105 protein-coding genes and 1 pseudogene (2 of these 106 cut by a window edge) are annotated in these 115,343 nt (G+C 66.0%); 65 read left to right on the forward strand and 41 right to left on the reverse strand.

The window, feature by feature from the left end; translation table 11 throughout:
- Both OXM57_06385 and OXM57_06390 read left to right on the forward strand, forming a co-directional pair.
- Window positions 1-121, forward strand: partial view of an NAD(P)/FAD-dependent oxidoreductase gene (locus tag OXM57_06385; GenBank protein ID MDE0352301.1) — the final stretch only. Its footprint begins 1,454 nt before the window's first position; only the last 121 of its 1,575 coding nucleotides appear in the window; its start codon lies off the left edge, out of view; its stop codon occupies window positions 119-121.
- A complete protein-coding gene (locus tag OXM57_06390; GenBank protein ID MDE0352302.1) occupies window positions 118-1,089 on the forward strand; it encodes a methyltransferase in 972 nt (323 codons plus the stop codon). Before OXM57_06385 ends, OXM57_06390 begins: the two co-directional genes overlap by 4 nt.
- 160 nt (window positions 1,090-1,249) lie before the next feature.
- Here the strand turns inward: OXM57_06390 and OXM57_06395 are convergent, their stop codons facing one another.
- Window positions 1,250-1,633, reverse strand: coding sequence for a hypothetical protein (locus OXM57_06395; protein ID MDE0352303.1), 384 nt, complete (start codon window positions 1,631-1,633; stop codon window positions 1,250-1,252).
- 158 nt (window positions 1,634-1,791) lie between these two features.
- The gene (locus tag OXM57_06400) at window positions 1,792-2,205 is read right to left on the reverse strand and encodes a hypothetical protein (protein MDE0352304.1); all 414 of its coding nucleotides are present in this window, start codon (window positions 2,203-2,205) and stop codon (window positions 1,792-1,794) included.
- Between the two features lie 223 nt (window positions 2,206-2,428).
- On the opposite strand from OXM57_06400, the gene OXM57_06405 reads away from it, so the two are divergent.
- Window positions 2,429-3,202 (forward strand): transporter substrate-binding domain-containing protein, encoded by a 774-nt coding sequence (locus OXM57_06405; protein ID MDE0352305.1) that lies wholly within the window; start codon window positions 2,429-2,431, stop codon window positions 3,200-3,202.
- Between the two features lie 289 nt (window positions 3,203-3,491).
- On the opposite strand, the gene OXM57_06410 is transcribed toward OXM57_06405, so the two are convergent.
- The 5 genes and pseudogenes from OXM57_06410 to OXM57_06430 form a co-directional block, all read right to left on the reverse strand.
- Window positions 3,492-4,364: an amino acid ABC transporter permease gene (locus OXM57_06410; GenBank protein MDE0352306.1), complete on the reverse strand. Its 873-nt coding sequence runs from the start codon at window positions 4,362-4,364 to the stop codon at window positions 3,492-3,494.
- Window positions 4,365-4,378: 14 nt separating this feature from the next.
- Window positions 4,379-5,035, reverse strand: a complete 657-nt coding sequence (locus OXM57_06415; protein MDE0352307.1) for an amino acid ABC transporter permease — start codon at window positions 5,033-5,035, stop codon at window positions 4,379-4,381.
- A gap of 126 nt (window positions 5,036-5,161) precedes the next feature.
- Entirely contained in the window at window positions 5,162-5,929 is a 768-nt protein-coding gene (locus OXM57_06420) for an amino acid ABC transporter ATP-binding protein (GenBank protein MDE0352308.1), read from the reverse strand.
- A gap of 34 nt (window positions 5,930-5,963) precedes the next feature.
- Window positions 5,964-6,854, reverse strand: coding sequence for a transporter substrate-binding domain-containing protein (locus OXM57_06425; GenBank protein ID MDE0352309.1), 891 nt, complete (start codon window positions 6,852-6,854; stop codon window positions 5,964-5,966).
- A gap of 98 nt (window positions 6,855-6,952) precedes the next feature.
- Window positions 6,953-7,368 (reverse strand): annotated as a pseudogene (locus OXM57_06430) (IS3 family transposase).
- A 426-nt stretch (window positions 7,369-7,794) separates the two neighbouring features.
- Between OXM57_06430 and OXM57_06435 the strand changes: the two are divergent.
- Together OXM57_06435 and OXM57_06440 are read left to right on the forward strand one after the other, a co-directional pair.
- Window positions 7,795-8,736: an ornithine cyclodeaminase family protein gene (locus tag OXM57_06435; protein ID MDE0352310.1), complete on the forward strand. Its 942-nt coding sequence runs from the start codon at window positions 7,795-7,797 to the stop codon at window positions 8,734-8,736.
- 220 nt (window positions 8,737-8,956) lie between these two features.
- A complete protein-coding gene (locus OXM57_06440) occupies window positions 8,957-9,946 on the forward strand; it encodes a mechanosensitive ion channel family protein (GenBank protein ID MDE0352311.1) in 990 nt (329 codons plus the stop codon).
- 116 nt (window positions 9,947-10,062) lie between these two features.
- Here OXM57_06440 and OXM57_06445 read toward each other — a convergent pair whose 3' ends face one another.
- The 5 genes from OXM57_06445 to OXM57_06465 all read right to left on the reverse strand — a co-directional run bounded on the left by OXM57_06445 (window position 10,063) and on the right by OXM57_06465 (window position 15,147).
- Window positions 10,063-11,415 carry an amidohydrolase gene (locus tag OXM57_06445; GenBank protein MDE0352312.1) on the reverse strand — a complete coding sequence of 451 codons (1,353 nt, stop codon included), beginning with the start codon at window positions 11,413-11,415 and terminating at the stop codon, window positions 10,063-10,065.
- Window positions 11,412-12,278, reverse strand: coding sequence for a carbon-nitrogen hydrolase family protein (locus OXM57_06450; protein MDE0352313.1), 867 nt, complete (start codon window positions 12,276-12,278; stop codon window positions 11,412-11,414). Before OXM57_06450 ends, OXM57_06445 begins: the two co-directional genes overlap by 4 nt.
- Before the next feature lie 4 nt (window positions 12,279-12,282).
- Entirely contained in the window at window positions 12,283-13,485 is a 1,203-nt protein-coding gene (locus OXM57_06455) for a hypothetical protein (GenBank protein ID MDE0352314.1), read from the reverse strand.
- Between the two features lie 79 nt (window positions 13,486-13,564).
- Entirely contained in the window at window positions 13,565-14,422 is an 858-nt protein-coding gene (locus OXM57_06460; GenBank protein MDE0352315.1) for an ABC transporter permease, read from the reverse strand.
- On the reverse strand, window positions 14,419-15,147 hold the full coding sequence (locus tag OXM57_06465; protein MDE0352316.1) for an ABC transporter ATP-binding protein: 729 nt from the start codon (window positions 15,145-15,147) through the stop codon (window positions 14,419-14,421). The genes OXM57_06460 and OXM57_06465 overlap by 4 nt, the downstream gene beginning before the upstream one ends.
- A 215-nt stretch (window positions 15,148-15,362) precedes the next feature.
- On the opposite strand from OXM57_06465, the gene OXM57_06470 reads away from it, so the two are divergent.
- The 14 genes from OXM57_06470 to OXM57_06535 all read left to right on the forward strand — a co-directional run bounded on the left by OXM57_06470 (window position 15,363) and on the right by OXM57_06535 (window position 29,836).
- Window positions 15,363-16,382 (forward strand): histone deacetylase family protein, encoded by a 1,020-nt coding sequence (locus OXM57_06470; GenBank protein ID MDE0352317.1) that lies wholly within the window; start codon window positions 15,363-15,365, stop codon window positions 16,380-16,382.
- Between the two features lie 65 nt (window positions 16,383-16,447).
- Window positions 16,448-17,254, forward strand: coding sequence for a polyphosphate kinase 2 (gene ppk2 / locus OXM57_06475; protein ID MDE0352318.1), 807 nt, complete (start codon window positions 16,448-16,450; stop codon window positions 17,252-17,254).
- Window positions 17,255-17,332: 78 nt separating this feature from the next.
- Window positions 17,333-18,148, forward strand: a complete 816-nt coding sequence (locus OXM57_06480; protein MDE0352319.1) for an SDR family oxidoreductase — start codon at window positions 17,333-17,335, stop codon at window positions 18,146-18,148.
- A gap of 213 nt (window positions 18,149-18,361) precedes the next feature.
- Entirely contained in the window at window positions 18,362-19,168 is an 807-nt protein-coding gene (locus tag OXM57_06485) for a CoA transferase subunit A (GenBank protein ID MDE0352320.1), read from the forward strand.
- Between the two features lie 42 nt (window positions 19,169-19,210).
- A complete protein-coding gene (locus OXM57_06490; GenBank protein MDE0352321.1) occupies window positions 19,211-19,936 on the forward strand; it encodes a CoA-transferase subunit beta in 726 nt (241 codons plus the stop codon).
- Window positions 19,937-19,957: 21 nt separating this feature from the next.
- Window positions 19,958-21,100, forward strand: coding sequence for an FAD-binding oxidoreductase (locus OXM57_06495; GenBank protein MDE0352322.1), 1,143 nt, complete (start codon window positions 19,958-19,960; stop codon window positions 21,098-21,100).
- 98 nt (window positions 21,101-21,198) lie between these two features.
- Window positions 21,199-21,876 carry an aspartate/glutamate racemase family protein gene (locus OXM57_06500; protein MDE0352323.1) on the forward strand — a complete coding sequence of 226 codons (678 nt, stop codon included), beginning with the start codon at window positions 21,199-21,201 and terminating at the stop codon, window positions 21,874-21,876.
- 387 nt (window positions 21,877-22,263) lie between these two features.
- Window positions 22,264-23,454: an ROK family transcriptional regulator gene (locus tag OXM57_06505; GenBank protein ID MDE0352324.1), complete on the forward strand. Its 1,191-nt coding sequence runs from the start codon at window positions 22,264-22,266 to the stop codon at window positions 23,452-23,454.
- A complete protein-coding gene (locus tag OXM57_06510; protein MDE0352325.1) occupies window positions 23,451-24,737 on the forward strand; it encodes a M20 family metallopeptidase in 1,287 nt (428 codons plus the stop codon). The genes OXM57_06505 and OXM57_06510 overlap by 4 nt, the downstream gene beginning before the upstream one ends.
- Complete coding sequence (locus OXM57_06515) at window positions 24,734-25,927, forward strand: substrate-binding domain-containing protein (GenBank protein MDE0352326.1); 1,194 nt, start codon at window positions 24,734-24,736, stop codon at window positions 25,925-25,927. The genes OXM57_06510 and OXM57_06515 overlap by 4 nt, the downstream gene beginning before the upstream one ends.
- A gap of 78 nt (window positions 25,928-26,005) precedes the next feature.
- The gene (locus OXM57_06520; GenBank protein ID MDE0352327.1) at window positions 26,006-26,962 is read left to right on the forward strand and encodes an ABC transporter permease; all 957 of its coding nucleotides are present in this window, start codon (window positions 26,006-26,008) and stop codon (window positions 26,960-26,962) included.
- Window positions 26,963-26,968: 6 nt separating this feature from the next.
- A complete protein-coding gene (locus OXM57_06525; GenBank protein MDE0352328.1) occupies window positions 26,969-28,168 on the forward strand; it encodes an alanine racemase in 1,200 nt (399 codons plus the stop codon).
- 2 nt (window positions 28,169-28,170) lie between these two features.
- A complete protein-coding gene (locus OXM57_06530) occupies window positions 28,171-28,938 on the forward strand; it encodes an ATP-binding cassette domain-containing protein (GenBank protein ID MDE0352329.1) in 768 nt (255 codons plus the stop codon).
- Window positions 28,939-29,074: 136 nt separating this feature from the next.
- Window positions 29,075-29,836: a glucosamine-6-phosphate deaminase gene (locus OXM57_06535; protein ID MDE0352330.1), complete on the forward strand. Its 762-nt coding sequence runs from the start codon at window positions 29,075-29,077 to the stop codon at window positions 29,834-29,836.
- Window positions 29,837-29,969: 133 nt separating this feature from the next.
- Here the strand turns inward: OXM57_06535 and OXM57_06540 are convergent, their stop codons facing one another.
- On the reverse strand, window positions 29,970-31,082 hold the full coding sequence (locus tag OXM57_06540) for an NAD(+)/NADH kinase (GenBank protein ID MDE0352331.1): 1,113 nt from the start codon (window positions 31,080-31,082) through the stop codon (window positions 29,970-29,972).
- Between the two features lie 453 nt (window positions 31,083-31,535).
- Between OXM57_06540 and gcvPA the strand changes: the two genes are divergently transcribed.
- The 6 genes from gcvPA to OXM57_06570 all read left to right on the forward strand — a co-directional run bounded on the left by gcvPA (window position 31,536) and on the right by OXM57_06570 (window position 38,851).
- Complete coding sequence (gcvPA, locus tag OXM57_06545; protein MDE0352332.1) at window positions 31,536-32,912, forward strand: aminomethyl-transferring glycine dehydrogenase subunit GcvPA; 1,377 nt, start codon at window positions 31,536-31,538, stop codon at window positions 32,910-32,912.
- Entirely contained in the window at window positions 32,909-34,465 is a 1,557-nt protein-coding gene (gene gcvPB, locus OXM57_06550) for an aminomethyl-transferring glycine dehydrogenase subunit GcvPB (protein ID MDE0352333.1), read from the forward strand. The genes gcvPA and gcvPB overlap by 4 nt, the downstream gene beginning before the upstream one ends.
- A 7-nt stretch (window positions 34,466-34,472) precedes the next feature.
- On the forward strand, window positions 34,473-36,200 hold the full coding sequence (locus OXM57_06555) for an FAD-dependent oxidoreductase (GenBank protein MDE0352334.1): 1,728 nt from the start codon (window positions 34,473-34,475) through the stop codon (window positions 36,198-36,200).
- 107 nt (window positions 36,201-36,307) lie between these two features.
- A complete protein-coding gene (locus tag OXM57_06560) occupies window positions 36,308-37,243 on the forward strand; it encodes a dihydrodipicolinate synthase family protein (GenBank protein MDE0352335.1) in 936 nt (311 codons plus the stop codon).
- Window positions 37,244-37,425: 182 nt separating this feature from the next.
- Window positions 37,426-38,397 (forward strand): 3-hydroxyacyl-CoA dehydrogenase, encoded by a 972-nt coding sequence (locus OXM57_06565; GenBank protein MDE0352336.1) that lies wholly within the window; start codon window positions 37,426-37,428, stop codon window positions 38,395-38,397.
- 124 nt (window positions 38,398-38,521) lie between these two features.
- Window positions 38,522-38,851 (forward strand): hypothetical protein, encoded by a 330-nt coding sequence (locus OXM57_06570; GenBank protein MDE0352337.1) that lies wholly within the window; start codon window positions 38,522-38,524, stop codon window positions 38,849-38,851.
- A gap of 103 nt (window positions 38,852-38,954) precedes the next feature.
- On the opposite strand, the gene OXM57_06575 is transcribed toward OXM57_06570, so the two are convergent.
- Entirely contained in the window at window positions 38,955-39,677 is a 723-nt protein-coding gene (locus OXM57_06575) for an aspartate/glutamate racemase family protein (protein MDE0352338.1), read from the reverse strand.
- Window positions 39,678-39,794: 117 nt separating this feature from the next.
- Here OXM57_06575 and OXM57_06580 point away from each other — a divergent pair, with 117 nt between their 5' ends.
- Window positions 39,795-40,559 (forward strand): SDR family NAD(P)-dependent oxidoreductase, encoded by a 765-nt coding sequence (locus OXM57_06580; protein ID MDE0352339.1) that lies wholly within the window; start codon window positions 39,795-39,797, stop codon window positions 40,557-40,559.
- 28 nt (window positions 40,560-40,587) lie between these two features.
- On the opposite strand, the gene OXM57_06585 is transcribed toward OXM57_06580, so the two are convergent.
- Window positions 40,588-41,613, reverse strand: coding sequence for a hypothetical protein (locus tag OXM57_06585; protein ID MDE0352340.1), 1,026 nt, complete (start codon window positions 41,611-41,613; stop codon window positions 40,588-40,590).
- 562 nt (window positions 41,614-42,175) lie between these two features.
- Between OXM57_06585 and OXM57_06590 the strand changes: the two genes are divergently transcribed.
- From OXM57_06590 to OXM57_06635, 10 genes are all read left to right on the forward strand, one after another.
- Entirely contained in the window at window positions 42,176-42,931 is a 756-nt protein-coding gene (locus OXM57_06590) for a transporter substrate-binding domain-containing protein (protein ID MDE0352341.1), read from the forward strand.
- A gap of 187 nt (window positions 42,932-43,118) precedes the next feature.
- Entirely contained in the window at window positions 43,119-44,900 is a 1,782-nt protein-coding gene (locus tag OXM57_06595; GenBank protein ID MDE0352342.1) for an ABC transporter substrate-binding protein, read from the forward strand.
- A gap of 162 nt (window positions 44,901-45,062) precedes the next feature.
- Window positions 45,063-46,088: an ABC transporter permease gene (locus OXM57_06600; protein MDE0352343.1), complete on the forward strand. Its 1,026-nt coding sequence runs from the start codon at window positions 45,063-45,065 to the stop codon at window positions 46,086-46,088.
- Between the two features lie 6 nt (window positions 46,089-46,094).
- The gene (locus OXM57_06605; protein ID MDE0352344.1) at window positions 46,095-47,015 is read left to right on the forward strand and encodes an ABC transporter permease; all 921 of its coding nucleotides are present in this window, start codon (window positions 46,095-46,097) and stop codon (window positions 47,013-47,015) included.
- Entirely contained in the window at window positions 47,012-47,995 is a 984-nt protein-coding gene (locus OXM57_06610) for an ABC transporter ATP-binding protein (GenBank protein ID MDE0352345.1), read from the forward strand. The genes OXM57_06605 and OXM57_06610 overlap by 4 nt, the downstream gene beginning before the upstream one ends.
- On the forward strand, window positions 47,988-48,965 hold the full coding sequence (locus tag OXM57_06615; GenBank protein ID MDE0352346.1) for an ABC transporter ATP-binding protein: 978 nt from the start codon (window positions 47,988-47,990) through the stop codon (window positions 48,963-48,965). The genes OXM57_06610 and OXM57_06615 overlap by 8 nt, the downstream gene beginning before the upstream one ends.
- A 121-nt stretch (window positions 48,966-49,086) precedes the next feature.
- Window positions 49,087-51,084, forward strand: coding sequence for a hydantoinase/oxoprolinase family protein (locus OXM57_06620; protein MDE0352347.1), 1,998 nt, complete (start codon window positions 49,087-49,089; stop codon window positions 51,082-51,084).
- A gap of 2 nt (window positions 51,085-51,086) precedes the next feature.
- Entirely contained in the window at window positions 51,087-52,742 is a 1,656-nt protein-coding gene (locus tag OXM57_06625) for a hydantoinase B/oxoprolinase family protein (GenBank protein MDE0352348.1), read from the forward strand.
- Window positions 52,693-54,396: a hydantoinase B/oxoprolinase family protein gene (locus tag OXM57_06630; GenBank protein MDE0352349.1), complete on the forward strand. Its 1,704-nt coding sequence runs from the start codon at window positions 52,693-52,695 to the stop codon at window positions 54,394-54,396. The genes OXM57_06625 and OXM57_06630 overlap by 50 nt, the downstream gene beginning before the upstream one ends.
- Window positions 54,397-54,530: 134 nt before the next feature.
- Window positions 54,531-56,165, forward strand: a complete 1,635-nt coding sequence (locus OXM57_06635) for a DUF885 family protein (protein ID MDE0352350.1) — start codon at window positions 54,531-54,533, stop codon at window positions 56,163-56,165.
- 58 nt (window positions 56,166-56,223) lie between these two features.
- Here the strand turns inward: OXM57_06635 and OXM57_06640 are convergent, their stop codons facing one another.
- A complete protein-coding gene (locus OXM57_06640; protein MDE0352351.1) occupies window positions 56,224-56,778 on the reverse strand; it encodes a TetR/AcrR family transcriptional regulator in 555 nt (184 codons plus the stop codon).
- Between the two features lie 143 nt (window positions 56,779-56,921).
- Between OXM57_06640 and arsM the strand changes: the two genes are divergently transcribed.
- Window positions 56,922-57,665 (forward strand): arsenite methyltransferase, encoded by a 744-nt coding sequence (gene arsM, locus OXM57_06645; protein ID MDE0352352.1) that lies wholly within the window; start codon window positions 56,922-56,924, stop codon window positions 57,663-57,665.
- 249 nt (window positions 57,666-57,914) lie between these two features.
- Here arsM and OXM57_06650 read toward each other — a convergent pair whose 3' ends face one another.
- Window positions 57,915-58,550 carry a cation transporter gene (locus tag OXM57_06650; protein MDE0352353.1) on the reverse strand — a complete coding sequence of 212 codons (636 nt, stop codon included), beginning with the start codon at window positions 58,548-58,550 and terminating at the stop codon, window positions 57,915-57,917.
- Between the two features lie 228 nt (window positions 58,551-58,778).
- On the opposite strand from OXM57_06650, the gene OXM57_06655 reads away from it, so the two are divergent.
- From OXM57_06655 to pucD, 4 genes are read left to right on the forward strand one after another with little or no spacing between them, the layout of a single operon-like run.
- The gene (locus OXM57_06655; protein ID MDE0352354.1) at window positions 58,779-59,660 is read left to right on the forward strand and encodes an FAD binding domain-containing protein; all 882 of its coding nucleotides are present in this window, start codon (window positions 58,779-58,781) and stop codon (window positions 59,658-59,660) included.
- Entirely contained in the window at window positions 59,650-60,120 is a 471-nt protein-coding gene (locus OXM57_06660) for a (2Fe-2S)-binding protein (GenBank protein ID MDE0352355.1), read from the forward strand. The genes OXM57_06655 and OXM57_06660 overlap by 11 nt, the downstream gene beginning before the upstream one ends.
- On the forward strand, window positions 60,117-61,112 hold the full coding sequence (locus tag OXM57_06665) for a GTP-binding protein (GenBank protein ID MDE0352356.1): 996 nt from the start codon (window positions 60,117-60,119) through the stop codon (window positions 61,110-61,112). The genes OXM57_06660 and OXM57_06665 overlap by 4 nt, the downstream gene beginning before the upstream one ends.
- The gene (gene pucD, locus OXM57_06670) at window positions 61,112-63,460 is read left to right on the forward strand and encodes a xanthine dehydrogenase subunit D (protein MDE0352357.1); all 2,349 of its coding nucleotides are present in this window, start codon (window positions 61,112-61,114) and stop codon (window positions 63,458-63,460) included. Before OXM57_06665 ends, pucD begins: the two co-directional genes overlap by 1 nt.
- Before the next feature lie 59 nt (window positions 63,461-63,519).
- Here the strand turns inward: pucD and OXM57_06675 are convergent, their stop codons facing one another.
- The 3 genes from OXM57_06675 to OXM57_06685 all read right to left on the reverse strand — a co-directional run bounded on the left by OXM57_06675 (window position 63,520) and on the right by OXM57_06685 (window position 65,489).
- Window positions 63,520-63,957, reverse strand: a complete 438-nt coding sequence (locus OXM57_06675; GenBank protein MDE0352358.1) for a type II toxin-antitoxin system VapC family toxin — start codon at window positions 63,955-63,957, stop codon at window positions 63,520-63,522.
- A complete protein-coding gene (locus tag OXM57_06680; GenBank protein MDE0352359.1) occupies window positions 63,954-64,211 on the reverse strand; it encodes a ribbon-helix-helix domain-containing protein in 258 nt (85 codons plus the stop codon). The genes OXM57_06675 and OXM57_06680 overlap by 4 nt, the downstream gene beginning before the upstream one ends.
- A gap of 123 nt (window positions 64,212-64,334) precedes the next feature.
- Window positions 64,335-65,489: a TlpA disulfide reductase family protein gene (locus tag OXM57_06685; protein ID MDE0352360.1), complete on the reverse strand. Its 1,155-nt coding sequence runs from the start codon at window positions 65,487-65,489 to the stop codon at window positions 64,335-64,337.
- A 526-nt stretch (window positions 65,490-66,015) separates the two neighbouring features.
- On the opposite strand from OXM57_06685, the gene OXM57_06690 reads away from it, so the two are divergent.
- From OXM57_06690 to OXM57_06735, 10 genes are all read left to right on the forward strand, one after another.
- Window positions 66,016-67,203 (forward strand): hypothetical protein, encoded by a 1,188-nt coding sequence (locus OXM57_06690; protein ID MDE0352361.1) that lies wholly within the window; start codon window positions 66,016-66,018, stop codon window positions 67,201-67,203.
- A 169-nt stretch (window positions 67,204-67,372) separates the two neighbouring features.
- The gene (locus OXM57_06695; protein ID MDE0352362.1) at window positions 67,373-68,743 is read left to right on the forward strand and encodes an extracellular solute-binding protein; all 1,371 of its coding nucleotides are present in this window, start codon (window positions 67,373-67,375) and stop codon (window positions 68,741-68,743) included.
- 96 nt (window positions 68,744-68,839) lie between these two features.
- On the forward strand, window positions 68,840-69,691 hold the full coding sequence (locus OXM57_06700; GenBank protein ID MDE0352363.1) for a sugar ABC transporter permease: 852 nt from the start codon (window positions 68,840-68,842) through the stop codon (window positions 69,689-69,691).
- Window positions 69,692-69,693: 2 nt separating this feature from the next.
- Entirely contained in the window at window positions 69,694-70,536 is an 843-nt protein-coding gene (locus OXM57_06705; protein MDE0352364.1) for a carbohydrate ABC transporter permease, read from the forward strand.
- 46 nt (window positions 70,537-70,582) lie between these two features.
- Window positions 70,583-71,350: an MBL fold metallo-hydrolase gene (locus tag OXM57_06710; protein ID MDE0352365.1), complete on the forward strand. Its 768-nt coding sequence runs from the start codon at window positions 70,583-70,585 to the stop codon at window positions 71,348-71,350.
- Window positions 71,347-72,357 (forward strand): Gfo/Idh/MocA family oxidoreductase, encoded by a 1,011-nt coding sequence (locus OXM57_06715; protein MDE0352366.1) that lies wholly within the window; start codon window positions 71,347-71,349, stop codon window positions 72,355-72,357. The genes OXM57_06710 and OXM57_06715 overlap by 4 nt, the downstream gene beginning before the upstream one ends.
- Window positions 72,358-72,372: 15 nt before the next feature.
- Window positions 72,373-73,836 (forward strand): M81 family metallopeptidase, encoded by a 1,464-nt coding sequence (locus OXM57_06720; protein MDE0352367.1) that lies wholly within the window; start codon window positions 72,373-72,375, stop codon window positions 73,834-73,836.
- On the forward strand, window positions 73,833-75,098 hold the full coding sequence (locus OXM57_06725; protein ID MDE0352368.1) for a M20 family metallopeptidase: 1,266 nt from the start codon (window positions 73,833-73,835) through the stop codon (window positions 75,096-75,098). The genes OXM57_06720 and OXM57_06725 overlap by 4 nt, the downstream gene beginning before the upstream one ends.
- A gap of 108 nt (window positions 75,099-75,206) precedes the next feature.
- Window positions 75,207-76,289: a 3-isopropylmalate dehydrogenase gene (locus tag OXM57_06730; protein ID MDE0352369.1), complete on the forward strand. Its 1,083-nt coding sequence runs from the start codon at window positions 75,207-75,209 to the stop codon at window positions 76,287-76,289.
- Window positions 76,290-76,335: 46 nt separating this feature from the next.
- Window positions 76,336-77,586 (forward strand): MFS transporter, encoded by a 1,251-nt coding sequence (locus OXM57_06735; GenBank protein ID MDE0352370.1) that lies wholly within the window; start codon window positions 76,336-76,338, stop codon window positions 77,584-77,586.
- Between the two features lie 67 nt (window positions 77,587-77,653).
- Here OXM57_06735 and OXM57_06740 read toward each other — a convergent pair whose 3' ends face one another.
- The gene (locus tag OXM57_06740) at window positions 77,654-78,571 is read right to left on the reverse strand and encodes a restriction endonuclease (protein MDE0352371.1); all 918 of its coding nucleotides are present in this window, start codon (window positions 78,569-78,571) and stop codon (window positions 77,654-77,656) included.
- A gap of 256 nt (window positions 78,572-78,827) precedes the next feature.
- On the opposite strand from OXM57_06740, the gene OXM57_06745 reads away from it, so the two are divergent.
- The 6 genes from OXM57_06745 (at window position 78,828) to OXM57_06770 (ending at window position 85,958) form a co-directional block, all read left to right on the forward strand.
- Entirely contained in the window at window positions 78,828-79,748 is a 921-nt protein-coding gene (locus tag OXM57_06745) for an amidohydrolase family protein (protein ID MDE0352372.1), read from the forward strand.
- 32 nt (window positions 79,749-79,780) lie between these two features.
- Window positions 79,781-81,184 carry a UbiD family decarboxylase gene (locus tag OXM57_06750; GenBank protein ID MDE0352373.1) on the forward strand — a complete coding sequence of 468 codons (1,404 nt, stop codon included), beginning with the start codon at window positions 79,781-79,783 and terminating at the stop codon, window positions 81,182-81,184.
- A 19-nt stretch (window positions 81,185-81,203) separates the two neighbouring features.
- A complete protein-coding gene (locus OXM57_06755) occupies window positions 81,204-82,211 on the forward strand; it encodes a BMP family protein (GenBank protein ID MDE0352374.1) in 1,008 nt (335 codons plus the stop codon).
- Between the two features lie 212 nt (window positions 82,212-82,423).
- Complete coding sequence (locus tag OXM57_06760) at window positions 82,424-83,491, forward strand: ABC transporter permease (GenBank protein ID MDE0352375.1); 1,068 nt, start codon at window positions 82,424-82,426, stop codon at window positions 83,489-83,491.
- Complete coding sequence (locus tag OXM57_06765) at window positions 83,488-84,420, forward strand: ABC transporter permease (GenBank protein MDE0352376.1); 933 nt, start codon at window positions 83,488-83,490, stop codon at window positions 84,418-84,420. Before OXM57_06760 ends, OXM57_06765 begins: the two co-directional genes overlap by 4 nt.
- Window positions 84,421-84,422: 2 nt before the next feature.
- Complete coding sequence (locus OXM57_06770; protein ID MDE0352377.1) at window positions 84,423-85,958, forward strand: ABC transporter ATP-binding protein; 1,536 nt, start codon at window positions 84,423-84,425, stop codon at window positions 85,956-85,958.
- Between the two features lie 99 nt (window positions 85,959-86,057).
- Here the strand turns inward: OXM57_06770 and OXM57_06775 are convergent, their stop codons facing one another.
- Window positions 86,058-87,680 (reverse strand): FAD-binding oxidoreductase, encoded by a 1,623-nt coding sequence (locus OXM57_06775; GenBank protein MDE0352378.1) that lies wholly within the window; start codon window positions 87,678-87,680, stop codon window positions 86,058-86,060.
- 180 nt (window positions 87,681-87,860) lie between these two features.
- On the opposite strand from OXM57_06775, the gene OXM57_06780 reads away from it, so the two are divergent.
- The gene (locus OXM57_06780; protein MDE0352379.1) at window positions 87,861-88,424 is read left to right on the forward strand and encodes a macro domain-containing protein; all 564 of its coding nucleotides are present in this window, start codon (window positions 87,861-87,863) and stop codon (window positions 88,422-88,424) included.
- Window positions 88,421-88,792, forward strand: coding sequence for a hypothetical protein (locus tag OXM57_06785; protein MDE0352380.1), 372 nt, complete (start codon window positions 88,421-88,423; stop codon window positions 88,790-88,792). The genes OXM57_06780 and OXM57_06785 overlap by 4 nt, the downstream gene beginning before the upstream one ends.
- Before the next feature lie 32 nt (window positions 88,793-88,824).
- On the opposite strand, the gene OXM57_06790 is transcribed toward OXM57_06785, so the two are convergent.
- The 11 genes from OXM57_06790 to OXM57_06840 form a co-directional block, all read right to left on the reverse strand.
- On the reverse strand, window positions 88,825-89,202 hold the full coding sequence (locus OXM57_06790; GenBank protein MDE0352381.1) for a nuclear transport factor 2 family protein: 378 nt from the start codon (window positions 89,200-89,202) through the stop codon (window positions 88,825-88,827).
- Entirely contained in the window at window positions 89,199-89,996 is a 798-nt protein-coding gene (locus tag OXM57_06795; protein ID MDE0352382.1) for an N-acyl homoserine lactonase family protein, read from the reverse strand. Before OXM57_06795 ends, OXM57_06790 begins: the two co-directional genes overlap by 4 nt.
- Window positions 89,997-90,001: 5 nt before the next feature.
- The gene (locus OXM57_06800) at window positions 90,002-91,555 is read right to left on the reverse strand and encodes an amidohydrolase family protein (protein ID MDE0352383.1); all 1,554 of its coding nucleotides are present in this window, start codon (window positions 91,553-91,555) and stop codon (window positions 90,002-90,004) included.
- A 4-nt stretch (window positions 91,556-91,559) separates the two neighbouring features.
- On the reverse strand, window positions 91,560-92,207 hold the full coding sequence (locus OXM57_06805) for a hypothetical protein (GenBank protein ID MDE0352384.1): 648 nt from the start codon (window positions 92,205-92,207) through the stop codon (window positions 91,560-91,562).
- Window positions 92,208-92,247: 40 nt separating this feature from the next.
- Window positions 92,248-93,213 (reverse strand): amidohydrolase family protein, encoded by a 966-nt coding sequence (locus OXM57_06810; GenBank protein MDE0352385.1) that lies wholly within the window; start codon window positions 93,211-93,213, stop codon window positions 92,248-92,250.
- Window positions 93,210-94,040 carry an ATP-binding cassette domain-containing protein gene (locus OXM57_06815; GenBank protein MDE0352386.1) on the reverse strand — a complete coding sequence of 277 codons (831 nt, stop codon included), beginning with the start codon at window positions 94,038-94,040 and terminating at the stop codon, window positions 93,210-93,212. The genes OXM57_06810 and OXM57_06815 overlap by 4 nt, the downstream gene beginning before the upstream one ends.
- Window positions 94,037-95,062 (reverse strand): ABC transporter ATP-binding protein, encoded by a 1,026-nt coding sequence (locus OXM57_06820; protein MDE0352387.1) that lies wholly within the window; start codon window positions 95,060-95,062, stop codon window positions 94,037-94,039. Before OXM57_06820 ends, OXM57_06815 begins: the two co-directional genes overlap by 4 nt.
- 16 nt (window positions 95,063-95,078) lie before the next feature.
- Entirely contained in the window at window positions 95,079-95,975 is an 897-nt protein-coding gene (locus OXM57_06825) for an ABC transporter permease (protein ID MDE0352388.1), read from the reverse strand.
- 19 nt (window positions 95,976-95,994) lie between these two features.
- The gene (locus tag OXM57_06830; GenBank protein MDE0352389.1) at window positions 95,995-97,011 is read right to left on the reverse strand and encodes an ABC transporter permease; all 1,017 of its coding nucleotides are present in this window, start codon (window positions 97,009-97,011) and stop codon (window positions 95,995-95,997) included.
- Window positions 97,012-97,115: 104 nt separating this feature from the next.
- On the reverse strand, window positions 97,116-98,975 hold the full coding sequence (locus OXM57_06835; GenBank protein MDE0352390.1) for an ABC transporter substrate-binding protein: 1,860 nt from the start codon (window positions 98,973-98,975) through the stop codon (window positions 97,116-97,118).
- A 129-nt stretch (window positions 98,976-99,104) separates the two neighbouring features.
- Window positions 99,105-99,767, reverse strand: a complete 663-nt coding sequence (locus OXM57_06840; GenBank protein MDE0352391.1) for a hypothetical protein — start codon at window positions 99,765-99,767, stop codon at window positions 99,105-99,107.
- Between the two features lie 78 nt (window positions 99,768-99,845).
- Between OXM57_06840 and OXM57_06845 the strand changes: the two genes are divergently transcribed.
- Window positions 99,846-100,607: a glucose 1-dehydrogenase gene (locus tag OXM57_06845; protein MDE0352392.1), complete on the forward strand. Its 762-nt coding sequence runs from the start codon at window positions 99,846-99,848 to the stop codon at window positions 100,605-100,607.
- Window positions 100,608-100,979: 372 nt separating this feature from the next.
- Here the strand turns inward: OXM57_06845 and OXM57_06850 are convergent, their stop codons facing one another.
- On the reverse strand, window positions 100,980-102,062 hold the full coding sequence (locus OXM57_06850; GenBank protein MDE0352393.1) for a Zn-dependent alcohol dehydrogenase: 1,083 nt from the start codon (window positions 102,060-102,062) through the stop codon (window positions 100,980-100,982).
- Window positions 102,063-102,080: 18 nt separating this feature from the next.
- Window positions 102,081-104,426 carry a xanthine dehydrogenase family protein molybdopterin-binding subunit gene (locus tag OXM57_06855; protein MDE0352394.1) on the reverse strand — a complete coding sequence of 782 codons (2,346 nt, stop codon included), beginning with the start codon at window positions 104,424-104,426 and terminating at the stop codon, window positions 102,081-102,083.
- A 417-nt stretch (window positions 104,427-104,843) separates the two neighbouring features.
- Here OXM57_06855 and OXM57_06860 point away from each other — a divergent pair, with 417 nt between their 5' ends.
- The 4 genes from OXM57_06860 (at window position 104,844) to OXM57_06875 (ending at window position 109,021) form a co-directional block, all read left to right on the forward strand.
- On the forward strand, window positions 104,844-105,851 hold the full coding sequence (locus tag OXM57_06860) for a Gfo/Idh/MocA family oxidoreductase (GenBank protein MDE0352395.1): 1,008 nt from the start codon (window positions 104,844-104,846) through the stop codon (window positions 105,849-105,851).
- A 154-nt stretch (window positions 105,852-106,005) separates the two neighbouring features.
- A complete protein-coding gene (locus tag OXM57_06865) occupies window positions 106,006-106,917 on the forward strand; it encodes a dihydrodipicolinate synthase family protein (GenBank protein MDE0352396.1) in 912 nt (303 codons plus the stop codon).
- 94 nt (window positions 106,918-107,011) lie between these two features.
- Window positions 107,012-108,124 (forward strand): mandelate racemase/muconate lactonizing enzyme family protein, encoded by a 1,113-nt coding sequence (locus tag OXM57_06870; GenBank protein MDE0352397.1) that lies wholly within the window; start codon window positions 107,012-107,014, stop codon window positions 108,122-108,124.
- 27 nt (window positions 108,125-108,151) lie between these two features.
- Window positions 108,152-109,021 (forward strand): LLM class flavin-dependent oxidoreductase, encoded by an 870-nt coding sequence (locus OXM57_06875; GenBank protein ID MDE0352398.1) that lies wholly within the window; start codon window positions 108,152-108,154, stop codon window positions 109,019-109,021.
- Window positions 109,022-109,043: 22 nt separating this feature from the next.
- Here the strand turns inward: OXM57_06875 and OXM57_06880 are convergent, their stop codons facing one another.
- The 5 genes from OXM57_06880 to OXM57_06900 are packed head-to-tail and all read right to left on the reverse strand — an operon-like array spanning window position 109,044 to window position 114,065.
- Window positions 109,044-109,949, reverse strand: coding sequence for an acetamidase/formamidase family protein (locus tag OXM57_06880; protein ID MDE0352399.1), 906 nt, complete (start codon window positions 109,947-109,949; stop codon window positions 109,044-109,046).
- A gap of 8 nt (window positions 109,950-109,957) precedes the next feature.
- Window positions 109,958-111,100, reverse strand: a complete 1,143-nt coding sequence (locus OXM57_06885; GenBank protein ID MDE0352400.1) for an ABC transporter ATP-binding protein — start codon at window positions 111,098-111,100, stop codon at window positions 109,958-109,960.
- Window positions 111,097-111,909 carry an ABC transporter permease gene (locus tag OXM57_06890; GenBank protein MDE0352401.1) on the reverse strand — a complete coding sequence of 271 codons (813 nt, stop codon included), beginning with the start codon at window positions 111,907-111,909 and terminating at the stop codon, window positions 111,097-111,099. The genes OXM57_06885 and OXM57_06890 overlap by 4 nt, the downstream gene beginning before the upstream one ends.
- The gene (locus tag OXM57_06895) at window positions 111,906-112,832 is read right to left on the reverse strand and encodes an ABC transporter permease (GenBank protein ID MDE0352402.1); all 927 of its coding nucleotides are present in this window, start codon (window positions 112,830-112,832) and stop codon (window positions 111,906-111,908) included. The genes OXM57_06890 and OXM57_06895 overlap by 4 nt, the downstream gene beginning before the upstream one ends.
- 36 nt (window positions 112,833-112,868) lie before the next feature.
- Window positions 112,869-114,065, reverse strand: a complete 1,197-nt coding sequence (locus tag OXM57_06900) for an extracellular solute-binding protein (protein ID MDE0352403.1) — start codon at window positions 114,063-114,065, stop codon at window positions 112,869-112,871.
- Window positions 114,066-114,263: 198 nt separating this feature from the next.
- On the opposite strand from OXM57_06900, the gene OXM57_06905 reads away from it, so the two are divergent.
- Window positions 114,264-115,037 carry an IclR family transcriptional regulator gene (locus OXM57_06905; protein MDE0352404.1) on the forward strand — a complete coding sequence of 258 codons (774 nt, stop codon included), beginning with the start codon at window positions 114,264-114,266 and terminating at the stop codon, window positions 115,035-115,037.
- Here the strand turns inward: OXM57_06905 and OXM57_06910 are convergent.
- Window positions 115,010-115,343 carry the final stretch of a mandelate racemase/muconate lactonizing protein gene (locus OXM57_06910; GenBank protein ID MDE0352405.1) on the reverse strand. 791 nt of this gene lie beyond the right edge of the window, so the window shows 334 of its 1,125 coding nt (coding positions 792-1,125); the start codon falls outside the window, past its right edge; it ends in the stop codon at window positions 115,010-115,012. The two genes, OXM57_06905 and OXM57_06910, sit on opposite strands and share 28 nt — an antisense overlap.

Consider the following 115,343-nt stretch of genomic DNA (forward strand, 5'->3'; position numbering starts at 1 on the left):
GAACGCCGCGCTGACCGTACTCGACGACCTGGGCCGTAGCCGGTCACGGCAGGCTGGGCCGTCCACCATCTCGGCGCTGGTCCGAGGTTGGCGCTTGTACCGGTCGCTGAGGAAGCGATGATCGTCAACGACTGGCAGCTCATCGAGCTGCTGACCGGATACCAGCCTGCCGCGGCGATCACGACCGCCCACCGGCTGGGCGTGTTCTCCGCCCTCGGGAGCGCTCCTCGGTCGGCCGGTGAGCTCGCGGCGGAGTTGGCGGCGGATCCTTCCAACCTGGCGGCCCTGCTGGAGGCGCTGGTCGGGATCGGCCTGCTCAAGGGGGACGGCACCCGGTATACGGCCACTCCCTACTCAGTCGAGCGTCTGGGTCCGGGCGGAGAGATGGGCCTGGTCGTGGCCAAGGAGGCGGTGTTCGCCGGAGCCTGGTCTCGTCTCGACGAGGTAGTGACGGGAGGGCGCCCGGTGGTGGAGCCTTGGCGATCCCAGTTGGACGGGAATCCCGAGCAGGCCCGAGCCTTCCTGGACGCGCTCGATGTTCTCGCCAGGATCGGTGGACCTCCGCTGCACCAGCTTGCCGAACTCGCCCCTGGGAAGCGGGTCCTCGACGTGGGTGGTGGGCTCGGAACCTACGCCCGCCGCCTGTCCGAAGCGGGCTCTCATGTCACGCTGGTCGACTACCCCCTCGTCGCCCGCTGGGCGGGCGAGGAGTTGGAGGGCACGGGAGTGGAGGTGGTCGGGGTGGACCTCTTCGAGCACCCTTCCTGCGGGGTCCCACCCGGATCGATGGACGCCGCCCTGGTGTCCCATCTGATCCATGACCTCACCGAGGAGCGGGCGGTGCAACTGCTGCGGAGGGTGCGGTCGGCGATCGCGACGGGAGGCCACGTAGTGGTCAACGACTTCGCCGGCGACAGCGGTCCGGGAGCGTTCGGCCCCCTCTTCGATGTCATGATGAGGGTCGAAACCGGCGGAGCGGCCCATTCGAGAGCAACCCTGGAATCCATGCTGGCCCGGGCCGGGTTCGAGGGAATCAGGCGGTTACCGTACGACGATCCCCTCACGGTCTACACAGGCGTCAGGCCATGAGATCCCTCCACCAGCGAGGCCTGCGCGCCTTACTGGCGACCTGGGGGTCCATTTCGTGCAAAAGGCCCGCCGGTCCGCCAGGGGACAACAAGACCTGATCGCCTCAGGGGTTGGCTGGTTTGTGGGGGTGCGGGAGGTCGGGTGAGGGTTCGATTTGGCGTCAGGATCTTTTGGAGTCAGTCCCTTCCCGGTAGGCGGGGCTGTTGATCACGAGGTAGGTGAAGTTCCCGGCGCATTCGTACGGGACTCCTCTAGGGATGAGGATGAAATCACCGGGACCGAATCCGCGAGGCGGTTCGTCGCCGACTTGGGCAACTCCGTCGCCCTCCACGATGAACATGGCACGATCGGTCTCTTCGTTGGAGGACCGGCGGAGGCGCCCCCAGATCCTGACATGTGTGATGCTCAGCGAAGGCGTCTCGTCCGGCATCGCGAAGGCAGGGTCGCGTGCTCGGGATCCGATCACCTTCTTCATCACAATGGTGTCCCGGTCCGGCCCGATCTGGGTGATCGCTGGGACCTCGGCGAGACTTATCACCGGCATGGGTGCTTCCCTCAAACTCGAGTCCGTTCTCGGAGAATCGTACATCCAGACCCTCTTCCACGTAGCAAGGGCGCCTTGGAATCAAGGGATCAGAGCCCCCTCGGAGGGTCGGGGCCGTTAACCGGCAGATTCACGAGTTGTGGTCTCGCGAAAGACTCCTAAGTCGTCCTCACCGGCGCGCCGTCGTATGCAGGGTCTCTGAGGTCGGATCCCTCCCGGTAGGCGGGACTGTTGATCACCAGGTAGGTGAGGTTCCCCTTGAACTCGTAGGGAACCCCTCTGGGTATGAGGATGAAATCGCCCGGCCCGAATCGCTGTGGTGGGTCGTCGCCGACCCGGGCGATGCCTTCCCCGTCCACGATGAACATGGCGCGGTCTGTCTCATCGCAGGTGATCTGTTGCAGCCTGCCCCAGATCTTGATGTGGGTAATGCTGAGCGAAGGCGTCTCGTCGGGCATGGCGAACGCGGGATCGCGCTCCTTCGATCCGATCGCCTTCTTCATGACAAGTGTGTCCCGGTCGGGTCCTATCTCGGCGATCTCCGGCACGTCTTCGAGTCTTATGACGGGCATTGGTCCTCCCCTGCGGTCAGGAAACTTATGAGAGAACCGTACAACCCGGATCGGCTGACCAGGGTTGGTCGTCCAGAGAGTCAATAGCCAGAAACCGACCCGTGCCGGCAGGTAGTGGCTTGTTACCCCGAAGGTCATGCATCCGCTCCATTTGGATCTCGACGAGCCAAGACCCGGTCGGGCTCCATCACTCGGCGAGTGGTAGCCTGGAAGGGCCGACCAGATGAGGACAGCCATGTATGTCGAGGGTGGATCGACTCTGGACGAGATACTGGATCGGGGCTCCCTCCGGATGCCGATCGAGTTCCTTGGTCACCCCGACACGGGCGATCCGCCCGAGATGTATCGCAACCCCGAGACCGGTGAGTCCGAAGGTGTAGCCCCCCGGGTGGGAGCGATGATCGCGGAGGATCTTGGTGTGGACCTGGAGATCATCGAGACTCCGTGGCCGGACCAGATTCCCGCCCTGCTGGACGGGGTGGTGGACCTGCTGCCCAAACACACCCTTCTCCCTCAAAGGGCGCTGCAGCTGGAGTTCGTGGCAGGCCGTCTGATGCAAATACGGATTACGTGCCAGGTACCGGCCGAGCGGGCCGCCAACGGGATCGGGTCGCTTTATCAGGATGAGGATGAGCTGAGAATCGGCGTATGGCACGGTTCCAGTAACAGGGACGTGGCGGAGCGCTTCTTCCCCGCTGCGACCATCGTCGAAGCGTCGGAGCCGACCCGGTTGCTGCTGGACAGAAGGGTGGATGTCATAGTCGGTGACGCGGTTACCCGGCGCTACCTGGAGCTCAACCCGGAGGTGGCGTTGTTGCGGGAGCCGGACGGCAAGCTGGTGATCCTGTCGACCGAGTACAACAAGGTGTCCATCCGCCCAGGAGATCCGAGGTTCCTGAACTGGTTGAACAGCTGGTACGACTACCGGGACGCGCAGGGCGACATCCAGGAACTGTGCGAAACCTGGTGGGAGAGCTTCATGGCGGACCGCGAGTAGCCAGCGGTTCCTCCCAATGCAGAGGCAGCTGACCAATACCGGGCGGCTTAGGACTCCGGGAGCGGGCCCTGTTTCCTACCTCATCAGGGTCGCGGTGGGTGTCTCCAAGTACGCTCCTAAACCGGCCAAGCGAAGCGTGTCCTCAGCGAGCTACTACGCGGAGTCAGGGAGGCGAATGGGAGTCATCACGGTCAAGGGTGCTAGTTGAGAAGGCGGCCGACACAACGGCTCAGTCAGGCGACCACGATCCCTCTGGGTAGGTCGTGGAGGATCCTCGGACCCGGTCGCGTCAGTCCCTAGTCCGGTCCCGCCGCCTTCGCATAGCGACCCGCGAGCCCCGCTCGCGAGCATGATCAGCCGCACTAGTGGTGCCGCTCATGCGGCCGAGTTGTCCACCAGCGTGGCGCGGTGGATGCCGCGAGGTCTTGGGCGCACTGAACGGCTTGCGTAGCACCCGTTCCAGGAACGCCTCGCGGAACGACCGCTGGGGTCCTTGCGGGTCCTCGTAGCGCAGCACCCTCTCCAACCAGGCCGATAGCGCGCTGACGACCAGCACGACGACGACGTAGATCAGGCCCATCACCGTGTAGAACTCGAAGGGGCGGAAGGTCTCGCTCGACCCGATGCGCGCCACACGGATCAGTTCCAGGGCTCCGATGGCCGACACCAGCGAGGTGTCCATGAACAGCATGGCGAACATATTCGTGGTTGGCGGAATCGCGATACGCACCGCTTGCGGCAGCACGACGTCTCGGAACGACTGCCAAGCCGTCAGGCCGAGCGCCGCCGCAGCTTCGCGCTGCTCCCTTTGGATCGACTGCAGCGCACCGCGGTCTATCTCGGCGAGGTACGCGCCGTACAGGGTCGCGAGGCAGAAGACACCGGCTTGGAAGGGGGTGAGGAGGATGCCCGTCGCGCTGCCGAGGCTGTAGTAAACCCAAAAGATGTACACGTAGAGGGGTGTCCCGCGGGCGAGCTGCACGTAGCCGGTGGCCAGGCTCCGCGCCACCCGTACGGACGACATCTGCCCCACGGCGATGACCAGCCCGAGAACGATGGCACATGCCATGGCCACTATGGCAAGGACAAAGGTCATCGTCAGCCCTTCGAGCAACAAATCCGCCCGCCGCCAGACAGGTTCAAAATCCGGTGTATATCCCACGCATCGGCTCCTATTCAGTAACGGATGCGCTTTTCGAGGGTCCGGAAGATGCGCCCCAACCCGACTCCGACCGCGACGTACAGCACCGCGGCCGTGGTGAAGAACTCGAAGGGCAACTGGTAGAACTGCACGAGTTGCTGGCTGGTGCGCATCAGTTCAGCGACGCCGAGGACTGAGACCAGGGCCGACCCCTTCACAAGGCCTATGTACTCGTTGCCTATCGCGGGCAGCACGATCCTGACGGCCTGCGGGAATTGCACGTCCGTGAAAACCCGCACCGGACTGAGGCCGAGAGCAACTGCCGCCTGGCGCTGTGTGTGCGGGATTGCCTCCATGCCGGAGCGATAGATCTCCGCCAGGTAGGCCGACGACTGAATGGTCATCACCACGATGCCAGCTGTGATCGGCGACAGCTGGATGTTGAATGCCACGGTGACGCCGAAGTACAGCCAGATCAGGAAGGCGATAAGCGGCAGTCCACGAAAAATACTGATATAAGTGACGGCCAGCAGCCGGAACGGCTGGAACCGCGAGCCGCGGAACAGCGATACAACGAGGCCCACTGCGAGGCCGGACAACATAGACACCGTGGAGATATAGATGGTCAGCGCCAGCGCCGTCATGATTCGCGGACCGCTGGCCACGACCGTCTCTAGTTGGAACTCCAGCATTTACACGCGCCTTGGGGGACTCCCTAGGAGGGTGCTGAAATAGACGGGGATGGGTTGGCCCGCGATGCCTTGAGCTCGGGTCTCATTTCCGGAAAACGGGCCAACTGGACATTTTTCAGTACCCTCCTAGTTAAGGAGGTGGGCCAGAAACTCCTGTGTGCGAGGCTCCTTGGGGTTGTTGAAAAGAGTGTCCGGTCCGCCCTCCTCCACGATGTCCCCCTCGTCGACGAAGAGGATGCGGTCGCTGGAGTGCCGGGCGAAGCTCATGTGGTGCGTCACGACGACCATCGTCATGCCGCCTTCCGCCAGCCGCTGCATCTCTTGCACGACCTCACCGACGAGTTCAGGATCGAGAGCCGCCGTGATCTCGTCGAACAGCATCAGACGCGGCTCCATTACCAGCGCCCTTGCAATCGCCACTCGCTGCTGCTGGCCGCCCGACAGCGTATGGGGGTGGTTGTCGACCTTGTCCTTGAGCCCCACGTGCTCGAGTTGCTCGAGGCTGCGCTCACGCGCTTCGTCCTTCGACATCCCAAGCACCCGCATCGGCGCGAGCATCACGTTCTCGACTGCGGTCTTGTGCGGGAAGAGGTTGAACTGCTGGAACACGATCCCGATATGCGTGCGCAGTTGCCGCAGTTGGGGGTTGCCCCGCAGGCGCAGGCCACGACGCCGCGCGATGGGGACGTAGTCCGTTCCCTCGAAGATGACCTGCCCCTCGTCAGGTTGCTCGAGCAAGTTGATGCACCGCAGGAGCGTACTCTTACCCTTCCCGCTCGGACCGATCACAGCCACGGCCTCACCGCGCCGGACCGTGAGGTTGAGTCCCCGGAGGACATGCAGGCTCCCGAAAGACTTATGGAGGTTATTCACCTCCAGAACGACATCGCTCATGGTCCTTCGATCGCCTGGCGCCCCCTACTGGCTACTAGCCAGCGCCCGCGGCGGGCAACCCGGCGAGGTCTGCGGGGATGCCGCGCTCCTGGTTCCAGGCCAGCTTGAGGTTGCGAAGAGTGCCGTTGGCGGTGTAATAGGCGACCCAGTTGTTCAGCCAGGTGAGGAACTCGATGTCGCCGTAGCGGACCACGAACGACCCCTGGTGGGTGCTTATCGCTCGCATCTGCCAAATAGTCGCCCGGGGATTGTTCTGCATATAGTCCCACGCGTCGCCCGTATCGGCGATCATGGCGTCGGCGCGGCCGGTCGCAACCTCCTCGAACGCCTGCGCTGACTCGAGCCCGCGATGCTGTGCCCGGGGGAAGCTGTTCTCCACGATGATCTGGTGGGCGCCGCCCAGAAGGAACGTGATGGTCCTATCGGGCTGGTTGAGGGCCACTATGACTTCGTCGAGGTTCTCTACTTCAAGCAGTTCGCTCTCGGCGTTGAGGACCAGGGCCTGGGGGTAGTACTCCATGGGATCTGTGAAGGTGACCGCAAACGCGCGCTCGGGCGTTCGAGTCATACCCTGGGTGATCATGTCGACCTGCCCGGTCTGGATTGCCGGTATGAGGGCGGTCCATTCCATGTCAACCCACTCAACGTCAACCCCGAGGTCTGCGGCGAGGATGTTGGTGACGTCTACGCCGTAGCCCAGTCGCTCCCCGGTATCGGGGTCGAGGAAGCACGTTCCCTTGTAGAGGCACTCGGCACCGACGCGCAGGGTGCCGCGATCCCTGATCCGATCGAGTGTGCTTTGCTCGGTGGCGCTACCTTCGTCGGTCGAAGCAGTATCTCCCTCCGCGCAGGCGGCGAGGATGACGGCCATAGCCACGACCAGCGGGATCAGCCGAACAGTTCGAAACCAGTTCGCAAACACCATCTCGGACCTCCTCATCCTGGTACGGAACAAGCCATTCGAGCGTACCACTTTGCACCCCCTCCGGGTCTGCCAGAGAGTGTTTTATTTGACTTGGTTTCGCCTCTCACCACGCCCTTTAGGTCTTCGAGGCGCATGAGCCGCTCCACGGTGCAGCGCGCTACCTCGATCCCATCACGCTGGAGCTGGCGCCATACCTTGCGGGCTCCCTAAACCCCGAGGTTCGACTCCCAAACCCTCCGGATCTGGACACGCAGTTCGTTGTCCCTCTGTCTCCCGAACCTCCCGCCGCAGCGCCCGCAACTCGGTGCGCTCGTCAGAACTCAACCCAGCCCGCAAGCTCTGACCTTGTTCCGCCTGACGCACCCGCTTGCGCAACGTCTCGGACGAACAACCGAACTTCGCAGTGATCGAACAGATCGCTGCCCACACAGAACCATGCTCCCCCCGGGTGCTCCAACACCAACCGGACAGCCCGCTCCCGAAGCTCAGGTGAATATGTGATCGGTCTCCCCATTACTCCTTTATCTCCCAACTAATCGAGTCTCCGGGGTAACCGGGGCGGTTCAGGCTTCGATTTGACTTGCGGTTGTGTCAGCGGCAGGGCTCCGCCGAACCCGCCGCGCGTTGGGTAAGTACGGCGTTGCTTTGTTGGCAATGTCCGTGGTGATCTGGCCAACTCATCGCCGAAGAAAGTGCCTAAGTCAAACCATAGGAGTTAGGCCATACCATTGGAGCTCGAAGGATGCTAGTCATCGAAGGTCAGGGTGATCCGCTCGTCAGGGCAATGTGAGTTGGCACAACTGAGGGGATCGTGGGTTGAGAAAGCCGTTCATGATGGTTCTCTCGAGGAGGCTATGCTCACGGCGACATGAGCGGCGGCGGTCGGGCCCCTCACGCAGAAGGGGACCAAGAGCAACCACATGATGTCGTCCGAGGATTGTTGGTTGCGTCGGCCGAGGAGATGGCCTCAGTCGTTTCGTTGGCGGACGCCGTCGAAATCCAGCGTCGGGCGTTCGTCGAATACTCCAGCGACCTCATCAGCAACCCTGCTCACACGGTCTTGGCGATTCCACAGGGTACAGCTGTGATTACGCCGGCGTGGCTACGCCGGACTGGAGATCTGGGACTCAAAGCCCTAACGGCCTATCCCGAGAACCCCAGGGGGGATCGACCGGCGAACCAGGCTGTCGTGGTGATGTTCGATGAGAGGACTGGCGCACCCGCGGCCGTTCTTGATGGCACCTGGATCACTGCAGTGCGAACGGGTGTTGCCGCTGCGCTTGGAGTGAGCGCCCTAGCACGAACCGATACAAGCTCTTTGGCGATGCTGGGGAGTGGTCCAGTGGCCTATTGGGCTGTGTTAGCGACGTGCCGGGTAAGGCCTATCGAGGCTATCCGCATCTGGAGTCGTGACATCACGAACGCAGAGAAACTGGCTGCCAGGCTCTCGCACGTCATCACGCAACAACGAATTGAGCCAGTCTCGACGATAGACAAGGCGGTTCGCGGCGCTGAAGCTGTCGTAACAGCTACGCCCGCGACTACAACCCTCATTGATGCCGAACATATCCATCCTGGTTCACACGTTTCGTCTCTTGGAGATTACGAACTTGGTTTGGGTTTGCTCGTTCGTGCTCGCGTTATTGTCGACTCCCTCGAAACGTGTTGGACTGAGGCACCAGAACTCGCCTCTGCTCAGAATGACTGCCATGCCGGTGAGGTTCACGTCGCTGGAGAATTGGGAGATGTGCTATCCGGACGGCGTGTTGGCCGGCGCACCCCAGAGGACATTACGGTCTTCAAGTCGACGGGGTTGGGATTCCAGGATGTCGCACTCGGGGGCGAGATCGTCCGACGAGTTCGTCAGGCCCGATCACCATAGTGCTGTTCCACACGTCACCATATCTCATTCTCGAGCTTCGGCTGGGTCGCTTGGTGTAGCAGGGTCCGCCCGAGGACCTGATTCCGCAGGCCGCGGAAACAAGAGCCTGAAGAGGTTCCTCGGCTCCATGCCTACCCCGTGACAGCGCAAAACCACTAGGATGCCTGCCCGAGTAGCGGTAACGGCTACTCCATCCCTGGACCAAGGTTGGCGGTATCGCATGATTCCCATAGCCCAGCAAGCCGGTAGTTCATCGGCCGCGTGCGCTGACAGTACGAGCTTCGTTTGCGACACCGTTTACCAGTGGACCGGCAACGAGGCGGTGGCCGGGATAGCGGCGTGGCTCTTTGGACGCGGGTTGGTCCTCGCCCTGATCCTGGTGGGTGGGTGGTTGGTCTCCAGGGCCGTCAAGCGGGCGATCGAGCACTTCACGGAACGGATAGGCAGACCGGATCTGCGGGATGTGGGTCGTGATCCGGCTGCCAACGAGGAAGCGGAGACGGTCCGGGCAAAGGCCCGGGCCGAGACGCTGGCGGTGGTTCTCCGCAGCGTGGCCCAGACCACCATATGGGCGCTGACGGCGCTGCTGGCTCTCGGCCAACTCAATATCAACCTCGGGCCCCTGCTCGCCGGCGCCGGTGTGGTCGGTATAGCGATAGGTTTCGGTGCTCAGTCGGTGGTCAGAGACTTCTTGGCTGGGATCTTCCTGATGGTCGAGGATATCTACAGCGTGGGAGATGACATAGACTTCGGGCGGGGCCGGGGAACCGTGGAGAAGATAAGTTTGCGGTCCACCTCGATCCGTACCCGTCAGGGCACCGTCTGGAATGTTCCCAACGGCAAGCTCGACTTCGTGGCCAACTACTCGCAGCTATGGGCCCGGGCGCAGATCGATGTGGAGGTCCCGTACGACTGCGACCTCCGCGAGGCCATGGAGGTAATCCGCCGAGCCGGTCAGGAGATGTGGGAAGACCCGGAGTGGGGCGAGGACGAGCTCTCGGAGCCCCCCGAGGTCAAGGGCGTCCAGAACCTCGCCGAGTCCGGCATCTTCATCCGGGTCAGGGCCAAGACCCGGCCTTCCGTGCAGTGGAGGACCGAACGGGAGTTGCGCCTACGCATCAAGGAAGGCCTCGATGCCGCCGGCATAGAGATGCCCTTCCCCCACCGGACCGTCATAATCCGCGGCGGGGATCCCGAGGGACGGGCCTGAGACCCCACCATCCTCGAGGGTGACCGGGAGAGAACGTCCCCCTTGCCCGAGCGGCGCCTGCCGCTGGTACCCGCACCTGCTGATGGAGTTCGCCCGGTTCGGGCTGGGGGCCTGTTTCAGGAACGGGCCAGTAGCGAGTGTTGACCGAGCCGCGCGCGGCGGGCCAGCCGGCGGGCCGGCGAGCGGGACTGTTCGGCTACCTCGGTCGGGTCGACGTGGACCACCTCGCCTCCGGCTACGGACCTCGATCCGGCAACCCACACCTCGGCCACCTCGCGGGGGCCTGCGCAATAGACGACCGCCTGGAACGGATCGTGGATGTTGGCCAGGGTGGGGGATCGGCCGTCGAACACCACCAGGTCGGCCTGCTTGCCGGGTTCGAGGGAGCCGAGTTCGCCATCGAGGCGCAGGGCTCGGGCGCCCTCTATGGTCGCCATCACCAGCGCGTCCCGGGCGGAGAGAGCGGTCGCCTGGAGCCGGTCGACCCGCTGGAGGAGGACGGCTAGCTTGATCGCCTCGAGCATGTCCTGGCGGTCGTTGCTGGCAGGACCGTCCACCCCGATACCGACCGGCACACCGCGCCGACGCAGGGCGGAGACCGGGCACACTCCGGACGCGAGGATCATGTTCGAGACCGGGTTGTGAGCCACCCCAACCTCGTGCTCGGCCAGCAGGTCCCGATCGCTCTCGTCCAACCACACGCAGTGGGCGGCGATGGTCGGACCGTCGAACAGGCCCAGACGGGCGCACTGCTCGATGGGTGACCGGCCCGTGGCGGCCCTCACCGCGGTCACCTCCTCGCGGACCTCGTGGAGATGTATGTGGCTTCCGTGGTCGGCGGCCAGCATCACGGACTGCTCGAAGAGCCCCTCCGACTGCGCGCCCAGGAGCGCGATCCCGACCCGGAAGCGGGACAGGCGGCTACTCTCGCACGCTTCCCGGAGGGCGGCATGCTCCTCGAGGATGGCCGACACAGCGGCGCCTCTCCGATCCGCGGCGCCGAACGTGACCACGCCGCGCAGTCCCAGTTCATCCAAGGCCCGGACGACCCCGGGGGTGACGGGTTGGTCGGCCGGGTCGCACACGAACATGTCGCTGGCCAGCGTTATCCCGGTCCGTAGCATCTGTATCCCGGCCATGAGCGTGCCTACGTAGGCCGTCTCGTCGTCGTGATGGGGCGCGGTGGGGTTGACCACCGCCTCTATCCATTCCCAGAGCGTGTAGTCCTCGGCGATGCCTGTGAAGAGGGCCTCCGAGAAGTGTCCGTGGGTGTTGATGAAGCCGGGCGTGATGATGGAGTGGCGGTCTCCGTGGACCTTGTCGTCAGGATGGCGGCGCCGGAGTTCGTTCCAAGGCCCTACCTCGTCGATCAGGTCGTCGGAGATGCGCACCGCCCCGTCCTCGATCATCTCCGGGGTCGACGAAGTGAGGATATAGCCCCCGCGGACCAGGATCCCCCGTTGGCTCATCCGGACTCGCGAGGTGTATGAAAGTCGTAGAGGTCGGGTCCGGGCTTTACCAGGTCCTCGTACAGTTCCGGTCTGCGGGCCCGGAGCAGGCCGGGTATGGAGGAGAATGCCTTCGGCTCGACCATCGAGTCATCCTGCGCCCTCAGCCACTCCACCCGGTCGAGGTCCAGATTGGCCAGCAGCAACTCCTCGGTACCGGAGTTGACCAGCACGTACTCGGGACCGGCGATCATGGCGGCGCCGACCTCGTCGCGCCAGATGTTGTTGGTCATGGCCACGTAGCAGAGGTTCTCTATGGCCCTTGCGCGGACGATGGTCTGCCAGTTGTCAGTGAGCGAGGTGAAGCCGCCTCCCGCCGGGGACAGGATCACTTGGGCGCCTCGTAGCGCGAGCACCCGCGTGGGCTCGGGTATCCAAAGCTCCGAGCACACCACGATCCCCATGCGGACCCCGTCCATCTCGAACAGGGCCAGATCGGGGCCGGGCGCCACCCAGACCCTCGCTTCGTCGGGCGGGAGGGTGGCCGGATGCGCCCGCTCGTAGCGGAGCAACTGCCGCCCCCCGCGGTCCACTGCGTAGACCACGAGGCGGAAGTTCCCGTCGGCGCACCGCTCCATGCGGCTCCAGCACACGGAGATGTGGTGGTCCGCCGCCGCGGCCGCCATGGCCTCCGCCGCCTCGTACGTGTCCCGGGGCTTACCGAGCACCGGGCCCGGGTATCCCTCGGGGAAAAGGATCACGTCGGCCCCGAGATCGGCTGCCCGGGCGGCCAGCTCCACCGCCCGGGCAACGTTCACTTCTGCGTCGGGATTCACCACCGTGCGCGGCTGCGCAACGGCGAGCCGGAGAGATCCCGCCGCCATGTCCTTACAGCCCGATGGAGAAGTCGATGAACTCGTTGGTGACGAGGTCTTCCGGAGCGAGCCCGCTGACGTCCGCCTCGGTCACCTGGTCGATGATCGCCAGGAGCCCGACGACTCTGTCCATGTCGAAGTCGCCGAGGGTGTCGTTGTCACCATTGCCCATGATGCCGAGTTCCAGCATCGTGGACACCGCGAAGTCAGCCACGCCTTGGGTGTAGATCCATCCGGTGTCGTAGACGTCCACCAACTCCAGGATCAACTGGTTGGTCGGATCCGGGTTGTTCAGGAAGTCCACGTGGGCCTGCTGGATGATGGGCACCACTTCCCGGAGGCAGTCAGCCCGGTCGGTGGCATCGGCAGCCCGGACACCGAGCGCCTGGAAGTACTCCTCGAAGCCGGTGTCGTGGATCAGTTGGGTCCGGACCGGCTTGCCCCACTCGGGCACCTCCACCTCGTAGATGTAGGGCTCGGCGGTGGCGAACCCGGCCTCGGCGACCTCGCCGCCGGCGCCGATGAACGCGGCCGGCTTGGGCGCGTCGGTCAGGTCCATCTGGGACTCGTCCATGATCCCCTCGGCGATCCACCAGTCCTGGAACACGTCTGGGCGTCCGAGCAGGATGATCGCCCCTTCGTCCTTGAGATCGGCGATCTTGTCGACGTTCGGGTAGGTCTCCGGGTCCCAGTAGACCGCGAAAGCGCTCTTCTCGAACGTCGCCATCACGCTCACGACCGGGACGTCCGCATAGGTCGACATGGCTTCGGTCGCCCGGACGAAGCCCATGAAGATGTCCTGGTCCTGGTACAGCAGCGACTGCACCGGCTGGAAGCCGACCGCGAAGCCGCCGATACGCACCTCGATGTCGATGCCGGTGTCCTCGCCGCCCGCGACCAGCGGACCGCGGACGCTCTTGGCGTCGTTGTTGATCTCGTAACCGGGACCGACCAACTGGTAGATGCCGCCGTGCTCCGACTCGGGTTCCCAGTCGAGCTGGATCACGAGCGGGTCGGGGCAGACATCCGCCAGCGTCATCGCCGCAGCCTCTGTCGTAGCAGGCGCTGCGGTGGTGGCCGGCGCTGCGGTGGTAGCCGGGGCCGCCGTGGTGGCGGGGGCTTCCTCTTCGCCGCCGCACGCCGCTGCCACCAGCGACAGAGCGGCGATCAGGGCCAGCGTGGTAGCTGCCCTTCCTCCTATCCGATGTCTTCTCATGTCGGCCTCCTTTCCGATCTTCCGTTGCTGCCTGTTCTATGGCTCCTGACCGCGCCCGATTCCGGTCGGATCCGCACGTCTAAGTGTCCTTGTTCCGCTCGTCAGCCCACGACGGATCCCAATGGCCGACGGCCCGGCGGCCGATCACGCCGAATATCCAGAAAGCCACCACGCCGAGCAGGCAGGCGGCGATGACCGCGGCCAGCAGTTCCTCGCTTCTGAGACGGCGGCTGTATCGGTCGAGCAGGATGCCCAAGCCGGGCTGGCCCCGACCGAAGAAGAAGTCGCCCACGATCGCTCCGATCACCGACAAGCCGGCCGAGGTGCGGAGCCCGGTGAAGATGAGCGGGCGGGCGGCAGGGACCTGGAGCTTCAGAGCCCGGGTCCACCGGCCGGCGTTGTGGAGCGTGAGCAGGTCATGCAGTCTGGGGTCGGCACCCTGCAAGCCGGTCAGGGAGTTGATGACGATCGGGAATAGAGCGATGATCACGCAAACCGTTACCCGAGACATCAACCCGAAGCCGAACCAGAAGCCGAGGAGCGGGACCAAGGCCAGGATCGGCACCGTCTGGCACACGACGGCCCAGGGGTAGAGCGAGCGCTCGATCCACTTGGCCTGGCTCATCACCAAGGCCATCGAGAACCCCAACGCGAAGCCGATTAGCAGCCCGAGGCCGGCGACCATGGCGGTCCGGTACAGGCCGCCCATGATCTCCCCTAGCACCTCTCCGTCGAGAATCCCCTCCTCGATCACGCCGTGGGGCGGCGGGAGGAGAAAGCGCCGGTCGGGCTCGAGCACGAAGAAGGTGATTCCGTACCAGAGGAGGATTATGGCCAGGGCGACCAGAGCGGGTGGTATGGCAACGCCGAGCAGTTCCCGGATGCGGGCGGGGCGGGCGCGGGAGGCGTTAGTGGATGCGCCGGTCCGGTTGCTCATGATGCCTCTGCCAGTGCGGCGGCGACCTGGCCGGCCAGCACCGCAAACTCCGGCTCGTAGCGGATTTCGGGCTGGCGAGGGAACTCGTAAGGGATTTCGAACTCGGCCACGAGCCTTCCCGGCCGTTTGCTCATCACGAGCAGGCGAGATGCCAGGAATACGGCCTCGTCAACCGAATGCGTGACGAACAGGGCCGCGAAGCGTCGCTCGGAGAACAGGGCGCACAGCTCTGCGTTGAGCCGTGCCCGGCTGATCTGGTCCAGCGCACCGAACGGCTCGTCGAACAGGAACAGGTCGGGATCGAGCAGCAACGACCTGGCGATACTGGTGCGCATCTTCATCCCGCCCGACAGGGCCAGGGGATAGTGGTCGCGGAACTCCTCGAGCCCGACCAGCGAGAGCACCTCGTCGGCGCGCCGCCTGGCCTCCTGGCGTCCCAACCCGTCCAGTTCGCCTAGGAAGGTCACGTTCTGTTCCACCGTACGCCACGGCATCAGCGTGGGCTCCTGGAAGATGTAGCCGACGTTGTCCGAAGACCGGCTCACTGTGCCTTTCGTGGGCTCGATTAGTCCCGAGCCGAGCCTTAGAACGGTTGACTTCCCGCACCCGGACGGTCCCACTAGGGATACGAACTCGCCCTTGCGGATGGTGAGGCCGATGGGATCCAGGGCATCGATGGACCCGAAGGACTTGGTTACTTCGGCGAAGGCGATTACCGGATCCAAGGCCAACGATTCCTTCCTTACCTCTCGCGCCGCGCATATGAGGAACACGCAAGCGATTAGCAGTTGACCAACCCTAGCAATTTGGCCAATGGAGGCCGGGAAGACGTCCCGGTCGACCCGGCCGTCGGAATGTGATCCCGGCTTGGCGGACAGTGGCCAAGCGACTCCGCCAACTCCTATGATTCTCTGGCCAGCCAGCTTGCTTCGGAGGGTCCGTGCTCGTCTACGTCCACCCAGACCACCGCCTCCATGATCCCTCGGAGCCCCACCGATTCGGGGGAGTCCTCTTGCCTCCGGCAGAGACCGCGGCGCGAGCCGACCGCATTCTCTCCGCCCTGGCACAGCTCGAAGAAGTCGACGTGGTTTGCCCCCCTCCTGTTGACGAGCAGGACTTGCTCCTCGTACACGAGCCCGAGTACCTGGAGTTCCTGCACATGGCGCACGACCGCTGGCGGGCCGCCACCGGCGCCCCGGCCGACGGCGAAGCGGTGGCCTACATCCGTCCCATTCCCGGATTGCCGGGCCGGCCCCCTTCCCATGTCGACGCGCAACTCGGCATCTATTCCAACGATGTCGACCCGATCCTGGAGGGAACCTGGCCGGCAGCGCTCTCGGCGGCGGCGAGCGCCGTCGCCGCGGCCGGGGCCGTCCATGACGGGGGGAAGGCCGCCTATGCCATCTGCCGACCGCCCGGCCACCACGCCGCTCCGGCGACCTTCGGCGGCTACTGCTACCTGAACAACACCGCCCTCGCGGCGGCGTGGCTGGCGTCACGGGGGGCCAGCGTGGCGATCGTGGATGTCGACACCCACCACGGCAACGGCACCCAGGCGGTGTTCTGGGACCGTGGGGACGTACTGACCATTTCGATCCACGGTGATCCCGAGGTGCACTTCCCGTTCTTCTCCGGCTTCCCCGAGGAGCGGGGCGAGGGGGCCGGGCGCGGTGCCAACCTCAACCTTCCCCTCCCGAGCGGGTCGGGCTGGCCCGCCTATCGCCCCGCCCTGGAGGAAGCCATCGAAGCCGTCCACTCCTTCGGAGCCGACTTCCTGGTGGTGGCTCTGGGGGTGGACACCCATGTCACCGACGGGGTGCTGGCCCTGACCGACGAGGACTATCCATTGCTCGGGCAAACGCTGCGCACCGGCCTGCCCGCTGTGATCATCCAGGAGGGAGGCTACGGTCCCGGCGTTCTCGAGTCGGCCGTACCGGCGGTGTTGTCCGCCTTCGAGTAGGGGAGCCCTCGCTACCGAGTTCTCACTATTGTTCTCATGTGGCTGCACGCATCCCGTCCCATGGATTGTCCGACGATTTCGTCCCGCCGTCCCGACCGAAGCTGAAGCGCAAGTTCTACGAATCCGAACTGGCTGATCTCCAGGAGGAGCTGGTCCGGTTACAGCGCTGGATCAAGCACCGGGGTCTCAAGGTGGTGGTCATCTTCGAGGGCCGCGACGCTGCCGGAAAGGGCGGCGTCATCAAACGGATCACCGAACGTCTCAATCCCCGTGTGGTGCGGGTGGTGGCCCTGGGCACACCGAGCGATCGCGAGAAGACCCAGTGGTGGTTCCAGCGCTATGTGGCCGAGTTGCCCGCCGCCGGTGAGATGGTCCTGTTCGACCGTAGTTGGTACAACCGCGGGGTGGTGGAGCCGGTGATGGGCTTTTGCACCCAGGAGGAGTATCGGGAGTTCCTGCGTTCCTGCCCCGAGTTCGAGCGGATGCTGATCAGGTCGGGCATCATCCTCATCAAGTACTGGTTCTCCGTGAGCGATACCGAACAGGAGCGCCGGTTCCAGGCCCGTATCAACGATCCGACGAAGCGATGGAAGCTATCAACGGTGGACGTGGAGGGCAGGTCTAGGTGGGTGGAGTTCTCCAAGGCGAAGGACATCCTGTTCGCCCACACCGACATCAAGCAGGCCCCTTGGTACGTGGTCAACGCCGACAACAAGAAGCGTGCCCGCCTGAACTGCATCGCCCACCTGCTGGACCAGATTCCCTACGAGGATGTTCCATGGGACGACATAGAGCTACCCGAACGCCAGTCGGGGGTCGGCTACGTCCGCCCGCCCATCACGGACCAGACCTTCGTCGAGGAGAGGTTCTGAGTCCGGGGTCGGTCACTTCCCGATCGCGGCGTCCCGGTGCGGGGTCCCCGGTCCACGCCTGCCACCGTGCATAGGCCGGTGATCGAGGACGTGCCACGCCACACCGCCGAGCCACGGTTCGCTCGCCCTCTCGAGGGGAAGGTCGCTGTGGTGACCGGCGCAAGTTCCGGGATCGGCCGGGCCGTCGCCCGCCGGCTGGCGGTGGAGGGCGCCCGGATACTGGTGGCGGACCTCCGCCCGCATCCCCGTGACGGGTCTCACGAGGACGGAGGCCACGCATCGACCGTGGATCTGATCCGGGCCGCCGGGGGAGAGGCGGTCTTCTTGGAGACCGACGTAAGCCGGTCGTCGGACATGAAGGCCGCGGCAGCTGCCGCGGAGAGCGAGTTGGGCGGGCTGGACATCATGGTCAACAACGCGGGGATTTGGCACGGCCACCGGACGATCCTCGATGAGACCGAAGCCGAGTTCGACTCGACCATCGCCATCAACCTCAAAGGAGTCTGGCTCGGATGCAAGGTGGCGATCAGCCACATGGTGCGGACGGGATCGGGCGGGAGCATTGTCAACATCGCATCGATCGCCGGGATGGTCGGGTTGGCCGCGGAGCCTGCCTACTCCGCCTCCAAGGGAGCGGTGATCGGACTCACCCGCCAGTTGGCCATCGACTACGCGGACGAGCGGATCCGGATCAACGCGGTCGCTCCCGGCTTCGTGGAGACCTCCCTGTCCCGGTCGGTCATGGGTAACAATCCAGAACACGATCTGACCCCGTGGCCCCGGCTCGGAACGGTCTCCGACGTCGCCTCGGCCGTGGCCTTCCTGGCTTCGGACGAGAGCGAATGGATGACGGGCACGGTGCTTGCCATCGACGGCGGCTACACAGCCAGGTAGGGCATCCCGCGTTGCGACGCCGGGCGCAGGTTCGTCGAGGTGGACGGGACACGCGCTTGTACCCGGCGTGGTCCTTGCCTTGATCTGACTCCCCGCTTCCTGCTGGTCTGATGCCGGGCCGGCCCGCGCGGCGCCTAACATGACCGCCACCCACCTGATCTCCGGTCAGAGGCGCCTGGCGGCGGGCGGGATGTTGCCGAAGAACTTCGAGGTATGGCCGAACACCTGGGTCTCAGCGAAGCCATTTCAAGATACGTGCAGGACGGGGACACCGTCGCCCTTGAAGGTTTCACCCATCTGATCCCGTTTGCCGCCGGGCACGAGATCATCCGCCAGGGGAAACGAAACCTAACCGTGTCGAGGTTGACCCCTGATCTCATCTACGACCAGTTGATCGGGGCCGGATGCGTGCGCAAGCTGCTCTTCTCGTGGGGCGGGAACCCCGGTGTGGGTTCTCTGTACCGCTTCCGGGATGCGGTGGAGAATGGCTGGCCGGCGCCAATCGAGTTGGAGGAACACAGCCACGCCGGGTTGACCAACCGGTATGTGGCCGGCGCCTCGGGCATGCCGTTCACCGTGATGAGGGGCTACGCAGGGAACTCTCTGGGCGAGATTGCCCCGCATGTCCGGTTCCTGGAGTGCCCGTTCACGGCTGAGCGGGTGGCGGCGGTGCGTGCTCTCAACCCCGACACGGGGATCCTCCACGCCCAGCGGGCCGACCGGGCCGGCAACGTACAGGTGTGGGGTATATCCGGGGTGTTCCGGGAGGTGGTCATGGCGTCCCGGTATGCCGTCGTCACGGTGGAGGAGGTGGTAGAAGTCCTGGATCGCCGACCCGGCGATTTCGTCATCCCGTCGATGGCTATCACCGCGGTGTGCGAGGTACCCGGGGGCGCCCGGCCCTCCTACGTGCAGGGCTACTACGAACGTGACAGTACCTGGTACCGGAAGTGGCCTGACGTGAGCCGGGATCGGGAGGCGTTCCTTGCCTGGCAGGACGAATACGTCATGGGAGCTTGAACAGTGGCGGACCGCACGCCGGCGTGGACCGCCGCCGAGATCATGTCCGTGGTGGCGTCCCGTCTTCTCCGCGACGGAATGTCCTGCTTCGTGGGCATCGGAATCCCCAGCACGGTTGCGAACCTGGCCCGCAACACCCATGCGCCGAACCTGTTCCTCATCTATGAAGCAGGGGCGCTCGGCGCCAAGCCCTACCGCTTACCGCTCTCGATCGGCGATGGTGAGTTGGCGGAGACGGCCGACTCGGTGGTTTCCGTGCCCGAGATATTCAACTACTGGCTGCAGGGCGGACACATCGATGTCGGATACCTGTCCGCTGCCCAAATCGACCGGTTCGGCAACCTGAACACCACCGTGATAGGTCCCGACTACCACCAGCCGAAGGTGCGCCTCCCCGGGGCGGGAGGTGCTCCCGAGATCGCCGCCCACTGCCGCGAGGTGACGGTGATCATGCGCCATGCCCGGCGGGCCTTCGTGCCCAGGGTCGACTTCGTGACCTCGGTCGGCTTGGGTCCGGCGCCCGAAACCAGATCCCGACTCGGTTTCCGGGGGGCAGGGCCGATCAACGTCATCACCGATCTGGGGATACTGAGGCCCGATCCGCAGGACAACGAATTGACCCTGGTGGCGGTACATCCGGGTGTCGATGTTCGAGATGTCCAGGATCAGACCCAGTGGCCGCTCCGGGTGGCGTCGCCCCTCGGAGTGACGGACGCCCCGACCAGCAAGGAGTTGGCGGCGCTCCGAGACCTCATCAGCCGGTCCTAGTGACCGACCACTAGGGGCAACATGGCAGGCCGAACCTGGGATGTTCTCATCGTCGGCGGGGGAGTAACGGGCTGCTCGGCGGCCTGGCACCTGGCCGGCTACGGGGCCGAGGTCCTGCTGCTCGAGGAGTACGACCTCAACACCCAGGCCTCCGGCAGGAACGCCGGAAGCTTGCACGGTCAGATCCAGCACGGCTCCTTCCTGGAGTTCGGGGACGATTGGGGGCGGGCCTTCCTTCCGGCCCTGCTGTTCCTGCACCGTTCCCTGGCGATCTGGAGAGACCTCGGAGAACAGCTATCCGCCGATCTCGAGGTCACTTTGAACGGGGGGCTCCTGATAGCCGAAACGGACGATCAGATGCGGGACATCGAGCGCAAGGTGGCCATCGAGCGGTCCGCCGGGGTCGAGTCCGACCTGCTCGGGCGCCAGGATCTGGCAACGGTCGCCCCCTACGTGTCATCCACAATGGTCGGCGCCCAACTCTCCCACGTGGAGGGAAAGGCCAACCCCATGCTGGCCGGCCCCGCGCTCGCCAGGGCGGCCGGCAGGCGAGGCGCGACCATTCAGGTCAATACCAAGGTCCACGGGCTCGAACCTGACGGCGACGTCTTCACGGTCTCGACCAGCGCCGGGATCGTCACCGCCCGGCGCGTGGTGCTGGCGGCGGGCAACACCATGAACCGGTTCGCACCGTTGTGGGGTCCGCCCCTCGCGATCTTCGACGATCCTGCCCAGGTCGGGGCCACCGAACCTATTGCGCCCATGGTTCACCACCTGGTCTACTTCGCCGGCGGCCAGCTGACCTTCAAGCAGGCCAAGGCAGGCACGCTGCTGATCGGTGGCGGTTGGTCATCCGATATCGACCCCGCCACAGGCGTCACCCGGGTCAACCCGGCCAACCTGATCGCCAACATGAGGATCGCGTTGCGGGTGGTCCCGTCACTGGCCGGAGTCCAGCTGATCCGCACCTGGTCAGGGGCCGGTCTGGCCACTCCCGACCTGTCCCCGATCATCGGACCCCTGGGCCCACCCGGTCTGGTGGTGGGGGTGTATCCCCACATGGGCCTGACAGCGGGCCCGCTCATGGGCCGGGTACTGGCGCAGCTGGCGCTCGACCGCACCCCCGAGGTCGATCTGACCCCCTTCGCCCCCGACCGCTTCTAGGCATTTTGCCAGCATCCCCAAGGGATTCGACATCGCCGGACGAACCCGTTGCGAGCTGTCCGGCTGGAGACACTTCGCGGCCGGTAGGGTGTGCGCCCATGCTCGGAACGGTCACGATCGTGAACCCGAACAGCTCGGCGACCATCTCCATGCAGATCGATGACGCCGTGAGTTCCCTCGCGGGCGACCTGGGAGTCGGGATAGAGGTGGTCACCTGTGCTGAGGGTCCTCCGGCCATAGAAACCGATGAGGACGTCGCCGCCGCGGTCGGCCCCATGGTCGAGACCGCTCTGGCCCATCCCGCCGATGCCTACGTGGTGGCGTGCTTCTCGGATCCAGGGATAACCGAGTTGAGGAACGCGCTGGATGAGCCGGTGTTCGGAATTGCCGAGTCGGCGGTGTTGGCGGCCATGTCTCGAGGACGCACGGTCGGAATCATCTCCGCCCTCGATGTCGCCATACCGCGCCACTACCGCTACTGGGACCGCATCGGTGTGTCGGCGAGGATCGTGGCGGACATCGCCACAGGCAGGGGAGTGCTGGATCTCGAGAGCGAGGACGCCTACCGGGACGTGCTCGGAACCGGGCGGAAACTGGCCGGAGCCGGTGCCGAGGCGGTGGTACTGGGCTGCACCGGCATGACCCACCTCCGCGCCCGGCTCCAGGCCGACCTCGGGATGCCGGTAATCGAGCCATGCCGGGCGGCGCTGACACTCGCCGCCTCAGCTCTCCGGGACGCATCCCCGGTGACCGGAGCGGATTCGCCACTCGGCTAGAGAGCACGGGCGGCTGCCCGAGCTTCCAGCACCCCGGCCGCCAGGTCTCCGTAGGACGTCTGCCAGCCGTTCGGCACACTGGTCCGCCCTCCCTACAACTCGACCGGCTTCGGGGTCTCCGAGCCCTAACCGGTGCGCCCCCTTCTCCTAACGATGGGATCCAGATAATTAGTAAAGTAACTTGACAAACTAACTAGGAAGGGGGGACAATACGGCTCGAGTCGGCGAGATCCACCCGGTTGTCAGGCCGTATGGATCGCCGTCAACGGATCACGAGGATGGGATGGCGTCCGGCACCTGCGTCTACCGGTGTGAATCGGGTTTCCGGGACAGACGGTTACCGGCGCGGCGTGACGCCCTCCTCCAACACCGCGAAGAGCGCGAGACATGATCGACGGGTCCGGCTCCTGGGCACTTCGCCTCCGTAACGGCCAGGCGGTCTTCGACGAGTTCATGGAGGCCGCGCCGTTCCCGATCTCACGCGCCACGCTGGCCCGCCGGACAGGCCTGTCGAAGCCGACCGTGTCCGCGCTGGTTTCTGACCTCGAGGACGCCGGCGTGGTGAGCCTCATCCCTCCCGAGGCCTCCCAGGGCCGGATCGGGCGCCCGGCCGCGCCCTATGCGCTGGTTCCGGACGCCGCGCTGGTCGTGGGAGTGGACATGGGGGCCACCAAGGTCATCGTGGGTGTCGCCGACCTGCTGGGGCGGGTACTGGCAGAGGACCGTATCGAGACCGCCTCCAATGCCCGGGCAGCGGTGGACGCGGTTGTGGGGTCCACGACCCGGCTGCTCACCAACCTCGGCAAGAGCCACCTCCTCGAATCCGGCTGCGTGGGCGTGCCCGGCGTGTACCGGCCGCGGCCGGACCGGGTGGAGATGTCTCCCAACCTCGCAGGATTCTCCGATCTCCCGATCCGCGCGGAACTCTCTGAACGGCTCGGCGTGCCGGTCACCATCGAGAACGACGTGAACCTGGCTGCGGTGGCAGAGGCGGAGGCGATGGACGACCGTGGTGGGCTCGATTTCGTCGCCATCTCCGTCGGCACCGGAATAGGCGCCGGTCTGGTGATGGACGGGAGGCTGTACCGGGGAGGACACGGAGCCGCCGGAGAGCTCGGGTCGATCGACATGTCCGGTGTGGCTGACGACCGGGCGGGACGTCTTACGCTGGAGGATCTGGCCTCCGCTCCAGCCATTCGCAGGCGGTTCCGCCAAGCAGTAGATACCGACTTTCCCTCCCGCCTCGAGCGCGATGCCGAGGTCTCGGAGATCCTCCTCGCGGCGTCATCGGGTGACGAAGCCGCGTCCGAGGCTCTCGGCATCGCCGCCGAGGCGATGGCATCGGCGGTGGCCTGGCTCTGCTGGTTCGGAGATCCGGCCCGGATCGTCTTCGGGGGAGGGGTCGGGTCCAATCCCATCTTCGTGGATGCGGTGCGCTCCAAGCTGGACCGTTGCCTTGACGAGACGCCTGAACTGGTCGCTTCGGCATTGGGGAGCCGGGCTGCCTTCATGGGAGCGATCTCAACCGCTCGGGCCTCGGTGAGGACCACCTTCGTACGGGGCCGGTTGGGCAGATGACCCCGAACCTGAAGTCACCGGCCGATGAGATCGCCGCCGCCGTCAACGAGGAGGATCTGGTCGGGCTGGTTCTGGAGGCGGTGAGGATCCCGAGCGTCACTCCCGAAGAGAAGGCCTTCGCCGAATGGGCCGGTAGCCGGATGGAGGAAGGACCCTGGGACCGGGTGCGTCTGGTGGAGGCGGAACCGGGACGGCCCAACGTCTACGCGGAGACGGGCCGGGCACGAGGACGGTCCCTGGTCCTGGCGGGGCATCTCGACACTGTTCACGCGGACGACTGGGTGCGGGAGTGGGGCGGGACAGACCGTGCCGACCCTTTCAGGGGATGCATCGTCGAAGGGGAGATTTGGGCCCGCGGCGTGACCGACCAGAAGGCGGGGGTCTGCTCGATCATCGAGGCGGTTAGAGCAGTCGACCGGGCCGGCTACCGCTTGGCCGGCAACCTCACCGGACTGCTCGTCTGTGATGAGGAGTCCGGTCAGCCCGGCAGCGGGCTCTCGGCGGGGATGCGCGCCGCCGTCTCGCACCTTTTCGACGGTCCCGGTCACGCGCCGGACTTCGCCATCTACACCGAGCCGACCACGGGGGCGATCTACACCGCCCAGATGGGTTTCCTGATCGCCGACGTGACCCTGACCGGTCGCTCGGCCTACTTCGGAACCCCCGAACTCGGAGTGGATGCGCTGCGGGCCGGCCACGCGCTGCTGAGCGAGCTTTGGGACCGGAACGAGACCCTGAGGGCTGGGGAGGCCCATGACCTCCTCGGCGAGCGCTTCCTGCTGGTCACCCACGTCGAGTCCGGAGGCAACATCGCGGTTCCTGGCGACTTCCGGTTGTCCCTCATCCAGAAACTGCTCCCCGGCGACGACCTCGATTGCCAGGCTGACGCGTTGCGAGACATAGCGGCGAGGGTTGCGGACGGCCACGGCGCGTCGGCCGAGGTGGTCTTCTCCGCCCCCCGGGATCACCGGGTGGGCGGAACGCCCGACGAGGTTTCCCCGGACCATCCGGGCGTCCGCTCGCTGATGGAATCGATCGAACACACGACCGGTGGGGGGGCCCGGATCGAGGGTGCTCCCTACTGGTCGGAGAAGCCACTGCTCCGGGGCGCCGGGATCCCCGGCGTGTACTTCGCTCCCGGAGACATAGCGACCTGTCACACCCCATTCGAACGGCTCCCGATCCAGGAGTTGATCTCCACTACCCGCACCCTCGCCCACTTCGTGGCGTCGTGGTGCGGCGTGGAGCAAGCAGGGAACGGGCGGCCAGAGGAGGAACAATGAAGACAAGAACAAGGACATCGAGGCGGCGGATGTTCATTGCCACCATGGCGGTGCTCGGCTTGCTGGCTGCGGCCTGCGGCGGTGATGACGTTGCCGAGGAAACGACGACTACCAGGGCAGCGACCACGACCCAGGCCCCCGCCACCACCGAGGCCCCCGCCACCACCGAGGCGCCTGCGGCGCCGGTGGCGCCTGTGACTCGGGGGCCGGGGGGTGAGGCGGCTACTCCGTCGGGTGAGATTGTGCTTTCGGCTGATGAGATCGCTGAGGTGAAGGCGGGTGGTTTTACGGCTGCGTTGTTGTGGCATACCGCGGGTGCGTTCACTGATGCGGTGAGCCAGGGCGCTCGGGACGCGTTCGCCGAGTTGGGTATCGAGGTTATTGCTGAGACCAACGCGCAGTTCGACGCGGCGCAGCAGGCGAACGACGTCGAGACGGTGATGGCTCAGAACCCTGACATCATTATCAGTCTGGTTCTCGATCCGGTGTCGGGTGCGGAGGCGTTCCGCCCGGCTGTGGATGCGGGCGTGCAGTTGGTGTTCTTGAGCAATGTGCCTGAGGGATACGTTCATGGGACTGACTATGTCGGGGTGGTGACCGACGACCTGGCGGCGATGGGTATTGCTGCTGCTGATCTGTTGGCTGACGCGCTGGGGGGTCAGGGCAAGGTGGGGTTCATCTTCCACGATGCTGCCTATTACGTGACGAACCAGCGGGATCAGGCGTTCAAGGCCTGGATCGAGGCTGCTTATCCCGGCATCGAGATCGTCGACGAGCAGGGGTTGGCGGACCCGGCGGCTGCCGAGCAGATCGCGGCGTCGTTGTTGACTCGCAATCCTGACCTCAACGGCATCTACGCGCCGTGGTCGGCTGGTCCCGCTGATGGGGTCTTGGCGGCTCTGCGAGCGGCCGGCGCTTCCGACGTGGCGGTGGTGACCCTCGATTTGGACACGAACGTGTCGTTGGATCTGGTTGAGGGCGGCAACATTGTCGGGATCGCCGCTGATGAGGCCTATGCCCTGGGCCGGACCATGGCTCTCGAGGGCGCCTACGGTCTGGTCGGCAAGCCGGCGCCTCCTTTCGTGGTGGTTCCCGCCATCAAGGTCACCGCTGACAACATCGTCGACGCCTACCGCCAATCTTTGGCGACCGACCCACCAACCGAAGTCATGCAAGCCCTCGGCGGATAGGCTGTAGCGTCCGAGTGTCCGAAGGAACTGCCCGAAGTGAAGGCGGTACGTAGACCGCTTAGAGCCGTCGCCGGCTCGATACGGTCACGGGCGCGCCAAGGCGACGATGGCGGGTTTCGACAGTACGTCGTGTACCTGGCCTTCGTCTCGATCCTCGCCGTCTTCGCTCTGTTCCTTTGGGACGACGGGTTTCTCAGCACTTCCAACCTGCTGAACATCGGCCGCCAGGCTGCGCCCATCGCGGTGATGGCGGTGGGGATGGCCTTCGCCCTTGCGTCCGCGGAGATCGACCTGTCCGTGGGGTCCACGGTGGCCCTCTCGTCGCTGGTGGCTGCGGTGGTGGTCGGCGATCACGGGTTCCTGGCGGGCGCCACCGCGGCGGTGGCCACCGGGGTTGTGGTCGGCCTCTTCAACGGTCTGATCACCGTCAAGGTCCGGATTCCCTCATTCCTGGTCACCCTGGGCACGCTGGGCATCATCAGCGGGATCGCCCGCAATGTGAACAACCTCCAGTCGATGCCGATCCGGGACGACACCTTTGCGGCTCTGTTCGGCGCCGGATCGCTGGGTCCGGTCTCGTCCCTCGTCGTCTGGACGATCATCGTGTTCGCGCTGGGCCACTTCGCGCTACACCACCTGCGCTGGGGCCGCCACGTCCTGGCCACGGGGGCGGACCGGGAGTCGGCGAACGCGTCCGGACTCAACACGGACCGCATCCGGGTCAGCGCCCTCGTGGCGAGCGCCACCGCCGCCGCCTTCGCGGGGGTGCTGCTGGCCGGCCGGCTGGCCATCGGTCGCCACGACCTCGGCGAGAACGACCTGCTGACAGTGATAGCGGCGGTCGTTATAGGGGGCACCAGCCTGTTCGGGGGGCGCGCCTCGATCGCGGGGGCGGTGACCGGAGCGGTCATCATGGCGATGCTCAACAACGGGCTGATCCTGATGGGGCTGGAGGTGGCGGACCAACTGATCGCCCGCGGGGTGATCATCATCCTCGCCGTGGCACTCAGCATGCGAGCACCGCAAGAAAGTTGAGCCACGATGTTCCTGAAGACACTGCTGACCCGTAACAGGCCCTTCGTAGAGGCGGCCATCCGGCTCCACCAGGAGGGGAGCATCCCCGCCAACAGCTACGTCCTGGATCTCGACACGATCGAGGCCAACACCCGCCACTTCTCGAACGAGGCCCACCGCCGGGGGCTCACGGTGTATGCGATGAGCAAGCAGTTGGGCCGCGCCGGGGGTGCGCTGGATGCGATAACCCGGGGCGGCGCCGACGGTTACGTAGCGGTCGACATGGCCTGTGCCCGGCCCATCGTGGCCGGTGGGCACAGGCTGGGCAATCTGGGGCATCTTGTCCAGATGGCGCGCGGAGAGACCCGTGAGGCGGCAGGCATGGCCCCCGAATACTGGACCATCTTCTCCCGCACCAAGGCTTCGGAGGCCTCCCGGGCGGTGGCGAGGCTCGGGCGCACCCAGGACGTGCTCCTCCGGATATGGAACGAGGGCGACGTCTTCTACCCCGGGCACGAAGGGGGGTTTCACATCGACGAGCTGCCGTCCGCCATCGCCTTCGTGAACAGAACCGCCGGGCTGCGGTTCGCAGGTCTCACCACCTTCCCCGCGCTCCTCTACGACAAGGAGACCAGGAAGGTGGCCGCCACGCCCAACGTGGAGACCCTCGCCCGGGGGGTGGAGGTGGCCGCCGGCGCGCTCGGAGACGGCGCCCGTATCGAGGTCAACGCACCCGGAACGACCTCCACAGCGGTCCTCGATCTGCTGGCGGACATCGGGGCCACCCAGGTCGAGCCCGGCCACGGCCTTACCGGCTCGACGCCACTGCACGCGGTGGATGAGCTACCCGAGCAGCCCGCCGCTCTATACCTCACCGAGGTAGCCCACCTGCACCAGGGCGTTCCGCTGTGCTTCGGCGGTGGCTTCTATGTCGACCCCGTCTTCGACCCGTACGGCACGCGGGCACTGGTAGCGGCCGCCCCGGAGGATGCGTCCACCGAGCCGGTGCCGCTCGACATGCCCGACCCGGCCGGCATCGATTACTACGCAAGGCTCCATCCACCGGCCTCGCGCAAGGTCGAGGAGGGGGACACCGTGATCTGCGGGTTCCGCGTTCAAGCCTTCGTGACCCGGGCTTGCGTGGTGGGAGTGGCGGGGGCCCGGACGGCTGCCCCGGCGGTGGCCGGCGTCTGGAACACCCTGGGCGATCCGATACCGGCGAGGTGAGGATGACAGCTCCCGCCCTCGAGGTCCGGAACCTGTCGAAGGCGTTCCGCGCCGTGCAGGCCCTGGACGGCGTCTCTCTCGATCTTCACCGGGGGCGGGTGACGGCGCTGCTGGGCGACAACGGGGCCGGTAAGTCGACGCTCGTGAAGTGCCTGGCCGGGATCTACCAGCCGGACTCGGGCAGCATACGCATCGACGGGGCCGAGCATCGGATCTCCTCTCCGGATGTGGCCCGCTCGCTGGGCGTCGAGTCCGTCCACCAGGATCTGTCGCTCATCGACACGCTGAACGTGGCCGAGAACCTGTTCCTGAACCGGGAGTACACACAAGGCGGGTGGTTCGGGTCACGGTTGGGGCTGTTGAACAAGAGGCGTATGCACGAGGAGTGCGGCGAGACCCTGGCCCGTCTCGGGATAGCCATCCCGTCGTTGCGCAAGCCGGTCGGGCTGCTGTCAGGTGGTCAGCGGCAGGCCATCGCCATCGGGAGGGCGGTTGCCTGGGGCCAGCGGATCGTTCTCCTGGACGAGCCCGCCGCGGCGCTGGGTGTCGAGCAGGCCCGCCGGGTCCTGGACCTGATCCGTACGCTCCGGGACGCGAACGTGGCGGTGCTGCTCATAACACACAACATGGACCGGGTCACGGCGGTGTGCGACACGGCCGTGGTGCTACGACGGGGGCGCAAGACGGCCGAAGCCGACGTCAGCCAGGTGACCCAGGACGACTTGGTGGCTTTCATCACCGGCGCGAGGACCACCGAGTCCCCGGAGTGAGGGTCTCGGGGAGATTGCCGTCCATGAAGGCAGGCAGGGGCCGGTCCTCCCTCAGCACGTCCGCGGGGAGCCCGCGCGTCCGGTCCGGGCGCGTTCCCCGGGTCGGGTAATCCGTTCGCGAGGGACGGCGCAGCAAGTGGAGGTTGTCGTCGCCTCGAGCGCCGAGGAGATGGCCGCCCGAGCGGCCGGCATCGTCGGTACCTTCCTTCGTTCCGTTCCATCGCCGGTGCTCGGCCTGGCGACCGGCGCGTCGGTGCAGCCCCTCTACCGGGAGTTGGTCCGCCGCCACCGGGAGGAATCCCTCTCGTTCGCAGCCGCCCGGGCCTTCCTGCTGGACGAGTACGTGGGGCTGGACCATGACCATCCGCAGCTGTATCGCAATGTTGTCCGCGCCGAGTTGACCGGACTGGTCGACCTCCGACCCGCCCGCCTGTTCTCTCCCGACGTGCATGCGGCCGACATGGAGGAGGAGTGCGCCCGCTACGACCGCCGGGTCCGGCGGGCACGGATCGGGCTCCAGATCCTGGGGATCGGGCGCAACGGCCATCTCGCCTTCAACGAGCCCGGCTCGGCCTTCGACTCCCGTACCAGGGTCGTGAGCCTCACCGCGACGACCCGGGCTGACAACGCCCGCTTCTTCGGCAACCCGGATGAGATGCCGCGCTGCGCGGTGACACAGGGTCTCGGCACGATCATGGGGGCCGGTCATCTGATGGTGATGGCGTCGGGCGCCGCCAAGGCCGTTGCCGTACAGGGTGCGCTGCTCGGTCCGGTGGCTGAAGCCCTGCCGGCCTCGATCCTCCGGACTCACCCCCGCGTCACCCTTGTCGTCGATCGCCGGGCCGTGAACCCAGCGGTTGCCGGTGAAGCAGCCCGGATGCGTATCCCGATCCGGTAGCCGTCGCCGGCCGGGCCGGTTGTGTGCGGTTCAGGAGGGTGCTGAAAAAGATAGGGATGGCTTGGCCCGCGATTGCGTTGACCTGGGGTCTCATCGCCGGACAACGGGCAACCGGACGTTTTTTAGTACCCTCCTAGGTGACCACTTTCATTACGGTGCTGCGGCCGGGGGAAGTGTGGACCCTCCTGTATCCCAGCATGACCGGCCGGGCTGACTCGACGCCGGTGTCCACCCGGAGGACGGGCGGGTCCAGGAGGCGTACCTTCTCCTCCCCGGCCAGGATGATCACGTTCTCCTCGCCGACCCGGCTGATGACTTCGGGGCTGATCTGCTGGTTGCCCCGGCCGAGCAGGAAACCCTGGCCGCCGATCACCCCCAGGTAGATCGTGGCCGGAACGCCTGGCTCCAGCAGGGCGACCAGCTCGGCGGCGGTGACGTTGGTGGCGACCATCCGGCGGTTGCGAACCACGTCCACGCCGGCCAGTGTTCCCTCCAGTTCCAGGTGATCGAGAATTCGAGCCACCGTGGTACCGGGTCCGAGCACGTAGAGATGATCGGGCGCCATCCCGCCGGCAAGCTTGCTGCACAGCCGGTCCAGGCTGGCATCGTCCCCCAGCGCGGTAGTGGCCTTGCCCGGCTGGAGAAGGTCACGGACGAAGGGGACGGATGCGACCGAGAAGCCGGCCACGTGGCCCGGGTCGTCCCCAGCGTCCAACACCTCTCGCCTGGTCAGAGGAACCTTGTCAGGCGTCGCCAGGTAGCGGGCCGCCATGGCGCCGGCCGCCTCCGGCGTGTTCCCGAACACGGCGGAATGCATCTTGACACCGGTGGGGATGCCCACCACCGGAACCTCGGTACCGACCACCGCCACGATGTCGCGGGCGGTCCCGTCCCCTCCGGCGAAGGCGATCAGGCCGACACCTTCCTCCAGCATCCTGGCGGCTACCTCACGGGTGTCGGCCGAGGTGGTCGGGTCCGACCTCACCGGTACTACGACAGGCGAGAGCCCGGCTTCCCGGGCTGTCTTCTCTCCCATTGTGCCGGAGCCTGTTATCACCTGCAGGTCGGGAACGGCGTCCGCCAGCAACCTGACGGCCCGGCCCGCCCGGCGGTGGGCGATGGGGACCGCTCCGAGGGCGGCGGCCTGCCGGTAGGTGTCACCGTCGGTGCCGTGGAGACCCACCGATCCCCCCATTCCCGCGATCGGGTTGACGATCAAGCCCAACCGGATCGGGTTTCGGTTCATGAGCCGGAAAGCTAGTGGTCTGTCCCCGAAACGACCAGGCGTGTCTGGCGGTCATCGGTGTCCCGTCGCTGTGTTCCGCTTCCTTGACGTGCCGCTGCGGGCACGCCTTCGTCAGCGGGCCTTGTGAGGAACACCGCTGCCGGCGCCATACCACTCCGCCATTCCGCAGACAGACGCGAGAGTGGTCTGTCTGCGAAACAGCCAGGCGTGTCTGGCGGTCATCGGTGTCCCGTCGCTGTGTTCCGCTTCCTTGACGTGCCGCTGCGGGCACGCCTTCGTCAGCGGGCCTTGTGAGGAACACCGCTGCCGGCGCCACACGACACCGCCATTCCGCAGACCGAGCACTGGCAGACCGCTAGTGGACGCGCCGCAGCCTCCCATCGGTAGAGTTAGAGGTCAGCAAGATCAGCGCGAGACCGAAGGTGTGATGGAGTGAACAGAGCCCACCCCTACATGGCCAACTCTACGGAGGAGACCAAGAAGCACATGCTCAACGCGATCGGCGCGGCCACCGTCGATGAACTGTTCGAGCAGATACCCGACGAACATGTAACCACCCGGCGGTTCGAACTGCCCGAGCCCCTCGTCTCGGAGGTGGAACTGAAGCGACACATGACAGGGGTGCTCGGGAAGAACGAGCACTGCGAGGACAACCTGAGCTTCCTGGGAGGCGGCACGTGGCAGCACCATGTGCCGGCCATATGCGACGAGATCTGGACCCGCAGCGAGTTCCTGACCTCGGTATGGGGTACGGGATCATCCGACTTGGGCCGCAACCAGGCCTGGTTCGAGTTCGCCAGCCAGCTGGGGGAGTTGGTGGGGATGGAATTCGTGGGCCTGCCCGTATACAGCTGGGGCGCCGCGGTGGGCCACTCGATGCGGATGGCGACCCGGATGACGGGACGCGGCCGGGTCCTGGTTCCCGCCCTGATGGATCCGCAGCGTCTGGACGTGGCGCGCACCTACGCCGGGTTCCCGGAGCAGGAGGGCCACATTGAGATCGCCTATGTGGGTTACGACCCGGCCACCGGACGCCTCGACCTGGCCGACCTCGACAGCCGTCTTGACGACGGAGTTGCCGCGGTCTATTTCGAGAACCCCGCCTACCTCGGTGTGATCGAGGACCGGGCCGCCGAGATCGCGCGGATGGCCAGAGCCGCGGGCGCCGAGACCATCGTCGGCGTCGATCCGACCTCGCTCGGCGTGATCGTCCCGCCCTCCGATTACGGTGCCGACATCGCGGTTGGGACCACCCAGCCGCTCGGTATCCACATGAACGGCGGGGGCGGGGTTGGGGGCTTTATCGCCACCCGGGACGAGGAGCGCTACGCCCGGGAGTACCCCACCCTCCAGGTCAGCCTCACCGACACCACCCACGAGGGGGAGCGGGCCTTCGGACTCGCCCTCTTCCAGCAGAGTTCATACGGCTCCCGGGAGGACGGCAAGGACTGGACCGGGAACTCGGTCTATCTGTGGGCGATCGCCAACGCCGCCTACATGTCGGTGCTGGGACCGGCCGGCTTCGAGGAGTTGGGCGGAGCGATCCTCCGGCGGAGCCACTATGCCGCCAGCCGGCTGGCAGGCGTGCCGGGCGTGTCGCTGCCATGGCCGACCGGCTTCTTCAAGGAGTTCGTGGTCGGTTTCGACGGCACGGGCATCCCGGTGGCCGAGATCAACCGACGACTCAGGGACCACGGCATCTTCGGTGGCCGCGACCTGAGCAGCGACTTCCCCGATCTGGGCCAGAGCGCCCTGTACTGCGTGACCGAGGTGCATAGCCGGGCCGACATCGACCGCCTGACCGCTGCGCTGGAGGAGGTGACCCGATGACCACCAACGGATTGAGGAAGTACCACGCCGCGGTCTGGGATGAGCCGCTGGTGATGGAGATGGGCGCCCCGGGTCGCAGGGGGCAGCTCTTCCCCGTGGACGAACCCGATCTCGACGCGGTGGTGGGTGACACCTCCGACCTGATTCCCGAGTCCCTGCGCCGGGGCCGCCCGGCCGACCTGCCCGAGCTCTCGGAGCCCGAGGTGCTGCGTCACTACCTGCATCTCAGCCAGGAGGTGCTGGGGATGATGGGCATCAGCCTGTTCGGCACCTGCACCATGAAGTACAACCCGCGGGTCACCGAGGCGCTCACCCGGCAGCCTTTCGTGGCCGAGACCCATCCCGATCAGGACGTCGAGACCCTCCAGGGCACTCTGGAGGTCATCCATGGGCTCGACCGGATGCTTCGGGATCTGACCGGCATGGACCAGTTCGTGTTCCAGCCGGGAGGAGGCGCCGACGCCGCCTTCCTCCACGCCACGGTGACCAGGGCCTACCACGAGGCCCGCGGAGACCTGGCCCAGCGGCGGGAGATCATCACCACCGTCCAGGCCCATCCATGCAATCCCGCCACCGCCGCGGCGGCCGGATTCGACGTGATCAACCTTCCCCTCGAGGAGAAGGGCTACGCGTCGGTGGAGGCGCTCCGGGCGGCGGCATCCGAGCGGACAGCGGCCCTGATGGTCAACAACCCGGACGACATCGGCATCTACAACCCCCACATCAAGGAGTGGGTGGACATCGTTCACTCCGTGGGCGGGCTCTGCTTCTACGACACCGCCAACTTCAACGGCGTGATGGGCCGGATCCGGGCCCGGGAGCTGGGCTTCGATGCCTGCATGATGATGCTTCACAAGACCTTCGGCGCTCCCAAGGCGGGCGGCGGACCGGCGGTGGGCGCCTACGGGTGTTCGGAAGAGCTGGCCCCTTACCTGACCGCGCCGGTGGTGGTCAAGGGAGACGACGGAGCGTTCGCCATCAGGGTGCCCGAGCACGCCGGCAGTACGCAGGTACGGGAGTACCTGGGCAACATCCCCGTGATCATCAAGGCCTACTCATGGCTCCGGGCGCTGGGAGCGGCGGGGGTCAAAGAGGCGGCCGACCTGTCGCTGCTGGCCAACAACTACATGGAGACCCGCCTGCTCCAGATCCCCGGTGTGACCAAGGGCCTTCCCCATCTGGACGAGTACCGCATGGAGATGACCCGTTACAGCCTGGGCGAGCTCACCGAAGAGACCGGGGTCACCACCGTCGATGTGGCCAACCGGATGGTCGACTACGGCGTGGATGCCTTCTGGATGAGCCACGAGCCCTGGTTCATCCCGGAGCCGTTCACACCCGAGGCGGGGGAGATGTGGTCTGTCGAGGACCTTGACTACTGGATCGATGTCATAGCGGCCATCTGCGAGGAGGCCCGCACCGATCCCGAGCTGGTCAAGACCGCCCCCCACAACCAGCCCATCCACCGGGTGGTTGGGAGCGGGCTGGACGACCCTGACCGGTGGGCGACCACCTGGCGAGCGTACCGCCGCAAGAACGGGCTCGAAGGCTGATCCGAGGGTGCGCGTCGGCGTACCGGGGGTCGGTCTGCCCACCGAATCGGTCGGGCTGACTTTCGAGGGCCATCCCGTGGAGGGGTTGGCGGGTGACACGCTGGCGTCGGCGCTGGTCGCGTCCGGAGAGATGGGTCTGCGCGATGCGGTGGACGGTGGGCGCCGGGGTGTCTTCTGCGGGATGGGCGCTTGCCACGAGTGCGCGGTGGTGGTCGATGATCGGCCGGGAACGCTGGCATGCATGACCGGCGTGGCCGAGGGACAGGTGGTGCGGAGGCAGCCGGCGGCTCCCGGACCTCCGGACAATCCTTCCGGCAGCCGGCCGAGGCGTGAACTCTCGCCTACCGTCCTGGTGGTGGGTGGCGGGCCCGGAGGCCTCTCGGTGGCCTCGGTCATCGCCGAGCACGGCGTGGACGTGGTCGTGATAGACGAGCGGTCCAAGCTGGGTGGCCAGTTCTACAAGCAGCCGCCGCCGGAGCGGGCCATCGACGACTCCCGGATCGACTCCCAGTACCGAGCCGGACGCAAGTTGATTGCCCGGGCCCAGGACGCCGGGGTCCGGTTCCTCAACGATGTCACCCTCTGGGGGGCCTTCGCGCCGGACTCCCTGGCTGCCCGGAGCCAGGACTGCGACTGGGTATTCCGCCCCGGGCGCCTGGTGCTGGCTACCGGAGCCCACGAGCGACCGGTCCCCATTCCGGGCTGGACCCTGCCGGGCGTGATGACGACCGGCGCGGCCCAAACCTTGCTCAGATCCGGCCAGGTCGCGCCTGGGCAACGGGTGATGCTCTCCGGCAACGGTCCGCTCAACATGCAGGTGGCGGCGGAACTGGTCAGAGCCGGCGTAGAGGTGGTGGCGCTGGCCGAGCAGGCGGATCTCCGGTGGTGGCGCAACCTCGGCGCAGGCGCCGGAATGCTCGCGGCCGCGCCGGAGCTGGTCGCCAAGGGGTTCTCCTACCGCACCACCCTGGCCCGGGCCGGGGTTCCGGTGATCGACCGCGCCTCGGTGGTCGAGATACGAGGCAATCAGCGGGCGGCGGTGGCGGTAGTGGCCCGCCTGGACCCTTCCGGGAGCCCGCTACCTGGCTCGGAACGGGAGTTCGCCGCCGACGCGGTCTGCCTCGGCTACGGGTTCATCCCGGCCAACGAGATCTCCCGCGCCCTCGGATGCGATCATCGTTACGACCCGGTGACCGGCACGCTCGTGGCGGTTCGTACTGCCACCGGGCGGACCTCGCTCGACTCGGTCTGGGTGGTGGGAGACGCCGGTGGGATCAACGGCGCCTACGTGGCGACCGCCCTCGGCGCCATCGCCGGCGCCGACGTGCTGGGCGACCTCGGGCTTGCGTCGTCCGACCTCTCTGCCCGAGCCGGGTCCCGCGCCGGCAAGACCCTCCGCCGGCACCGCCGCTTCCAAACCCACCTCCGCGGCCTCTATCGCACGGAGCCCCTTACAACCGAGTTGGCCCGCGACACGACCCTGGTCTGCCGGTGCGAATCGGTCACCCTCGGCGAGCTGAGGGAAGCATTTGCCGGGGGTGCCAAGTCCGCGGGTGCGGCGAAGCGCCTGACCCGGGCCGGGATGGGCAAGTGCCAGGGCCGCTACTGCAGTCCGTCGGTGCTCGCTATGGCTGCGGGAGCATGCGGTGTGGCGCCCGGAGAGTTCTCCGGCTTTGCCCCCCAGGCCCCGATCCGCCCAGTTGCTATCGGTGAGGTCGCCGGGACTGCTACCTGATCCCCGGCCCGCACGCGGTGCCTTGACACGGGTTTGTCGCCGACAATCAGGCCAGCCTCGACATTTTTCGGTACTCTCCTAGAGTGGCAGGGCAGGCGACTGGAGGAATGATGGCCAAAGAGTTTCGGGGTAGCTACACGGTATCTGTTACTCCCTTCACGGAGGACGGTTCGGGCATCGATTTCGGAGCGCTGAAGAACTTCCTGGACTGGCAGTTGGAGGTCGGCGTCCCGGGAATCATCGCGCTGGGCAGCACCGGGGAGTTCCTGACGGTGAGCGACGAGGAGCGCCGCCAGCTCGTGGAGACGTACGTCAACCACATCGACGGACGCATGCCGGTGATCATCGGCACGATGAACGCGCACACCCCGAACGCCGTCCGCCACAGCCGCCAGGCGGAGGATCTGGGCGCCGACGGCGTGATGATCATCCCGCCCTACTACTACACGCCCACCGACGACGAGATCTTCAGGTACTACGAGGCGATCGACGCGGCCATCTCGATCCCGATCATGCTCTACAACAACCCGGTCACCTCCAATGTGGACATGTCGGCCAAGCTCCAGGCCAAGCTGTGTTTGGAGTTGGAGTCGGTGCAGTACGTCAAGGAGTCGAGCTTGCATCTCTCCCGAGTGCCGGAAGTGATAGAAGCCTCCGGGGGCCGGATGAAGGTGTACGCCGGCGAGTGGGTTGTCGACTCCTACCTGCTGGGGGCGATCGGCTACGTCAACCCGTTCGGCAACTACATGCCTAGGGCATCGGGCCGTATCTTCGAGCTGCTCGAGGCGGGGCGCATCGACGACGCCCGGGCCATCTGGCGCCCGATCGACCGGATCGAGCACACCATCGCCGAGGGCCACCCGACCTACGGCCACCAGTGCTACTCCAAGGCGCTCGCGGCCGCGGTCGGTCACCCGATGGGTGACGTGAGGGCGCCGCTGACCACCTATGCGGAGTTAGGCGAGGAGGGCCGTGAGCGCATGGCGAGGCTGATGCCGCTGGTCGAGGAAGCCGATTCGCTGGCCGAGTCGTTCGGTCTCTAGTGGTCTGTTTGTGAATGGCGGTGTGGTATGGCGAGGCAGCGGTGTTCCTCGCAAGGCTCGCTGACGAAGGCGTACCCGCAGCGGTACGTCGAGGAAGCGGAACGCAGCGACGGGACGCCGATGGCCGCCAGAGCACCCGGTTGTTTCGCAGACAGACCACTACCCCGCTCGCGCTCGAGTAAGTGGGAGGATCGGACTCCCCAGTTCGGCATGACCGTGGCCGCGGTCGAGTAGGTGTAGCGGGGGCAGGGTCGATCGGTGTCGGCTGGGCGATCGTCTTCGCTCGGGCCGGCCACATCACCACGGTGTTCGAACCGGAGGGGCGCCGCCGCGGGGTCCTGGTCGAAGAGGTGGAGGTTCGGCTGGGCGAGTTGGACGCCTTCGGTCTCCTGGACGAGGCACCTGCCGAGATCGTCGCCCGGCTGGCGGTCACCGGTGATCTGAGTGAGGCGCTGGACGGCGCCGTACATGTCCAAGAGTGCGCCCCGGAGTCCCTTTCCCTGAAGGTGGATCTGTTCGAGAGGATGGACGCGTTAGCGGATGCCTCCACCACGCTTGCCAGTTCCTCCTCCAGCATCACCGTCTCGCGCATAGCTGCCGGGCTTCCGGGCCGCGCTCGTTGCATCCTCGCCCATCCCGGGAACCCGCCCTACCTGATCCGGGTGGTCGAGTTGGCCCCCGCGCCATTCACGGCCCAGGGAACGGTGGATTCGGCCCGGGAGTTGTTCTCCGGCGCCGGAATGCTGCCGATAAAGGTCCGTCAGGAGATCGATTGCCTGGTGTTCAACCGGCTCCAGGGCGCGCTGCTCCGGGAAGCTCTGTTGCTGGTCAGGGACGGAGTGGTTGCGCCCGAAGATCTCGACCTGGTGGTTTCCGAGGGATTGGCCCGTCGGTGGTCGGTGATCGGTCCGCTTGCCGTCGCCGAGTTGAACACCCGTGGCGGCATCGTGGCCCACGCCGGGTTCATGGGACGCGCATACGGCCGGATCGGGATGGAGCGCGGTCAGGAAGACCCATGGGCATCCGACGTGGTGCAGCGGGTCGCCGAGGACCTGGAGTCCAGATTCCCGTCGTCCCGCCGGGACGACCAGGTGCTCTGGCGGGACCGGGAGTTGATGCGGCTGGAGTCGGAGCGGCGCCGTCGCTCAGACTGACTGCGTGCCTCCTAATGGCGGGCATCACCGGTTCCAGGTTGGCGCTTCCACACTCTCGCACCGATGAGATCGTGAGAACGCGAATAATAGGGGGTTCTAAAGCTGAGATTAGAATGATATGTTCATGGACATGGACGCGGACGCCTTCACCAACCTCTTGATCTCGCTGGTCGGCGGGCTAGTCGGTGTGGTTTTCGTGCTCCTCCGCGCCGACATCAAGAACCTCCGGGCCGACCTCAACGGGTTGCGGGGTGAGTTCAACGAGTTCCGGTCAGACACGAATCGCAGGTTCGGCGAGGTACTAGCCACGCAGAAGGAGCATGGCGAGAGGCTGTCGGGGCTGGAGACTCTGGTTTCCATCCTCATGGGTCAATTCCGCTCCGGCGCCACCGATCCCGAGACCGGGGAGCAGGGGATGTTGGCGTACCGTGCGCGCGGCCCGGATGAGGCTTAGCGGATACGAGCCTTCGCTGTTGATCCCAGGCCGTCCGTGACCGGGCCGGTATCCGGCGCCGTTGTCGGGAAGAGGGGAGTGTTGGGTCGCCCGACGGTAACGATCAGGCCAGGTTGGTGATCCGGACCTGGGCCTCAGCCAGGTGGAGCGACGCCACCATCGGATCGATGACCACCGCGTCTATGAGGTGGGCCACCTCTCGGATCATGCCACCCCATATGGTGCAGCCGAAGAGGATGGCCTCCACGGGCCCCCGCTCCAGCATGGCCCGGGCGGCCGGTACCCCGTGCTCATGAAGCTGGCGGCGGAACCGATCCTGGACGATCTCGGCGGTGACCTCCAGGTTGCCGATCAGGCTGTCCTCGCCCTCCACGTGCATCGGCACGAAGGCGATGTCGCTCACCGCGTCCGACAGTCCGTAGGCCCGGAGGTTGCGGCGCACCCAGTTGGCGGTGGTCTTCCAGTCGTGCTCGTCGGGGAACAGCATCCCGATGTTGAGGCCCCGCCCGGCCGCCAGCGCCGCGGCGGCCTGGAGAGGACCGATCACCGGTATCTTCACCGACCGCTGTGCCTCCATCAGGGCAGGGTCCGAACAGCACCCGATGATGGCGGCGTCGGCGCCCTCCTCCTCGGCGCGGAGAACCGTGGCGATCAGTTCGTTCATGTACAGCGGTACCGGGGAGAGCATCGGGCCGGTCAGTTCCGGCGGTAGGTCGAGGTGAACCACCTCGACGAAGACACCGCTCGAGGCGTGTTTCTCGAGCACCGAGACGGCCCGAGGGACGTGGATGTCGATCCCAATCGGTTCTATGAAGGTGATCTTCATTCCTGCCTCCTGAGGTTGCCGGACTACGGGAGCATTACCCCGCTTGGATACAGTGGGACTCGAATCTTATCGTTCGGCCCCGCCACGCGCGGCACGAAACCACCCGGGAGGTGAAGTATGGGACAACCGCTCGAGGGCAAGGTGATCCTGGTGACCGGCGCCTCGAGGGGCATCGGTTTCGAGATCGCTCGGGAGGTCGGACGGGCCGGCGCATCGGTGGTGGCCCATTACGCGCAAACGAAGCACGGGGCCGAGGAGGCAACCGCCGAGTTGCCACCCGACCGCAAGCTCCTGGTGCGCGCCGACTTCGCCGAGCACGGGTCGGGGAATACGGTGTGGGATCAGGCGGTCGGATGGAAGGGCCGGGTTGACGTGCTGGTCAACAACGCCGCCATCCTGACCGATCTCGATTGGGACGGTCCCGAGGACGAGTGGGATCGGATCTGGCAGGCCACGTGGCAGGTCAACGTCATCGAGCCGGCCCGCATCACCCGTTCAGCGGTGCGCCATTTCGTCGCGAACGGCGAGGGCACCGTCATCAGCCTGTCCAGCTGGCTGGCCTACCGGGCCGGTCGTGCCGCCTCGGCTGCCTACAGCGCCTCCAAGGGAGCGCTCACCGCCCTCACCAAATCGGTGGCCGGCGACTACGCCCGCCAGGGTGTGGTGGCGTTCAACATCGCTCCGGGAATGGTGCGCACCGACATGTCCATCGACGCCGCCGAGCAATTCGGGGGTGAGGAGGGCACCGCCCCCCAACTTGTCATGGGGGAGTGGATTCCGCCGGTGGAGATCGCCCGCATCGTGGTGTTCCTTTCGAGAGGTGACTGCCGCCACCTGTCCGGCGCCACCATCGACATCAACGGCGCCAGCTACATGCGCTGAGCTCCCTGCTAGCGGTCCCGCTAGATGGTCATGGTGTCGATGGGCGGGTGGCTTGCCATCCCAGGTTGCCGAGTAGAACAACCCCGGTGCCGATCAGTAGGGCCTGGGGATTGGCGATCGACACGTCGGCGAAGGTCCACAGCCAGAACATCTGGAGGGCGGGGGAGAGGAACATGACGCGTTGAACGCTCAGGCTGGATGTGGTGTACAGAGAGTACCGGTGGGCCAGGGAGCCGACCGCGTCGAAACCGCCGGCCAGTGCTAGGAGGCCGGCGGTAGTCCAGGCGAGTCCGAAGCCGTTGCCTGACGGAAAGAACAGGGCACTACCCAGCAGGGTCAGGGGGAGGGCGCCGAGCCTTCCTGCGACTGCCGCGAAAGTCGCGTTCCAGACCAGTTCGTGCGGGTCGTCGGAGGGCCAGGCCATCAGGCGTCCCGTGGATACCGTTGTCCAGAGGCCTCCGCTGGCGGCGGCAGTACCTGCCAACGCCACGAGTATTCCTGTCCAGTTCAAGGTCGCGACCGCGCCGGTCTCTGACCAGATGACCAGGGCGGCGCCCGCGAAGGAGAGGATCATCAGCATCCAGTGCATCCTGCCCATGACATGCGGGGAGGTTTGTTCTGCGTTGGCGAGCTTCCGGCCCATCCGGGCGGCCAGCCACACCATCCCGATCAGCATCAGCTGGAAGATGATGGTCACCACCAGCGGGTCGATCAGGGTGGCTGCCCACACCCAGAAGGCGAGGTCTACGGCCAGGGAGACCGCCATCCAGACGGCCGGGGTTCGCAACAGGTCCAAAGGGGTCCGGATACGGACCGGTTCTCCGCCGGCTCCCCAATAGGACAGCAGGCGGTGGGCACTCTCTCGCCATTGTTTATTCCGGCTCGGCACCACGAAGAAAATCGGAAGCATGGTCAGGACCTGGAAGACCAGTAGCCACGAGCGCCACGCGAAAGGGTCGGCGCTTCTGTGGGTATAGACGAACAAGAGGGGCAAGCCGGAACTGGTCGTGACCGCGGCCAGGGCCCATAGTGTCCCCTTGGTGGTCGGGTTCATGGGTAGAACGGTCCTGAATCTTTCGGCTGGTGTCATGGGATCGCCGACGGAGTGTGACCAAGGGGTGGCCGCCGCCCGCACCCGTCCCTTGAGAGGCTGCCTACTCAGCCCTCAGGCGGGGTCGCACTCTCGGGATCCGTTTGACTTCTCCATCACGGTCGTGTTCTGTCCGAGGCCTATCTGGGCGCTGTCCGGTACACCGACCGGTCTTATCACAGGTATCGGGCCTCCACCCGTTGCGAGCTCGTGGCAGATCGTACATGCGGCCCATGGGAGGTCGGGCTAGCGCTCGCAAGAGTACCGTGCTCACGACTCGGGTCCGGCGTGGCAGTGGAGGCCGTCTAGTGGTCTGTCTGTGTAATGGCGGTGTGGTATGGCGAGGCAGCGGTGTTCCTCGCAAGGCCCGCTGACGAAGGCGTACCCGCAGGGTACGTTGAGGAAGCGGAACGAAGCGACGGGGCGCCGATGGCCGCCAGAGCACCCGTTTGTTTCGCAGACAGACCACTAGGGTGTTGGTCGAGTGCGGAGGGCCTCCGCCGGGTGCGCTGCAGGAGGAACACCAATGCCTGTCGGGTGGGATTCGACGCTGGACGAGATTCTGGACCGTGGCTCCCTGAGGCTTCCGATCGAGTTCCTGGGCCATCCCGACACCGGAGATCCACCGGAGATGTACCGCGACCCCGAGACCGGTGAACCGGCCGGTCTGGCTCCCAAGGTTGGGGCGATGATCGCGTCAGACCTCGGGGTCGAACTCGAGATCGTCGAGATGATCTGGCCGGACCAGATTCCGGCACTGTTAGACCGCAAGGTGGATCTTCTCCCGAAGCACACCCTGTTTCCCCGGCGCGCCCTGCAGGTGGAGTTCGCCATGGGTCGTCTCATGCAGATTCGGGTCACGTGTCAGGTACCGGCCGAAAAAGCCGGCGAAGGGATCGAGTCACTGAATCGAGAGGGTCTCCGGATCGGGGTATGGCATGGTTCGAGCAATAGGGACGTTGCCGAGCGCTTCTTCCCGGCGGCGACCGTGGTGGATACTCCAGATCCGACCGGGTTCCTGCTGGACGGGCGGGTAGATGCCGTCGTCGGGGACGCGGTCACCCGGCGATACCTTGAACTCAATCCGGAACTAGGGCTTTTGCGGGAGCTGGACGGCGCGCTGGTGATCCTGGCGCGGGGATACAACAAGATCTCGATCCGCCCCGGGGACCAGAGGTTCCTCAACTGGTTGAACAGTTGGTACGACTACCGGGCCGCGGAGGGGGACATCGAGGATCTCTGCGTGACGTGGTGGGAGAGCTTCATGGCGGACCGGGAATAGCACGAGGCTCCGACTCTCTGGAGAGGTGTGACTCGGTACTCAGACCGACCACCACCTCCCGTTCTTCCCCTTACACGGGATGCAATCAAGTTGCGGATCACTGGGTGCGGCAAATATGATGGCAGCTTGTTCACCAGCCTCGAGGAGGGCGAGTATGAAGATGCTTTGGAAACGGATGCCACCTGTCATGGCGATTGTGGCTGCCTTGGCGATGGTCGCAGTTGCTTGTGGTGGTACCGAGACCGTCACGGTGACCGAGGAAGTGGTGGTCACATCCATTGTTACTGAGGTCGTGACCGAGGAAGTCGTTGTCACAGAGACCGAGACGGTGACCGAGGAAGTGGTGGTCACATCCATTGTTACTGAGGTCGTGACCGAGGAAGTCGTTGTCACCGAGACTGAGACCGTCGAGGTCGAGGTGATGGTCGACGATACCGAGGCGCGGACCCTCCGTATTGCCATTGCCGATGACGTGGAGCAACTCGACCCCGCCTTGGGCTCGGCACAGCTCACCAACCTGGTGCTGAAGAACGTCTACATGCAGCCGGTTCAGTACCGTCCCGGTCCTGATGTGGGTGGCTTCTCGTACGCCGACACGACCTCCTTCGAGGGTCAGTGGATCGAGTCGTGGGACTTCAGCGATGACTTCCGGACCATCACCCTCCGGCTCCGCCAGAATCTGACGTTCCCGACCAGTGGAAACCCGGTTACGGCTGACGACGCCATCTACACGATCAACCGGGCGCTTGCCACCGGACCGGCCGGACCGGCCTGGGTCTGGGGCAACATCGGTGTGACATCGATCGACCAGATCGAGCGGGTTGATGACCGGACGCTCATCGTCCACAACGCTCGTCCGTCCACGATCGTGCTGCCGCTCATGAGAGACCAGACCATGGGCATCATGGACAGCGTGACCATCCAGGCGAATTCCACCGAGGACGATCCTTGGGGCCGGGATTGGCTCAAGCAGAACTACGCCGGCAACGGCCGGTACGTGGTGGACAGCTGGGAGCGCGGATCGCGCATGGTTCTGAAGCGCAACCCCACGTGGACGGGTTTCCAGCCCTATTTCGAGACGGTGGAGTTGCTGACGGTGCCCGAGGCGGCCAACCGTCTCGCCCTGCTCCAGAGTGGTGATGTGGATATCGCCCTCGATCTATCCGTACAGCAGTTGGCTACCGCAGCAACTTCGGACGGTGTGAAGGTTCTGTCGGTTCCCGACCGGAACGGGATCAACGTCCTGTTGAACAACCAGGCTCCGCCGTTCGACAACGTGACCCTGCGGAAGGCGATGTCCTACGCGGTCGACTACAACGCGATCGTCAACGGCGTCCTCAATGGCCAGGCAGTCCCGAGCCAAGGACCTATCTCGGTGAATTCCAGGTTCTTCGACCTATACAACCTGGAGGACGCGTGGATCTACGAGCACGATCCCGACAGGGCTCGGCAGCTCATGGCGGAAGCCGGCTATCCCGACGGGTTCGAGTTCGAGATGGTCATCCGCCAGAACGTCCCGCTCGATGAGGCGGTCGCTACGAACCTTAAGGCGCAATTCGCCGACCTCGGGATTGACATGAGCATCCGTCCTGTTACCGGGGCCGAGATGTTCGATCACTTGTTCGGTCTCACCTACGGAGGTATGGCCTTCCGGGGCGGTCTCCTCGACTACGTCGATGACCCCTACTACCAGTTCTTCCTGTGGTGGGATTCGCAGGACGCAGCGATCAACTGGACCGGTTTCGTGGACCCGCGGATCGATGAGATCCTCGACGAAACGGCTTCGGTCGTTTCGGATCCGGGACGGCGCGAGCCCTACCGGGAGGCAGTGACCCGATTGGTCGACGCAGCTCCGATGCTGTGGCTTGCCAATGCCAACTACACGCTGGCGATGCGCGAAGACATCGGCGGGTTCACGCTCCATCCCGACGGGCTTCTCTGGTTCGCGACCTTGAATAGGTCCGGCTAGTCCATCGGTAGTAACTACGTAGATCGGGAGGGCGCCGCCTAGGGCGGTCGCCCTCCCGATCGTTCTACCTTCCTGGAGCCACGCATAGAAGCGATACAGGCAACTAGTCAGGAGCGGGAGACCCGCGATCGGCTCTCCGGACTTCGCCGATGGGCCCTGTTCCTGGCCAATCGCGTCGTGATTCTCGCCGTCGTCCTCCTGGCGGTGGTCATAATCGGCTTCACGATCACCCGGTCCACGGGGACCCCTCTTTACGCCTCGCTCGGAGTGGCGGTGAGCGAGGCGATAATCGAGCAGCGAGCCGAGGAGATGGGCCTCAACGAGCCCATCGTCGTACAGTTCTGGACCTATCTCACTCACCTTCTCCAGGGAGACCTGGGTGTGTCCCGTATCAGCCGCATACCGGTTGCCGAGGACATTGCCATCAAGCTTCCCGCCACCGCCGAGATGGTCTTCTTCACGCTGATGGTCAGTTTCATCTGGGCCATCCCACTCGGTGTACGGGCAGGACTCAGACCCGACGGAAAGCTGGCCAGGCTCGGGGAAGGCATGGCGCAGTTCGGGGTCAGCGTTCCGGCCTTCTGGCTCGGCCTGCTGTTCATCTTCCTCCTCTACTTCCTGCCTCCCAGGCTCCCTGACCCTCTAGGTCCTCTCCCCTCGCTCTTCCCGCCTCCCTTGGGCCGCGTGGGCAGTGGCGTTACTCCCCCGGAAATGGTGACCGGTCTCTACACGCTGGATGCCCTGATCGCCGGGGACTTCCGTCTGGCTTGGCATGCCCTGTGGCATCTGATTCTCCCCGCGGTGACCCTCTCGTTGACCAGCGGGCCCCCGCTATTCCGTGTCACCCGCTCCGCAGTTAGCGAGGCCGTGTCCAGCCCGTTCGTCGAGGCCGCCTACAGCTACGGACTGGGCCGGCGAACCGTTCTTGTCAGGGACGTTCTCCGCAACGCCTCCCCGCCGGTGCTCAATCTGGCCGCCATGACGTTCGGCTACCTGATCGGAGGCGGGGTGCTGGTGGAGGTGGTGTTCTCCTGGCCTGGGATCGGTTCGTTCGCGGTATGGGGCATGGACAACTCCGATTATGACGTGGTGCTAGCAGTGGTAATCATCGCCGCGGTCATCTACGTGATCCTGTACTTCATAGTCGATCTGATCCAGTTCGCCATGGATCCCCGGCTCCGTGACTGAGCAGCGATGACCACCATCTCCCCCAAGAGGGAACGCCGGCTTCTGGCCCGCGTCTTTGTCGGCGCGACGCTCGGTATCACCATCCGGCGTTCACTGTTCTTCTTCATGCTGTTCCTGGCCGTGATCGGTCCGTGGATCGAAACGATCGGCCAATGGATACCCATGCCCGTCTACGACCCTCTCCGGCCCGATCCGTTCAATCCGGTGTCCCCGCCCTCGGCGGAGCACTGGTTCGGTACGGACACCCTGGGCCTCGACATCTTCACAAGGGTGATAGTGGCCACCCGGGTCGACTTCACCCTGGCGCTCATCGGGGTCATGCTTGGCGGCGGCCTGGGATGCCTGGCCGGCGCCTGGGCCGCCTACCGCCGCGGGTGGGTGGACATGATTGCCCTGAGGATTGTCGAGGTGGTCCAGTCGTTCCCCGTCCTTCTCCTCGGGATCGCCCTGTTCGCCGCGCTGGGACCCCTCGAGATCTTCGGCCCTGTGGACAACGGCATGGCGGTCCTCGTCATAGCCATCGCCATGGTCAATTTCCCGCTGTACCTGCGCCAGGTACGCAGCGTGCTGCTGCCGCTTACCGAAGCGGAGTTCGTGCAGGCGGCCAAGTGCGCCGGCCTGGGAGCATGGGGCATCGTGGTGCATCACTTCATTCCCAACGCCCGGGGCCAGATCCTGGCCTTGTTCCCACTGACCTGTGCCTACGCCATCCAGATCATCGCCGGGCTCAGCTTCATCGGTCTCGGCATCGAACCGCCAAACCCCGAGTGGGGATCCATGATCAAGACCGGGGCCACGCTGATCGTCCAGGGCCACTGGTGGGTCTCCGTCTTCCCCGGCGCCTTCATCGTCCTGTCTGTGTACTCGTTGACCGGCTTTTCCGCCCGCTCCGAAACGTTGGTCGGTCCGGGAGGGACGTCCGCATGAACTCCGGTCCGGCCAACGGGGCGCTGCTGACGCTCTCGGGGGTGGAGGTCACCATCAACACCCTCTCGGGCCCGGTCCATCCTCTTCAGGGCGTGGATCTCCAGGTGTTCCCCGGTGAGACGGTCGGGTTGGTGGGGGAGAGCGGTTCCGGGAAGTCGATGACCCTGCGGTCGATCCTGCGGCTGATGCCCCCGGGCGGGGCGATCACCGGCGGTGCGGTCGAGTGGCAGGGCCGCTCGGTGCTCGACCTGGACACCGACGAAATCCAAACCTATCGGGGCTCGGATGTTGCCATGATCTACCAGAACCCGGTCACGGCCCTTGACCCGATGCTCAGCGTGGAGCGCCAGATCGTGGACGCGTTCAAGGCCAACCGCGAGGTCCTGGACGGCGCTCCGGAGGAGTTTGCCCGCGAGGCCCTGCGGGACCTCGAGTTCGGCAACCCCGACGCCATCCTGAAACGCTACCCGCACCAACTGAGCGGGGGAATGGCGCAGCGGGTCAACATCGCACTGGCCTTGGCGTGCGGCCCTTCCCTCATACTGGCCGATGAGCCCACCACCGGACTCGACATGACCACCCAGGTGAGGGTGCTCGATCTCCTGGAGCAGCAGGTCAGTGCCCGTAATGCCGCTCTGCTCTTCATCTCCCACGACCTGCGGGCCGTGGCGAGGGTGGCCCGGAACATCGGGATCATGTATGCCGGACGGGTGGTGGAGTTCGGCCCTCGGGAGCGGATCCTCACCGAGCCCTCCCATCCGTACGCCAGGGCACTTCTGGATTGCGTGGACCTGCGCACCGATGAGCGTCCTCGTTCCATACCAGGCCTGGTTCCCCGGATGACCGAGGTTTACCAATTCTGCGCCTTCCGCGACAGGTGTGTGTACCGGATGGCCGTGTGCGATGAGGAGCCCCTACCCGTGCACGACTTGGGCGGGCGCCGCCGGTTGCTGTGCCACTTGGGCCCCGACCATGACTGAGGCCACCATCCTCGAGGTCCGCAACCTGTCGAAGACCTATCGGGTGCGTCGTTCTATCGGTCTGGTTGAGACGATCAAGGCTGCCCAGCGTGTCTCGTTTGCGGTGGAGCGGGGCCGGACCCTGGGGATAGTCGGGGAGAGCGGATCCGGCAAGTCGACCGTGGCTCGTTGCCTCCTCGGCCTGACACCGCTCACGGAGGGGGAAGTCCTACTGGAAGGGACCCAACTCGGCGATCTAGGCGTCCGGAAGATGCGATCGCACCGCCGCATGATGCAAATGGTCTTCCAGATGCCGCAGGCATCCTTCGACCCGACCCGGACCGTGCGCAGTTCGGTGGAGCAGCCCCTGCGCCGCCTCCGACCGGACATGTCGAAATCGCAACAGGAGGAACGCCTCCGGCACGTATTGACCGCTGTCAGCCTCGGTGAGGAGTTGTGGGACCGCAAGCCGAGGGCGCTGAGTGGAGGACAGCTCCAGCGCGCGGCTATCGCCCGGGCGCTGGCGCCCGACCCCGAACTCGTGGTGCTGGACGAGCCGACCTCCTCGCTCGACCTGAGCGTGCGCGGGGACATCCTGTCGCTGCTGCAAGAACTCCAGGAGGAGTTTCACGTCGCCTTCGTCTTCATCTCCCACGACCTCGAGGCGGTGCGCGTATGCGCGCACGAGGTGATCGTCATGTACCTGGGCCAGATCGTGGAGCAGGGTACGGCAGAACAGGTCTTCGGCTCACCTGCCCATCCCTACACGCAAGCCCTGATGGCGGCGAGCAGGTTCGAGACCGACAGTTTCGAGCTGGGCCCGAAGGGCGAGACCGACCCGGCCACCGGGTGCCGCCTGATGCCGAGGTGTCCGCTGGCCGAGGACGCCTGTTCGGCCGAACAGGACCTGGTTCCGAGCGGCACCACCGGGCGAATGGTTCGGTGCTGGAAGGTGGTTGAGTTGCCGGCTGCCGGCGTCAAACGGACCTGACGGCGAGCCGGCCAACGGCACCCAGCGCGCCTAGCCACGGGCAACCTGACCACAGACCGGGGGCGTCCGGTGACTGGTACCCTGTCGGTCGCGTCTTTCAACCTGAAGGGATCAATACGTAATGGGAACGAGGATTGCGGTGGACATCGGTGGGACGTTCACCGATCTGGTCATGGAGTCGGACGCCGGAACCCAGGTCTCCAAGGTTCTGAGCACCCCCGAGGATCTGGTCGAGGGTGTACTGCATGCGGTGGCGGAGGCCGGCGCCGACCTCGAGGACGTATCGCTCTTCATCCACGGGACCACGGTGGGGCTGAACACCTTCCTCGAGCGCTCCGGCGGCAAGGTGGCCCTGGTCACCACCAGGGGTTACCGCGACGCATACATCATCGGCCGCGGCCACAGGCCCGACATGTACGACCTGAAATATCACAAGCCTACCCCTCTGGTCGAGCGTGACTCCATCCTCGAAATCGATGAGCGGATCAGCGCATCCGGTGAGGAACTGCTCCCGCTCGACGCCAATTCGGTCGAGGTAGCGGCCAAGGCCATCGCCGAGGCCGAGTACGAGGCGGTGGCGGTGTCCCTCATCCATTCCTATGTCGACCCCTTGCATGAGCTCGAGACGAGAGAACTTCTCCGCAGGACCCTCCCCGACATCCCCATCGTGCTCAGCCACGAGGTGGCGCCCGAGTGGCGGGAGTACGAGCGCACCTCCTCTACCGTCACCTCCGTCTACATCACCCCCCGGGTTCGTGACTACCTGTCCCGGCTGTCCGAGGCTCTACGCGGCAGAGGCCTGTCGGTGCCGCTCCATGTAACGCAGTCCAACGGCGGGGCGATGATTGCCGACTCGGCGGCCGACCGGGCGGTGCTCACCCTCTACTCGGGACCGGTGGGTGGCGTGATCGGAGGTCGCGAGGTGGGCCGGCGGACCGACCAACCCGACCTCATCTGCATCGACATGGGCGGCACCTCTTTCGATGTCTCGATCGTGCGCGGTGGTCAGGTGGGCATGCAATCCGAGTTCGAGCTCCAGGGCCTTCCGATCCTGGCGCCGGCGGTGGAGTTGGTGAGCATCGGCGCCGGCGGGGGGAGCCTGATCTACGAACGCCACGGCGGACTCCGGGTGGGTCCCGAGTCTGCGGGTTCGTTCCCGGGCCCGGCCAGCTACGGGCGGGGCGGCGTCCGCCCCACCGTTTCGGATGCCAACGTGGTGCTGGGCCGCATTCCACGAGCCCAGAAGCTGGCCGGTTCCTTCACGCTGGATCGCCAGGCCGCCGAGGATGCCCTGGCCTCCGTGGCCGGGTTCTTCGACCTGACGGCGACGGAGCTGGCCGAGCAGGCGCTCGACGTCACCCATTTCGTCATGGCCGAGGCGATCCGCGAGTTGACCGTGGAACGGGGCCTCCATCCCAAGGACTTCGCCATCGTGGCCTTCGGCGGGGCAGGTCCCCTCCACGCCGCGTTCCTGGCGGAGGAACTCGAGGTGGAGCGGGTGCTGATACCCGCCGATCCGGGCGTCTTCTCGGCCTGGGGAATGCTCCAGGGCGACGTTCGTCACGACGCCGTCACCACCCATTACCGGAGGCTGGACCGGCCCATCGTCGACCTGACCGAGCCGATCGAGCGGCTCAAGGACAAGGTGTGCCGCGAGATGGAGGTGGATGACGAGCAGCGAGCGGGGATGCGCTTCGAGACCCACATCGAGTTGCGGTACGTGGGTCAGGAGTACTCCCTGCCCATCCCGCTAGTGGGCGCGGAGGCCGACGAAGAGTTCAAGGCAAGCTTCCACGCCCGGTACGAGGAGCGCTACGGCCATGCCAACCCGGAGGCTCCCATCGAGATGGTGGCTATCCGCTTGACGGGCATCCGCGAGTTCGAGCGCGGCCCGTCCGGCAACGGCAACGGGCAGGCCGCAGGGGTGGATGGCACCAGCGAGCAGGTCATCTTCAGCGGGCGGTCCACGGACGTCCCGATCGTGGACCGAGGCAATCTCTCCGGTCAGCTGGTGGGCCCGGCCATCGTCATGGAGCCGTCCACGACCACGGTGGTTCCTCCCGGCTGGGAGTTGCGGGTGGGATCCCAGGGCCATCTGATCATGGAAAGGGGAGGCTGATCATGAGCGACACCACCGTCAGCGGCGAAAACCGGAACATGCCCTCCCCGGCCACGGTCGAGGTGGTCCGGAACGCGTTCATCTCCGGGGCGGAGCAGATGCGGAGAAACCTGTATCGCAGCGCTCACAGCCCGGTCATCTACGAGATGAAGGACTGCTCCGTGGGGATCTTCGACGCCGAGGGTCACCTGCTCGGCCAGGCGCCCGGCCTACCGTTCTTCCTCGGCAGCCTGGGGGGGACGCTCCGAGAGGTGGTCAGGATCAAGGGTTACGAGGTGTTCCGGGAGGGGGATGTCTGGATCGTCAACGATTCGACTATCGCAGGCAGCCACCTCAACGATGTGACCGTATACGCTCCGATCTTCGTGGAGGGAAGCCTGCGGGGGTTCACGGCTGCCAAGGCCCACTGGAACGACATCGGGGCCAAGGATGCCGGGTTCTGCGGTGACACCACGGACATCTTCCAGGAGGGTCTGCGCATCGGACCGACCTGCATCTTCCGGGACGGCCGCCTCGATCAGCAGATCGTGGACCTGATCGCCCTGAACTCCCGTTTCCCGACCGCGCTGGTGGGTGATCTGATGGCCGAGATCAGTGCCTGCCGGACCGGAGTGGAGCGGTTCCGTTCCATCGTGCAGCGGTTCGGATGGGATCAGGTGGAGAAATCCATCCACTCCGTGTTCGAGCAGGCCGAGGCCGAGGACCGGCGCTCGGTGGCGGAGATCCCCGACGGCGTCTATGTCGAGGACGCCTACCTGGATAACGATGGCGTGACCGAGGATCCCGTCCACGTGAAGGTCGCCGTCACCGTCGAGGGTGACAGTATGACTGTCGACCTGACCGGCTCCAACCGCCAGAACGTGGGCAGCGTCAACAGCGGCATCGTGCAGACCCGCTCGGGCATCGAGCAAGGCTTCAAGTTCCTGGTCAACCCGCACTCCCCGGTGTCCGGAGGGAACTTCCGGAACCTAGAGGTGATCGCTCCGGAGGGGACTTGTTTCAACCCGAGCGAGACCGCCGCCTGCCTCAAGTACGGACCCCATCTGATGCTGGCGCTGGACCTGATGATCAAGGCCCTGAGCCGGGTCGTGCCGGAGCGGGCCGCGGCGGGGCACGTGGGCGACTCGTGGAACGTGATCATCGTAGGGGAGGACGAGTTCGGCCTGTTCCTGTCGGGGGAGGCACTGACCGGGGGATGGGGCGCCTTCGAAGGGGGCGACGGCGAGTCGGCTCTTATCCACTCGGCGGCGGGCGACTTCAAGAACTTCCCGATCGAGACCATGGAGCACCGCTACCCGCTGATCATGCGGCGCCACAGCCTGCGCGAGGGTTCGGGCGGTGACGGGAAGTGGCGGGGCGGAATGGGGATCGTTCGGGAGTACGAGATCCTTGCCCCGGTCACGATCCAGCTCTGGTTCGAGCGGGCCGTCCAGCAGCCTTCATGGGGCCTCTTCGGCGGCCAGGACGGCGCGGGGCCGGAGGTGTGGGTGCACCGTCCCGGCGAGGCGCCCGAGAAGATGTTCAAGGCCAACGATCTGAAGGTCGAGGCCGGTACCCGGCTGGTGGTGAAGACCGGGGGAGGGGGAGGCTGGGGCGACCCGGCGGAGCGTGCCGCCGAGGACCGAGCTACGGACCGGCGCCTGGAGTTGGTCCCCTGAGTCCCGGGTAGCCGAAATCAGGACCTCTGACCTGTCCGCTCCGTCGCCCGCGACGGTCGAGGTAGTGCGGAACGCGTTCATCTCCGGGGCGGAGCAGATGCGGAGGAACCTGTACCGGAGTGCCTATAGCCCGGTCATCTACGAGGCCAAGGACTGTTCGGTGGGGATCTTTAACGCCGAGGGACGCCTGCTCGGCCAGGCGCCGGGCCTTCCGTTCTTCCTGGGAAGCCTGGGCGGGACGCTCCGGGCGGTAATCAGGATCAAGGGTTACGAGGTCTTCCGGGAGGGAGATGTCTGGATCGTCAACGACTCGAGCATCGCCGGGAGCCACCTCAACGACGTGACCGTATACGCTCCGATCTTCGTTGACGGATTGTTGCGCGGGTTCTCGGCGGCCAAGGCCCATTGGAACGACATCGGAGCCAAGCGGGCCGGCTACGTGGGTGACAGCACGGACATCTTTCAGGAGGGTCTGCGGATAGGCCCCACGTGCATCTTCCGGGACGGACGGCTTGATCAGCAGATCGTGGATCTGATCGCTCTGAATTCCCGTTTCCCGATCGCGTTGACGGGTGACCTGATGGCCGAGATCAGTGCCTGCCGCACCGGGGTGGAGCGGTTCCGTTCGATCGTGCAGCGGTTCGGCTGGGATCAGGTCGAGACCTCCTTACGGCTGGTGTTCGACCAGGCGGAGGTCGAGGACCGCGCCTCGGTGGCGGAGATACCGGATGGCGTCTACGTGGCTGACGGCTACCTCGATGACGACGGTGTGACCGAGGAACCCGTCTACGTGAAGGTCACCGTCACCGTGGACGGTGACAGCATGACGGTGGACCTTTCCGGCTCCAACCGCGAGTGTGTCGGCAGCATCAACAGCGGTTTGGTCCAGACCCGCTCGGCTATCGAGCAGGGTTTCAAGTTCCTGGTCAATCCCCATGCTCCGGTGTCCGGAGGCAACTTCCGCAACCTCGAGGTGATCGCCCCCAGAGGAACCTGTTTCAACCCGGGCGAGACCGCCCCGTGCCTCCACTACGGACCCCACCTGATGCTGGCCATCGACCTCATGATCAAGGCCTTGAGCGCGGTGATTCCCGAGCGTACCGCGGCGGGACATGTGGGCGACTCGTGGAATGTCAGCATCGTGGGCGAGAACGAGTTCGGCCTCTTCCTGTCGGGGGAGTCGCTGACCGGGGGTTGGGGCGCTTACGAGGGCGGGGACGGTGAATCGGCTCTCACGCACTCGGCGGCCGGGGAATACAGGAACCAACCGATCGAGGCGTTGGAGAACCGGTATCCGTTCCTTATGCGCCGTCACGCCCTGCGCGACGGGTCGGGCGGTGATGGCAAGTGGCGCGGTGGCCTGGGGATCATCCGGGAGTACGAACTCCTGGCGCCCTGCACGGTCAATCTCTGGTTCGAGCGCACCAAGCAGCCGTCGTGGGGTCTCTTCGGCGGTGGGGACGGTGCGTCGCCCGAGGTGTGGGTGCACCGTCCAGGCCAGGCTCCCACCCGCATGCTCAAGGCCAACGGCCTCAAGGTCGAGGCCGGAACCCGGCTCCTCGTGAAGACCGGTGGGGGCGGCGGCTGGGGAGACCCGGCGGAGCGCACCGAAGCCGACCGCGAACGGGACCGCCGCCTCGAGATGGTCATCTGACGTCGGGATGCATGCCGCCAGTGGTAGGTCGAGTCGGGTCTAACCTCAGACAAGTTGCAATATGTTCGCTAACAGCCACGCCGGAATGACGGGCTGGTCTATTCGGAGACACACGGATCCGGAAGGGGAACCACATGAGTGATAAGAACCAGGCGGTGCAGGATCTGGGGGCCGAGTTCTGGGACTGGAGAGTCGTCTCCGGATACCGGAGCCCCGACGATGTTCCGCGCCTGGAGCTGGTGCCCGACTGGATCCCGCAGTTCGATGAGGATGCGGCCCGCCACCGGCTGGACAAGGCCGCCGAATTCCGGCAGCGATGGGAGGACCTCGACGTGTCGGGCGAGCCGGTTCCCACCCAGGTCGACTACCGGCTCATCGGTTCCGCCATCTCCCGGGTGGAGTGGGAGACCAGGATCCTGCGCTCCTGGGAACGGGATGCGGTCATGCAGGTCCACCAGGCGCTCGGCACCTATTACGACTCGCTACTCTGCCCGCCGCCGTTCGACAGCGACCGCCAGGAAGGCATTATCCACAAACTCCACATGGTGGGTCCCCAGCTCGAAGTCGCTCTCGAGAACCTGGCCCGAGCGGGCACTTCTGCTCTGGCCGGGTCGGCCGTCCGCCTGCTTCGAGCGATCGATACCGCCCTGCCCAAGTCGATCGAAGAGGTGAGCGGGTTCTTCGATGCATCCCGTCGGAGCTCCCTCGCCGAGGCCGGCGCCCAGGCCACCGGGCACCTGGTGTCGTTCCGCGAGTGGCTGCGGGAGCATCAGGACGGGATGGCTGCCCCGGAGCCCGTGGGGCGCGACCACTTCATGTGGTACCTGCGCAACGTGGCGCTCCTCCCCCTCCAGCCCGAGGAGATGGTGCTGCTGGCCCAGCGGGAGCTCTACTACAACTACGCCTGGGAGGAGGTGGAACGCAACCGCTACGGCGACACGCCGGTGCCTGACCGTTTCCCGACCGCCGAGGCCCAGTGCGAGCAACAGGCCCGGGATGAGCAGGCGGTCCGGGAGTTCTACGAGAACGAGAACCTCCTGACCCAGCCCGATTCGCTCCGCCGCTACCTCACCGCGCCCTTGCCGGAGTACGTGCAGCCTCTCAACTGGCTGGGTGTGGCCAACGACCTCACCTCGGACAGACGCCTTGACGAGGATGCGTACACCTACGTATGGGACCCCAACCGGCCCCTGTCGTACTTCTACGAGGCCAACGCCCGGGACCCCCGGTTGGGCATCATGCATGAGGGCGTCCACTACAAGCAGCTGGCCTTATCGTGGGCTAACCCCAATCCCATGCGCCGGCGTTACTACGACTCGATCAGCAATGAGGGCCTGGCCCACTACAACGAGGCGTTGATGCTCCAGGCCGGCCTGTTTGACGACGCTCCCTGGTCGAGGCTGGTGACCCAGAACTTCAAGCGACTCCGTAGCTTGCGGACGGTGGTGGACGTGAGTCTGGCCACCGGGGCCATCACCCTCGAGGAGGGGATGAAGATGTTCGAGGAGCTGATCCCGGTCGATCCCCAGACCGCTCTAGAGGAGACGTCGATGTACGTCTCCAACCCGGGGCTGGCGATGGCCTACATGGTCGGCAAGCTCGAGATAATCCGCCTGCTGGGCGATGCCAAGAAGAAACTGGGGGCCGAGTTCAGCCTGCGATGGTTCCACGACCACCTGTGGAGCAACGGCAACGTTCCCATCTCGCTGCTCCGCTGGGAGATGCTGGACGACCCGAGCGACATCGAGGCCATCGACCGGGCCGGATGATGGGTGCCCTGTCAGGTGCCGGTAGCCACCCATTGTCACAACGGTCGATGAATCGGAGTTAGGGGCCGACGCGGTTCCGGATGCCGGTTCTGGCGCGGTTGTAGGCGTTGTGATCGCCTAGCACGCCGAAGGTCCAGTTTGCCTCCTGCACCAGCCCGTGAACCTCGAAGGCGACCTGGTGCGGATCCGTTCCGGGCGGCAGGTCCCTCTGTTCCACCGCCAGGCGCGCATGCTCGGCCAGCGTCTCGATCCATGATCGGGCGATCTCGGCGATCAGGTCCCTGATGTGATCCGGCAGGCCGGCGGCCCCGCCGACGAAACCGCCCCGGTAGGCGTCGCTCTCCGCGTAGTCGACCCAGTGGGAGAGAAGGGCCCTGAGCCGTTCGATTCCCGGGGGAGCGGCCTCCGCCGGCTCGGACACGGCTCTCTTGAACACGTCGGCGCCCGCCCAGACGATCGACTGCTGGATTAGCTCGTCGGTAGGGAAGTGCTCGGCGACCGCAGTCGCAGGAACCTCCAGTTCCTCCGCGAGCCGCTCCACCGTCACCGCCTCGAATCCTTCAGCAGCCGACAACTCCGCCGCCGCGCCGACTACTTTGCCTCTGTTGATCATTGGTCAGAAGATAGCTGTGTAGTCGCCCCGGCCCGGTCCGATGATCCGATGCAGGCATCCACGGGCGGCGGGAGAGAAGGGTCCGCAGACTGTGTGTCTCGGTCGAAGCAGGTACCGTAGGTTGCCGGCTCGGGAGGAACATCATGACCGAGAGCATCCGCGAACAGGTACGGCAGAGCTACGCCAACGCCGCCCGGGCCACCATGACCCGGGTGGCCGAGACCGAGCCGGAGTTCGAACTCGCGTCCAGCCTCTACGCGCCTTCCGACATCGACGAGCTTCCGGTGGCCGCGGCCGAAGGATCCCTCGGTTGCGGAAACCCGGTGGCGGTGGCCGAACTAAACCCTGGCGAGGTCGTGCTGGACCTCGGATCGGGCGGAGGCATCGACGTGCTCCTGTCGGCCCGGAGGGTAGGTCCGGCCGGGTTCGCCTACGGATTGGACATGACCGATGAGATGCTGGACCTGGCGCGAGCCAATGCCGCAGAGGCGGGGGTGAGCAACGTTGCGTTTCTCAAGGGCTACATGGAGGAAATCCCGCTGCCCGACGCATCCGTCGATGTGGTCATCTCCAACTGCGTGATCAACCTGTCCGAAGACAAGAGGGCCGTATTCGCGGAGATAGCCAGAGTGCTCCGTCCCGGCGGGCGGGTAGGTGTGACCGACGTGGTGGCCGACGATGCCCTGACTCCAGAGCAGCGTCAGGAGCGGGGCTCATGGGTCGGCTGTATCGCCGGGGCGCCCTCATTCACCGAGTACCGGCAGGGTTTGGAGTCGGCAGGCCTGATCGACGTAGAAATCACATCCACCCACCAGATGGCGGACACAGCGAACTCCATAGCCGTCGTGGGGGTCCACTCCGCCATGATCCGGGCCCGTCTTCCCTGAACCGCAGACTCGCGCAACACAATCCTTTCCACCTCGACCAACGACTCGTAACGGCCTTCACAGGAGGTGTCATTGGGAAGGAGTCATCCTATCGCTGTCATGTGACGTTAGGTGCCACAGCTAGCGGTGGAGCCGGGGGGCGGGATACGTTCGTGACCGCCGTGAAGAGAACTCTTCTCCGAGTCCCTGTTGCCTACCTCTCGTGATCCACGTCCTGGCGGTCTTACCACAGGAGTTGGATGGGCCGGGTCAACAGCACGCTAATCCGATCCTCCAGGTCCGCTTGGCCTCGATGCCTATCAGCCCGGCCAGGCCGAAGGCCGCCAGCGGATCGGCCCACCACCAGCCGAGCACGGCGTTGGCGACCAGTCCGATCAGTGCCACAACCGACAGCTTCCAGCAGAAGTCGGTCTGGGCGGCGTCGGCCTCCATGGCGTGGCTGTGCAGGGCAAGAGCTACGGCTCGTTTGGCGTTGGCCAACCACTTCATCACGGCGATCGACAGCACGAGCAAAGCCACACCGACAACCGAGGAGGAGGGTCGTTCTCCGGAGGCTAGGGCAACGGTGGCGTCCGCAGCCACGTAGAGGGCCAGCAACCAGAGGCTGAGGGCCACCCCTCTGCGGGCGATACCTTCGACCCGGTCGATGCGTGCTGCATCCTTGGCGCGCCGCTCGGCGCCGAGTCGCCAGAGGATCACCACTCCGGAGACGGTCTCGACGAAGCTGTCGATCCCGAATCCGAGCAGAGCCACGCTGCCGGCGGCCAGTGCCGCCGCCACGGCGATGACCCCTTCCACCGCGTTCCAGCCCACGGTCAGCCATTCGAGCCGCACGGCTCGCCCGAGCAGGCTCTTGCGTTCGCCGTTCAGCCGCTCGGCGGTCATGTCACCCCGTCCGTGATCGACCTGGCCCCAAGTCTATGCGGACCAGCCAAGCCTGACCGGCCGCCTTTGAGTGTCGAGTGCGGCCCCGGTTGGTGACCAGTCGTGATCAGTAAGTGTGACAGCATTTACATTAACAACTAACAACGAACAAACAATAACTAGCAACCGGCAACTAGCGACTAGAAACCAATCATCTAGCATCGGTGGCTGCCGCGAGAGAAACCGGGAGTGGATTACCTTCGACCCCGCACCTGGCAGGATGCGATAGCGCTGAAGACGGAGAACCCCGCCGCGGTTCCGATCAACGGCGGCACCGATCTCATGGTCGAGATCAAATTCGCGGGTCGGCGGCCGTCATGCCTGCTGGACCTTTCCCATCTCGAGGTGCTCAAGGGATGGAGCTGGAGCAACGGTACGGTCGAACTCGGCGCAAGCGTCACCTACACGGATGTGCTGGAGCACCTGGGTGGTGATCTTCCCGCCCTGGCCATTGCCTCCCGGACGGTCGGTTCGCCCCAGATCCGCAACCGCGGGACCATCGCGGGGAACCTGGCCACCGCCTCTCCCGCCGGGGATGCCCACCCGCCGTTGCTGGCCACGGGCGCGACGGTCCGGGTCGAGTCGATACGGGGGATCCGAGATGTCCCGGTCGGGCGGTTCTTCACCGGTCCCAAGCAGAACGTGCTGGAGCCGGACGAGCTGATCAGGGCCGTCCTGGTGCCGAGGGCCCGAGGCCCTCAGCAGTTCTCCAAGGTGGGAACCCGCAACGCGATGGTGATCGCGGTGGTCTCCTTCGCCCTCGCGTTCGACGTGCCGGGCCGCCATGTCGGGACCGGGATCGGTTCAGCGGCCCCCACCCCGATCGAGGCCGTAGATGCCGGGGCCTACCTGGATCGGGAACTCGCTCTTGGGGGGTATTGGGAGGACCATCGCAAGCTTCCCGACAGGATCGTGGACGGCTTCGCGGAGCGGGCGGCGGCCGCCGCCCGGCCGATCGACGACGTGCGCGGCCCGGCCGGGTACCGCGTTCACGCACTGCGTGTCATGGCAGGGCGGACCCTCCGCTGGGCCTGGTCGGCCCTGGCGACGGGTGGAACCCGTGCTCATTGAGCTGACGGTGAACGGCAGGAGCCGCACGGCCGAGAACGTCCGGGCCGGGGAGAGCCTGCTGTACGTCCTGAGGGAGCACCTCGGTCTGAGGGGTTCCAAGGACGCTTGCGAGCAGGGTGAGTGCGGCTCATGTTCTGTATACCTGAACGGTGACCTCGTCTGCGCGTGCCTGGTGTCGGCCGGCCAGGCGGATGGCGCGGAGGTGGTGACGGTGGAGGGTCTATCGGACGGGGAGACGCTCCATCCAATCCAGCAGGCATACGTGTCCGAGGGAGCGGTCCAGTGCGGCTTCTGCACGCCCGGGCTGGTCGTCGCCACCCACTGCCTGCTCGATGCCAACTCCGATCCCTCCGACGACGAGATACGTGAGGCCCTGGCCGGCAACCTCTGCCGGTGCACCGGCTACGAGAAGATCGTCTCCGCCGTCCGGCTGGCTGCGACGGAGACGGCGGCCGGATGAGTTCGGCGTCCGTCCAATCCCGGCCCGGCCCGAGCGTCACCGTCCTGACCGGCTTCCTGGGCGCCGGGAAGACCACCCTCGTCAACCACCTTCTCTCCACGGACCACGGTCGGCGCATCGCGGTGATAGTGAACGAGATGGGCGAGATCGGAATCGACGGAGATCTCATCGTCTCCTCCGAAGAGGAGATAATCGAGATGGCCAACGGGTGTGTCTGCTGCACGCTGTCGGTTCGCAACGATCTGGCCGCCATGATCCGTAAGCTGCTGGCCCGCCCCGAGCCGCCCGACTACGTGGTCATCGAGACCAGCGGCGTTGCCGATCCGGTGCCGGTCACCCAGGCGCTCTTCGTCGAAGGCCTGGCCGATCGCATAGGAGTCGACGGGATCGTGACCATGGTCGACGCCAAGCACGTGGACGCCCATCTGGACGCGTTCGGCCCGGACCGGCCCGACAGCCGGGTGGTGGACCAGATCCTGTGCGCCGACCGCATCGTGCTCAACAAGACGGATCTCGTCGGGCCCGATGCCCTGCGGAAGACGGAGGCTCGGATCAGCGGACTCAACAACACCGCCCCGGTTATCAGATCGTGCTACTCCAGGGTGGACCCGGATGAGATTCTCGGGATCGAGGCCTTCGGTGGATCGCCGGTGTCGACAGGCGGCGGGTTCCTCGAGGACACCTACGTCCACTCCCGGGATCCGGGCGTGGAGGCCATCAGTATCGAGGTCCACGGCGAGTTGGACGGGGCCAGGCTGAGGGAGTGGCTGGAGGCTCTCACCGGGGCGCGATCCGCCGACATCTACCGCATCAAGGGCATCCTCGCCGTGGCTGGGCAGCCGCGCCAGACCATCCTCCAAGGGGTCCACCGGCTGTTCGAGATCTATCCGGGCGGGCGATGGTCGGGCAACCGGAGCAGCCGGCTGGTCTTCATCGGCCGTGATCTCGATGGCCGGATGCTGCGGTCCGGGCTGGAGGGCTGCCGCGCGTGATGAGGCCCCACCAGCAACTGGACACGAAGGTTCGTGACCGCAAGACCCACGCCCGCGGGGTCGGCGCGTCACCCCCGCGGCCCGACGCGCCGCTCAAGGTGCTGGGCCGCTTCGCCTACGCCTCGGACCTCCACATCGACGGCATGCTGTGGGGCGCCACGGTGAGGAGTCCGCACCCGAGGGCCCGCATCATGGGTATCGATGTCTCCCAGGCCCTGACGATCCGGGGGGTTGCCACCGTGCTGACCGCCGAGGATGTTCCGGGGCACCGTTTCTACGGCATCAAGGTGGCGGACCAGCCTGTGCTGGCCGCCCACGAAGTCCGGTATGTGGGCGAGCCGGTGGCGATCGTGGCCGCCGACCATCCCGAAACAGCCCGCCGGGCGGTCGAGGCCGTCCGCGTCGACTACGAGGTGCAGGCACCGCTGACCGACCCGGAGTCCGCGCTGTCGGGTGCCGGAGATCCGATCGACCCGGGCGGGAACGTGGCGCGCCATGTACGCATCCGCCACGGGGACGTTGCCACCGCCAGGTCACGGGCGGAGGTGGTGGTGCGACGGGAGTACACCTCAGGGGTCCAGGATCCGGCCTTCCTGGGCCCGGAAGCCGGTCTGGCGGTGCCCGACGGCAGCGGCGGTATCGACCTGTACGTGGCGGCGCAGTGGATCCACGACGACCGGCGCCAGGTGGCAGCAGCTCTCGGGCTGGATCCGAGCCGGGTACGACTGACCCTGAGCGGGGTCGGCGGGGCCTTCGGAGGCAGGGAGGACCTGTCGGTGCATATCCATGCCTGCATGCTGGCGCTGCGGATGGGCCGCCCCGTCAAGATGTCCTATGACCGGGCGGAGTCGTTCGTCGGCCATGTCCATCGGCACCCCTCCCGTATCCGGGTCGAACTGGGCGCCCGCCGGGACGGAACCCTGGTCTACTCCACAGTGAGGCTCCTGCTGGACGGCGGCGCCTACACGTCCACCTCGCAGATCGTCATAGCCAACGCCTCCTACTTCGCCGCCGGCGCCTACAAGGTCGACCATGTGGAGATCGACGGTTACGCCGTCTACACCAACAACCCTCCCCGGGGGGCCATGCGCGGCTTCGGGGCGGTGCAGGCCTGTTACGCCATCGAATCGGCCATGGATCGCCTCGCCGGGGAACTGGACATGGATCCGGTCGACCTGAGGGTCCGCAATGCCATACAGGAGGGAGACCTCCTACCCACCGGGCAGGAGGTTGACGGTCCCACCCCCACTCGCGAGCTCCTGGGACACCTGCGCCGCCTTCCGCTGCCCCCCGAGCGCCCTGCGGCAGGGGAGGACCTGAGGCGCCTGCCCGGCGGGGTGGGCAACACCACTCATGGGGAGGCGGTGGTCCGGGGGGTCGGCTACGCCCTCGGGATGAAGGCGATCGGCTTCTCCGGAGGCGTGGACGACATCTCCACCGCCCGGGTGTCGGTCTCGGTAGCGGGTGGCCGGCCGGTGGCGGAGGTCTACAGCGCCGCCTCTGAGTGCGGGCAGGGCATCGTGGCGGTGCAGGCCCAGATCGTGCGGACCGAGTTGGGGATCGACTCGGTCACCGTCCGGCCCGCTGACACGGACATCGGGGACGCCGGCTCGTCGGCGGCCTCCCGCCAGACCTGGATGACCGGCGGAGCGGTCCAAGGTGCCTGTCACGGCGTGCGGGATCGGATCCTGGAACGGGCCGCCCGACGCCTCGGTTGCTCTCCGGGAGATCTTGCCCTCACACCCCATGGAATCACGGTTCCCGGCAAGGGGGAGGCCCTCGTCAGTCTCGCCGACCTCCTGGGCGATGACTCGATCGAGCACACCTTCGTGTACCACCACCGGCCTACCGAACCCATCGATGACGTGCGGGGCCAGGGCAATGCCCACATCGCCTTCGCCTACGCCGCCCACCGGGCGGTGGTCGATGTGGACACCGAGTTGGGTCTGGTCCGGTTGGTCGAGCTGGCCACCGCCCAGGATGTGGGGAAGGCCATCAACCCCCAGGCCGTCGAGGGACAGATCGAAGGCGGTTCTGCCCAGGGTCTCGGCCTCGCCCTGCTGGAGGAGGTTCAGGTCGAGGACGGCCTCGTGAAGAACGCCTCGTTCACCGACTACCTGATCCCCACCATCCTTGACATGCCTCCCATGAACGTCCGGCTCTTCGAGTTCCCCCATCCCGACTCCCCCTACGGGCTCAACGGGGTAGGGGAGCCCCCCACGCTGTCCTCCACCCCGGCCATCGTCAACGCCCTGCGCGACGCCACCGGCCTCGACCTCCCGCGAGTCCCCGTCCGGCCGACCGATCTGATCGCCTCTCTCCAAGGCGATGGCTCTCGGGGAGAATAGGTCGATGCGACCTACGTTGTCGCGAGTCTCTACAAGCCCCTATCCGCGAAGAATTGGGGTTAGCCGACATCTAGGAGCGGGTTGTGCCATCGCAGTCCTGGGAAGCGGGCGAAGTCACCGTCGTTGGAGTGGACCTGGGCTTGGTGTTCGATGGCCAGTGCGGCGATGTGGGCGTCGGTGACGAGGTTCCCGCCCACGCCGACGGCGGCCAGCAAGTTGCGGAAGATGGCGAGGTGCTGAGTGCCCGGATTCAACGGCGTGACGCTGGATGAGCGGAACCACTCGGCCACGAGGTCGGCCGCGTGCTCTGGTGCCGCCGGGTCGCGCAGCACCGCGGGATGGGTAAGCAGCCGCACGAACCCTGTCGCCACGAGCCAAGGAACCCCTACTCGCTCGGTTCCGTTCACCAAGTCCTCCCACCACCGGCGTGCCGGCTGGTGCAGCGGCGCGCCGGCGGCGTGGGCGTACACGAGCAGGTTTAGGTCTGGGACGATCACTGCGCCTGCGGGCCGGGGAATCCGCCGACCTCGAGCGAGTCGTTGAGTTGGTTGAGTCGCATCGGATCGACGCCGGGCCTGAACCCGCTCGGGTGGGGATCGACAAGGTAGCGCGGCGCGGTCTCGACGAGCGCGGGGGACAGGCCCCGTCTCAAGGTGTCGTTGACCACCTTCTTGAACGGCTGGTCTGTGCGCTGGGCTTGTTCCTTGAGGGCATCAGCCAGATCGTCATCAAGAGTCAGAGTCGTACGCATGCAGACATCATAGCATCATTATCGAATGATGCTATGATGTTAGATAGGGTGAAGCCGGATGCCCTCCATTCACCGCTAGACCCGGCTCCGGTTCGGGGACTTGGACTCTGAGTCCAGGCTTCTCTAGCGGCGGAGCAGTTGCTTGATCCGGCGGGCGGCCGGGGTCCATAGCCACTCGGGTTCGGTGAACCGGCGATGGTCCTCACCGGGCAAGCCCATGGGGTCGTAGTAGCTCTTGCCGGAGTTCTTACGCAGGTAGCTCGTCCGCCTCAGCACCTTCAGGGAGGCATAGATCGTTCCCTTGTGGGTCCAGCCCTGCCGCAGGTAGTTCCAGTTGTCGGGCGCCAGATGCTGCGCCGCGGCGAAGTACCGCCAAGCACGCTGGCTGTCGCCCACCGACTCGAAGTGAAGCGCCAGCCTGAACGTCGCTTCTGCCAGGCGCAAGTTGTCGTCGACGGGCTTGAGCTGCTCGGCGAGTTCCTGGCTCGACCAGACGTGGCGGCTGTCGGCTCCCTTCTCGATCCAGTCGCGAGTCGCCTCGGCAAATGCGTCGTCGCCCACGCGAACCTTGCCGAGGCCGAATCTGATCGTCGTCTCGGCCGGGTACGTCCCTTCGTTGCTGCGAACGATGCGTCCCTCTTCGTCTATCCACGCGGCCGACGGCACGCTCACCCAGCCGAACAGCGAACTGATCTGGTGGGTCGGGTCGACGACGCACCGGTAGGTCGGGGAGGCTCGTTCAAACCACTTGTCGACAGCTGTGGCGCCTCCGGAGTCCTGAGCCACGCTGATCAACTCGAACCGGTCCGACCCGATGGATTCGTACAGATCCTGCCAGTCCGGCAGGCTGAAGCGGCACCCTCACCAGGATGACCAGGTGAACAGCACCACCTTGTGGCCGCGCAGGTCCGAGAGCCTTAACGTGTCGCCGTTCCGCTCGGTCACCTCGAAGTCGGGGGCGATAGCGCTCTCCAGCCCGGCGCGCCGGACCTCGGGCACCGAGCCGAGGCTCCACACGTCGCCGTCATGCGCGTACTTCTGGCCGATCATGTCCGCGAACTCCGAGTAGCAGAACCAGACCCAGTCGTCGGCGTCCGCGATCCACTCCTCGCGCTTGCCCGCCGGCAGCGGCACGCACAAATCGCCCAGGCAGGCGCCTTGAGGCTTCATCTGCCAGCCGGTGGCGCGAGGGAGTTCGTCCATCCGCACCCATAGGGCCCCAGCGGGATCGGTCCGCCGCGTGACCTGGTTCGTCTTGCCGTTTGCGAGGATGATCATGCTTGCTCCGCGAGAGCCGATTCGGCCGGCCAGGTGGGTGCTTCGCCGTGCGTCAGGCTCGAGTAGTACCTGACGGTAGTGCTCGCCGGCGACGAAGGCCATTGGGCCATGGCCGGCCATCACGAACCGCCACGGATTGGAGACGCGCCCTTCGTTCCCGACGGTGGGTGTGCCAGGGACGGACTGCGCCAGGTTGCGAGGGTGATCGGATGCCCTCCTATTCGGGTCGGGGCAGCCCCATTGGTACCGTGCGGACCCGCTCGGGAGTGCCGAGGGGGTGACTCTCATAGAGGGGATGAATCGTGCGGTCAGCAGGGAAGAGACGCGGTCGGTGAGGGTGGGTCGAGTCGGTCTGGGCTTGTTGGGCGCGGCCTTGGCGTCCGTATTCGTTGCGGCGTGTGGGCCAGGGGATGATCCGTCGACGTCGGGGGCTTCAGTCGAGTCGACCCTCGCCTCCGGGACCTCGGCCGGAACGACCGCGGTTTCGACCGCGCCGGCCCCGGTTGTCGAGACGGGTCTCGACAGCGTGTCGGCAAACGCGCGTTCCCTCGTCGACAGTTGGCTGTCCGCGGTGTCGGAGTCGGGTGGCGCGTGGCCGGGTTACGACCTTGGCGACATCCCGACCGTGTTGGTCTCGGTCGACGTCGGCGGGAGGATCGAGGCTGTGGTGGCTTTCAACCACCCGAGTCCGGACGCTCTGGGGGAGGCGATCCTCGATGTTGAGGTGGACGGCCACCGGGTGGCGGTCGTCGGGGAGCCGGCCGACCCGGAGAGGCTGCTCTCTCTGGCGCCGTTCGACTTCTTCGCGGACATAGGCGGCGTCCAGACGTACGTGTTGGTAGCCCAGCGGGGAGAGCCGGGCCGCGAGCCGGACGCGCCGGGGTTCGTGGCGATGGTCGCCCACGAGGGGTTCCACCGGTACCAGTTCGACAACTGGGCCCCCGGCGCAGCCGTCCAGGACGTCGAGGGATACGACTTCGGGGCGGAGAACCTCGAGTTGGTCCTGCTCGAGAACCGGATACTGGTCGCTGCCTACCAGGCACGCACGGTGGCGGAAACCGAGCGGCTGGGCCGCCAGTTCGCGGCGGTACGTGCCGCCCGGCACGAGCGGGATCCCAGGGTTGCACTCGATGAGGAGCAGGAACGTATGGAGGGGTCGGCCCGATGGATCGAGCACCGGATGGGCGACGCAATCGGGAACACCTACGCCTCCACCAACCACACCAGCGAACTCGGCTACCTCGATGAGAGCATCGGCGACCCTGGGGCGGTGCTGGGCAACGTCAAGTCGTTCTTCGGGTTCGGACGTTTCTACAGCAGCGGCGCCACCGTGCTGGCTCTGCTCGAGCGCATCGGTGTGGCCGGCGCCGAGGTTGCTGAACGGCTCGGGGATGGTGATGCACCTGCCCAGTTGCTGGCACAGCGCATCGCTCCTCTAGGCGACCGCGACCACCTCGTAGCCGCGGCCTGGGCCGAGCACGATCCGGACGGCCGCCTAGGCGTGGCCGCGGCGGCTCTCGCCGAACTCGCGGCTGGCGAGGGGGAAACCGACTTCGGCGCCGGCGCCGTTCCTGAAGAGACACTCGGACCCGGTTTCGAGGTCAGCGAAGACCAGATTGCCTGCCTTCAGGACCATGGGCTCGACCTGAGCGCGGACAGCGTCACGATCTCCGACGATATCGCGAGTGCCTGTCTCGGCGACTCCGGATCCTGAGCGGCCCGTTACCCGCGGCAGCCTCCCGGTCCGGGAGAAGCGGCCCTCCCGGCGAGCCGGCCGATCCTTCCTTGGGCCCAAAACTTTGGCGCGGCCCGCCGCAATGGGCTATTTTTTCTGAAGCGGGCAGAACGAGCTCGAAGCTTTGACCGATCGAAGGAGGTCGCTTTTGGTACCGAAGTCCAACCGCCCCCACGAATTCACCCGCCGCCAGTTTCTTGGCGGAGGCTCCGCGCTTATGGCCTTCGCCGCCATGGGAGGCCTGTCCGCGTTAGTGGCCGCCTGCGGTGGGGGTGATCCGATCGATGAGGGCGCCGAGCCCGGTACCGACTTCACCGGCTCGTTGGGCGTCCTGATCGGAACCCACATGGATCCGGTCAAGGCTCTGCTCGAGCAGCACCAGGCTTCGGTGGGGTTCGCTCCCACCATCGAGGAGGTCACCACACCCGACCTCCGGAGCAAGCTCACCACCTCCTTCCTGGCGCAGAGCTCCCCGTGGGACGCGGTCTTCGTCACCGCCGAGCTCGGAGCCGAGCTGGGCACGCGAGGCTGGCTGACCAACGCCAGCATCTTCATGGACGACAACGTCCGGACCGAGTCCGACCTCCTGACTCGGGGTCTGGGAGCGGTCGAACTGGGTGACAATACCCTGGCGGCGCCCTGGACCATGGGAAGCCAGCTCCTCCATTGGAACAAGCAGATGATGGAGCAGGCGGGTCTCGATCCGGATGCTCCGACCAACTGGCATGCCACTCCCAATTCCTGGGATACCTTCGTGGAGTACGCCAAGGCCATGACCGGCGAGCGGGACGGCACCCAGTACTACGGCTACACGGACGCCTGGGCCGGTGCCCATGTCCTCTGGACGTGGGGTGGGATGCTCAACATGCATGGCGGTAGCTTCCTGGACGAGGAGCAACAGCCCAACTGGAATTCCGAGGAAGGTGTGGAGGCTCTGCAGAAGCTCTACGACCTCTTGCATACCCACCAGGTGGTCGATCCGGCCGTCACCACCTATACGTGGGTGTTCGACGCCACTCCTGGGTTCTTCGAGGGCACTCGGGGCATGTTCATCTCCTGGCCGTTCGTGGCGGGAGTTGCGGCCATTCCGGAGGCCTCGCAGATCGCAGGTCACAGCGCCTTCGCCCCCAACCCGGCGGTGGTCACCAGCGGTTCGGTGGACGGATCCGAGTTCTTCGGCGTGCCGGTTTACGCCGAGAACAAGGACGAGGCTTGGCGCCTGCTCGAGTTCATCACTTCCCGCGAAGGCCAGCGGGTCGTGGCCATGGGCGGATGGGGATCCATCTACTCGGGCGTGCTGCAGGAGCCGGACATCGTGGAGGCCTTCCCGTTCTACCCGGCTCTTGCCAAGGCATACGAGTATCCGGTGGACGGCGGGTGGTCCGAGGATCGTCCCCGCTGGACCCAGATGCTGGCCGACGAGATCCATGAGGTACTGGCCGGCAACAAGTCTCCCAAGCAGGCGCTGGACGACGCGGCCGCAGCCGCCAACGCGGCCCGGAGGCAGGACGAGGAGTAGACTCTCGCTCCTCCTCACGACATGACTGGAGAAGTCCGGGCGGAGGAAACAATCCGGACAGGAAATCGCCGGGGTCGCCGGGCAGCAATTGCCCTGGTGGCCCCGGCGGTGTTGCTCGTGGCCGGCGTGTACGCCTACCCGGCCATCACCACGGTCGCATACAGCCTGTCGGACATCGACCTTTCCCCCCGGTTCCGGATCGTCCGGTTTACCGGCCTCGACAACTTCTTCAACCAGCTCGGGAGCGGGGCGTTCTGGGAGTCCACCTGGACGACCCTCTACTTCGGGGTGATGCTCTGCCTGGTCACGGTGGTCCTTTCGTTCGCCATCGCCCTCCTGCTCAACAAGACGTTCCTGGGACGGGGCCTGGTCCGGGTGACCGTGCTCCTGCCCTGGGCGGTCCCGCCGGTGGCCTCCGGGGTGCTCTGGGTGCAGATGTTCCACGCCGAGTTCGGCTTTCTCAACGGGCTGATCAGAGCGTTCGGCGGGGAGGGGGACATCATCTGGCTCGGTGGGCAGACCATTGCCCTGCATTCGGTGTTGATCGCCGAGGTGTGGCGCTGGATTCCCTTCGCCACCATCTTCCTGCTGGCCGGCCTCCAGATCGTCCCCCGAACCGTCAAGGAGGCCGCCGCCATCGATGGCGCTGGATCGTGGCGGACGCTGCGGCACATAACGCTGCCGCTCATGCTCCCGGTCGTCATACCGGTGGTGATCTTCCTGTTCGTCTGGGCGATGAAGGTGTTCGACACCATCTTCGTTCTCACCAGGGGAGGACCCAGCCGGGCCACTACCACCCTGAACTTCCTGGTCTACCGTCAAGGCTTCGAGCAGTTCGACTTCGGGAGTGCCGCGGCGACGGCCTATCTTCTCTCGGCGCTGACTGTGCTGGCCATCGCCGGGCTGGGCTGGATGCTGCTCCGTGCCCGAAGGCTGGCGGGGGCGTGACCATGGTCGTCACCGCTCCGGCCCGAGCCGTCCGCCGGGCTATGACCTACGTCGGGGCGGCGGTGGTGCTCATCGTGATGGCGTTCCCGCTCTACGGGATAATCCTGACCAGCACCCAGACCGAGCGTGACATCCGCTCGGCTGACGTGGCGTTCATCCCCACCTACATCACCACCGAGCACTACACCCGGATCTTCTCCGCCTCCTCCGGCGTTCCGGTCGCCGAGTCGATGATCAACAGCCTGATCGTGGCGATCGCGACCGCCGTGGTGACTGTGGCCATCGCGGTGCCCGCTGCATACGCCCTAAACCGCATGCGTGTTCCGGGCCGCCGCCTGATCCTGGGCGGTTTCGCGGCCATCTACGTGTTGCCCACGCTGCTCTTCATCATGCCGCTCTTCATCACGGTGGTGCAGCTGGGCCTGCGCGATACCTACGTCGGCCTGGTTTTGCCCTACGTCGCCTTCACGCTCCCGTTCATGGTCTGGATCATGGGTTCGTTCGTCCGGGCCATCCCGGTCTCGGTGGAGGAGATGGCCCTGATCGACGGCGCCGGCCTGCCCCAGCTGATCTTCCGCATCGTCCTGCCGCTGCTCAGACCCGGTATCTTCGCCGGGTTGCTCCTGGGGTTCGTCCTGGCCTGGGTGGAGTTCCTGACCCCGCTGCTCTTCACGTCCCACCTGTCGATGCTCACCGTCACGCTGGGCCTGTTCCGCTCTACGATGGATATCGAGATCGGCCAGCTGGCGGCGGCCACCGTGATGACCGCTCTGCCGGTGATCCTCATCACGGCCTTCTTCCAGCGGAACATCACCGAGGTCATCACCGCGGGTGTGGAACGATGAGACGCCGGTCCGGCCGGTCCGATCCGAACGAAGGGAGGCAGGGTAGATGCCGAACCAGATAGACGTGGTTATACAGCCGGTGGTGCTGAGGTTCAGCCTGCTGGACGACGAGGTGGTGTACCACTTCGCGGCCGACACCGACGCGGTGCTGGACCGCATGGAGCGGATGATGGGCATCGACCCGGCCGAGTCCAGCCTGTTCGACTCCAACCTGGGCTTCCTGCCGGTGTCCACGACCGTGCTGGTCCGGGGCCCGAAGACCGTCTTGGTGGACCCGGGCAACCATCACACCGGTTTCTACGGCCAACTCGGTATCGGCCTGGCCCGTTTCGGGGTCACCCCTGCCGATATCGACTACGTGGTTTGCACCCACTGCCACCACGACCATATGGGCAGCGCCTTCCGGATTCCGGGCGCCGATCTGGTGATGGGCCAGGGCGAGGTGGACTTCTGCGAGGAGATCTACGGGCCGGAGGAGACCGAGCGGCGGCTGGCGGTCATGGGAGATCTGATCGAGGTGCCGCGCGGCGGCGAGCTGGAGATCATGCCCGGCCTGGTGGCGATCTCGACCCCGGGCCACACGCCGGGTCACATCAGCGTGATGGCCGAGTCGGAGTCGGGGGAGCGGGTGCTGGTGGCCGGTGACACGGTCATGACCCGCCGCGAGTACTCGGAGCGGGCCTTCTCGCACTGGTATACCGACGACCAACTCCGGGGGCTGAACGCCAGCCTCGACCGGCTCCAGTCGTTGGCGCCCACCCGGGTGATGCCCGGCCACGACCGGGTCTTCGCTCCGGCCGGAGCTCTGTCGTGAACCGGCTGCGCGCCGCGGTTGTCGGGACGGGGATGATCGGCTCGCTCCACGCCCGCATCTATGCCGAGCATCCGCTGGCCGAGCTGGTGGGGGTGGTAGACGCCAACGCGGAGGCGGCCCGCACGGTGGGGGAGCAGCTCGGCGTGCCCTGGTTCACCGATGTCGCCGACCTGCTGGAGCGATGCGATCTCTCCGCCGCGTCCGTCTCCGTGCCGGAGCACCATCGCTATCCGATCGCCATGGAACTGGCGAGGGCCGGAAAGCACCTGTTGCTGGAGAAGCCCTTGGCGCCCTCGCTGGCCGGCGCGGACCGCCTGATCACGGATCTCGAGAAGACCGGGGTGTTGACGATGGTCAACTTCATCCTGCGCTTCGATCCTCGCTACTCGGAGGCCAAGGCGGCGGTCGCCTCAGGGCGCATGGGTGATGTCCACACCATCTTCGCGCGCCGGCGCGGTTCGTCCCTGGGCGCCGACATCTACGGTGTCTGGACCGATCTCCTGATCTCCACCGGCATCCATGACCTGGACGTGATGGCCTGGCTGGCGGATTCCCCGGTTACCAGGGTTTATGCGGAGACCATCTCCCGCCGGTCGGCCCCGTACGGCCACGATGACGCGGCCATGGTCCTGGTGCGGTTCGAGAACGGGGTCATCGGCTCGCTCGAGATCAGCTGGGTGCTACCGCCCACCATCCCGGCGCTGCTGGACGCGTCCCTCCAGTTGGTCGGGACCGGGGGAGGGGTGTTCGTGGACGGATCGAATCACGGCCTGGCGATAGTGGACCGCGAGGGCTTCACACATCCCGACCTGACCCATTGGCCGGTGAGCCGCGACCAGGTGAGTGGCGATCTGGCAGGCTCGCTGGATCACTTCATCCGGGCGGTGCTGGATGGTCGTCCTCCGGAGGTGACGCTTGCTATGGCCCGTAACGCCCACGCCATCGTGGACGCGGCCAAGCGCTCGGCGGAGTCGAACCAGCCGGTGTCGCTCACGCCACCGGGCTGATCGCGGGATAGACACGTGGCGGGTCCCCGCATCGGGGTGGCGTCCCTGGTCCAGGAGACCAACACCTTCAGTCCCAAGCCGACCGTCCGGGAGGACTACACCATCCTGGCGGGCGAGGACGCGCTCCGGACCCTGGCCGGAACCAACACGGAGTTCGCCGGAGCGGTAGCCGGGCTCGAAGCGCTGGGCGCCGAGGTGGCCCCGCTGCTGGCGGCGTGGGCGCTTCCATCGGGTCGGGTGACGGACGACACGTTCGAGTACGTTGCCGGGCTGCTCGACCGCGCGCTGGCCCGAGCCCTGCCGCTCGACGGGCTGGTGCTCTCACTCCACGGTGCGATGGTGGCGGGATCGATCTTCGACGCCGACGCGGCCTTGATCGAGGTGGCGCGCCGCCGGATCGGGTCCGTTCCGCTCGGGGTCTGCCTGGACCTCCACGCCAACGTGACGGAACGGATGGTCGAGCTCGCCGACATCATGGTCGGGTACCACACCGAGCCGCATGTCGACATGGCTTCGACGGGTGAGCGGATCGCCCGCCTGGTGGTCAAGACCGTCCCGGGCGAGGTAGTGCCGGCCATAGCCCTGGCCAAGCGGCCCATGCTGGTCCCGGCGGAGGGCATGCGAACCGATATCGGGCCCATGTCGGAGGTTCGAAGCCTGGCCGACTACCGAACCGAGGGCGCCGTCCTGGACGTGTCGTTGTTCCCGGTCCAACCCTGGCTCGATGTTCCCGAACTCGGTCTGGGCGTGCTGGTGGTCACCGACGGCGACCTGGCGGGCGCCGGCTTGCTGGCCGAGCAGCTCGCCGAGGAGGTGTGGCGCAGGCGCGACCGGATGACCACGCCCCGCCTTATGACTCCCGAGGACGCCTTCCGGGCGGTCCGGGAATCGGACAGCCGCCCCTTCGTTATGGCCCATACAGCTGACTGCCCGACCGCCGGGTCGCCGGGGGACGACCCCGTGATGGTGACCGAGGCGGCCCGCCACGCCCCCGATCTGGTCGTGCTCCACTCGGTCCTCGATCCCGAGGCCTCCCACCGGTGCCACAGCGAGGTGGGAGAGCGGGTCCGAATCGTGGTGGGGGGCGCTTTCGAGGAATCTGTGGTTCCAGTCGAGGTTGAAGGCGTTGTCACCGCGGCCGGTTCGGGCGCCTACCGGCTCACCGGCCGGTCCTTCACAGGCAGGGAGGCGTCGATGGGCGACTGGGCGGTCATCGCCACCGGTAACCATCACCTGCTCGTCAGTTCGGCCCCTTCGATCACCGCCGATCCCGCCACCTGGCGGCATGCCGGGCTGGAGCCTGATCTGGCGGATGTTCTGATCGTGCGGTCCTGCAGCGACTACCGGGCCAACTTCCCCGGATCGGCGCCGGAGGCCGTCACCCTCGACCTCCCCGGTCCGAGCACCCCCAGGCTGGAGAAACTGGACTTCAGGCACGCGCCGAGACCCCTGTACCCGCACGACCGGGCGGCGATGTGACGGACTCGGCATCGGGTACCAGGAGCGCTCCGGCGTTCGCCGAACAGGAGGTGGTGGCCTTCCTCAAGGCCACCGCGGACGAGCAGCTGGCCTTCGCCCGCCGCCTCATCGCCACCCCCAGCCCCACGCCACCCGGCGACGAACGCGCAGTTGCCGATCTGGTCCGGGAGAAGCTGGCGGAGCTAGGGGTCCGGGAAATCACCGTGCTGAGCGCCGAGCCCTCCCGCCCCAACCTGATGGTTCGCATTCCCGGCCACGGCCCCGGCAAGACCCTGATCCTGTCCGGTCACCTTGACACCAAGCCCCCGGGCGACCTGTCCCGCTGGCGGGTCTATCCGTACGACGTGGCCGTCTTCGGCGGTGTCCTTCACGGCCTGGGATCGGGAGACATGAAGGCCGCCCTCGCCGCCATGGTCTACGCCGGAGCGGCGCTGGCCCGGGTCGGCGGCTGGTCCGGAGAACTGGACCTGGTCCTTACCGCGGACGAGGAGGGGGGTTCGGCCCTGGGCTCGAAGTGGCTCGCCGAGCAGGGTCACCTGGAGGCTGACGCCGCCATCATCGGCGAGCCGTGCGGCGTGACCAGGGAATGGGAGAGCATCGGGGTCGTCTCCCGGGGGTCCGCCCTCTTCGACATCGAGGTGGTGGGAACCCAGATGCATTCCAGCGTGTCCGACCGCTTCGACCCGGTCAATGCCACCGTGGAGATGGCCTGGCTGATCGCCAAGATGCATGAGGAACTGCTCGACCGCCTCACCTACCGGCCCCACCCCCTCGATGGCACGCGGCCGACCGTGAGCATCGGGGTGATGGTCGAAGGAGGGGTCTTCTACGGGGTGTACCCGGGCAACGCCCGGTTCTCCTCGGACATCCGGCTGGTGCCGGGCATGACCGAGGAGAGCATCACAGCCGACCTGGAGGGCTTCCTGGACCGGGCCATGGCCGAGAATCCTCGCCTCGACGCCACGCTGAAGATGGTGGGCTGCAGCGAGGCCACCGAGATCCCGTCCGAGCACCCGGCTGTGACCGCCCTCCAGCACGCCTCCCGCCGCGTGCTCGGCAGGCGTGTGGAACCGGCTGTCTTCCCGGGCGCCACCGACGCGCTCAGCTTCCAGGGCATCGCCGGCATCCCCACGGTGGCCGCCTTCGGACCCGGTCTGGTGCCACGGGCGCACGCCCCCAACGAACGCCTGGCCATGTACGGCGTCAACCAGGCCGCCCGTATCTACGCCCTTGCCGCCCTGCGCTTTCTAGCTAGTTCCTAGTTGTTAGTTGCTAGCTGATACTGGCTTCCACTGGCCACTGATCGGCCGACGGTTTGAGCCGGACTGTCATGCGGTGTACGGTGCCGCGGGTATCGCGAGTGAGGGGTCTTGGGTGTGTATCGAGTAGCGGTGATTCCGGCGGATGGTGTGGGTCCGGAGGTGTCGGAGGAGGCGGAGCGGTCTCTGCGGGCGGCGGCGCGGTCCCATGACTTCGGCGTGGAGACGGAGTGGTTCGACTGGGGTTGCGACCGGTATCTGGCCGACGGCAAGATGATGCCCGACGATTACCTGGACACCTTGTCGGGGTTCGACACGATCTTCCTGGGGTCGGTGGGCGACGTGTCGAAGGTGGCCGACCACCTTTCGCTGGAGTTGATACTGGGGATACGGCGGGGGTTCGACCAGTACGTCAACCTGCGCCCGATCCGCCTCTACCCGGGGGTAAGCACACCGATCCGGACCGCCACGCCCGAGACCTTGGACATGGTGGTGGTGCGGGAGAACACCGAGGGCGAGTACGCGGCGCAGGGCGGGGTGTTCAAGGCCGGCACGCCGGACGCGGTGGCGTTACAGACCGCGGTCTTCACCCACAAGGGATGCGAGCGGGTCATGCGCTACTCGTTCGATCTGGCTCGCCGGCGGTCCAAGCTGGGCGCCGAGGCGCCGGTGGGGCGGGTTACCAACTGCACCAAGTCCAACGCACTCAACTACTCGATGGTGTTCTGGGATAGGGTGTTCGACGAGGTGGCGGCCGGTTATCCGGATGTCGAGACGGACATGGCGCTGGTGGACGCCCTTTCGATGTGGATGGTGAAGAACCCGGAATGGTTCGACGTGGTGGTGGCCTCCAACCTGTTCGGCGACATCATCACGGACCTCGGGGCCATGCTCCAGGGGGGCATGGGCTTCGCGGCAGGTGGGAACATCGACCCCGAGCGAAGGTTCCCGTCGATGTTCGAACCGATCCACGGCTCGGCGCCCAAGTACACGGGTCAGCGGCGCGTGAACCCCATCGCGTCGATCGAAGCGGTTCGCATGATGCTGGACCATCTGGGCGAGCACCGCGCGGCCGATGCCGTAGGCGCCGCGATCACAGATGTGCTGGCGGAGGGGGAGGTCGGTACCCGGGACATGGGCGGCACCAACAGCACCGACGAAGTCGGAGCGGCCATCGCGGAGCGAATCCGCTGACATCCGCATCCGACCCCGCGGCCCGGACAGGCGCCCTGAATCACGCATGACGAGGTCAGCGTCGAGCCGGGAGACCCGCTCCGAACTCTCCGCCGTGCGCCGCCGTCTGGCCTACGTTCTGTTCTCGGGGGCGGCCGTGGCCTGGCTCGCCTTTGTCGCGACCCTCGCCGTGGCGACCGTGGCGGCCCGTTCCCTGAGTGGATCCACCATGATGGCGGGTCTGCCGCTTGCGGCCGGCGCCCTGGGTCAGGCGCTGGGAACCAACGTGTTGGGACGGCTGAGCACTCGCTACGGTCGCCGGTTCATCATGGTTGCCGGCCCGCCCGTCTCCGCCTTCGGGGCGGCGTTGGAGTTGGTGGGGGTGGTGGCAGGTTGGTACTGGGTGCTGGTGGGAGGCGCGATCCTGATGGGAGCGGGCGTCGGCGCTATCCATCTCGCCCGGTACGTTGCCGCCGAGTTGGCCGAGGAATCCGAGCGCGGAAAAGCGATGGGCCTCCTGGTGTGGTCGGCGACCATCGGGTCGGTGATCGGCGCCAACCTAGTGGACTGGGCCGGTCGCTTGGCGGAGGATTGGTTGGGGACTCCGTACGGCGGGGCTTTCCTGCTGGCCACAGTCGCCTTTCTACTGTCCGGGATGATCTTCTGGGTCGGGTTGCGCCCCGATCCTTCCCGGGTGGCGGTGACTCCTGCAATCCGTCCCGAGCATGGCGGATCGGTGGGTGCTGCCCTGCGCCTTCCGGCCGTCCAGATTTCCATCCTGGCCCTGCTGTCGGCCCAGGGCGCCATGGTCCTGGTGATGACCGCGACCCCCCTTCGCATCGAGGACGCCGGCTACGGCATCGACGCGGTGGGCATAGTGCTCTCGATCCACGCGGTGGGGATGTTCGCCCTAGCCCCCGTGGTAGGCAAGCTGGTCGACCGGCTGGGGCGCCTTCCCATGCTGGGGATGGGTATGAGCCTCACGGCGGTTGCGCTCCTTCTGGCGGGTACCGCAGCCCAGGACGGACTCTTCGCCCTGGCCGCGGGCTTGTTCGTGCTCGGACTGGGTTGGAACTGCTCCTTCCTCGCCAGCAGCTCCATGCTCTTCACCTCCGCTCCTCCCGGTGTCCGCCAAGTCGTCGAGGGATGGGCCGACTCGGCCGCGTGGACGATGGTCATGTTGGGAAGCGTCGCCTCGGGTGTGCTGATGGGCACCGTCGGATACAGCTGGCTGAGCCTGACTGCCGCCCTACCGATGTTGCTCATCCTGGCTCTAGCCCTGGCCGTTCCCCGCCTCCGCACCGCGCTCACAACCTGAACTCTCATACCGACGCCAAGCCGGTCCGAGATTCCTCCGCTCTCCGCAGGCCAGACCGCCGACGTAATCAGTCCTCGATCAGAGTCCAGACTTGCTTGAGTGGCAGTTCTGCCTGTAGTTCCTCGTCGAACTTGTGGTAGTTGCGGAACACAGCGTCCATCAGGTCTTCGGCGTTCCATACCCGCACTCGGAAGAATTGGTCGCGCTGCTCACGGCGGGTGGTTCTGGTTACCCCTCCCCAGGCGACAAGTAGGCCCTGATCTGCTCCTTGGGTACTCAGCACACCGTTGAGTTCCCGGAGAACCGGCGCGCTGACCGGAGTCGCGCCGGACTTGACCTGCACGACTATCCGAGGGCTATCGAGGCCCAGAGGACCGCGTCCGGCAAACACGTCTATGCCACCGTCAGGACCTGGAGGTGAAGGCTTGGTGGTGAACCCTTCGGCCTCCAGGACCTTGGCTACCAACCGGCTGAGTTCATGTCCCGCGAACTTCTGCCGAATGAACTCCCGGATCCGGTCTCTGGCGAAACCCTCTAGATCCACATCCTCGGGAGAGTCAGGTGCTTCGGAGCCAACGGTTCCGTCGCGTTGGTCGGCCGCTAGATCGTCCTGTGAGCGGTTCCCAGGATCCCGATCTCCGGACATCAGTTTGAACAGCCGCCGGGCTCCGTCATTTCGGGTAATGGAACAAAATGTGAGCAGCGAGCCAAGTGAATACAAGAGGTCTTGTCCGACTTCGGAACGTGGCAAGTCGGTCCGTTTCCAGTCCACGGATACCACATGGCGGTTGTACGGGTCCTCTGCGTCTCGGTACCAGTACGCCTGGGTTATCGCGCCCAGCGCGATCTGGCCGGTCGTCTTGAGGGGCAATACCACCAGATCGCCTACCCGGACCTCGGTCTTGAACCTCCAGAGTTGGTTGGCTTGAACAGAGACCGACCTCTTCTTGGCATCTGGACTTGCGTCCCGGATCAGCTTTTCCAACTTGTCTCGGCTTTCCACCAGTCTCAAGTCGGGGATTGCTCGCCAACCGAGGCCGGCTAGGCCATTGTCGAGGTTGAAGTCTTCGTATTCGCCGCGTCTCCCGGCCCTGATAAGCCAGGCCCTCGGAGTGTCCCCTCCGTCCTTGTCTGCCATCCGCTCCCTTTCCGCATCGGAATCGTAGCGAGACCCTGAGACAGGAACCGATGGCTAGTCTGATCGGGCTGTCGCGTGTCATGACGAGCCGGAGGAACCTCAAGTGATAATCGATACCCATCTCCATCCCACCAACGTGGTCGACCAGGCGTGGCGCCATACGGGTGAGCCGTTCAACGGGGAGCGCATGCTCGAGATGATGGACGGTCCCTACTGGATCAACGGCAAGCCTCGCCGGATCGACATGGGCTTCATCCAACCGCCCCCGGGCAACACGGTGTGGAACGAGGGCGGCCGGGGAGGCCGCGAGGGTATCCGGGACTACATGGCCTACATCGCGGAACTTACCCAGAAGTACCCGGACCGCTTCATCGGGAACTTCAACTACAACCCCCGGTTCGGGCCTGAGAACGGCGCGGCGGAACTCGAGTTCCACGTAAAGGAGTACGGCTTCAAGATGATGAAGCTGCACGCCAACATGCACGCCTACCGCCCCGACCGCGCCCTCGACTGGCTCCGGCCGGCCCTTCGCAAGTGCGACGAACTCGGCGTAGTGGTCCTGCTCCACACCGGCGACGGCCCCTACTCCATCCCGACCCAGTTCTATCCCATCATCCGCGAGTTCCCCGACGTCAACTTCATCATCGGCCACTTCGGGGTTCAGACGGGTGGTGTCTACTGCTTCGAGGCCTTCTGGATGATCATGGACTCGCCGAACGTCTACGGTGAGTCGGGATGGTTGCTGCAGTCCCGGATCGTCGAGTTCGCCAAGGAGATGCCGCGGGACCGGCTGGTGTTCGGAACGGACTCACCTCCCAACGACCCGGGCATGTGGCTGACCCACCTCGAGGTGCTGTGCCACGAACCACCCCAGGGTCTCGGAGTCGATGAGGATCAACTCGAGGACTACATGGGCAACAACATCGCCCGGCTGGTGGGTATCCAACCCACCGCGCCGCCCGAGTCGGTCGAATCGGCCAAGGCGCAGTTGGCGGCCGGTAGCCACGGGCGTGCCATCGATTAGCCAGATGGACAGAGGGTTGTGAGGAGCCCGATGTGACCGCTCCGGACTTCACCGCGAGCCAGGACCTCCATGATTTCGTCTCGGCATACGAGCGGTCGTTTCCGGAGGATGTCCTCAACATCACGGAGCCGGTGCCCGACTCCCTGGACGTGACCAGTGTGGTGTGGGAGTTGGCCGCGGCCGGCCGGCACCAGATGCTCCGATTCGGGAGCATCGTCGGTATCCCGTACGAGGTCGTCACCAACCTGTTCGCATGCCGTCGACGGATCTCCCGCATGCTGGGAACGGATCCGCAGCACCTGCACGACGCCTACCAGGCCAGGACCAAGCATCTAATCGAACCCGTCGATGTGGGTGACGGGCCGGTCCTGGAACGCGTGACCGATGGCGCCGCGGTCGACCTGCGTAGCTTTCCCCTCCTCACCCACTTCGCCACCGACAGGGCGCCCTACATCACCAGCGGCATCATCGTGGCGGAGGGCGCCGACGGGATCGGCAACCTCAGCTACCACCGGGCCATGGTCCACTCACCGACCGAGTTCGCCACCAGCCTCCACTCCCGGGGGGACCTCTGGCGCATGCTGAAAGCCGCTGCGGAAGGCGGCGACCCGCTGCGGGTGGCGATGGTGCTCGGGGGGCACCCCTTGTTCATGCTGGCCGCCTCCGCCCGGGTGCCGATGACCGTCGACGAGCGCCAGGTGGCGGGCGGTCTGTTCGGGGCGCCGCTCGAGGTGGTGCGATCGCCCCGTTACGGGATCCGGGTCCCTGCCACCGCCGACTTCCTCTTCGAGGGGGTGATAGATCCGGACGCCCGCGTAGAGGAGGGACCCTTCGGTGAGTTCACCGGGTACTCGTCCGACCGGTCGACCAACAGCCTCTTCCGCGTCGAGACCATGTCCTCCCGCCGCGACCCACTTCTCCTGGACGTGGTGGGGGGTAACTCCAACGAGCACCTGAACCTGTCCCGGGTCCCGAGGGAGTCAGAGATGGCGGAGAAGCTCAAGGGAAGGTTCCCGGACGTGACCGCCGTCCACTATCCGAACTCGGGCAGCCACTTCCACTGTTACGTCAAGCTCCGGCAGCGGCGGGTCGGCCAGGCCCGGCAGGTGATGCTCGGTCTTCTGGGTTGGGACCCCTACCTGAAGACGGTCATCGCGGTCGACGACGACATCGATGTCACCAACGACTCCGAGGTGCTCTGGGCTCTGGCCACCCACTTCCAACCTGCGGAGGACCTCTTTGTCGTTGGCGGGCTTCCCGGCAGCCCCCTTGATCCTTCATCCTCCATCGAGGGCACGACATCGCGGTTGGCCCTCGATGCGACGCGGGGTCCGGGGTTCAGCGGCGTGAGGATCGGCTTTTCGGAGGAATCCCGGCAACGCGCCAGCCGCCTGATCGCCGAGCGCCTATCCTCCCGGCAGGAAGGCGAAGCCTGAACAGGAGGACACAAGGCACATGTCAATCTTGAGGACGAGGGCGGTCCGGCACGCGTGGTTGGTCGGGTTGGTGGTGCTCGCGCTGGTGGTGGCGGCCTGCGCCGAGGAGGAGGACGGCGGCCGTTCCGCCGACGATCCGATCCGGATAGCGATGGTGGGGCCCAGCGCCTCGAACGACCTGGCCTTCACCCAGAGCATGGTCGACTCGCTGAACCGTCTCGGCGAGGACTACAACATCGAGGTCGACATCACCGACGGCACGTTCGTTATCGAGGATGCCGCCGTCGCCATCCGCGGGTATGCGGAGGACGGGTTCGACATCGTCCTGGCCCACGGCTCCCAGTTCGGCGGTTCGCTGTCGGAGATCGCCCCGGACTACCCCGACACCGTCTTCGCCTGGGGCACGAGCCGTGACACGTTCGGCCTCACCAACGTGTACTCGTACAGCGTCCAGTCTGATGAGGGTGGTTTCATCAACGGGACCATCGCGGCGCACATGACCGAGTCGAACATCATCGGTGTGGTCGGCCCGATCGAAGTCGGGGACATCAAGCTCTATATCGACGGCTTCGTTGCCGGTGTCAAGTCGGTCGACCCGTCGATCACGGTCAACGTCAACTACATCGACTCCTTCAGCGACGTCGCGCTGGCGGCCGAGGCGGCCCAAGCCCATGTGGAGGCCGGCGCCGACGTGATGACCGGTGTCTCCCAGATGGTCGTCGGTGCGACCGGAGTCGCCAGGGAGCACGGGGTTCTGTGGTTCGGTTCGCAGACCGACCAGGTGCCGCTTGGCGAGGACATAGTGGTTGCGTCCCAGATCTACCGCTGGGACTATCAGCTCAGCCAGATCGTCGAAGACCTACTGAACGATGAGGTCAGCGGGCGCGTCATAACGGCCGACTTCTCCAACGGTGGGCTGACCATGGCCTACAACCCGGGTATGCCTCTCGCCGACGATGTCCAGGCTGCAGCGGATGCGGTGGAGGACGGCCTCAAGGACGGTTCGCTCTCGACCGGGGTCGAGTAGCCACCGGATGGCTACAGACCTGATCAACCAGGGTCGGTGAATACTGCCGCGAGCAGTGCCCCGGTTGGCTTTCCTGCCGGGCACACATCCGACGCTCAGGCTGTCGGTAGGAGGTTCTGCTGACGCTGAACTGGAGACATGTCCTCGCCCGGCTCGCCGGACCCGGCCTGCTCATCGGCGCCGTTCTGGCGGCGGGTCTCATCGGAGCGGTCATGCTGGCGGTGCTGGGAGCCAACCCCCTGACCGGCTACGCGGCCCTGCTCGACGGCGCCTTCGGAGGGGCGAAGAACCTGGCCAACAGCTCCCTCAAGGCCATGCCCCTCCTGCTGGTCGGGGTGGGTATCACAATCGCGTTCCGGGCCGGTGTGATCAACATCGGGGGAGAGGGCCAGATCATCGCGGGAGCGATTCTCTCGACATTGTTCGTGCTGGGTTTCCCGGATGTGCCCCGCTTCGTGCTCTTGCCTCTCACGTTCCTCGTCGGTGCCCTGGGAGGCGCGATCTGGGGTGGCATGGCCGGCGCCCTGAAGTCCTACGCGCGCGTCAACGAGATCCTGAGCACGATCATGCTCAACATCATCGCCGTCCAGATTCTCAACCTCCTGTTGCGTGGTCCCCTCATGGACCCGGGCGAGATCGAGAAAGGCTCTCGCATCCCCCACACGGAACGCCTGAGCGGGAACGCCGACCTCCCCATCCTGCCCGGTGGGACCCGGCTTCACCTGGGCGTCCTGGTAGCAGTGCTGATGGCCGTAGCGTGCTATTTCCTCCTGTTCCGCACCACCCAGGGGCTCCGGCTCCGGGCGGTCGGTCACAACCCGTTCGCGTCCCGATATGCCGGGATGTCGGTCAAACGGAATGTCGTCCTGGCGTTCATGTACAGCGGGGCGATGTGCGGCATGGCGGGGGTGACGCTGGTCTTCGGAAGCGAAGGGCACCGGCTTGCTACCGATGGCGGCGCCACCACCTTCACGGGCGCGGCCGGATTCAACGGTATCGTCGCAGCTCTGTTCGGGGGCTTGCATCCTCTCTGGACGATCCCGGCATCCTTCCTGTTCGGAGCCCTACTGGTGGGCGCCAACGCCATGCAGAGAGCCGTCCAGGTCCCGGCCGCCCTGATACTCGCCCTGAACGGCCTGGTCGTCGTCTTCGTGGTGGGGAGCATGTACGCCCGAGCACGGCTGGCCAGGACTGCTTCCGAGTCGAGGGAGCAAGATGCGGGAGGCGACAGCCGATCCCCGGGACGGAGCGGGGACCCTGAACCCAGGAATCCTCCGTGAGCGACTTCCTTACGGTCTCGGTCTTGCTGGCCACACTCGCCTCCGGGATACGGCTGGCCACCCCTTTCCTGCTGGCGGCGCTGGGCGAGACCCTGGGGCAGCGCAGCGGTGTCCTGAACCTCGGAGTCGAGGGTGTCATGCTCCTCGGGGCCTACGGGGCCTACTACGCGACCCTCCGAACCGACAGCGTCCTGCTCGGGATCGTGGTCGGGCTGGTGGTCGGAGGCGTCATGGGCATCGTGTACGGGGTCGTGACACTGGCTCTCAAGGCCGAGCAGGGCATAAGTGGCATCGGCATATTCATTTTCGGCCTCGGCCTGAGCGATCTCCTGTTCCAGAAACAGGTCGGAACCCCTACCCCCATCGACGGATTGGGGGATGTGGCGGTACCCCTGCTCGGTGACCTTCCGTGGGTGGGAGAGGTTCTCTTCCATCAGAACGTGCTCGTGTATGCGGCGTTCCTCCTGGTTCCCGCAATGTGGTTCGTCATCCACCGGACCCCGTTCGGGCTGAACGTCAGGGCCGTGGGGGAGACGCCCGAAGCGGCCGACAGCCTGGGTGTCAGCGTGGACGGGACCCGCTACGTCACCATCGTCGTCGGTAACGCCTTCGCCGGGCTGGCCGGCGCTGCCCTTGCCCTCGAGCTCGGCATCTTCCAGCAGAACCTGACCAACGGCCACGGGTTCATCGCCATTGCTCTCGTCTACTTCGGAGCGTGGCGTCCGGCGGGGGTGATGGCCGGTTCCCTCGTCTTCGGTCTGGTGTCGGCCACCGTACTGCAATGGAAAACCCTGGGAATCGTGGTGGGCACCACCGCGAGCATCGTCGGAATGTTCCCGGCCGTGCTCACCATTCTGGTACTGGTGCTCGTCTCCCGCCGTACCGGCCAGCCGTCTGCGCTCACCCGACCTTTCGAGCGGGGGCACTAGGAATGGGACCGACCACGGCCGGTTCGCCGCTCCTCGAGTTGGAGGGGATCACCAAGCGGTTCCCCGGTGTACTGGCCAACGACCGGGTCGACTTCGATGTCCGGCCGGGTGAGGTCCACACACTCTTGGGCGAGAACGGAGCGGGCAAGAGCACCTTGATGAATGTTCTGTACGGGCTGTATCACGCCGACGAGGGCGAGATAAGGCTCCGAGGGGAGCCGGTGATGATCGAGTCGCCGTCCGATGCCATCGAGTTAGGCATCGGGATGATCCACCAGCACTTCATGCTGGTACCCACGCTCACCGTGGCGGAGAACGTCGCCTTGGGGCTCCCTTCCGGGCGGCGTCTGCTGCAGGATCTCAGTCCGGTCCAGCAACGCATCCGGGAGCTGTCCGAGATCTACGGGTTGCAGGTCGATCCCGACGCCTACATATGGCAGCTGGCCGTCGGCGAGCGCCAGCGGGTGGAGATCATGAAGGCCATCTACCGGGATGTCTCGCTCCTGATACTCGACGAACCGACCTCGGTGCTCACCCCCGCCGAAGTCGAGGACCTCTTCGTGACGCTGCGCCAGATGACCGACGGTGGTCGCGGGCTGGTGTTCATCTCCCACAAGCTGCACGAGGTCATGAGTCTGTCCGACCGGATAACCGTGCTGAGAGGCGGTCGGGTCACGGGCCGGACGGTTCCCTCGGAGACCAGCCGGGAACAACTCGCCCACATGATGGTGGGTCGGGAGGTGAGGCTGGCGCCGCGGCGGAGCGAGTCCGAAGTCGCGGATGCGCGTCTCACGATCAGCGCCCTGGAGGTTCTAGGAGACCGCGGTACTCCGGCGGTGACCGGATTCGACCTGGAGGTTCGCAGCGGCGAGGTGGTGGGAATCGCGGGGGTCTCCGGCAACGGGCAGCGCGAGCTGGCCGAGGCGCTGGCCGGTCTGCGTCCGGTCAACTCGGGGACCGTCGTCATGAACGGAGTCGACACCACCGCCAAGACACCCAAGGAGATCCGCCGGCTCGGAGTCTCCTACATCCCCGAGGAGAGGATGCGGGACGGCGCCATCGGCGAGTTCAGCGTCGCCGAGAACCTCATCCTCACCAGCCATGATCTGGCGCCGACCAGCCGGCGCGGATTCCTCAACTTCAAGGAGATCGAGACCGGATGCTCCGACCTGGTCCGGCGGTTCACGGTGAAGACACCTTCGCTGGAGACGCCCACCTCCAACCTGTCGGGAGGCAACATCCAGAAGCTGATCATCGCCCGGGAGCTATCCGGAGAACCCGAGGTCCTCATCGCCTCCCAACCCACCCGAGGGGTCGATATCGGGGCGGCCGAGTACATCCACACTGTTCTGATGGACCAGCGGGCCGGGGGGATCGCCATCCTGCTCATCTCGGAGGATCTCGACGAAGTGATCGGCCTCTCGGACCGGATAGCCGTGATGTTCGAGGGCCGGATCATGGGCACTCTCGATCAGGAGGAGGCAACCGTCCAGCGCCTTGGTCTCCTGATGGCAGGGGTGTCCGAAGGAGAGGAGTGAGCCAGGCAGACGGCGTGACGGATCAGCTACGGAACGGTTCGGGAGCGTATTGGCGGCCGGGCCTGTAGGGCTCTCCTCCTTCCGACCGGTCGCGACAACTCATGTCACTGTCGGGCGGTCGCCATCCCGGGCAACCAGCACTCCGGGGTTGAGGATTCCCTTCGGGTCCAGGTGTGTCTTGGCACGGGCCAGCACGTCGCCGAACAGCGGGGGTCTCTGCCGCTCGTACCACGGCTGGTGATCGCGGCCGATGGCGTGGTGGTGGGTGATGGTGCCGCCGTTGTCTATCACCGCGTCGGAGACGGCGCGCTTGATCTCCCACCACTGCTGCAGCATCGAGTCCGGATCTGCGGCGCAGTGGAAAGCGAAGTAGGGGGCGGGACCGTCCGGATAAGCATGGCTGAACCGGCATGACACGGCGCCCTCCCGGCCGGTCGCCTCGCGGATGGCCTCGTGGGTGGCCCTCCGGACGTTGCGGTAGAACGACTCGAAGCGGTCCCAGGTGATGGCCGATTCGAACGTGTCCGAGATGATGCCGAGCGGCGTGAGGACCTCCCGGTTGTAGGGCATCCTGATGAAGGCCTCACGCCAGGCGCCCGCCGCCCCCTTCAGGTGGGCGTTCGGATCGGTGCGCCAGTCGGCATCCGCCACGCCGCCCTCGCCCAGGGCGCACTCCTCCGCGAGGTCCATCCATGCCTCGACGGGACGGTCGGCCGACTCGAACGAGACCACCATGAGCGTGAACGAACCGTCACCGGCCCCGTTCACCGCCAGTTCCACCCCGTCCACGATCCTCACGTTGGCCGGGAACAGGCCGGCCTGCGCGATCGCCCGCACCGCCCCGGCGGCCTGGAGGAAGTCGGGGAAGCGGAACCCTGCCGTTGCCTTGAACCGCACCCGCCCCTGGACCCTCACCCAGGCCTCGGTGATGACCCCGAGCGATCCCTCGGAGCCGATGGCCAGCCGGTCGGGGCTAGGACCCGCGCCCGATCCCGGCAGCCGCCGCGACTGCATCCGCCCCGCAGGCGTGACCATCGTGACGTTCTCCACCAGGTCGTCGATGTGGGTATACAGGGTTGCGAAGTGGCCTCCCGACCGGGTGGCGATCCAGCCTCCCAGGGTGGAGTGCTGGAAGGACTGGGGGAAGTGACGGAGGGTCACGCCGTGCGGTTTGAGGGCGGCCTCGAGCTCGGGTCCGCGCGCTCCGCCCTGGATGCGCGCCGCTCGCGACACCGTGTCCACCTCCAGGACCCGGTTCATGCGGCTCATGTCCAGGGTGACGACCCCGGCGAACCCCTCCGCTACGTCCGGCGTCACCCCTCCCACGACCGACGACCCGCCTCCGAACGGAATCAGGGCTGCCCCCCTCTCACCCGCCCACTCCAGCAGGGCCGCCACGTCGGCCTCGTTCCGGGGGTATGCGATCACATCGGGAGCATGGGCGAAGTTCCGAGAGAAGATCCGGATCGAGTCGGGCTGGGATTGCCCGAAGCTATGAAGCACCCGCTCGTACGCCTCTTGGGTGCATAGGTGAGCGAGGCCGGCCGGCGGCGCCAGGCGGGGCTGGGGGAGCGATATGTCGTCGAGCCCGGGTATCGCCCGTGTGCTGGATCCGTCTATCCCGTACTCGACGGCGAGTGTGGTGAGCAGAGCGTCCCGATCGGGCGCAGAAAGCTCGTCCCCCTCGTATCCCCATCCCCAAAACTTGAGCCGTTTGGCCATCCGGACTCGTCGACTCCCCGCCATTGCACACCGATGAAACAGTCACACTACCCACCGGGCATGCGGTCCCCATTGCCTGAATGCGTGACCGGTGGTGGCGGGGATCTGTCCCACGGTCTCGGTATGGTCAATCCCCAATGGTCACCACGTCGACAAGTCACATGTGAAGGAGGAACGGAGTTGAAGGATCAGACGGTGATGGCAGTTCGGGGGGACATCACGAAGGCATCCGTCGATGTGATCGTCAACGCGGCCAACGAGTACCTCCGCCACGGTGGCGGGCTGGCCGCCGCTCTGGCCGCGGCAGGCGGTGAGGAGTTCGTGGAGGACTCCGACCGATGGGTGTCCGAGCACGGCCCGGTCCCGTCCGGTGAGGCGGCGGTCACTGTCGGCGGTCGGTTGCAAGCTCCCTGGGTCGTGCATGTCGTAGGGCCTCGCTACCGGGAGGGCCAGGACAACCCGGCCCTCCTTCGGCAGGCGGTGCGGGCGGCCCTGGATGCCTCGGCCCGGGTCGAGGCAGAGACCGTGGCCATGCCGGCCATCTCCACCGGCGTGTTCGGCTATCCGCTGGAGGCCGCCACGAGGGTGATCGCCTCCGAATGCGTCCGGTGGGTGCGGGAACATCCCGGCGCCCTGCGAGAGGTCCGGTTGGTGGGCTATGACCGCCGGACCACGGATGCGCTCCGGCACGGGCTGGACAGCGCGATCGCCGAGGGACCGTCAGGAGAGGGCGGCTCTGGATGAAGGTCTGCCGGCTGACCGAACTCATCGCCCGCGCCTCCTGGAGGGAGGCGGTCACGTATCGGGACACATGGCCCCACGAGTACGTACTCTCCGAGAAGGACGGGCAGCAGGAGTTGCTGGAGGCGGTCTGCGAGCGATTCCGCGTCGGGGAGGGCGTGGCGGGCCGCTTCTTCCGCATGGACAACACCTATCTGTTCATCGGCGACCACAAGTACTGGCTGATGACCCACTGGGACAGGATCGAGCCGGGAGTCAACTACGTGCTGAACCGTGCTCCCCTCTACCGCGACCGCAGGGACTTCGTGATCCGGCCCGGAGACACGGGAAGACCCGGGGACTACCCGTCCGATCCCGCGTTTCGCCGCTGACGCTCTCCCATCCGGATGGTCACGGGGTCCGGCTAGTAGGCGCGGACGTCGGCGATCTTGCCGTTCCGGAACGTGTAGATGTACACCTCCTGGGCATCCAGCGGCTCTCCGACCGACCTTCCGGCAAACGGCCGCCTGGCTGTCCCGCGGGCGATCACCTCCAACGCGATCACATCGCCGTCTCCGTAGATGCCGATGATGTCGTTGCTGAAACCGTCAAGCGCGTCGAAGGCGTCCTCGATCCATTCACCGACTGCGCGGTTCCCCTTCAGACGGCGCCCGAAACGGATGATTTCCACCTCGACGTCGTCCGTGTAGTAGGAGGCGAACCGGTCGATGTCGCCTTCGTTGAGCGCCCCGACCATGTCCGCCACCACGGCCCGGTTGCCTGTCTCCTCCCGGTAGTTCACCCGACCGGCTCCATGTCGAACGCCTCGAGATGGTGGGCCGGAAGTAGCTGGGTGCCGGCCTCGTCGCGTATACGCACCACGCTGTTGTAGGCGGCGAACAGGTCGGTGTGGCCCCCTGGGGGGATCACCTCGTACTTGGCGGTTTTCAGTATCTCCGGGTCGGGGAAATAGTTCTCCCATATCGTGCAGAGTCCGGCGATCACGTAGCGCCCCCGCGGGGTCTCCACCGCGATCGACTGGCCGCCCGGCGTGTGGCCGGGGGTGAACAGCACGTCGAGTCCCGGAACCAGTTGCTGGTCGCCTTCGGTCATTTCGAGCCCCCCTACGGCCATCTCCTCGTAGCGGTAGTCGGGTGCGAAACCCGAGGCGATGAAGGGATGGGGCGGGAGCGCTTCCCACTCCTTGCGCTGCACTATGACCTTGGTGTCAGGGAAAAGGGGCAGGTTCATGCAATGGTCCCAGTCGAGGTGGGTGAGGACGATGAAGTCGATGTCATCGGTATCGAGCCCGCGGTCGGCCAGCAGATCGTCCAGAGGACGGATGTTGATCACGTCAGCGAATTCCTCGCCGGCGTGCCGGAGCCTGGACTCTCCCGGGGGCTTTATGTGGTTGGCATACTCCTCGGCGCTACAGCCCACATCTACCAGGACGTTGAGGCCCCGTTCCGCGTCCTGGATGAGCCACGAGACGTAGGGGAGATCGATTTTCTCCCCGAAGTTGTGGAGGAAGGTGAAGCGGGACTTCTCGCGCTGCGGCCCGTAGGCCATTACCAGGGGGGTGATCGTGAACGACATCTGCCTCACTCCGGTGGGGGGACTCGGGCGTTGTACGTGTAGGCCGGGGTCAGCGGTCTCAGAGCCCACTCCCGGTAGAAGTCCAGAACGTAGGGCTCCACGTCGGTCGCTAGTTGGGCCTCTCGGCGGCCCTGCTCGGTCGACACCCATAGCCTCTCGCGGCCGGCCTCGGCGAAGTCGGCCAGGATCCGGTCCTCGTCCACCGTGGTGAACCGTCCTTCGTCGAGAACGATCCGGCCGGCGATCATCACCGTCTCCACGTCGGAACCGGATGCCCTGTCCAGAAGTACATCCAGGATCGGTATCGATCCGTACTTGGGCTGGGGCCACACCAGGCGTTCCTTGGTGACCACGAGGAGGTCTGCTTCCTTGCCCTCGGCAAGCGACCCCAGTGCCGCCTCCTGGCGGATGGCCCTGGCACCGCTCGAAGCTGCCCGGCGCAGTACCTCCAGCGAGTCCATGCGCCCGATTTCCAACTCCCCGGGGGTCCGTTGCAGGTACAGGGCGAGACGCAATTCCTGGAAGAAGTCCTCGATGTCGGAGAAGGAGATCGAGTCGGTCCCGAACGCCAGTGCGGCGCCCGAGTCGAGGATGTCACGGGCTCGGGCTATCCCGGTGCTGAGGCGCAGGTTCGACCCGGGATTGTTCACCGCAACGGCGCCGGTGTCGGCCAGGATCCGGATGTCCTCATCGGTCGCCCAGACAAAGTGAGCGCAACTCACGTCGGGCCCCAGAACCCCGATGTCGGCGAGCCTGCGCATCGCGGTCTTACCGTAGGTCTCCAGGTTGAACAGCATCTCCGACCGGGTCTCGAGGGCGTGGGTCGTGATACCCGTGTCGTACTCGTCCGCGAGCCGACGGTTCAGACGGTACAGATCGTCGGAGCACGCAGGTGTCCAGTCGGGCGCCAGGATCACCCGGAGCCGTCCGTCGTGACCGTCCCACTCGGCGTGGACCCGGCGGTAGGCGGCCACCACGTCATCGGTGGGCCAGGCGTAGCCCATGGTCGATTCCCGCACCTGGCGGGCCAGTTCGTCCGGAAGGGAGGCGAGGAAGGCCTCGTCGGGGGCATGAACGTAGATGTTCTCGTCCCGGGTGACCATGCCGAGGGCGACCCGCATCCCGATGGTGCGGTAGGCGTCCAGGATAGGGGGATTGCCGAAGTCGCGCAGCGAAGGGTTGCCGTAGTTGAAGTCGACCGCGCCCGTCTGCCCACCTCTGATAGCCCGCATCAGCCCCACCAGGATGATCGTCCGGCTGTCGTCGTCGCTCATGGCGCGGCGGAAGATGCGGGTGTTCATCCGCTCGAAGACGTACTGGAACAGGCCGGGTGATCCGGCGCCCATCGAATGGAAGTGGCCGTTGATGAAACCCGGCATGACGACATGTCCCGGCGAGCCGACCACCCGGTCGAACGGACCTCTGCCCTCCAGCTCCGCCCGCGGTCCCACGGCGGTGACGTTGCGGCCCTCGACGACCAGGGCGCCATCGGCGATGACGTCCCGGTCTCCTCCGGCCAGTGCGACGACCGGATCCCCGGTGACGAGCAGGCGGCTCATTGAGTCATCCGAGCGGCCACTGTTCTCGGTTGTAGGCCATGTCCCAGAAGCTGTACTCGTAGTTGGTGCTGATGATGAAGTTGTCCAGCATCTGGCTGCGCCGTTCGTCCGACAGCCCCTCGGAGTACTTGTCCACGAACTCCAGGTAGTGCGCCACCAACTCGTTGTGTTCCTCGCTGCTGTAGAACTCCCACCATTCCGCGGACGCGCCCCGCAGAGGGGCGCCACGGAGTTGGATACCGATCTCGTCGTAGGTCCATGGACATGGCAGGAACGAGCCCAGGTACTCGACCGGGTCCTTGGTCCATACCAGGTTGAGGATGTGTTGGGTGTAGGCATGACAGGTCGGCGCGACCCGGGCGCCGGGCTGGCCGCCCACCCGGCGTAGCATGTCCTCCTGGTGGTGCATCTCGTCGACCACCATTGCGGTCCGGCTGAGGAAGAAGTCGCGAATCTCGTTGTTGTGGGCCTTGGCCGTGGCGATCGAGCGGCACTTCACCACGTTGTTGATGTAGTGGGTGTTCTGCTCGAAGTAGAACGCCAGCCGCTCGTCGGAGAGGGTTCCGGCCGCCAGATCCTTCAAGAAGGGATGCTCGTAGATCCTCTCCCACATGTCCTTGGTCTGCTCGTACATGTAGCTGGTCCAACTCATGGGTGCTCCTTCGTTGTCGTTCCGGGGATGGTTACGGGGATCACCCCCTACCGTTCTCGGACGGGATCCGGTACACGCGCTCGGCGTTGCCCCCGAGGACGAGGTCGATCTCCTGGCGGCTCAGGCGGAACCCGAGTTGTTTCGCCCATTCAGGCAGCATCCGGACCACGTCCACCCATTCCTTCAGCGTCATCGAGACCTCGACGTTCGTCATGTCGCTGCCGAACAGCAGCCGGTCGATGCCGATCCGGTCCCTGATCCAGACGAAGGTCCGCACCAGGTCGTCGACGCTTGCCCAGTGCTGCCAGAGGCTGATCTCGAGGTGGACGTTGGTCTTGTAGATCGCCACGCTCATGGCTTCCTTCGCCCAGGTCTCGAAGCGGGCTCCGTGGCCCAGCACGAACCTCACCTCCGGAAAGTCCGCCGCCGCCGAGTCCACGTACATGGGGTGGCCGTACTTGCTCTTGAGGCGCCCGCCGGAGTGGCCCTGGTGGAGGAGGACCGGGACGTCGTAGGTGCGGCACACCTCGTAGAGTGGATGGACGATCTCGTCGTCGGGGTAGAAGCCGGCGGTGGGGTACAGCTTGAGGCCCAGAAAGCCCCAGTCGACGATCGCCTTCTCCAGGAACTTGGCGGCGCCGGGCCGGCGGGGATCGACCCCGCAGAACGAGAAGATGCGCCCGGGCCACATCCGGGTGAGCTCGTAGTAGCCCTCGTTCTTCTCCTCGAAGGGCACCACGCCTTCGTCTCCGGTGAGTAGTCCCCGGTCCATCGGCATGGTCACCGATACGTCCACGCCCGCCTCGTCCATCCGGGCGATGGTCCGGACGCCGTCGGGGTCCCAGCTGGCGTCCACCGACTCCCGGTAACGGGCCTCGGCGTCCTCGAGGTCCATGTCGAACCACCGGACCTGGTTCACCCAGGAACTCGGCATGGCCTTCTGGGACTCCGGGCTCCAGGAAGGGTCCCGGAAGACATGTATGTGAGCGTCCACGACCCGGCTCATCGGGTTCCTCCCGGCTGTCTCCTCCGGCGATAGCCGTCCATCGACGGGATGGCCTCCAGCAGCCTCCTCGTGTAGCCGTCTCGGGGATCCTCGAACACCTGCTCGGTGGGGCCCTCCTCCACGATCCGGCCGTCGAACATGACCATCACCCGCTTGCTGAGCTGCCGAACCACCCCCAGATCATGGCTGATGAGCACGTACGACATGCCCATCTCCCGCTGCAGGTCGATGAGCAGCTGCATCACCTGGCCGCGTACCGACACGTCGAGCGAGGAGGTGGGCTCGTCGAGGAAGACCAGCTTCGGGTGGGTGGCGATAGCCCGCCCGATTCCGACCCGTTGGCGCTGTCCTCCGCTGAGTTGACCGGGGTAGCGGTCGAGGTGGAAGCCACGGAGACCCACCATGGTCATGATGTCGTTGGCCCTTTCCTCCTGGTCCCCGTCCGACATCTTCAGATGTAGCTTCAAGGGTTCGGTGACGATATCGCGCACCGTCATGCGGGGATTGAGCGACGAGTTGGGATCCTGGAAGACCATCTGCATGTTCCGGTAGAGGCGGCGCACTTTGGCCCTCGGGGTCTGGTCCACCCGGATGCCATCGAAGTCGACCTCACCTGAGGTCGGGTCTACGAGCCTGAGGATGCTGCGGGCCGTGGTCGTCTTGCCGGAGCCGCTCTCACCGACCAACCCGACACTCTCGCCTATCCCGACCTGGAGGTCGATGTTGTCGACCGCGACGATGGTCTGGCGGCGGGGCCAGAAACCGCGGTGGAAGTGCTTCGTGAGGCCTCGTACGGTGAGAAGGCTGGCGCCGTAGCCGGATGTCACTCCGGCTCTCCCTCCGCTCCGGCGCCCTTGGTGATGTGGAGGGGTCCCGGCATTGAGTGATAGCGCTCGGCGAAGTGGCACATCGAGACATGGCCAGGCTCCACTTCGACCACCGGGGGAACGGTCCGGCACACGTCCGCAGCTGACGGGCAGCGATCCTGGAAGAAGCATCCCTGCGGCAGGTTGCGGAGATCGGGCGGGGCGCCGGGGATGCTGTACAGGTCACCGACCCCTCCCTCCACGCTCTCCGTGGAGCGGAGGAGTTCACGGGTGTAGGGATTCGCCGGTCTCTCGAAGACCTGGCTGATGTCACCGAACTCCATGGTCCGACCGGCATACATGACCGCCACGTTGTCGCAGAGTTCGCCGACCACACCCAGGTCGTGCGTGATCAGCAGCACCGTGAGGCCCATCGACTCGACCAGATCGCGGAGCATCGAGATGATCTCGGCCTGGACGGTCACATCGAGCCCGGTGGTCGGCTCGTCCAGGATCAGGAGGGTGGGGGGATGGATCACGGCCAGCGCAACCATGACCCGCTGCGCCATACCGCCGCTCAGTTCGTGTGCATACTGGCGGATGGTGCGGTCCGGGTCGGTGATCTTGACCCGCTCCAGGATCCGGAGGACCGCCTGCCTGGCTTCGTCCTTGGTGGCGTCCGTGTGGGTCCGTAGGGCACGACCGAGTTGCTCCCCGACAGTGAACACCGGGTTCAGGGCGGCCTTGGGGTCCTGGAATGCGATACCCACCCCGTCGCCGCGGAAGAGTTCCATCCGGTCCTCCGACCAGGAGAGAACATCCTCACCCCGGAAGAGCACCCGGCCGGACACGTAGCGGAAGTTCTCGGGCATGAGCCTGGGGATGTTGAGGGCGGTCATGGTCTTCCCCGAGCCGGTCTCTCCCACCAGACCGGTCACCTTTCCTTCCTCGATCACCACGTTGACGCTGTTGATAGCTCGGACATCACCGCCGATGGTGTCGAAGTAACCCTCGAGGTTTTGGATCTCTACCAGGGCGGCCATCAGGGCTTCGCCGCTCTCACTTGCGGGACCTCGGGTCCATCACGTCGCGGACACCGTCTCCGAGCAGGTAGAACCCGGTCGTGAGGGTGAGGACGAACAATCCGGGGAACACCGACACCCACCACTCGCCGGTGATGATCTCCGTCTGGCCGCGGGCGATCATAGATCCCCACTCGGCGGTGCCCGGTTCGATGCCGATACCCAGGAATCCCAGGGCGGCGGTAACCAGCACCACCCACGCCGCATTGACCGAGGCGTAAGCCAATACGGGCGAGAGGCTGTTGGGCAACAGGTGGCGGAAGGCCACCCGTGTAGCCGATCCACCCACCATGCGGGCCGCCTCGGCGAACTCCCACGTGCGTTTGGTGAGGATCTCGGCCCGTACCAGACGGGCGTAGTAGGGCATGCCGATGAAAGCCATCACCACCACGACGTTGAGTTCACCGGGCCCGATCGCGACGACCACCATCATCGCCAGCAGCAACGTCGGGATCGACTGAAGGATCTCGAGGAGGCGCAGGAGGATGAGGTCCACTATCCCGGCGTAGTAGCCGGCGATGGTACCGAGAGCCACCCCGGCCACCAGGGCTGACACCACCGCCGACGCGGTGATCCGCAGATCGAGCGCGGTGGCCTCGATCGTCTTGGAGAAAACGTCCGAGCCCACCTTGTCGGTGCCGAACCAATGCTCGGCGCTGACACCGGTCAACGGATCCCCCACCAGTACCGCACTCGGGTCGTGGGTGGTGATGAACCTGGCGAATAGCGCGATCAGGATGAAGATTCCCACAAGGATGGTTCCGGCCGTCAGGCTCTTGCTCTGGCCGAACACGTACCTGATCTTCCCCCACCTGCTGCGTCCCGGCGCGATGACGTCGAGCGAACCGCCTTCCGGAGCATGGTCGGCTGTCATATCGATCACGACTTCCTCCTCATCTCGTCCTCGGGTCGATCAGCATGTAAACGATGTCCACCAGGAAGAACGCCACGATGTAGGTGACCGACGCCACCACGACGAAGCCCTGGAGGGCGGTGAAATCCGACTTGAGGATGGCATCGAGCCCATACTTGCCCATTCCGGGCCAGTTGAAGACCGCTTCCACCAGCACGGCGCCGGTGAAGACGAAACCCACGATCGTTCCGATCATGGTGACGATCGGGAGCAGGGCGTTCTTCAGGGCGTAACGGAAGTAGATGACCTGCTTGCGGATGCCCAACGCCTTGGGCGTACGGATGTACTCGGAGCGCATCACCTCCACCATCGAGGCGCGAGCCACCCTCGTTATGGGGGCCACGATGACCACGCCGAGCGTCAAGCCGGGGAGTATGAGGTGGCGAACGGACTCCCACCAGAGCGTCAAGTCCCCCCGAATGAGGCTGTCGAGCGTATACAGCCCGGTGATCTTCTCGGGCGCCTCCGCACCGAGGGGCAGCCGGCCTACCGGCCCGGGCAGCCAGCCGAGGATGACGAAGAAGATCAGGATGAGCACCAGACCGAGCCAGAAGGACGGAAGCGCCATCCCGATGAGGGTGATGCCTCGCACCGAGAAGTCCAAGGGACCGTCGCGCCTCGCCCCTGCCAGCACGCCCAAGGGGACGCCGATCAAGATGGCAAAGGTGAGGGACACCAGGGCAAGCTCCACGGTCGCGGGAAGCCGGTCCCACAAGTCGCTCGTGACGGGCCGGCCGGTGATGGTCGATTCACCCAGGTCGCCTTGGGCCAGGTCGGCCAGGAAGACCCCGTATTGCTCAGGGATCGACTTGTCCAGGCCCAACTCGACTCTGATCTTGTGGCGGAGTTCCTCGTCGGCCTGCGGGGGAATGTACAGCGCTACCGGGTCGGGCGCGAACACCCTCGCCACCAGGAAGGTGAGCGTCACGACGCCGAAGACTACCGGCGCTACCAGCAGGAGCCGGGTGAACAGTTGGCGGGACAGCCCGGAGTCCATCCCCGACCAGTCCTACAACGGGTCGCCCGGCCAGAGCCTGAGGGTTGCGACCGCGGCGTGATGGATCAACGCGCCGCGGTCACATGACCGGAGAGCCGCTCGGATCACCCGGACGGCCTCAACAGGTACTGGCGCAGATGCGGGTCGGCAGTGAAGGCCACACCGGTGATCTCCGGATGCACGGCGCCGGGGAATCCGCGCACCGCAAGCATGATCATCGGGAGGTCGCGAGCCGCGATCCTCTGGGCCTCACGGTACGCCTCGGCCCGCGCTTCGAAGTCCGGGTTGAACCGGTTTTCGAAGTGCAACTTGTCGATCTCGATATTCGAGTAGTGGGTTGCGTTCGAGAATCCGCCCACACCGACCGGCCCCGGGAACCCGCGGGTTACCAGCCAGAGACCGACATTCGGATCGGCGTCGTCCAGCCAGATCAGCCCGCTGCGCATCTGGATGCCGGCCATCAACGTGTCATCGTCGTACCGGGCCGTTGTCTGCTCCTGGTATTCAGTCGTCGGTAGTGGCCGGAGAGCGACGTCGATCCCCACCTGCGAGAGGCTGGCCTGGAGGAACAGGGCGATGTCCTCCCACTCCTGCCGCTCTTGGGTGTAGAACAGCTCGGTGGAGAACCCGTCCGGGTAACCGGCCTCCGCCAGCAACTGGCGGGCCCTGTCAAGGTCGGTGTCGTAGTCCCACGCCGGTATGTACGAGGGCGATGCCGGATTGACGATCGAATAGGAGCGGGTCGCGTTGGTGAACGCGTTCTCCACGATCGTGTCGTAGGGCACCGCGTGCGCGATCGCCTGGCGCACTGCCAGGTTGTCGAACGGCGGTGTGGTCAGCGGGAGGTCGAGGCGCCAGATATCGGGGATCTCGGCGTTGACGATGGTGAAGCCGGCCTCACCGAGGGCATTGAGCTCCCTGGTACCCAGAGCGAAGGCCACGTCCACCTCCCCCCCGAGCATTAGTGCCGTGATGTCCGCCGGGCTGCTGAGCGTCCGGTAGATCACCCGGTCGAAACCGTTGTAGGCCTCGCCGAGCTGGTTCTGGTCCCCCTCGGTCCAATGGCCCGGGACACGGCGCAGGATCATCTCGGTGCCGGGCGTCGCCGACTCGATCACGTACGGGCCCGACCCCTCGGGGTTCTCCTTGACCCACTCGTGACCCCAGGGATCCTCGTCCGTGGCGCGGGCCTGTAACTCGACCGAGTCCACGATCCCGAAGATCGGGAACCTCATGCTCGGCAGCGAAGCCTTGAGAAGGAACGGGGTCCCGTCGGCCAACTCGTAGTCGAAACGGATCGTGTAGTCATCTATGACCGTGACCTGGCGAGACGGCTCGAAGATACCGGCCAGGTTGGAGTTGAACGTTCCGAAGCCCGGAACCTCGATCGCTCGCACGAAGGAGTACCGGATGTCGTGGGCAGTCAGGGGGTTACCGGTCTTGTTGAACGTCACGCCCTGGCGGATCGTGAACGTCACCGATCCTCCGTCGATCTCCCAGCTCTCGGCCAGGCCCGGCGCCACGCCGAGGCCGTCCCACACGAAGGTGCCATCCTCGCGCTCGGTGAGCGAGTAGGTGAGGAGCCGGTCGTAAAGGCCTACGCCGGCCTCACGGTTGAAGTTGAGGAGGCTGTCCGGTGGATCGAGACTGTTGGGGTACCCGGTCCAGGCGATCACCACCGTCTCGGCGTCCTGCACGCGGTCCGGAGCCCGCATCACATCACCTTCATCGATCTGAGGCGGTTGGGTGGTAGGTGGTGTGGTGGTTGTCGCCTCTGCCGTCGTCGAAGCTTCTGTGTCAGCGGTCGTAGGCGCCGCGGTGGTGGTGGGTGCGGCTGTAGTGGTGGGTGCGGCTGTGGTGGCGGGTGCGGCTGTGGTCGCCGGCTCGTCGTCACCGCACGCGGCAGCCACGATTGCAAGAACCGCCATCAGTATGAATGGGTAGTAGAACCGCTTGCGAGTCATTGTGCCTCCCTTTAGGGCGATTCGATGCTCAGCCCTCAGCCATTCGAACCGGGGCCGCGAAACCTCCGTGTTGCTGGATCATACCCATCGGCTTTGAGGCGCGTCACGCGAAAGCGCGACTAGATGGGTTTAGACCGGCCAGCTCCGCATGTGATAGGCGTCGTCCCAGAACATCCACTCGTAGCGCATGCCGAGGCGCCACTTCTCGAGGAGCCCATCGAGGTCGTCCTGTTCGAGGCCGACGGTAAGCCGGTCGACGGCGGCGCGGAAGTCGTCCATCAGGTCGTGGTGGATCTTGCTGCCGTAGTACTCCATCCAGGACTCGCGGCGCTCTTCGCCGATGTTCCCCGATACCTGCTCGCCGATGAGGTCGTATGTCCAGGGGCAGGCTACGAAACTGGCCAGCCAGTCAATCGTGCGCCCGTCGAGCGCGTTGTACCACATGTGGTACGTGTACCCCCTGCAGGCCGGCGCCATGGGCGGCAGGTTGTCCGGGTCGCCTCCGAAGCTCTTCAGCAGGTCGCCCTGCCGTTCGTCGCTCGGCTCGAGGTTCCAGTCGCGGGTGAGCAGGTCGAAAGTCTCCTTGTCGGGCGCCTTTGCCGCTGCAACCAGCCGGCACCTGTAAACGGCGTCGACATACTGGAGGTTCTGTTCGAAGCAGAAGCGGAGCACCTCGTCCGGGAGAGTCCCCGCTTCGAGTTCAACGAGGAAGGGATGGCTCAAGATGGCGTCCCAAACGTCGCCGGTGTTATCCCAAAACCACTGTGCCCGGCTTGATGCCTGATCACCCATGGGCCTCTCCTCTCGTGTACCCGGTGTGAATCGTAGCTGGTAGGTTGCCACGTTGAGAGTCAGGACGGGAGGGCTCGGATGTCCGTGCTTCCGGGAAGGAGGGCGGTGGTCACCGGAGCCGCGTCGGGCATCGGTGCGGCGACAAGCCGACGGTTCGCCCGCGAGGGAGCCTCCGTTGCTCTGGTGGATCGCAATGTGGATGGCGTGGCTCGTGTAGCCGACGAGATTCGTTCGGCAGGGGCGACCGCTGTTCCCGTTCCAGCTGATCTGGCTGTGGACGCAGATGTGGACCGTGCGATTGAGGAGTCGGTGCGCGGCCTCGGCGGGATCGACATCCTGGTGAACTGTGCCGGGGTGGGTCAGCATCCCAAGCCCATCGAGGAGACAGATGATGCCGAATTCGACCTCATCTTCTCCGTGAATGTTCGGAGCGTGTTCCTCATGATCCGGGCGGCGCTTCCCCATCTGGCGCAGGCGAGCGAGGCGGTCATCGTCAACATCGCGTCGAACATCTCGATCCGGCCCCGTCCCGGATACGCGGCCTACACGGCGAGCAAGGGAGCGGTGGCGTCGCTCACCCGGAGCCTGGCACTCGAGCTCGCCCCAAGGAACATCCGGGTCGTGGCGCTGTGCCCGGCGGCTTCGGATACCCCGATGCTGGTGGAGTTCATGGGCGGTCAGAACACCACCGAGAGCCGGGAGGCGATCGCCGAGGCGATCCCGATGGGGCGCCTGGTGCAACCGGACGAGGTGGCCGCCGTGGCCGCGTGGGCGGCGTCGGAGGATGCCCGGATGGTCACCGGAGAGCTGATCTCCGTGGACGGCGGCCGGGGCCTCTGACGACTAACCCAGTTGCGGCGCGCCGACCGAGTGAGGCGAACAGGCCACCCCCACGGTTGAGAAACCGCCCAGATCCACCGGGGGTCTTAGGGACCGTCCCGATCCTCCGCAGATACCAATCCATCGGGAGCCGCTCACGGCGCAAGCCTGGTTTCTCCATGAGGCCGGGGCGACTCCCAAGCTGCATTCGGCGGATGGTGTCTTCCTGAAGGTCGTGGTCCGTTGGCAGGCGGTGCCGGTGTCAACGACCAACGCCGCCTCGGCATCGATCCCTCCGCGGTCCTCACCGTCCATGCGCGATGGGTTCCCGCGCCTGATGTGCTGGCCGGGCCGGCCGCCCGTGTTCGCCGGCCCGGAGCACGACCTCCGCCGCTACGACTCCCTATCGAACGTGATGACCGAGCGGGCCACGGTTCCGCGGTCGAGGTCGTCCATGGCGATCCCGATGTCCTCGAAGGGTCGGGTCCGTCCGACGAGTTCGTCCAGCTTGAGCATGCCCCGGCGGTAGAGGTCCAGGTACCTGGGAATGTCGGTCCGGGTCCGGGTCGATCCCATGTTCGAGCCCTTCACCGTCTTCTCGTATAGGAAGTCAACGCCCGGCAGTGAGATGTCGACTCCCTCGGGGATCATCCCGATCAGCACGGCCGTACCCCCGGGCCGCAGCGACGCGAACGCATGCTCGGCGGTCGTCTTCTGCCCTATGGCGTCGAACGCATAGTCGACGCCCCCGTGCGTGATCTCCATCAACTCGTCCATCGGGTCACGCGAGATGATCACGTCGGTGGCGCCGAACTTCCGGGCAAAGTCCGCCTTGTCCGGGAACACGTCGATGGCGACGATCCGGCTCGCTCGCGCGACCGCGCTTCCCTGGATCACGTTCAGCCCGACCCCTCCGGCTCCTATCACCGCCACGGTGGCGCCGGGCGGCACGCCGGCGGTGCTAAAGACTGAGCCCAGGCCGGTGATCACCGCACAACCGACAATCGACGCGCTGAGCAAGGGTATGTCCCGATCGACCCTTGTCACGGCGTGTTCGTGGACGAGCATCATCTCCGCGAATGCCCCCACACCCCAGTAGGCATGGATCTCCTCCCCGGACCGCGACAGGCGTGGGCGGCCGCCATCGCGCGTCGTGCCCTCCCGGGCGCAGAGAGCCATCCTGCCGGTCAGGCACCACTCGCAATGTCCGCAGAAGACAATTAGGCAGGCCACGACATGATCCCCCGGAGCCACGTACCTCACGTCCTCACCGACGGCTTCCACGATCCCCGAAGCTTCGTGACCCATCACGGTGGGCAGCGGCGTCGTGTGGTGGCCCACGAGATAGTGGTGATCCGATCGACAGACACCGGCGGCGACGGTCCTGACCAGTACCTCACGCGGAGCCGGGGTGTCGACCGCGACATCTTCAATTTCGAGCCGGCCCGGGATGGACCTGAGAACTGCTGCTTTCACCGATTCGTTCCTTTCGAGCTACGGCGCCCGCTTGCCCGCAGGGGGAGATGCGAGGTGGGCCACCAGGCCGGGGGTGAGAGGGAGGCGGTCGACTATCGGATGGCCGGGGAGGGCGTCGGCGACCGCATTGGCTATGGCCCCCGGCACGGCGATCATCCCCGATTCCCCCATCCCCTTCACGCCCAATACCGTGTTGGGCGAGGGAGACTCGATGTGGCCGATCCGGATGGTCGGCACCTCGGCACAAGTGGGGATCAGATAGTCCATGAGGCTGCTGGTCAGGATCTGCCCGTCGGCGCTGTAGGCCACTGTTTCGTGCAAGGTGTATCCCAGGGCCTGCGCCGCGGCGCCGTGAAGTTGGCCCTCCACGATCAATGGGTTGATCACCCGGCCGCAGTCCTCGACCGCGACCAGGTCGACGACCGTTACGGCGCCGGTCTCCAGATCGAGTTCCACCGTGGCCACCACGCAGCCGTTCGAGTAGGTGGCGCCAGGGTCGTGGAAGCGTTGCGAGCTGAGCAGCGGCTCGGGTTCTACGACGCGCACCGCAGGGTCGAAATAGGCGGCCGCAGCCACGCGCTCCACGGCGATCCCGGCAGACGGGTCACCGGCCACGTGCACGATCCCATCACTGATGTCGAGATCGCGTGCGGACGCCTCCAGCAGATGGCCGGCGATCCGCAACAGCTTGGACCGCACGTCCTCAGATGCGAGCACCACCGCTCCGCCCGTTACGACGGCAGTGCGCGAGGCACGCGTGCCGGCGATGCTTGGTGGGGTGGCGTCGGTGTCGTCACTCCTTACCTCGATGGTCTCCGGGGGGACACCCAGGGCGGCGGACGCCAGCTGGACCAGCGTCGTCTCGTGGCCCTGGCCCTGGGTGGGTGTCCCGACCGCCACGGTCACATGTCCGGTGGAGTCCATCGTGACGCGAGCGGCATCGTGGGAGGCGAAGACCCAGTGGGACTGGGCCGCGCCGGCGCTTCCCCATCCGTTAGGTTCGACGTACGGGCTGATGCCGATCCCGCGCCGGCGCGGGTACATGTCGTTTTCCTGCTGCTGACGGAACGAGTGGTAGCAGGCCATCTCCAGGGCCTCGTGCATGGATTCGAGAAACGATCCGCTGTCATAGACCATGCCCGTGACGTTGGTGTAGGGCGTCTCCTCCGATCGGATCATGTTCAGGCGCCGCAGCTCCGCCCGATCCCGTCCTTCCTCGCGCGCTATGTGATCTATGAGGAGCTCGCGGGCGGTGTGGGAGGCGGTCCATCCCACCCCTCTGTACGGTGAGGCCGGCGCCTTGTTGGTGAGGACGGCCTGGATCTCGCACTCGAAGTGGTCGATCCTGTACAGGCTCGGGACGAGTAGCGCCGACAGGTACGGTTCGATGAGCGCGCTGGCGCTGTTGTGAGAGTAGGCGCCGGCGTCCCCGATGACCTTGGCGCGCATGGCCCGGAACCGGCCGGTCTCGTCGACGCTCATCTCCAGGGAGACGATCTGTTCCTTGGCCTGCGGGGCAGCGACCAGATTCTCCCGCCGGTCCTCGATCCACCTCACGGGGCGCTCGAGCGCCATCGACGCGAGAGCCACCGCAACCTCCTCCGGCGCCGCCGGGATCTTCTGGCCGAAGCCGCCTCCCACGTCGGGGACGATCACCCGCACTCTCGACTCGGGGAGGCCGGTGCTGACGGCCAGGCGACGGCGTAAGAGGTGATGCCCCTGGGTCGAGGACCACACGGTCAGCCGCCCCCGGTCGGCGTCGTAGGAGGCCAGGCAGCCGCGTGTCTCCACGGGAACCGCCGTTGCCCGTCCTCCATGGAACTCGGATCTGTACACCCGGTGGCCGGATGCGGGTTCCTTCGCCGGGTCCCCGAACCTCTTCACCTCGCTGAAGACGACGTTCGAGCCGAGTTCGGGGAAGAGGAGCGGAGCGCCGCTACGGGCTGCGGATCGCGCGTCGGTTACGGCAGGAAGCTCCTCGAAGTCGACGAAGACGAGGTCCGCGCCGTCCTCGGCGGCGTAGCGGTCGTCCGCAACGACGAGGGCGACCGGCTCACCGACGTAGCGGACCCGGTCCCCGGCTAGGGGTGGCTGCGGGGTCTTGGAGAGTCCTTCGATGGCGACGGCATCCACCAGCGGAGCGTGATCCGGGAGCGTGGCCGCCGTCAGCACGGCTCGAACGCCGTCCAGCCCGACCGCTCCCTGCGGATCGACCCCACGCCGGATGGCATGTGCGAACGGCGACCTCACGAAGGCTGCCTCGAGGGTCCCCGGGAGTCGAACATCGGCCAGGTACTCACCCGATCCGGTGAGAAGACGAGGATCCTCTCTGCGGGTAAGCGGCGCGCCGATCAGGGAGGCCATCCGGTCCCGGTGGCCACCCATCATCGGCGTCCCGGGAAGCCGATCACTATGTGGTGCCGGCTGGGCCTGTGCGTCCGCTCCATCCGGAAGGTTGGTGACGGGCGTCGCGGCCGCGCTGGACGCGGCAAGTTAGGTTGCAGGCAGACCATCGCATAAACCCGCGCGGTGGGTAGTCGACCCCGATGGTACAGGGAGACACATGTCCCGGACCCTCATAGCGGGAAGCACCGTGCTGGCGAACGGAGACCTGGGGACCATTACGGGCGGCGTCTACCTCAGGTTTCGTTACCGATTAGCGGGCCAACTGGATATTCTTCAGCACACTCCTAGGTACACTGCGCGACCGACCGTTCATGTGACCCGCCGGCGCTGTCACACCCCGGCTTGTCACAGGCCGCGTCAGAGTGACGAGAGGGGATGACCATGGAGCCGATCCGGTGCGCCCTGGTCGGGCACGGCATGATCGGCAGGGAACACGCTCGGATCATCGCCGCGCATCCGGCGGCGGAGTTGGTCGCCGTCTGCGATACCGACCCCGATGCCGGCGCCACTGTCCCGGAGGGAACCCTCTTCACGACCGATCTGGATACTGCCCTGGGTGTCGAGGGCCTCGAAGCGCTGTGGGTATGCACGCCCCAGCACCTGCACCTGCCTGTCGTCGAGGCCGGTTTGACGCGCGGCCTGCATGTCTTCTGCGAGAAACCGTTCGCGTCCTCGCTGGATGACGCTGATCGCATGATGGAGCTCGATGCATCGACCACCGGCGATCTGGTGATCGGCCATACATTGCGTTTCGACCCGAACTACGTCGCCATACACCAGGCCGTGACGGAAGGGCGGCTGGGTGACATAGTCCATATCTCGGCGCGCTGGAACGCGCCCGACTACGAGGGCAGGATCATCTCGGGCCGTACCACCATTCCCCAGGAAATGGCCATCCACGATCTCGATGTGATGCGCTGGATGGTCGGGGACATCGAACACGTCTACGCAGAGGCTGCCGCACACGCGGTGGTGGGACCGGGGCCGGATGCGGCGGTCGGCACCGTGCGGTTCCGGTCCGGCGCGGTCGGTGCCCTGGATCACAACTGGATTCTTCCCTTCGAATCCGGGCTGCGCTCTGACCACCGGTTGGCCGTCTTCGGAACCCGCGGGAGCGCGTATATCGAGACCCGCGACTCACCGGCGGTCGTCTTCAGCCTGGACGGTCTACAGCATGTTCATTCGGGCTACTACTCCTACCCGAACGACGTACCGTTCGGCGCCCTTCCCTCGGAGGACGCTTTCTTCCTCGGCCGGGTGCGCGACGGTCGGGACTGGCCCCTCACGCTGCACGACGCCCGGGCCGCTCTCGTGGCGGCCCTGGCGATGGACCGGTCGATAGCAGAGGGGCGCGTAGTCTCGATTGCCGAGGTCGGTGGCTGACAACCGACGGGGTGACGGCATCGCGTAGCCGGTAGCAGGCCTTCTCGGAGGGTGCGCGGATAGGTCCTCACCAGGGATACCTCCGGATCAAGCCAGCTGGCGGGAACGCCTCACGGTATGGGGTTCCTTTGCCCGGAACCGGTACCATCCGGTCATGCCCGACGAACTCGCCGGGGTCTTTCCCGTTTTCCAGACCCCCTTCCTGGACGACGACACGATCGATTGGGATTGCCTCGGAAACGAGATCCGCTGGATGCACGATCACGGCGTGGACGGCATCGTCATGGCCATGGTGTCCGAAACACTGAGGCTGTCCGGGAAGGAACGGCGGGACCTCGCGGAGGCGGCGGGCGAGATCGGCCTGGCGTACGGGCCGGTCATCGTCAGCGTCGGAGCGGAGAGCACGAATGTGGCTGTCGACTACGCGCTCCATGCCGAGCGTTCCGGGGCTTCCGCCCTCATGGCCATCCCACCAACGACCGTTCCAAGCCTCGACGACGAACTCGCCGTCTACTACGGCGCGCTGCTGGATGCCACCGCCGCGCCGGTCGTGATCCAGGATGCCAGTGGTTACGTGGGCGCGCCGATGTCGATCGGCCTGCAGGCCCAACTTCTCCATGAATACCCGGGACGGGTCCTGTTCAAGCCGGAGGCAGAACCGATCGGCCCGCGGCTGACCGAACTGCAGGAGGCCACCGGGGGAGCGGCCCGCGTGTTCGAGGGTTCCGGAGGGATCGCACTGGTGGATAGCTACCGCCGGGGCGTCGTCAGGACCATGCCGGGAGCCGAGGTCTGCTGGGCTCTGGTCGCCCTGTGGGATGCGCTCGCGCGTGACGATCGGCCGCGGATCGACGCGATCAACGGACCGCTCACGGCCCTGATCTCCTTGCAGACCGGGCTGGACGGCTTCATCGCCGTCGAGAAGCACCTGCTGGTCCGGCAAGGTGTTTTCAGGAGCGCCCGGGTCCGCCGGCCGGTGGGCTACCGGCTCGACCCGGAAACCCGGCTCGAGGTGGACCGTCGCTTCGACCTGCTTCGTGAAGCGGTCGGCGGCCCGCTCTTGTAACGACGCTCCCATGGGTTCACGCCGGTACCAACCGACGGAGCAGACGCTGGTCACGGACGCGGTTCACGATCGCGATCGAAGCCGGGAGAACCAAATGCAGATAATTGACCTGGTGGTGGATATCGTCGAGTGGGACGTGGCGACCATCCCGGTAGTCGACGAACGTGGTTACATCGGCGGCCGGCTCCGCTACGGGGTAGTTCGCGTACGGACCGACCCGGACCTCGGTGCCACCGGGCTGATCGGCCCGCTCGACGGTGAACTTGCACCGTGCCTGGCGCAACTAACCGACGTGATCAAGCCCCGGCTGGTGGGTCGCCGACTCACCGAACCGGACCAGATCTGGACCCGATTGGACCGATGGGCAGGGCACGGGTTCCCCCTCCAACCTGCGATGGCGGCCGTCGACATCGCTCTCTGGGATGCTGTCGCCAGAGCGAGGGGCCTACCTCTCTTCGCACTGCTGGGAGGGCACAGCCGGGAGATTCCCGCGGTGGCCACCTCTCCTCCAGTGCACGCGCGGCCGGAGTTGGTGGTCGAGCAGGTCCTCGAGGCTGTCGAGAGGGGTTTCCGGGCCTACAAGATCCATCCCGGCGCGGTGCCCGAGTCCGACGCCATCCGGCTGGCCGGCATGGCGCGTGAAGCGGTCGGGTCGACCGTCGCCTTGGTGTTCGACCCCAACAATTCCTACGACCTGACCAAGGCTCTGGCCGTCGGCATGGCGCTCGACGAGGCCGGATTCGCGTGGTACGAGGACCCGGTTGCGCCGGACGACTGGACCGGCATCCTACGGCTGGCCGATGCGCTCCGGACGCCCCTCGCGATGAGCGATGCGATCGGGTTCCTCGCTCACCAAGCCCGCCTGGCCTTACGGTTGGGAGCGCCCCAGATCGTCCGGGTGAGTGCCCGCAAACTGGGCGTCACCGGGTTGAAGGAGCTCTGTGACGAACTCTCGGCGGCCGGGATGCCGTTCGAGATCGGGTTCGGGGGCAACCCGCTGGCCAACGCGGCCAACCTGCACGTCGCTTCCAGCGTTGCGGGGCGCACCTACTATGAACACATGCTCCCGGCCGGGTACCACGAGACAGGCGTGTTATCGCCGGTCCAGGTGAACAACGGCGCCGCCCTAGCCTCGCCGCGGCCCGGGCTTGGTGTCGAGCTGGATCCGGACCTGGTCGCCCGGCACACGATCACGAGGCTCGGCTGAGAGGCTGGTCGAGAAGGAGGGCACGGAATGAGAGCCGGCGTGCTGGTCCCGCAGGGGTGGTTGGGCGAGTACTCGGGGTGGGCGACGCCGAGAGCCTTCCGGCGAGCCATCGAGGTGGCAACCCGGGCCGAGGAACTGGGATTCGAATCGGTCTGGGTCAACGATCATCTCACGCCCGAGGAACCCCTCCGCCAAGCTTCGCTCCTCGAGTCCTTCGTACTGCTCGCCGGTGTGGCATCCGCCACGAGGACCATCCGGATGGGCCACCTGGTCCTCTGCGCCGGGTATCGCAATCCGGGCATGATGCTGAAGATGATCACCACCCTGGACGCCGCCAGCGGGGGCCGGGTGGACCTCGGGCTTGGCGCCGGTTGGAAACGCGAAGATTGGGTCGACTACGGCTACGGGGATCCGGGCGTCCGGGCCCGTCTGCGGATTCTCGAAAGTCATCTGGAGATGGCGGTGGCGCTCCGCGGGCCTCCGCCCGGCGAGGAGCCCGCTCGCGGCCTTGTTCGGTCCAATCCGGCTCCGGCGCAGGAGGCAATACCGATCATCGTGGGGGGCAACGGAACCGAGGTCACATGGAGGCTGGCGGCCAGGTACGCCGACGAGCTGAACGTCGACGGGCTGCTGCCTCATGAGCTGGAGCCCCTGCTCCCGGTGGTCCGATCGAGATGCGAGGAGGTCGGGCGTGACCCCGACTCGCTGCGAGTTTCGGCTCATTACTGGTACGGGAACGCCGCACCACCCGGGCCGGAGCGTGTCGAGCACCTGGCCGCCTACCGGGCTCTGGGTGTCCACCGCGTGATGACCCTTCCCCTGGGCGCGGCGCTCGCCGACGAGCCCTTGGAGGCGTACGCCGACGACGCACGGTCGGCGGGCGTCGAGTTGGGCTGAGCACGTCGGCACCGCCGTCGGGCTATGCGGGAACGATCCCCAGTGATCGCGGCATCTCGAGCCGCAGGGTCATTTCCATGGCCCCGAAGGCTTGGCCGATCCGGAGGTTCCCTGCCACCGAGATCAGGGCGATGGCGTCCCCCGGCTCCAATCCCAGTTGCGTCTCCAGTACTTGCAGCATCTCTTCGACCGCTTCTTCGCGGGCACGCTCGAACTCGAGATGCGCGGTCATGACCATCACGGCGTCCTCGGTCACAGCCCAGGGCCATCGGAGCAGGGCTCCCTTCCAGAGGTCAACCTTCACGGTCACCTCAGCCGGGATCTCCACACCGACGCCGGACAACTCCCCGTCGCCCTGAGTGGCGTGGACGTCGCCCAGATAGAGCAGGGCGCTCTTCGAGAAGACCGGAAGCATGACGGTGGTTCCCTCGGCGATCACCGGGTGGTCGAGATTGCCGCCGTGCCGTCCTGGAATCCCGGCCTGGGGAGCGTCGCCCGGGACGGCGGTGCCGATGCAGCCAACCATCGGTTCCACCGGTAGGAGCACGCCGTCCGAATACCGGATGGCACCTTCCTCGATCGCGCATACCCGGCCCACCGGACGCGGAACGCGACCCTCGGGGAACGGTCCGACATGGGCGTGGCCGCCGCACCAACCGGGGGAGAGGCACTCGATGCGATCGATACGGACCACGAGGGCGTCGCCCGGCTCGGCTCCGCGCACCGCGAGCGGCCCGGTCAGGGGGTTGCCGCGGCCGGGAGTCGGCCGGGGTAACTCGAAGGGGATGCCCGGCGGGCGGTCGAGCAAGGCGCCCGCCCTGGCGTCCCAGGTCTCGAAGATCACTGTCTCGCCGGGCGGGACATCGAGCCGCGGGGGATCGGCGACCTCGTAGTAGTAGGAGACGATGTCGCGGGTGATGCGCCGCATGGAGCCTGCTACGTGGTCGGGGCTTCGACGGGATCCCGGTCGCTGAGGGGGAACGCCGCGTCTACTCCCCAGGTCACCGCTACTTCCAGGCCGGGCGTGATAAGGGTCGCCTCCTCGTTGCTCACCCTCTGGCTGACAACCCGCCCGAGCATTCCCGTGTCGACGAGGTACTGGGTGAACGGTCCCATGTAGATGACGTCCTGAACCCGGCCGAGGAGTCTGTTGCCGAGTTGACTGGAGTCGGCTTCCTCGGCACGAGGGGTTACGAGTATCCGCTCCGGTCGGACCGCTATCCGGAGGGTGTCTCCCGCCCTGCAGGAGTGACCGGCCATCACGACGATCCGGTCGCCGTCGCCGTTCTCCGCCACCGCCAGGTCACCATCCGTGCGGGTCACGGTGACGGCGAAGTCGTTGAGCGTACCCACGAAGTCCGCCACGAACTCGTTCCTGGGTTGTTCGTAGATGGAGCGCGGCGCCCCGATCTGCAAGAGGCGTCCGTGGTCCATGATCCCTACCCGATCCGACATCAGCAGCGCCTCCTCCTGATCGTGGGTCACGTAGACGAACGTGGTCCCGAGCGAGTGCTGGATCGACTTCAGTTCGAGCTGCATTCGCTTGCGGAGCTTGACGTCCAGAGCGCTGAGCGGTTCGTCGAGAAGCAGCACTGCCGGCCGGTTGATGAGGGCCCGGGCGAGGGCTACGCGCTGCTGCTGGCCTCCCGACAACTGGTCCGCCGCCCTGGCGCCGAGACCCCCGACCCCGACCACCTCGAGCATCTCGTTCACCCGCTGCTCGATCTCGTTCCTGGGTACCTTCTTCAGCTTGAGGCCGTATGCCACGTTGTTGAACACCGTCATGTGCGGGAACAACTCGTAGTTCTGGAAGACCATGTTGGTGGCCCGCTTGTTGGGTTGCACCAGCGTCACGTCCTCGCCCCGGAGGTATACAGACCCGTCGTCGGGCGTCTCGAAGCCGGCCAGCATCCTCAACAGCGTGGTCTTCCCACAGCCACTGGGCCCTAGGAGGGAGAAGAACTCGCCCTCCTCCACAGCCAGCGTCACGTTGTCGACTGCCACGACGCTGCCGAAGCGCTTGGTGACACCTTCCAAGAGGATGGCGGGCTGGAAGTGTTGTCCGGAACCGTCGGTCATCGTTCGCCAATCGTGGTTCTGCTGGCGGCCATGAAGGCCAGACTCGTCGTAAGTATCAGCATCACTGTACCGATAGCGTTCAGCGTCGGGTCGATGCCTTTCAGCACCCTTCCGTACATCACGAGCGGCAACGTCTTGTCCTGCCCGGCTGTGAAGAAGGCGATCACGAAGTCATCCACCGAGATCGCCGCCGCCAGGAGCATGGCGCCTATGACGGCCGGCAGGATCAGGGGGAGCGTGACGGTACGGAACGCGTACCAGCGTGTGGCCCCGAGGTCCTGGGCCGCTTCCAGAAGGCCGAACCGGAAGCGTTCGAGAGAGGCGCCGATGATCAGGAATACGAACGGCAGCGCGATGAGAGCATGGCCGAGGTTGGCGCTCCAGATGGAACGCCCCACGCCGATTTGCCTGTAGAAGACCGCCAGCCCGATCGCGTAGAGCAGTCCCGGGATGGCGAGCGGGCCCAGGGCCGTGGTGAGGAAAACGGTCCTCCAGCGGGCCGCCACCTTCAGTATTCCCAGGGCGGCGAGGAGTCCGAGCACTCCGGTGATGCCGGCGGTCACCACCGCCGCCTGGACGCTGCGTCGGAAAGCCCTCAATACCAGGGTGTCGGTGAAGATCTCCTGGTACCAGCGGATCGAGATTCCGGCGAATGGGAAGCTCAGGCGGGGAGATGAGTTGAAGGAGAACGCGACCATGACCACCAGCGGCGAGAACAGGAAGACGAACACCAGCACCATGAAGGCGGCCGATCCCAGAGGACGCCGCCGCAAGCGCACCAACGTCCGGCGCCAATCCGGCGCGGTCATCGCGTGAGCCGCTTCATCAGCGAGATGATGATGTAGGCGAACACGCCCATCGCCACCATCAAGGTCATGGCCAGGGCCGCTCCCTGCGGCCATTCCAGGCTCTGGCCGAAGTAGAACTCGATCCGGTTACCTATCAGCAGGTCCTTGGTCCCGCCGAGAAGCCGCGGCGTCACCCATTCACCCAGTGTTGCTATGAAAACGAACGCAGTGGCCGCCCGCACCCCCCGCATCGACAGCGGCAGGACGATCTGGCGGGCCGCCCGGATTCTCGAAGCGCCCAGGTCCCGAGCCGCCTCGATCACGTGCGGTGACACGTTCTGCATCGCCGCATAGATCGGGAGCACACCCAGGGGAATCAGGAAGTTCACGAGCGAGGCCCCCACCGCGAACATGCTGTTCAGGAGGTAGCGGATCGGCTCCTCGATGATGCCCATCCCGATGAGGGTCTGATTGATGACGCCCTGGCGGCCCAGGATGCTCCGCCAGGCGTAGATGCGAACGATGTAGCCGCCGAAGAGGCTTACAAGGATCAGAAAGTAGAGGAGCTGTCGCTTCGCCCGGAAGACGAAGTTGAGGACGTAGGCACACGGGAAGCTGACGAGGAGAACGATGACCGTCAGGATGCCCGCCACCTGGATGGTCCGCAGTCCGAGCCGGGCGTGGATGGAGGTTGTCAGGACTTCGGCGTAGTTCGACAGCACGAAAGCGGGCACCGGATCGAAGTCGACCAGCCGGAAGAAGCTCATGGCCAGCAGGCCGGCCAGGGGAACGAGGAACAGCAGCGCGAAGTACGCTGACCCCGGGAACAGCTGCAACCAGGCGGCCACTCTCCGGCGGCGATCGATCGCGACGAGGACCTCGCCGGATGTTCCCCGTCGGGAACGCTTCCTGCGAGGTCCTCGCCTCGTGACGCTCTCCGTCATCCTTTGCCGCTGGGCGATGCCGTCAGGCGCTGACCCTTATGCCTCGGCCTTGATCTCCTCCCAGGCGTCAAGCCAGTCGGAGATCGAGGTGATTCCCTCGGGCGCCTCGTCATCTTCCGGTGGCTGAGCATTGCGGAAGGAGACGGCCGAAGTATCGGTGCGGACCAGGTCGTAGTCGTATATCTGAGCGCCCGGACCGGCTATCTCCGCCGAGTTGGAATTGACCACGCCGGACACCAGGTTCTCGCCCACTTGGGCGTTGATCTCGTCCGAGATCATCAGGTCGATGTACTCGTAGGCGCAGTCCACGTCGTCGGCCGTGACCGGGATGGCGAGTCCGTCCCACCAGCCGCCGCCGCCCGACTCCTCGAAGAAGGCGAAGTCCAGGGTTTCGCCCTGCTCCTCTGCCCAGGTGAGCATGGCCTCCCAGCCGTTGACGTTCAGGTCCGAGTCACCCGCCACCATGATGTCGGTAGCGTCCCGGTAGCCGTTGGCGAACGCCGATGCGTTGCGGAGGATCTGCAGTGCCTGATCCTTCACCACCTCGAGTTGATCGGCGTTTATGTTGGTGCGGTCGCCCACGCCGTCATCGAACCCGTTCGCAATCGCCAGCATCGAGAAGACGAGAGTCGGCGAGTCGAAGATGGTGAAGCGGCCCTCCCACTCCGGCTCCATGAGCTCGGTGATGGACTTGGGGGGGTTGGCCACCCGTCCGGGATGGTAGATGTAGGGCCCGTCACCCCAGGCGATCGGCACGCCATACACCTGCCCGTCGGCACCCCTCAGCGAGGAGTTCTCCCTGAGACCCGGGAACATCTTGTCCCAGTTCTCCAGCCTCGAAGTGTCGATCGGCTGGAAGAGGCCTGCCTCGATGTGCCGGGGACCGACGTGGTAGGCGATCGTGGCTAGGTCGTATACGTCACCCACCTTGATGGCCGCGACGAACTGGGGCCAGCTACCCGGCCAGTTGGTTTCCAGAGCGACGCCGTTCTCGTCGCGCCAGGCCTGAAGTTCCGTTTCGCCCGCTTCGCCGTCGAGACCGATGAAGCTCAGGGTTGCGCCCTCACAAGCGCTCATGGCCTCGGCCATTGCTTCCGTGGTCGTGGGTGCCGCGGTCGTGGGCGCGGCCGTGGTGGCAGCCGCGGTCGTCGCTGCAGGCTCGTCCTCGCCGCAGGCCGCCACCATAAGGGCGAGCGCCGCGAGCGTGACCAAAACGCGTCCTCGAATAGTCATCGAGTCCTCCTCCGTGAAGGGTTCCGTCTCCACATGGTCAACTCCGTTGCGTTCTGCGCAACGGTCTTGCGTTGCTGATTCTGGTGCCCCCCTCTCGAACGTGTCAAGTGGTTACGCAGGTCGCCGCGGCGGGGTTTTCCCCGGCGATTCCATCGGTTACTGTTCTGGATTCGTTGTCGGGGAGGAACAGTGGTCTTGATGGAGACGGTGGCGCGCGCTGTCCGTACGGTCGAGTTCGTGGCCCGGGAAGGCAGCGTGAGGCTCGACGACGTGGCATCGGAAATCGGCGTCCACAAGTCCAACGCCCTGCGGCTGCTGAACACCCTGTGCGAGCTTGACTGGATCGTGCTCGACGACCGGCGGTCGTACACGGTCAGTCCCCATCTCGTTGCACTCGGGCAGGCCGCCGCGGCGGGCACGTCGTTCCGGCAGGCGCTCCAGCTTGCCGAGACACTCCGTGACCTGTCGGGGGAGACGGTGCATGTCGCGGTACCGCATCGCCGTCGAATGCTCATCGTCGGACGCGTGGACAGCCGCGACCCGCTGCGCGTTTCCTGCCAGTTGGGAACCCAGGACGCCCTGCATACCTCGGCGCTCGGTAAGGCCTACCTAGCGGTCCTTTCCGAGCCTGAGGCGGAATCCTTGATAACCGACCTCGATCTGGTGGGTCTGACGCCGTTCTCCATCACGTCCCGCAGCACCCTGGCGGCCGAGGTGCGCCGCACTCGGGACCGCGGATACAGCCTTGATTTCGAGGAGGGCCGGCTGGGCGTCTGCTGCATGGGCTTCGCCCTCCGTCTCGGGAGCAACCTGGACCCGGTAGCCATCTCGATCACCGGGCCGTCCGATCGCTGGACCAAGGACAGGATGAGCGGGCTGGCGCCACGACTGCTCGAACATGTCCGGGCGTTCAAAGCGGTCCCGCTCGCCGGGAGCGCCCCGGGTCAGACCGCGCCGTCCGGGATCCGGTAAGCGTCCAGAGCCCCCCGGTCGAGCCGCACGCCGAGGCCGGCGCCCGGCGGGACCGTGGCTGATCGCCACCCCACGAAACGGGCGTTCTCGACCATGGTCGCCTCGAAGTAGAGGGGCCCGATCAGGTCGCTCGGCACCGTCGGGCTCAGATACTTCGTGGCTGCCGCCGTATGGGCCATCGCCGCCGCGCCGACGCCGAGTTCGAGGTTCGAGCCGAACGACACGGCCAGCCCGACGGCACGGGCCAGACCGGCCATCCTGATAGTCCGCCTCAGCCCACCGCACTTACCTGGGTAGAGGTTGACG

This window comes from bacterium, assembly GCA_028820935.1.
In the GTDB taxonomy this organism is placed as follows: domain Bacteria; phylum Actinomycetota; class Acidimicrobiia; order Spongiisociales; family Spongiisociaceae; genus Spongiisocius.

Excerpts from the sequence above, each read along its gene's own strand:
- OXM57_06390 (MDE0352302.1), top strand. The coding sequence starts at position 118 with ATGATCGTCAACGACTGGCAGCTCATCGAGCTGCTGACCGGATACCAG.
- OXM57_06395 (MDE0352303.1), bottom strand. The coding sequence starts at position 1,633 with ATGCCGGTGATAAGTCTCGCCGAGGTCCCAGCGATCACCCAGATCGGG.
- OXM57_06400 (MDE0352304.1), bottom strand. The coding sequence starts at position 2,205 with ATGCCCGTCATAAGACTCGAAGACGTGCCGGAGATCGCCGAGATAGGA.
- OXM57_06405 (MDE0352305.1), top strand. The coding sequence starts at position 2,429 with ATGAGGACAGCCATGTATGTCGAGGGTGGATCGACTCTGGACGAGATA.
- OXM57_06415 (MDE0352307.1), bottom strand. The coding sequence starts at position 5,035 with ATGCTGGAGTTCCAACTAGAGACGGTCGTGGCCAGCGGTCCGCGAATC.
- OXM57_06420 (MDE0352308.1), bottom strand. The coding sequence starts at position 5,929 with ATGAGCGATGTCGTTCTGGAGGTGAATAACCTCCATAAGTCTTTCGGG.
- OXM57_06425 (MDE0352309.1), bottom strand. The coding sequence starts at position 6,854 with ATGGTGTTTGCGAACTGGTTTCGAACTGTTCGGCTGATCCCGCTGGTC.
- OXM57_06440 (MDE0352311.1), top strand. The coding sequence starts at position 8,957 with ATGATTCCCATAGCCCAGCAAGCCGGTAGTTCATCGGCCGCGTGCGCT.
- OXM57_06445 (MDE0352312.1), bottom strand. The coding sequence starts at position 11,415 with ATGAGCCAACGGGGGATCCTGGTCCGCGGGGGCTATATCCTCACTTCG.
- OXM57_06450 (MDE0352313.1), bottom strand. The coding sequence starts at position 12,278 with ATGGCGGCGGGATCTCTCCGGCTCGCCGTTGCGCAGCCGCGCACGGTG.
- OXM57_06455 (MDE0352314.1), bottom strand. The coding sequence starts at position 13,485 with ATGAGAAGACATCGGATAGGAGGAAGGGCAGCTACCACGCTGGCCCTG.
- OXM57_06460 (MDE0352315.1), bottom strand. The coding sequence starts at position 14,422 with ATGAGCAACCGGACCGGCGCATCCACTAACGCCTCCCGCGCCCGCCCC.
- OXM57_06485 (MDE0352320.1), top strand. The coding sequence starts at position 18,362 with ATGGCCGAACACCTGGGTCTCAGCGAAGCCATTTCAAGATACGTGCAG.
- OXM57_06490 (MDE0352321.1), top strand. The coding sequence starts at position 19,211 with ATGTCCGTGGTGGCGTCCCGTCTTCTCCGCGACGGAATGTCCTGCTTC.
- OXM57_06495 (MDE0352322.1), top strand. The coding sequence starts at position 19,958 with ATGGCAGGCCGAACCTGGGATGTTCTCATCGTCGGCGGGGGAGTAACG.
- OXM57_06500 (MDE0352323.1), top strand. The coding sequence starts at position 21,199 with ATGCTCGGAACGGTCACGATCGTGAACCCGAACAGCTCGGCGACCATC.
- OXM57_06505 (MDE0352324.1), top strand. The coding sequence starts at position 22,264 with ATGATCGACGGGTCCGGCTCCTGGGCACTTCGCCTCCGTAACGGCCAG.
- OXM57_06510 (MDE0352325.1), top strand. The coding sequence starts at position 23,451 with ATGACCCCGAACCTGAAGTCACCGGCCGATGAGATCGCCGCCGCCGTC.
- OXM57_06515 (MDE0352326.1), top strand. The coding sequence starts at position 24,734 with ATGAAGACAAGAACAAGGACATCGAGGCGGCGGATGTTCATTGCCACC.
- OXM57_06525 (MDE0352328.1), top strand. The coding sequence starts at position 26,969 with ATGTTCCTGAAGACACTGCTGACCCGTAACAGGCCCTTCGTAGAGGCG.
- OXM57_06530 (MDE0352329.1), top strand. The coding sequence starts at position 28,171 with ATGACAGCTCCCGCCCTCGAGGTCCGGAACCTGTCGAAGGCGTTCCGC.
- OXM57_06540 (MDE0352331.1), bottom strand. The coding sequence starts at position 31,082 with ATGAACCGAAACCCGATCCGGTTGGGCTTGATCGTCAACCCGATCGCG.
- gcvPA (MDE0352332.1), top strand. The coding sequence starts at position 31,536 with ATGGCCAACTCTACGGAGGAGACCAAGAAGCACATGCTCAACGCGATC.
- gcvPB (MDE0352333.1), top strand. The coding sequence starts at position 32,909 with ATGACCACCAACGGATTGAGGAAGTACCACGCCGCGGTCTGGGATGAG.
- OXM57_06560 (MDE0352335.1), top strand. The coding sequence starts at position 36,308 with ATGATGGCCAAAGAGTTTCGGGGTAGCTACACGGTATCTGTTACTCCC.
- OXM57_06570 (MDE0352337.1), top strand. The coding sequence starts at position 38,522 with ATGGACATGGACGCGGACGCCTTCACCAACCTCTTGATCTCGCTGGTC.
- OXM57_06575 (MDE0352338.1), bottom strand. The coding sequence starts at position 39,677 with ATGAAGATCACCTTCATAGAACCGATTGGGATCGACATCCACGTCCCT.
- OXM57_06580 (MDE0352339.1), top strand. The coding sequence starts at position 39,795 with ATGGGACAACCGCTCGAGGGCAAGGTGATCCTGGTGACCGGCGCCTCG.
- OXM57_06585 (MDE0352340.1), bottom strand. The coding sequence starts at position 41,613 with ATGAACCCGACCACCAAGGGGACACTATGGGCCCTGGCCGCGGTCACG.
- OXM57_06590 (MDE0352341.1), top strand. The coding sequence starts at position 42,176 with ATGCCTGTCGGGTGGGATTCGACGCTGGACGAGATTCTGGACCGTGGC.
- OXM57_06595 (MDE0352342.1), top strand. The coding sequence starts at position 43,119 with ATGGCGATTGTGGCTGCCTTGGCGATGGTCGCAGTTGCTTGTGGTGGT.
- OXM57_06605 (MDE0352344.1), top strand. The coding sequence starts at position 46,095 with ATGACCACCATCTCCCCCAAGAGGGAACGCCGGCTTCTGGCCCGCGTC.
- OXM57_06610 (MDE0352345.1), top strand. The coding sequence starts at position 47,012 with ATGAACTCCGGTCCGGCCAACGGGGCGCTGCTGACGCTCTCGGGGGTG.
- OXM57_06615 (MDE0352346.1), top strand. The coding sequence starts at position 47,988 with ATGACTGAGGCCACCATCCTCGAGGTCCGCAACCTGTCGAAGACCTAT.
- OXM57_06620 (MDE0352347.1), top strand. The coding sequence starts at position 49,087 with ATGGGAACGAGGATTGCGGTGGACATCGGTGGGACGTTCACCGATCTG.
- OXM57_06625 (MDE0352348.1), top strand. The coding sequence starts at position 51,087 with ATGAGCGACACCACCGTCAGCGGCGAAAACCGGAACATGCCCTCCCCG.
- OXM57_06635 (MDE0352350.1), top strand. The coding sequence starts at position 54,531 with ATGAGTGATAAGAACCAGGCGGTGCAGGATCTGGGGGCCGAGTTCTGG.
- OXM57_06640 (MDE0352351.1), bottom strand. The coding sequence starts at position 56,778 with ATGATCAACAGAGGCAAAGTAGTCGGCGCGGCGGCGGAGTTGTCGGCT.
- arsM (MDE0352352.1), top strand. The coding sequence starts at position 56,922 with ATGACCGAGAGCATCCGCGAACAGGTACGGCAGAGCTACGCCAACGCC.
- OXM57_06650 (MDE0352353.1), bottom strand. The coding sequence starts at position 58,550 with ATGACCGCCGAGCGGCTGAACGGCGAACGCAAGAGCCTGCTCGGGCGA.
- OXM57_06665 (MDE0352356.1), top strand. The coding sequence starts at position 60,117 with ATGAGTTCGGCGTCCGTCCAATCCCGGCCCGGCCCGAGCGTCACCGTC.
- pucD (MDE0352357.1), top strand. The coding sequence starts at position 61,112 with ATGAGGCCCCACCAGCAACTGGACACGAAGGTTCGTGACCGCAAGACC.
- OXM57_06680 (MDE0352359.1), bottom strand. The coding sequence starts at position 64,211 with ATGCGTACGACTCTGACTCTTGATGACGATCTGGCTGATGCCCTCAAG.
- OXM57_06705 (MDE0352364.1), top strand. The coding sequence starts at position 69,694 with ATGGTCGTCACCGCTCCGGCCCGAGCCGTCCGCCGGGCTATGACCTAC.
- OXM57_06710 (MDE0352365.1), top strand. The coding sequence starts at position 70,583 with ATGCCGAACCAGATAGACGTGGTTATACAGCCGGTGGTGCTGAGGTTC.
- OXM57_06735 (MDE0352370.1), top strand. The coding sequence starts at position 76,336 with ATGACGAGGTCAGCGTCGAGCCGGGAGACCCGCTCCGAACTCTCCGCC.
- OXM57_06755 (MDE0352374.1), top strand. The coding sequence starts at position 81,204 with ATGTCAATCTTGAGGACGAGGGCGGTCCGGCACGCGTGGTTGGTCGGG.
- OXM57_06760 (MDE0352375.1), top strand. The coding sequence starts at position 82,424 with ATGCTGGCGGTGCTGGGAGCCAACCCCCTGACCGGCTACGCGGCCCTG.
- OXM57_06770 (MDE0352377.1), top strand. The coding sequence starts at position 84,423 with ATGGGACCGACCACGGCCGGTTCGCCGCTCCTCGAGTTGGAGGGGATC.
- OXM57_06775 (MDE0352378.1), bottom strand. The coding sequence starts at position 87,680 with ATGGCCAAACGGCTCAAGTTTTGGGGATGGGGATACGAGGGGGACGAG.
- OXM57_06785 (MDE0352380.1), top strand. The coding sequence starts at position 88,421 with ATGAAGGTCTGCCGGCTGACCGAACTCATCGCCCGCGCCTCCTGGAGG.
- OXM57_06795 (MDE0352382.1), bottom strand. The coding sequence starts at position 89,996 with ATGTCGTTCACGATCACCCCCCTGGTAATGGCCTACGGGCCGCAGCGC.
- OXM57_06800 (MDE0352383.1), bottom strand. The coding sequence starts at position 91,555 with ATGAGCCGCCTGCTCGTCACCGGGGATCCGGTCGTCGCACTGGCCGGA.
- OXM57_06805 (MDE0352384.1), bottom strand. The coding sequence starts at position 92,207 with ATGAGTTGGACCAGCTACATGTACGAGCAGACCAAGGACATGTGGGAG.
- OXM57_06810 (MDE0352385.1), bottom strand. The coding sequence starts at position 93,213 with ATGAGCCGGGTCGTGGACGCTCACATACATGTCTTCCGGGACCCTTCC.
- OXM57_06820 (MDE0352387.1), bottom strand. The coding sequence starts at position 95,062 with ATGGCCGCCCTGGTAGAGATCCAAAACCTCGAGGGTTACTTCGACACC.
- OXM57_06825 (MDE0352388.1), bottom strand. The coding sequence starts at position 95,975 with ATGACAGCCGACCATGCTCCGGAAGGCGGTTCGCTCGACGTCATCGCG.
- OXM57_06830 (MDE0352389.1), bottom strand. The coding sequence starts at position 97,011 with ATGGACTCCGGGCTGTCCCGCCAACTGTTCACCCGGCTCCTGCTGGTA.
- OXM57_06835 (MDE0352390.1), bottom strand. The coding sequence starts at position 98,975 with ATGACTCGCAAGCGGTTCTACTACCCATTCATACTGATGGCGGTTCTT.
- OXM57_06840 (MDE0352391.1), bottom strand. The coding sequence starts at position 99,767 with ATGGGTGATCAGGCATCAAGCCGGGCACAGTGGTTTTGGGATAACACC.
- OXM57_06845 (MDE0352392.1), top strand. The coding sequence starts at position 99,846 with ATGTCCGTGCTTCCGGGAAGGAGGGCGGTGGTCACCGGAGCCGCGTCG.
- OXM57_06855 (MDE0352394.1), bottom strand. The coding sequence starts at position 104,426 with ATGGCCTCCCTGATCGGCGCGCCGCTTACCCGCAGAGAGGATCCTCGT.
- OXM57_06860 (MDE0352395.1), top strand. The coding sequence starts at position 104,844 with ATGACCATGGAGCCGATCCGGTGCGCCCTGGTCGGGCACGGCATGATC.
- OXM57_06865 (MDE0352396.1), top strand. The coding sequence starts at position 106,006 with ATGCCCGACGAACTCGCCGGGGTCTTTCCCGTTTTCCAGACCCCCTTC.
- OXM57_06870 (MDE0352397.1), top strand. The coding sequence starts at position 107,012 with ATGCAGATAATTGACCTGGTGGTGGATATCGTCGAGTGGGACGTGGCG.
- OXM57_06875 (MDE0352398.1), top strand. The coding sequence starts at position 108,152 with ATGAGAGCCGGCGTGCTGGTCCCGCAGGGGTGGTTGGGCGAGTACTCG.
- OXM57_06880 (MDE0352399.1), bottom strand. The coding sequence starts at position 109,949 with ATGCGGCGCATCACCCGCGACATCGTCTCCTACTACTACGAGGTCGCC.
- OXM57_06885 (MDE0352400.1), bottom strand. The coding sequence starts at position 111,100 with ATGACCGACGGTTCCGGACAACACTTCCAGCCCGCCATCCTCTTGGAA.
- OXM57_06890 (MDE0352401.1), bottom strand. The coding sequence starts at position 111,909 with ATGACCGCGCCGGATTGGCGCCGGACGTTGGTGCGCTTGCGGCGGCGT.
- OXM57_06895 (MDE0352402.1), bottom strand. The coding sequence starts at position 112,832 with ATGACGGAGAGCGTCACGAGGCGAGGACCTCGCAGGAAGCGTTCCCGA.
- OXM57_06900 (MDE0352403.1), bottom strand. The coding sequence starts at position 114,065 with ATGACTATTCGAGGACGCGTTTTGGTCACGCTCGCGGCGCTCGCCCTT.
- OXM57_06905 (MDE0352404.1), top strand. The coding sequence starts at position 114,264 with ATGGAGACGGTGGCGCGCGCTGTCCGTACGGTCGAGTTCGTGGCCCGG.